The sequence below is a fragment of the Serratia plymuthica NBRC 102599 genome (genome assembly GCF_001590925.1).
Taxonomy (GTDB): domain Bacteria; phylum Pseudomonadota; class Gammaproteobacteria; order Enterobacterales; family Enterobacteriaceae; genus Serratia; species Serratia plymuthica.
The window spans coordinates 115,344-230,686 of record NZ_BCTU01000001.1 but is presented as its reverse complement, the minus strand read 5'-3'; the positions used below and the strand labels follow the sequence as shown (position 1 = coordinate 230,686).

The 115,343-nt window shown below is 54.2% G+C and carries 103 protein-coding genes and 7 pseudogenes (2 of these 110 cut by a window edge); 35 read left to right on the top strand and 75 right to left on the bottom strand.

Translation table 11 applies throughout. The annotated features are described in order from the left end of the window. The 17 genes from SPL01S_RS00985 to SPL01S_RS25080 all read right to left on the bottom strand — a co-directional run. On the bottom strand, positions 1-779 hold the 5' portion of the coding sequence (locus SPL01S_RS00985; protein ID WP_147424910.1) for a contractile injection system tape measure protein. It extends 706 nt beyond the left edge of the window; 779 of the gene's 1,485 nt are visible here — the first part of the coding sequence; the start codon lies at positions 777-779; the stop codon falls past the left edge of the window. A gap of 25 nt (positions 780-804) precedes the next feature. Further along, positions 805-1,848, bottom strand: coding sequence for a phage tail protein (locus tag SPL01S_RS00980; RefSeq protein WP_063197028.1), 1,044 nt, complete (start codon positions 1,846-1,848; stop codon positions 805-807). After that, entirely contained in the window at positions 1,841-4,774 is a 2,934-nt protein-coding gene (locus SPL01S_RS00975; protein WP_063197026.1) for a baseplate wedge protein, read from the bottom strand. The genes SPL01S_RS00980 and SPL01S_RS00975 overlap by 8 nt, the downstream gene beginning before the upstream one ends. Next, on the bottom strand, positions 4,767-6,593 hold the full coding sequence (locus tag SPL01S_RS00970) for a baseplate J/gp47 family protein (protein WP_063197024.1): 1,827 nt from the start codon (positions 6,591-6,593) through the stop codon (positions 4,767-4,769). Before SPL01S_RS00970 ends, SPL01S_RS00975 begins: the two co-directional genes overlap by 8 nt. 75 nt (positions 6,594-6,668) lie before the next feature. Next, the gene (locus SPL01S_RS00965) at positions 6,669-7,091 is read right to left on the bottom strand and encodes a contractile injection system spike tip protein (RefSeq protein WP_063197022.1); all 423 of its coding nucleotides are present in this window, start codon (positions 7,089-7,091) and stop codon (positions 6,669-6,671) included. Further along, entirely contained in the window at positions 7,088-7,408 is a 321-nt protein-coding gene (locus tag SPL01S_RS00960; protein ID WP_162268762.1) for a GPW/gp25 family protein, read from the bottom strand. Before SPL01S_RS00960 ends, SPL01S_RS00965 begins: the two co-directional genes overlap by 4 nt. 122 nt (positions 7,409-7,530) lie before the next feature. Further along, positions 7,531-9,120 carry a phage baseplate assembly protein V gene (locus tag SPL01S_RS00955; protein WP_063197018.1) on the bottom strand — a complete coding sequence of 530 codons (1,590 nt, stop codon included), beginning with the start codon at positions 9,118-9,120 and terminating at the stop codon, positions 7,531-7,533. Further along, positions 9,117-9,806, bottom strand: a complete 690-nt coding sequence (locus SPL01S_RS00950) for a CIS tube protein (RefSeq protein WP_063197016.1) — start codon at positions 9,804-9,806, stop codon at positions 9,117-9,119. Before SPL01S_RS00950 ends, SPL01S_RS00955 begins: the two co-directional genes overlap by 4 nt. After that, entirely contained in the window at positions 9,803-9,970 is a 168-nt protein-coding gene (locus tag SPL01S_RS25085) for a DUF5908 family protein (protein WP_155729001.1), read from the bottom strand. The genes SPL01S_RS00950 and SPL01S_RS25085 overlap by 4 nt, the downstream gene beginning before the upstream one ends. Continuing rightward, complete coding sequence (locus SPL01S_RS00945) at positions 9,967-10,419, bottom strand: phage tail protein (protein ID WP_373282266.1); 453 nt, start codon at positions 10,417-10,419, stop codon at positions 9,967-9,969. The genes SPL01S_RS25085 and SPL01S_RS00945 overlap by 4 nt, the downstream gene beginning before the upstream one ends. After that, a complete protein-coding gene (locus tag SPL01S_RS00940; RefSeq protein WP_063197014.1) occupies positions 10,416-11,663 on the bottom strand; it encodes a phage tail sheath family protein in 1,248 nt (415 codons plus the stop codon). The genes SPL01S_RS00945 and SPL01S_RS00940 overlap by 4 nt, the downstream gene beginning before the upstream one ends. Before the next feature lie 41 nt (positions 11,664-11,704). Next, positions 11,705-13,063, bottom strand: a complete 1,359-nt coding sequence (locus SPL01S_RS00935; protein WP_063197012.1) for a phage tail sheath family protein — start codon at positions 13,061-13,063, stop codon at positions 11,705-11,707. A 19-nt stretch (positions 13,064-13,082) separates the two neighbouring features. Then, entirely contained in the window at positions 13,083-14,147 is a 1,065-nt protein-coding gene (locus SPL01S_RS00930; protein ID WP_063197010.1) for a phage tail sheath family protein, read from the bottom strand. 18 nt (positions 14,148-14,165) lie between these two features. Continuing rightward, positions 14,166-14,615 carry a phage tail protein gene (locus SPL01S_RS00925; RefSeq protein ID WP_063197008.1) on the bottom strand — a complete coding sequence of 150 codons (450 nt, stop codon included), beginning with the start codon at positions 14,613-14,615 and terminating at the stop codon, positions 14,166-14,168. 179 nt (positions 14,616-14,794) lie between these two features. Beyond that, a complete protein-coding gene (locus SPL01S_RS00920) occupies positions 14,795-15,220 on the bottom strand; it encodes a lysozyme (protein ID WP_063197006.1) in 426 nt (141 codons plus the stop codon). A 420-nt stretch (positions 15,221-15,640) separates the two neighbouring features. Beyond that, positions 15,641-15,979 carry a phage holin family protein gene (locus tag SPL01S_RS00915; RefSeq protein WP_063197004.1) on the bottom strand — a complete coding sequence of 113 codons (339 nt, stop codon included), beginning with the start codon at positions 15,977-15,979 and terminating at the stop codon, positions 15,641-15,643. Positions 15,980-16,069: 90 nt separating this feature from the next. After that, positions 16,070-16,312 (bottom strand): Rz1 family lipoprotein, encoded by a 243-nt coding sequence (locus tag SPL01S_RS25080; protein ID WP_111738495.1) that lies wholly within the window; start codon positions 16,310-16,312, stop codon positions 16,070-16,072. Between the two features lie 714 nt (positions 16,313-17,026). Here SPL01S_RS25080 and SPL01S_RS25805 point away from each other — a divergent pair. Then, positions 17,027-17,410 carry a transposase gene (locus SPL01S_RS25805; RefSeq protein WP_073971999.1) on the top strand — a complete coding sequence of 128 codons (384 nt, stop codon included), beginning with the start codon at positions 17,027-17,029 and terminating at the stop codon, positions 17,408-17,410. After that, positions 17,407-17,632 (top strand): annotated as a pseudogene (tnpB, locus tag SPL01S_RS25590) (IS66 family insertion sequence element accessory protein TnpB); the annotation flags it as partial. The gene SPL01S_RS25805 and the pseudogene tnpB, both read left to right, overlap by 4 nt. Before the next feature lie 483 nt (positions 17,633-18,115). On the opposite strand, the gene SPL01S_RS00900 reads toward tnpB, so the two are convergent. Further along, positions 18,116-18,895: an SDR family oxidoreductase gene (locus tag SPL01S_RS00900; protein ID WP_063197000.1), complete on the bottom strand. Its 780-nt coding sequence runs from the start codon at positions 18,893-18,895 to the stop codon at positions 18,116-18,118. Further along, entirely contained in the window at positions 18,895-19,221 is a 327-nt protein-coding gene (locus SPL01S_RS00895; RefSeq protein WP_063196998.1) for a nuclear transport factor 2 family protein, read from the bottom strand. The genes SPL01S_RS00900 and SPL01S_RS00895 overlap by 1 nt, the downstream gene beginning before the upstream one ends. Before the next feature lie 90 nt (positions 19,222-19,311). On the opposite strand from SPL01S_RS00895, the gene SPL01S_RS00890 reads away from it, so the two are divergent. After that, positions 19,312-19,638, top strand: coding sequence for a winged helix-turn-helix transcriptional regulator (locus SPL01S_RS00890; RefSeq protein WP_063196996.1), 327 nt, complete (start codon positions 19,312-19,314; stop codon positions 19,636-19,638). A gap of 258 nt (positions 19,639-19,896) precedes the next feature. Here the strand turns inward: SPL01S_RS00890 and SPL01S_RS00885 are convergent, their stop codons facing one another. After that, positions 19,897-20,367, bottom strand: coding sequence for a DUF1203 domain-containing protein (locus tag SPL01S_RS00885; RefSeq protein WP_063196993.1), 471 nt, complete (start codon positions 20,365-20,367; stop codon positions 19,897-19,899). A 266-nt stretch (positions 20,368-20,633) separates the two neighbouring features. On the opposite strand from SPL01S_RS00885, the pseudogene SPL01S_RS24245 reads away from it, so the two are divergent. Further along, a pseudogene (locus SPL01S_RS24245) lies at positions 20,634-20,821 on the top strand (integrase core domain-containing protein); the annotation flags it as partial. A gap of 11 nt (positions 20,822-20,832) precedes the next feature. Here SPL01S_RS24245 and SPL01S_RS24240 read toward each other — a convergent pair. From SPL01S_RS24240 to SPL01S_RS00875, 3 genes are all read right to left on the bottom strand, one after another. Next, on the bottom strand, positions 20,833-20,970 hold the full coding sequence (locus SPL01S_RS24240) for a GrpB family protein (protein WP_081113129.1): 138 nt from the start codon (positions 20,968-20,970) through the stop codon (positions 20,833-20,835). Positions 20,971-21,286: 316 nt separating this feature from the next. Beyond that, complete coding sequence (locus SPL01S_RS00880) at positions 21,287-22,417, bottom strand: trans-sulfuration enzyme family protein (protein ID WP_063196991.1); 1,131 nt, start codon at positions 22,415-22,417, stop codon at positions 21,287-21,289. Next, positions 22,410-23,630: an ATP-grasp domain-containing protein gene (locus SPL01S_RS00875; protein WP_063196989.1), complete on the bottom strand. Its 1,221-nt coding sequence runs from the start codon at positions 23,628-23,630 to the stop codon at positions 22,410-22,412. The genes SPL01S_RS00880 and SPL01S_RS00875 overlap by 8 nt, the downstream gene beginning before the upstream one ends. Positions 23,631-23,987: 357 nt before the next feature. Between SPL01S_RS00875 and SPL01S_RS00870 the strand changes: the two genes are divergently transcribed. The 3 genes from SPL01S_RS00870 to SPL01S_RS00860 are packed head-to-tail and all read left to right on the top strand — an operon-like array spanning position 23,988 to position 27,326. Continuing rightward, positions 23,988-25,226: a hypothetical protein gene (locus SPL01S_RS00870; protein ID WP_063196987.1), complete on the top strand. Its 1,239-nt coding sequence runs from the start codon at positions 23,988-23,990 to the stop codon at positions 25,224-25,226. A gap of 31 nt (positions 25,227-25,257) precedes the next feature. Beyond that, positions 25,258-26,103 (top strand): sulfurtransferase, encoded by an 846-nt coding sequence (locus tag SPL01S_RS00865; protein ID WP_232245989.1) that lies wholly within the window; start codon positions 25,258-25,260, stop codon positions 26,101-26,103. A gap of 8 nt (positions 26,104-26,111) precedes the next feature. Next, complete coding sequence (locus SPL01S_RS00860) at positions 26,112-27,326, top strand: MFS transporter (RefSeq protein WP_232245988.1); 1,215 nt, start codon at positions 26,112-26,114, stop codon at positions 27,324-27,326. Positions 27,327-27,743: 417 nt separating this feature from the next. On the opposite strand, the gene SPL01S_RS00855 is transcribed toward SPL01S_RS00860, so the two are convergent. Continuing rightward, positions 27,744-28,304, bottom strand: a complete 561-nt coding sequence (locus SPL01S_RS00855) for an RBBP9/YdeN family alpha/beta hydrolase (protein ID WP_063196981.1) — start codon at positions 28,302-28,304, stop codon at positions 27,744-27,746. 124 nt (positions 28,305-28,428) lie between these two features. Here SPL01S_RS00855 and SPL01S_RS00850 point away from each other — a divergent pair, with 124 nt between their 5' ends. The 3 genes from SPL01S_RS00850 (at position 28,429) to SPL01S_RS00840 (ending at position 30,489) form a co-directional block, all read left to right on the top strand. Continuing rightward, entirely contained in the window at positions 28,429-28,872 is a 444-nt protein-coding gene (locus SPL01S_RS00850; RefSeq protein ID WP_013813658.1) for an Lrp/AsnC family transcriptional regulator, read from the top strand. 212 nt (positions 28,873-29,084) lie between these two features. Beyond that, positions 29,085-29,495 (top strand): tautomerase family protein, encoded by a 411-nt coding sequence (locus SPL01S_RS00845; RefSeq protein WP_013813659.1) that lies wholly within the window; start codon positions 29,085-29,087, stop codon positions 29,493-29,495. Positions 29,496-29,856: 361 nt separating this feature from the next. After that, a complete protein-coding gene (locus tag SPL01S_RS00840) occupies positions 29,857-30,489 on the top strand; it encodes a LysE family translocator (RefSeq protein WP_063196979.1) in 633 nt (210 codons plus the stop codon). A 314-nt stretch (positions 30,490-30,803) separates the two neighbouring features. On the opposite strand, the gene SPL01S_RS00835 is transcribed toward SPL01S_RS00840, so the two are convergent. Then, positions 30,804-31,394 (bottom strand): hypothetical protein, encoded by a 591-nt coding sequence (locus SPL01S_RS00835; RefSeq protein WP_063196976.1) that lies wholly within the window; start codon positions 31,392-31,394, stop codon positions 30,804-30,806. A gap of 211 nt (positions 31,395-31,605) precedes the next feature. Beyond that, positions 31,606-32,496, bottom strand: coding sequence for an oxidoreductase (locus SPL01S_RS00830; protein WP_063196974.1), 891 nt, complete (start codon positions 32,494-32,496; stop codon positions 31,606-31,608). Positions 32,497-32,993: 497 nt separating this feature from the next. Here SPL01S_RS00830 and SPL01S_RS00825 point away from each other — a divergent pair, with 497 nt between their 5' ends. The 6 genes and pseudogenes from SPL01S_RS00825 to SPL01S_RS00800 all read left to right on the top strand — a co-directional run bounded on the left by SPL01S_RS00825 (position 32,994) and on the right by SPL01S_RS00800 (position 39,357). Further along, the gene (locus tag SPL01S_RS00825; protein WP_063196972.1) at positions 32,994-33,971 is read left to right on the top strand and encodes a DUF1852 domain-containing protein; all 978 of its coding nucleotides are present in this window, start codon (positions 32,994-32,996) and stop codon (positions 33,969-33,971) included. Between the two features lie 26 nt (positions 33,972-33,997). Then, positions 33,998-35,029 carry a methionine synthase gene (locus SPL01S_RS00820; protein WP_063196970.1) on the top strand — a complete coding sequence of 344 codons (1,032 nt, stop codon included), beginning with the start codon at positions 33,998-34,000 and terminating at the stop codon, positions 35,027-35,029. A 294-nt stretch (positions 35,030-35,323) separates the two neighbouring features. Continuing rightward, positions 35,324-35,956: a YbhB/YbcL family Raf kinase inhibitor-like protein gene (locus SPL01S_RS00815; RefSeq protein ID WP_063196968.1), complete on the top strand. Its 633-nt coding sequence runs from the start codon at positions 35,324-35,326 to the stop codon at positions 35,954-35,956. A gap of 28 nt (positions 35,957-35,984) precedes the next feature. Then, entirely contained in the window at positions 35,985-36,869 is an 885-nt protein-coding gene (locus tag SPL01S_RS00810; RefSeq protein WP_063196965.1) for a helix-turn-helix transcriptional regulator, read from the top strand. A gap of 386 nt (positions 36,870-37,255) precedes the next feature. After that, positions 37,256-38,551: an MFS transporter gene (locus tag SPL01S_RS00805; RefSeq protein ID WP_063197225.1), complete on the top strand. Its 1,296-nt coding sequence runs from the start codon at positions 37,256-37,258 to the stop codon at positions 38,549-38,551. A 15-nt stretch (positions 38,552-38,566) separates the two neighbouring features. Next, a pseudogene (locus tag SPL01S_RS00800) lies at positions 38,567-39,357 on the top strand (substrate-binding domain-containing protein). Here SPL01S_RS00800 and psrA read toward each other — a convergent pair. From psrA to SPL01S_RS00785, 3 genes are all read right to left on the bottom strand, one after another. Then, the gene (psrA, locus tag SPL01S_RS00795; RefSeq protein WP_063196963.1) at positions 39,332-40,231 is read right to left on the bottom strand and encodes an L-proline-binding transcription factor PsrA; all 900 of its coding nucleotides are present in this window, start codon (positions 40,229-40,231) and stop codon (positions 39,332-39,334) included. The pseudogene SPL01S_RS00800 and the gene psrA sit on opposite strands and share 26 nt — an antisense overlap. Positions 40,232-40,465: 234 nt before the next feature. Continuing rightward, entirely contained in the window at positions 40,466-41,572 is a 1,107-nt protein-coding gene (locus tag SPL01S_RS00790; protein ID WP_063196960.1) for an ABC transporter substrate-binding protein, read from the bottom strand. A 339-nt stretch (positions 41,573-41,911) separates the two neighbouring features. Then, positions 41,912-42,298: a nuclear transport factor 2-like protein gene (locus SPL01S_RS00785; protein WP_063196958.1), complete on the bottom strand. Its 387-nt coding sequence runs from the start codon at positions 42,296-42,298 to the stop codon at positions 41,912-41,914. 286 nt (positions 42,299-42,584) lie between these two features. Between SPL01S_RS00785 and SPL01S_RS00780 the strand changes: the two genes are divergently transcribed. Next, complete coding sequence (locus SPL01S_RS00780) at positions 42,585-43,493, top strand: LysR family transcriptional regulator (RefSeq protein WP_063196956.1); 909 nt, start codon at positions 42,585-42,587, stop codon at positions 43,491-43,493. Between the two features lie 240 nt (positions 43,494-43,733). Here SPL01S_RS00780 and tsgA read toward each other — a convergent pair whose 3' ends face one another. The 6 genes from tsgA to SPL01S_RS00755 all read right to left on the bottom strand — a co-directional run bounded on the left by tsgA (position 43,734) and on the right by SPL01S_RS00755 (position 52,524). Then, positions 43,734-44,939: an MFS transporter TsgA gene (gene tsgA, locus SPL01S_RS00775; RefSeq protein WP_063196954.1), complete on the bottom strand. Its 1,206-nt coding sequence runs from the start codon at positions 44,937-44,939 to the stop codon at positions 43,734-43,736. A gap of 108 nt (positions 44,940-45,047) precedes the next feature. Next, positions 45,048-46,607, bottom strand: a complete 1,560-nt coding sequence (locus SPL01S_RS00770; protein ID WP_063196950.1) for a bifunctional metallophosphatase/5'-nucleotidase — start codon at positions 46,605-46,607, stop codon at positions 45,048-45,050. 221 nt (positions 46,608-46,828) lie between these two features. Next, entirely contained in the window at positions 46,829-48,235 is a 1,407-nt protein-coding gene (locus tag SPL01S_RS00765) for a transposase-like zinc-binding domain-containing protein (protein WP_063196948.1), read from the bottom strand. Positions 48,236-49,029: 794 nt separating this feature from the next. Beyond that, the gene (locus SPL01S_RS24230; RefSeq protein ID WP_073971994.1) at positions 49,030-49,341 is read right to left on the bottom strand and encodes a hypothetical protein; all 312 of its coding nucleotides are present in this window, start codon (positions 49,339-49,341) and stop codon (positions 49,030-49,032) included. 190 nt (positions 49,342-49,531) lie between these two features. Further along, on the bottom strand, positions 49,532-51,670 hold the full coding sequence (locus SPL01S_RS00760) for an AAA family ATPase (protein ID WP_063196945.1): 2,139 nt from the start codon (positions 51,668-51,670) through the stop codon (positions 49,532-49,534). Positions 51,671-52,038: 368 nt separating this feature from the next. Then, complete coding sequence (locus tag SPL01S_RS00755) at positions 52,039-52,524, bottom strand: toll/interleukin-1 receptor domain-containing protein (protein ID WP_255212452.1); 486 nt, start codon at positions 52,522-52,524, stop codon at positions 52,039-52,041. Between the two features lie 521 nt (positions 52,525-53,045). Between SPL01S_RS00755 and SPL01S_RS00750 the strand changes: the two are divergent. After that, positions 53,046-53,332, top strand: a pseudogene (locus tag SPL01S_RS00750) (transposase); the annotation flags it as partial. Positions 53,333-53,470: 138 nt separating this feature from the next. Here SPL01S_RS00750 and SPL01S_RS00745 read toward each other — a convergent pair. The 4 genes from SPL01S_RS00745 to SPL01S_RS00730 form a co-directional block, all read right to left on the bottom strand. Further along, complete coding sequence (locus SPL01S_RS00745; RefSeq protein ID WP_063196940.1) at positions 53,471-54,427, bottom strand: hypothetical protein; 957 nt, start codon at positions 54,425-54,427, stop codon at positions 53,471-53,473. Positions 54,428-54,553: 126 nt separating this feature from the next. Beyond that, positions 54,554-54,976 (bottom strand): hypothetical protein, encoded by a 423-nt coding sequence (locus SPL01S_RS00740; protein WP_197913134.1) that lies wholly within the window; start codon positions 54,974-54,976, stop codon positions 54,554-54,556. A 188-nt stretch (positions 54,977-55,164) separates the two neighbouring features. Next, a complete protein-coding gene (locus SPL01S_RS00735) occupies positions 55,165-55,737 on the bottom strand; it encodes a DUF8453 domain-containing protein (RefSeq protein ID WP_174523935.1) in 573 nt (190 codons plus the stop codon). Positions 55,738-56,184: 447 nt separating this feature from the next. Next, entirely contained in the window at positions 56,185-57,072 is an 888-nt protein-coding gene (locus SPL01S_RS00730; protein WP_081113128.1) for a MurR/RpiR family transcriptional regulator, read from the bottom strand. A gap of 408 nt (positions 57,073-57,480) precedes the next feature. Here SPL01S_RS00730 and SPL01S_RS00725 point away from each other — a divergent pair, with 408 nt between their 5' ends. Then, positions 57,481-59,610, top strand: coding sequence for a TonB-dependent siderophore receptor (locus tag SPL01S_RS00725; RefSeq protein WP_063196936.1), 2,130 nt, complete (start codon positions 57,481-57,483; stop codon positions 59,608-59,610). 109 nt (positions 59,611-59,719) lie between these two features. On the opposite strand, the gene SPL01S_RS00720 is transcribed toward SPL01S_RS00725, so the two are convergent. Together SPL01S_RS00720 and SPL01S_RS00715 are read right to left on the bottom strand one after the other, a co-directional pair. Further along, entirely contained in the window at positions 59,720-60,985 is a 1,266-nt protein-coding gene (locus SPL01S_RS00720; RefSeq protein ID WP_004946661.1) for an MFS transporter, read from the bottom strand. 53 nt (positions 60,986-61,038) lie between these two features. Beyond that, positions 61,039-64,158, bottom strand: a complete 3,120-nt coding sequence (locus SPL01S_RS00715; protein WP_063196934.1) for a beta-galactosidase — start codon at positions 64,156-64,158, stop codon at positions 61,039-61,041. Positions 64,159-64,549: 391 nt separating this feature from the next. On the opposite strand from SPL01S_RS00715, the gene SPL01S_RS00710 reads away from it, so the two are divergent. Next, complete coding sequence (locus tag SPL01S_RS00710) at positions 64,550-65,614, top strand: LacI family DNA-binding transcriptional regulator (protein ID WP_006326443.1); 1,065 nt, start codon at positions 64,550-64,552, stop codon at positions 65,612-65,614. A gap of 44 nt (positions 65,615-65,658) precedes the next feature. Here the strand turns inward: SPL01S_RS00710 and SPL01S_RS00705 are convergent, their stop codons facing one another. Together SPL01S_RS00705 and SPL01S_RS00700 are read right to left on the bottom strand one after the other, a co-directional pair. Then, entirely contained in the window at positions 65,659-66,102 is a 444-nt protein-coding gene (locus tag SPL01S_RS00705) for a DMT family transporter (protein WP_063196931.1), read from the bottom strand. A 4-nt stretch (positions 66,103-66,106) separates the two neighbouring features. Continuing rightward, entirely contained in the window at positions 66,107-66,625 is a 519-nt protein-coding gene (locus SPL01S_RS00700; RefSeq protein WP_063196929.1) for a GNAT family N-acetyltransferase, read from the bottom strand. A 39-nt stretch (positions 66,626-66,664) separates the two neighbouring features. Between SPL01S_RS00700 and SPL01S_RS00695 the strand changes: the two genes are divergently transcribed. Next, on the top strand, positions 66,665-67,234 hold the full coding sequence (locus SPL01S_RS00695; protein WP_062867945.1) for a helix-turn-helix domain-containing protein: 570 nt from the start codon (positions 66,665-66,667) through the stop codon (positions 67,232-67,234). 59 nt (positions 67,235-67,293) lie between these two features. On the opposite strand, the gene SPL01S_RS00690 is transcribed toward SPL01S_RS00695, so the two are convergent. Both SPL01S_RS00690 and SPL01S_RS00685 read right to left on the bottom strand, forming a co-directional pair. Then, positions 67,294-67,881, bottom strand: coding sequence for a nitroreductase family protein (locus tag SPL01S_RS00690; protein WP_013813687.1), 588 nt, complete (start codon positions 67,879-67,881; stop codon positions 67,294-67,296). Between the two features lie 86 nt (positions 67,882-67,967). Further along, a complete protein-coding gene (locus SPL01S_RS00685; protein ID WP_062867946.1) occupies positions 67,968-68,849 on the bottom strand; it encodes a LysR substrate-binding domain-containing protein in 882 nt (293 codons plus the stop codon). Positions 68,850-68,970: 121 nt separating this feature from the next. Here SPL01S_RS00685 and SPL01S_RS00680 point away from each other — a divergent pair, with 121 nt between their 5' ends. Beyond that, on the top strand, positions 68,971-69,606 hold the full coding sequence (locus tag SPL01S_RS00680; RefSeq protein WP_063196927.1) for a flavodoxin family protein: 636 nt from the start codon (positions 68,971-68,973) through the stop codon (positions 69,604-69,606). A 144-nt stretch (positions 69,607-69,750) separates the two neighbouring features. Next, on the top strand, positions 69,751-70,857 hold the full coding sequence (locus tag SPL01S_RS00675) for a glycosyltransferase family 9 protein (RefSeq protein WP_062867948.1): 1,107 nt from the start codon (positions 69,751-69,753) through the stop codon (positions 70,855-70,857). Here SPL01S_RS00675 and SPL01S_RS00670 read toward each other — a convergent pair whose 3' ends face one another. The 3 genes from SPL01S_RS00670 to ssuD all read right to left on the bottom strand — a co-directional run bounded on the left by SPL01S_RS00670 (position 70,858) and on the right by ssuD (position 74,383). After that, positions 70,858-72,024 (bottom strand): O-antigen ligase family protein, encoded by a 1,167-nt coding sequence (locus SPL01S_RS00670; RefSeq protein ID WP_063196925.1) that lies wholly within the window; start codon positions 72,022-72,024, stop codon positions 70,858-70,860. Next, positions 72,002-72,910 (bottom strand): WaaZ-like lipopolysaccharide core biosynthesis protein, encoded by a 909-nt coding sequence (locus tag SPL01S_RS00665; RefSeq protein ID WP_063197221.1) that lies wholly within the window; start codon positions 72,908-72,910, stop codon positions 72,002-72,004. The genes SPL01S_RS00670 and SPL01S_RS00665 overlap by 23 nt, the downstream gene beginning before the upstream one ends. A 318-nt stretch (positions 72,911-73,228) precedes the next feature. Continuing rightward, entirely contained in the window at positions 73,229-74,383 is a 1,155-nt protein-coding gene (gene ssuD / locus SPL01S_RS00660) for an FMNH2-dependent alkanesulfonate monooxygenase (protein ID WP_063196923.1), read from the bottom strand. Between the two features lie 283 nt (positions 74,384-74,666). Here ssuD and SPL01S_RS00655 point away from each other — a divergent pair, with 283 nt between their 5' ends. Further along, positions 74,667-76,574, top strand: coding sequence for a sigma-54-dependent Fis family transcriptional regulator (locus SPL01S_RS00655; protein ID WP_063196921.1), 1,908 nt, complete (start codon positions 74,667-74,669; stop codon positions 76,572-76,574). 153 nt (positions 76,575-76,727) lie between these two features. Here SPL01S_RS00655 and SPL01S_RS00650 read toward each other — a convergent pair whose 3' ends face one another. The 6 genes and pseudogenes from SPL01S_RS00650 to SPL01S_RS00625 form a co-directional block, all read right to left on the bottom strand. Beyond that, the gene (locus SPL01S_RS00650; protein WP_063196919.1) at positions 76,728-77,837 is read right to left on the bottom strand and encodes an alkylhydroperoxidase domain protein; all 1,110 of its coding nucleotides are present in this window, start codon (positions 77,835-77,837) and stop codon (positions 76,728-76,730) included. Further along, positions 77,834-78,880, bottom strand: coding sequence for a putative FMN-dependent luciferase-like monooxygenase (locus tag SPL01S_RS00645; protein WP_063196917.1), 1,047 nt, complete (start codon positions 78,878-78,880; stop codon positions 77,834-77,836). The genes SPL01S_RS00650 and SPL01S_RS00645 overlap by 4 nt, the downstream gene beginning before the upstream one ends. Then, positions 78,870-80,545: pseudogene (locus SPL01S_RS00640) on the bottom strand (dipeptide ABC transporter ATP-binding protein). Before SPL01S_RS00640 ends, SPL01S_RS00645 begins: the two are co-directional and overlap by 11 nt. Continuing rightward, positions 80,545-81,435, bottom strand: a complete 891-nt coding sequence (locus tag SPL01S_RS00635; protein ID WP_013813698.1) for an ABC transporter permease — start codon at positions 81,433-81,435, stop codon at positions 80,545-80,547. The pseudogene SPL01S_RS00640 and the gene SPL01S_RS00635 overlap by 1 nt, the downstream one beginning before the upstream one ends. Beyond that, the gene (locus SPL01S_RS00630; RefSeq protein ID WP_063196915.1) at positions 81,432-82,376 is read right to left on the bottom strand and encodes an ABC transporter permease; all 945 of its coding nucleotides are present in this window, start codon (positions 82,374-82,376) and stop codon (positions 81,432-81,434) included. Before SPL01S_RS00630 ends, SPL01S_RS00635 begins: the two co-directional genes overlap by 4 nt. A 10-nt stretch (positions 82,377-82,386) precedes the next feature. Continuing rightward, positions 82,387-84,012, bottom strand: coding sequence for a TIGR04028 family ABC transporter substrate-binding protein (locus tag SPL01S_RS00625; RefSeq protein ID WP_063196912.1), 1,626 nt, complete (start codon positions 84,010-84,012; stop codon positions 82,387-82,389). Between the two features lie 177 nt (positions 84,013-84,189). Here SPL01S_RS00625 and SPL01S_RS00620 point away from each other — a divergent pair, with 177 nt between their 5' ends. Then, on the top strand, positions 84,190-84,438 hold the full coding sequence (locus tag SPL01S_RS00620; RefSeq protein ID WP_062867958.1) for a hypothetical protein: 249 nt from the start codon (positions 84,190-84,192) through the stop codon (positions 84,436-84,438). A gap of 15 nt (positions 84,439-84,453) precedes the next feature. On the opposite strand, the gene SPL01S_RS00615 is transcribed toward SPL01S_RS00620, so the two are convergent. Continuing rightward, on the bottom strand, positions 84,454-85,749 hold the full coding sequence (locus SPL01S_RS00615; RefSeq protein ID WP_063196910.1) for an MFS transporter: 1,296 nt from the start codon (positions 85,747-85,749) through the stop codon (positions 84,454-84,456). 305 nt (positions 85,750-86,054) lie between these two features. Between SPL01S_RS00615 and SPL01S_RS00610 the strand changes: the two genes are divergently transcribed. After that, positions 86,055-86,771: a FadR/GntR family transcriptional regulator gene (locus tag SPL01S_RS00610; protein WP_062867960.1), complete on the top strand. Its 717-nt coding sequence runs from the start codon at positions 86,055-86,057 to the stop codon at positions 86,769-86,771. A 41-nt stretch (positions 86,772-86,812) separates the two neighbouring features. Here the strand turns inward: SPL01S_RS00610 and SPL01S_RS00605 are convergent, their stop codons facing one another. Further along, positions 86,813-88,066, bottom strand: a complete 1,254-nt coding sequence (locus tag SPL01S_RS00605) for an enolase C-terminal domain-like protein (protein WP_004946762.1) — start codon at positions 88,064-88,066, stop codon at positions 86,813-86,815. A 356-nt stretch (positions 88,067-88,422) separates the two neighbouring features. On the opposite strand from SPL01S_RS00605, the gene SPL01S_RS00600 reads away from it, so the two are divergent. The 3 genes from SPL01S_RS00600 (at position 88,423) to idnD (ending at position 91,699) form a co-directional block, all read left to right on the top strand. Beyond that, positions 88,423-89,190, top strand: coding sequence for an SDR family oxidoreductase (locus SPL01S_RS00600; RefSeq protein WP_006326506.1), 768 nt, complete (start codon positions 88,423-88,425; stop codon positions 89,188-89,190). Between the two features lie 98 nt (positions 89,191-89,288). After that, entirely contained in the window at positions 89,289-90,653 is a 1,365-nt protein-coding gene (locus SPL01S_RS00595; protein WP_020439406.1) for an MFS transporter, read from the top strand. Continuing rightward, positions 90,653-91,699 carry an L-idonate 5-dehydrogenase gene (gene idnD, locus SPL01S_RS00590; protein ID WP_062867962.1) on the top strand — a complete coding sequence of 349 codons (1,047 nt, stop codon included), beginning with the start codon at positions 90,653-90,655 and terminating at the stop codon, positions 91,697-91,699. The genes SPL01S_RS00595 and idnD overlap by 1 nt, the downstream gene beginning before the upstream one ends. A 27-nt stretch (positions 91,700-91,726) precedes the next feature. On the opposite strand, the gene SPL01S_RS00585 is transcribed toward idnD, so the two are convergent. After that, a complete protein-coding gene (locus SPL01S_RS00585; protein ID WP_004946774.1) occupies positions 91,727-92,356 on the bottom strand; it encodes an alanyl-tRNA editing protein in 630 nt (209 codons plus the stop codon). A gap of 88 nt (positions 92,357-92,444) precedes the next feature. Here SPL01S_RS00585 and SPL01S_RS00580 point away from each other — a divergent pair, with 88 nt between their 5' ends. Next, positions 92,445-93,380, top strand: a complete 936-nt coding sequence (locus SPL01S_RS00580; RefSeq protein WP_197913131.1) for a LysR family transcriptional regulator — start codon at positions 92,445-92,447, stop codon at positions 93,378-93,380. Here SPL01S_RS00580 and alkB read toward each other — a convergent pair. Next, positions 93,363-94,010 (bottom strand): DNA oxidative demethylase AlkB, encoded by a 648-nt coding sequence (alkB, locus tag SPL01S_RS00575; RefSeq protein WP_004946782.1) that lies wholly within the window; start codon positions 94,008-94,010, stop codon positions 93,363-93,365. The two genes, SPL01S_RS00580 and alkB, sit on opposite strands and share 18 nt — an antisense overlap. Positions 94,011-94,149: 139 nt before the next feature. Between alkB and rarD the strand changes: the two genes are divergently transcribed. Then, positions 94,150-95,034 carry an EamA family transporter RarD gene (gene rarD, locus SPL01S_RS00570; RefSeq protein ID WP_063196905.1) on the top strand — a complete coding sequence of 295 codons (885 nt, stop codon included), beginning with the start codon at positions 94,150-94,152 and terminating at the stop codon, positions 95,032-95,034. A gap of 27 nt (positions 95,035-95,061) precedes the next feature. On the opposite strand, the gene SPL01S_RS00565 is transcribed toward rarD, so the two are convergent. The 10 genes and pseudogenes from SPL01S_RS00565 to SPL01S_RS25580 all read right to left on the bottom strand — a co-directional run. Beyond that, complete coding sequence (locus SPL01S_RS00565) at positions 95,062-95,814, bottom strand: 4'-phosphopantetheinyl transferase family protein (RefSeq protein WP_081113133.1); 753 nt, start codon at positions 95,812-95,814, stop codon at positions 95,062-95,064. 58 nt (positions 95,815-95,872) lie between these two features. After that, positions 95,873-96,163, bottom strand: a complete 291-nt coding sequence (locus SPL01S_RS00560) for a nucleotidyltransferase family protein (RefSeq protein ID WP_062792369.1) — start codon at positions 96,161-96,163, stop codon at positions 95,873-95,875. A gap of 115 nt (positions 96,164-96,278) precedes the next feature. Next, a complete protein-coding gene (gene agp, locus SPL01S_RS00555; protein WP_063196900.1) occupies positions 96,279-97,508 on the bottom strand; it encodes a bifunctional glucose-1-phosphatase/inositol phosphatase in 1,230 nt (409 codons plus the stop codon). A gap of 143 nt (positions 97,509-97,651) precedes the next feature. Next, on the bottom strand, positions 97,652-99,115 hold the full coding sequence (locus SPL01S_RS00550; protein ID WP_062867966.1) for an anion permease: 1,464 nt from the start codon (positions 99,113-99,115) through the stop codon (positions 97,652-97,654). A gap of 29 nt (positions 99,116-99,144) precedes the next feature. Then, entirely contained in the window at positions 99,145-100,026 is an 882-nt protein-coding gene (gene citG, locus SPL01S_RS00545; RefSeq protein ID WP_063197218.1) for a triphosphoribosyl-dephospho-CoA synthase CitG, read from the bottom strand. Next, positions 100,007-100,555 carry a citrate lyase holo-[acyl-carrier protein] synthase gene (citX, locus tag SPL01S_RS00540; protein WP_063196898.1) on the bottom strand — a complete coding sequence of 183 codons (549 nt, stop codon included), beginning with the start codon at positions 100,553-100,555 and terminating at the stop codon, positions 100,007-100,009. The genes citG and citX overlap by 20 nt, the downstream gene beginning before the upstream one ends. Positions 100,556-100,559: 4 nt before the next feature. Beyond that, positions 100,560-102,065 carry a citrate lyase subunit alpha gene (citF, locus tag SPL01S_RS00535; RefSeq protein ID WP_063196895.1) on the bottom strand — a complete coding sequence of 502 codons (1,506 nt, stop codon included), beginning with the start codon at positions 102,063-102,065 and terminating at the stop codon, positions 100,560-100,562. Beyond that, the gene (gene citE, locus SPL01S_RS00530; protein ID WP_063196893.1) at positions 102,065-102,985 is read right to left on the bottom strand and encodes a citrate (pro-3S)-lyase subunit beta; all 921 of its coding nucleotides are present in this window, start codon (positions 102,983-102,985) and stop codon (positions 102,065-102,067) included. The genes citF and citE overlap by 1 nt, the downstream gene beginning before the upstream one ends. Then, positions 102,969-103,277, bottom strand: coding sequence for a citrate lyase acyl carrier protein (gene citD, locus SPL01S_RS00525; RefSeq protein WP_004946813.1), 309 nt, complete (start codon positions 103,275-103,277; stop codon positions 102,969-102,971). Before citD ends, citE begins: the two co-directional genes overlap by 17 nt. Positions 103,278-103,382: 105 nt before the next feature. After that, positions 103,383-103,565 (bottom strand): annotated as a pseudogene (locus SPL01S_RS25580) ([citrate (pro-3S)-lyase] ligase); the annotation flags it as partial. 1 nt (position 103,566) lies between these two features. Here SPL01S_RS25580 and SPL01S_RS00520 point away from each other — a divergent pair. After that, positions 103,567-103,932: pseudogene (locus SPL01S_RS00520) on the top strand (TonB-dependent receptor domain-containing protein); the annotation flags it as partial. Positions 103,933-104,050: 118 nt separating this feature from the next. Here the strand turns inward: SPL01S_RS00520 and SPL01S_RS00515 are convergent. Together SPL01S_RS00515 and SPL01S_RS00510 are read right to left on the bottom strand one after the other, a co-directional pair. Continuing rightward, positions 104,051-104,839: an ABC transporter ATP-binding protein gene (locus SPL01S_RS00515; protein ID WP_063196888.1), complete on the bottom strand. Its 789-nt coding sequence runs from the start codon at positions 104,837-104,839 to the stop codon at positions 104,051-104,053. Further along, positions 104,836-105,918: a FecCD family ABC transporter permease gene (locus SPL01S_RS00510; RefSeq protein ID WP_062868046.1), complete on the bottom strand. Its 1,083-nt coding sequence runs from the start codon at positions 105,916-105,918 to the stop codon at positions 104,836-104,838. The genes SPL01S_RS00515 and SPL01S_RS00510 overlap by 4 nt, the downstream gene beginning before the upstream one ends. A 357-nt stretch (positions 105,919-106,275) precedes the next feature. Between SPL01S_RS00510 and SPL01S_RS00505 the strand changes: the two genes are divergently transcribed. Then, positions 106,276-107,373 (top strand): GGDEF domain-containing protein, encoded by a 1,098-nt coding sequence (locus SPL01S_RS00505; RefSeq protein WP_063196886.1) that lies wholly within the window; start codon positions 106,276-106,278, stop codon positions 107,371-107,373. 91 nt (positions 107,374-107,464) lie between these two features. Here SPL01S_RS00505 and SPL01S_RS00500 read toward each other — a convergent pair whose 3' ends face one another. Then, on the bottom strand, positions 107,465-108,943 hold the full coding sequence (locus SPL01S_RS00500; RefSeq protein WP_013813770.1) for an amino acid permease: 1,479 nt from the start codon (positions 108,941-108,943) through the stop codon (positions 107,465-107,467). Between the two features lie 216 nt (positions 108,944-109,159). After that, complete coding sequence (gene yieE / locus SPL01S_RS00495; RefSeq protein WP_013813771.1) at positions 109,160-110,032, bottom strand: DNA-binding transcriptional regulator YeiE; 873 nt, start codon at positions 110,030-110,032, stop codon at positions 109,160-109,162. A 303-nt stretch (positions 110,033-110,335) separates the two neighbouring features. Here yieE and SPL01S_RS00490 point away from each other — a divergent pair, with 303 nt between their 5' ends. Beyond that, the gene (locus SPL01S_RS00490) at positions 110,336-111,415 is read left to right on the top strand and encodes a YeiH family protein (RefSeq protein ID WP_063196883.1); all 1,080 of its coding nucleotides are present in this window, start codon (positions 110,336-110,338) and stop codon (positions 111,413-111,415) included. A 108-nt stretch (positions 111,416-111,523) separates the two neighbouring features. Next, positions 111,524-112,363, top strand: a complete 840-nt coding sequence (gene nfo / locus SPL01S_RS00485; RefSeq protein WP_004947030.1) for a deoxyribonuclease IV — start codon at positions 111,524-111,526, stop codon at positions 112,361-112,363. A 60-nt stretch (positions 112,364-112,423) separates the two neighbouring features. Here the strand turns inward: nfo and fruA are convergent, their stop codons facing one another. The 3 genes in view from fruA to fruB are tightly spaced (at most 11 nt apart) and all read right to left on the bottom strand, a layout consistent with a single transcriptional unit that may run on beyond the window. Continuing rightward, entirely contained in the window at positions 112,424-114,112 is a 1,689-nt protein-coding gene (gene fruA / locus SPL01S_RS00480) for a PTS fructose transporter subunit IIBC (RefSeq protein WP_063196881.1), read from the bottom strand. Positions 114,113-114,123: 11 nt separating this feature from the next. Next, a complete protein-coding gene (gene fruK / locus SPL01S_RS00475) occupies positions 114,124-115,065 on the bottom strand; it encodes a 1-phosphofructokinase (protein WP_062792154.1) in 942 nt (313 codons plus the stop codon). Next, on the bottom strand, positions 115,062-115,343 hold the final stretch of the coding sequence (gene fruB, locus SPL01S_RS00470) for a fused PTS fructose transporter subunit IIA/HPr protein (RefSeq protein WP_063196879.1). It continues 852 nt past the right edge of the window; only the last 282 of its 1,134 coding nucleotides appear in the window; its start codon lies off the right edge, out of view — the gene reads right to left on this strand; the stop codon is at positions 115,062-115,064. Before fruB ends, fruK begins: the two co-directional genes overlap by 4 nt.

The window sequence follows — 115,343 nt, the reverse complement described above, 5'->3', positions numbered from 1 at the left end:
GGTTGTCGCCATAGTGGCAACAACCAACGCATCACGACTAAGGGGGAATAAGCTCGTTGATCGGGCAATGCGCTATCGGAAGCCCGGTTGCCGGTCAGTAACTGCGCCACCTGTTCAGGGGGGATCTCCCCCCGAGCAATGGCCTTTGCCCAGCCAGTCACCTGGCTGGCTGTGGGGGAGTGCTGATGCATCAGCCAATCATGCCCCCGTTGGCTATTGAGTAAATACAATGCAGCGGCTATCGACAACCGACTGGCCGTCACCCGGCCGTACCAAAATACCGGCAGCACTTTCGGGGACTGCCATCCCCCATCAAGTAACAGCTTCAGCAACTGCTGAAGCTGGTATGCCGGGCTATCCTGTATCAAGGACTTAAGAGTGGCGGGTTGCAAACAGCCCTGGGCCCGTTGAAACAACTCTTTTTCGCCGGGATGACACTCATGAAGCCAGTCCTGAAACGCGGTGATATCAGGAGTTTGGAGATTCATTTCTTGCGGCCCTCCGATGGTCGCATGCTCGCGGGCTAGGCATTGTGCAAATGCCTGTGCCAGCAGCTGATTAAACTGCGTGTCAAATTGTGCTACCGAAATAGCACCGAGATTAAGCTCCAGCGTATTTAAACGGAGTGATATCTTCGCCGTTTTATTACGAAAACCCTGGAGAAGAGCAGATTTCAAATTATCAGAATCTAATAAAGCAGAGTGTAGTAATTTCTCTCCGGATAGTCTCCCACCCATTTTTATTTTACATCTCATCTTATGAATTAAGATTCGATCCATAAATAAATATCAAACCTCACAGAAATCACAACTTAATAATAAATGCCAGCGCATAATAAGGCGGGATGGGATCAATTGAATGTTGATGTGAATTAATATTTAGCGTCGCATCATGTTTATGCCCCATACTTCCACCTGAAGAGGAAGTCGACACGGAACTATTTGAATCAATCATACCTTGTCTTGAATTGCCATAATAATAGCCAAAACTACGATATTCTATCTTATAGTAATTATGTGAATGGCTAGGGATTTGGCTTAAAGTTAGCTTTGTATCTTTAACATTCACACTTCCCGTAACCGTAGTCTGGCTGGTTGACGTTGTACCTTCTCCCTTCCCAGTAAATTTGCTCCCCTTTCCTACAATAAATCGGTCACGTAAATCCGGGCGACCATTCCCCCCATCACATAGATCCCATCCTTTCGGTATTTCAGCCGTGGTGCCGGCAAACATCATCACCATCCCTTTCTGGAACATTTGTTCAGGAACGATTTTCAAACCATTCGTCTCATCGGCACTCAGCCCACTATTAGCGGCCAGCTTGATACTTACACCTTTTGAATCAATTTTAATACCATTCCCCGCATCTACGGACAATCCATTCGAACTTAACGCTAGTCCACCGGCACTCCCAATCGAAGTGAATCCATCCGCCCCTTGCCCTCCTCCTCCGTTATTGTTGGCGCCCTTCGCCAGTTTTACGTTCACGCCACTACTATTCACCGCGACGCCATTCCCCGATTTAACACTTACACCGTCTTTATCAACATTAATCCCTTTAGCCGTGTTGGGCTTTAACTCCAGACGGCCAGTAGAAGAGAGGGTAAGCCCATTTGCCGGGCCGGTTTGACCCTCAGCGCCCCCCACCGCCTGGCGCCCTATATTGGCCAGATCAATCAAGTCCGCAAAATCCGTCTGCAGCGGAATGCTGCCCGCTTTAAAACGCGCTTTCAGCGCATCGGCCTGGGGCAAGGCTCTGCTCTTTGGCTCGCTGTCACCCGTTGTGTCCGTTGTGCCGGCAAAGGTTGCCGGGGTCTCTACCTTGTTCTGCGGGGTTTTATCAGTCATTTTGCTCTCCAGATTCGTCATGATGTTCAAGGGTGGTTGGTACGTCTTTCGGCACGTAGAACAGCTCTTCTCGCAGGATGACATCTTCGTGCCACTGGCTGCCGTCACCGACAACCTCGGTGCGCTGCGCCTCGGTGGCGATGCGCATCAGGCCGATATCCAACTGGGTTACCGGCAGATGGCCTAAGGTCAGCATCTGCATCAGCGCAAAGGCATCATCACCCAGCGGCATGCCGCTGTTTTGCCAGCGCGCATAGGTCGCCCCAAAGTTGTTAAAGGTTGGGTCATCAAGCCAGTGATTAATCAGGGACACGTGGGCCGGGAACTCCGCCATAATGGTTTCCTGTACCCAGGCAACCAGCTGGTCAGGCACAATATTGGGGCTCTCTATCAGACGGCGATTGAGTACGGCGCTGACCACAAATGAGAACCGGTCTGTCGTTGCATAGTTGTTCGCCTGGCTAAACGCCCACTGATAACGATAGCTGGTCTCCGCTGAGGGAAAATCCTCTGTGCTGTCGGCCGCTTTTTCAATAAGTAACGTGCCCGCAATCGGGTCGACTGCTTTCACGGTCGCCGCAAGCTGCCAGTCCGCATCCACAGTGGCAGCGCGGTAGGCCTTCGCCCCTGGCTGGGAAAACTGCAGGCCGGCAGGACGTATGACAATGGCATCACCGACGCTGACCATGGCGGGATACGGGGATTGCGCGTTGCTTGCCAGTAAACGCTGCTGTTGATTGGACGGTTGCCGTTTAGCCTCGGCATAATTCAGCCGGTAATCCATATCCTGCAGCCAGACATTGCTGTTCTGCCAGCGCAGGTTGTGACTCGCCCAGGCTGTCTGAAGCCGTGACAGGGTGTTGTGCAGTTGCTGACTGTTTTCTGTGCTGACGGTAAAACTGTCCCCGTCGGTCGCAATAACCAGCAGCCGGCTTACATTCAGTCGACTGTTCCCTTCAATCGCAATCAGGTCGATGAGCTGCCCCTGGCCCACCTTGCCGGCACTGCCCGCCTGCGTCATGGTAACGTTAGGTTCGTCTATGCTAAACCCCGTTGGGGTCTGTTCACTGTCAAAGGCACTGTCCGGGGTTTGGGGCAGCAGCTGGCGATGCTCAATCAGGTAAAACGGCAATTGACCCAGGTCCGGATTTTCAGCAAAGCAGATGCTGTCAAGGCCGATGCGTGCCGCAATGCGCTTTTGCAGAGCGGATACCTGGTCAATACGGATATTGATGCGGTCATAGCCTAAAGCGGGTTGTTGCGCCAGATACGCCCGCTGCGTCGCCAGAAAATCCGGTAAATCCAGCGTCAGCGGCAGGGCGGCCCGTTGGGTGCCGAAATACCCCAGCAAATACTGAAGAAAATCGAGTTCGCGGGCAAAATTGGCCTCAATAGGCTGCTTATCTAGCGTGAAGATAGCCGCATCCTGCTGCGCACTCTCTTTCAGCGTTGCCGCGTAGGGCTGATGAATGTCCTGTTGCACCATCTCATGGGTATAGGGCCAGCGGGTCCCCCGAATGGCGTTGCCTCTGTCTTTAAATGCCAGCAATATCGGCAGTAGCGCCAGCTCTGCCGTGCCGTCGGCCAGCAGTTGGTCGACTGGCAGCAGAAACTGATGCACCGCACGCGTCTTGTCGTCAATCACGGCATCGGGCTGCTGCAAGGCATAGCATTCAGGCAGGCGCTGCCCGACGGGAATATAGCGCGTCTGATCACGAAAGCGGCCGGCAGGTAACACCGTAGGCGTCGTTATAATCAGGTCTGCCTGTGTCAGGTAGCGCGCCATCACCTCACTGTCCAGCGTGTTGCGAATACCGCCTTTCGACACCAGGGTTAGCGGGCCGCCGGCCATGGCCAGCAGATCCAGCGGCGCCGCCCCCCACAGCAGGGGGTAATAACCGTCAGCCACCTGCCAGCGCCAGTTGTCCCCCGCAACGGCCGTAATGTGGCCATCGCCGGTATCGACCGACAAGGCGCTCAGGCTGGCCACGCCGGGGATAGCCAGCAACAGGTTTACCAGCGGGCCGAGATTGAGGACGTATCCCCCTGAGGTAATCTGCGAGGGCGCCGTTTGCTGCCAGCCGTGTTTCAGCTTCGGCCCCGCAAAAATCGCGTCATCGGCGTCACCGAGCGCACGCCGTTGTTCGGTGGTATAACGGGCGACCGTCGGGCGTAAAAACGCGTCGGTGACCTGATAGATGTGCACCGCCACCTGATTGATGTCGCTGATGTTATCGGCCAGCTCAATCGTCATCTGCGGACTAAAGGTCGCCGGTTGCAGCCAGGTAATGCGCGACACCGCTTCGCCGAGATTACGGTGTGCCGCGAGAAACTCAGCCAGGCGTTGCTCCACCGCCGCCCGGTTGTCAGGCAACAAGGACTGGGTATAGCGGGTGGGGACCACCGATAGCCAGAGGTTCCCCCGCAGAGACAACTTCGTCTTGTCTTCAGGCTGGGTGACCGTCGGCTCCGTGAAGCTGTATTCGCGTTTTTCTGCGTTATACCACCAGTGGAAACTGCTATCCTCAGGCTCTTTAATCAGACTGATATCGCTGAATAAAAAATCCTGCTCATCGGTGTTCAGGGTGTCAATATCGCTGCTGTGCAAGTCCAGTAAGGCCCGGCGGTAATCCTCTGCCGTCACTGTGTTGCAGGTGAGCACCTGTTCAGGACCGAACTCTTCCGGGAACAAGGTGTTCCGGTCTTGATGGGTCAACAGATCGTTCAGCGACAGCGACGCACGGTAACTGAGGTCGGAACAGTTCCAGGTCGCGGACTGTAACAGGGTGACGCCCGGATCGTGATCGCCGGTATCCGTCCAGATCTCGCCACTGAGCGCAGTGACTTTCTCGTGAGCCTGTTGCCACAGCGCATCAAACGCAATCGCGTCTTTCACCGCCGGGAACAGGGCGTTTTCTTTAGACATGAGGCTCTCCTTCCGGGCACAAAATCAGGACTTCGTCATCCCTGGCGGTGACGGTGCTTTGTGTTTCCACAGATTTACGCTTGCCCGTTTCATCAATAACGTCGTGAATAAGGACCAGCGCGTTCACGGACTGCACCAGCGGTGACTGTTGCAGCGTGGCCAGCAGCTGGTAGTAGTCCACCTGATTGCCCGGCGTGACCGCCTGGCGTCGATCGGTCGACCAGGGCATATAGTCGTGTTGTAACTGCGCCGCGAGCTGGCGATAACCATAATCAGGGCGAATACCCGCCACGAACGTCACCCGATAGCGGGCCGTCACATCGCTATATCTCGGGTTCTTGAGCGTCGGCGCCGCCCACAGCGAGGTATACTGCGCCAACCATTGCGCCATCCGGGTCAGCCTTCCGTCACTCAACGCCGGGCGCAGCGCGTCATCGTTATCGCCATAACGACCGTCAGGGATAACCATCAGCGATTGCACCTCAAGCGCCGGCAGGCGACTCAGTTTGTCCACATCGGGAAAACGGACATCAAAAATCTCCGGGTAGTGCTCCATCAGCAGGCTGCGCATATTGTTCCAGGTGATAGCCCGCTGCCGGTGGGCTATCCGGGTCGCGGCGCGCTGCAACATCGCCACCTCTGTTTCCCGTGGCTGCCCGCCGACAGAAGGCAGGGGCTGGCGAACGTCGCTGATGGCAGCAACCGGCGTCACAAGCTGGCTGACTGTGTTGGCCGGCAACGGCTGGGCAAAGTGGCTGTCATCCATCGCCTGCGCCACATTCAGGATCGCGGTCATCGCATTGGCCAGCACGGTCTGCAGTTTCGGCATCGCCTCGGAGGGCGCGTTCTCGTCCTTTTCTGCTTTATTTTCTTTCAGCGTGCCTTTGATCCAGTAATACCCGGCCTCCAGCGGCTCGTCGCCCTCCGGCAGACTGCCCCCCGGCTGACTGTCCGCCGGCAGCCGCGCCCGCCACAGGTTGCTGACGGACAAGCCCGCCGTATTGTCCTGCAGCTCGGCATCCAGCGAGGTCCACTGTTTTTTATCGTTGTAATACCACCAGGTGACATCCAGCGCCGATGAGGCGCGCACAGACCAGTAAACCGACAGGGTGTCCTGCGCAGACGTCCCGCTGAACCCCAGATAAAGCACGGGGGCCTGCTCTTTGGTGTCCGTCCCTTCCCCTGCTTCGGTAAAAAGATGCAGCCCCTCAGGCGGTAGCGTCACGCCCGTTGCGCTGTCGATGGCGGTATACCGTTTCCACGTCTCCCCAACCTGTGCCGTCCAGCACAGCTGTTCCAGTTGCTGGCCGGTGATCAGCAGACTGTCGTCAGTCTGGTAGGTGATGCTATTGCCAGCGCTGTCCTGGCCTCCATCCAACAGGCTGCCGGCGGGTAACGCATACGGGGCCGCATTTTTTTGCAGCGTAAAGCTCACCGCCACGCTGTCCGGCCGTGGGGCGCGGGGGGCAAACCCCAATAAATCACGGTAATAAAGTGAACGGTGCCGCGCTGGCAGCGTGTTCAGCAGGGATCTGGGTGTCTCGAGCAGCTGCAGCAACGCCAGCAGAAACGCCTGCTGCACCGGCAGTTTTTTCTCTGCCAGGCCGGGGTGCTGATAGATGTCACTCAGCCCTTGCGGCGTGCCGCCGGCCATCCAGAAGCGGTTCCAGTCAGCGTCGCCATGGCCGGCAAACGGCATGGCTTCGGTATATTTCGCCACCAGGTTGAGCAGGTCCCTCCCTGTCCGTGGCTCCAGCAGAAAGGTCTGGTCTGTTAATCCGCTGCCCAATCTCTGTTTCAGTTGCTCCAGGTCAGACATGATGTTGTCCATTGGTTATGTGATGATAAATAAGGCACGCAGGGCCCGTTTCCGCCGCATTGGCAGTACAATGACTCACCCGGCCGTGACAAACGACTGGCTGTTGATAAACTCGCCGGTTGCTTGCGTGGGGCCCATATTCGGGTCCGGTTTTCCTTGCGGATCCTGGGCCGGTGTCGTGGGCTGAAATTGCGTCGTAAACTGGCTGCCGACTACAATCATCGGCACCGGCGCCGTCGCAAACTCAGCCCGCTGATCGGACGCCAACTGTTTGATGGTGAGCGTCCCTTTTCCAGGGGTGGCGATAAAGGGAGGCTTGATATAGTCAACGGTAAAGGAGACCTGTTTTTCATCCCCAACAATGCAGATCTTTTTCCCCCCGATGCTGGCCTCACCGCTGCCGCTGATCCGTGGCTGGGGCGGTGGCGTGATCGTAATAGCGCCAAACTGCGGGTTGAATGTCAGCGCATCACCGTCGATGACCACCAGGTTGCTCATAGTAACCTCAGCGTCTGGCCGTCATGGATGTTCAGCGTACCGTCCACCGTCTCGACCAGATCAGTGCCTGACAGATACACGGTGATCTGCACCCGCAGACGGCTCGCTTCCTGTTTGTCCGGCTGGATAATGACGTCCTTGAGCAGCGCCCGGGGCTCATGGCGCAGAATGCTTTCTTCGATGCGGTTGTGGATGTTGGCCAGCAGTTCATCGGTGATATTCTCAAAGATAAAGTCATGCATGCCCCCGCCATAGCCCTCACGCATAATGCGTTCGCCCGGTTCAGTCATAAACAGCACGCGCAGACTCTGCATCACTGCCTCAACGCCCGCTGTCAGGGACACACCCGTGTCGGGGGCAAACCGCGGTGGAAACGCCCAGCATTGTCCCAGGGTCGCTGTCAATATGTCGTTACTCATGGCACCCTCACCCTAATAGGTTATTTTTTCATGTTAATTTTCGCGCTGGTGATCTCCACCTGCTGCTTGCCCGCGATCGACAGATCACTGTCAGCCTGCAGACCCAACGTATCGGCCTGAAGTTGCAGGGCGTTCGGCGTACGCATGGCAATGTCCCCCTCGCCAGTTAAGGTGAGGGTATTGTCCCCCGCCATCAGCTTCAGCGTTTTCTCGTCGGTGTCGATCATCAGGGCCTGTGTCTGCTCGGCTTGACTAACGATCAGCCCCTTACGGTTGTTCTTTTCATCCGGTGGGAACGGCGCGATATTTTTCGGGTTGTGCATCGCACCCAGGATCATCGGGTAACGCGGATCGCTGTCGATAAACCCCACCACCACTTCATCACCGGGTTCCGGGTAAAAACAAAAACCACTCGCGTGACTTGCCCAGGGCTTACTCAGGCGGGCAAAAATCAGCGAGTCGGGCAGATTCAGGGCCGGCAGATGCAGGGCGATCCGATCCAGATGCTGGGGATCGGCGGCAAAATCCGCTACCGTGCCAATATGCAGCGACCGCACCGGTGGCGCGGGCTCCAGCATGGACGCCGGTAGCCCAATCACCAGCTCACTGCGCCAGCCATCTTTGGTATCAAACAGCTGATTGACCCCGCTCAGCATCGCCGTGCCGTCCAGTCCCCCCCCAAACCCGCTCAGGGTGATACTTTCGCCCGCGGCGAAGTCCTGAGTCCCTGCCAGCACAATGTGGCCCTGTACGCCGGTCATTTGTTGGTAGTTCAGCCAAGAGCTCGACAGGGTTTTCAGCGTGGCTTCAGGCAACATGCTGAATGCCAGGGCGTAGTCTTGCGGCCCTGCAGGGGATTGGCCAGCCTGACCCTCAGGCTTCCAGGGACGAAACGCGCCGGCCAGGCTTTTTTGCGCCGGCGTGAGCCGCTGTGCGGCAATATCCCATCCCTGCAGTGACAGGCTGTCCGGCGTAAAGCGGTTATCAAAATTCAAATTGATTTCATACAGCGTATAGTCGCGACTGTCGCGAGTAAGCCGCCGTGAAGCCATTGCCGCGTCGGACAGCGGGCGGATCACCACCGTGTCGCTGGCGGCATCGGGCAGCAGCCAGCAATTGGTGGACAGCAGCCGGCTGCGAATAAACTGCCAGTCGCTGAGACGAAACTGGATCAGTTGATCGTGCTTGCTGCTCAGCTGCGCCGCCGCTTTTTGCGTCAATTTCACCCCCGCAGACTGCAGCAACCCCTTCAGGACAGTGCTGTCATCCTGCTGACGGAATACCCGGCTATGGGGCAAAAACGTCAGTTTTTGCAACGCGTGGCGGGCCTCCAGCCGCACGGACCAGTCTTTCCCCTTCAGTTGCATCTTCTTTTGCACCAGATAACCGTCGAATAGCGGCTTGTTATCCAGGGCAATCACCACGCGGGCGCCCAGGCTAAAACGGCTGACTTCGCGTTGTACCGCGTTATCCGCTGCGCCATGGTTATCCGTGGGAATACGCAGCTCCAGCTGCGCCAGCGGGATCTCATTGATCAGCTGCTGTACCCGCAAACGACGGATCCCCAATGTGCTCGGCTTTCCCGCAATATCCAGGGTGATGTGGCTCATGCCTCCCCCCCTTTCGTCGCCCGCAGCAGGTCTCCGGACTGAAAATTATCCAGATTATCCAAATCGTTATCCCAGGCCAGCGACAAAGGATCGACGCTGCTGGCCAGCGCCCCGCCGGCACTGAGCGCCAGCAGCGGCAACGAGGCCAGATCCGGTACGCTGACCAGTGCACGATCGGGGGCGCTTTGTGCCTTAAGGGATTGCTGAATAACAAAGCTCTCATCCGCCACCAGGCTTAACCGCACGGTGGCCCGTAGCGGTGTGGCGTCACGGTCAAACAGCGTGTAGGTGACCGACAAATCACGGGCGCGGCCGGCAAACCACCCTTTATTCTCCCAGCGCATTTTTCCCCAGGTGATGCGCAAAAAATAAGGCGAACCGGTGGCCGCATCCACGGCGCAGAGGGATTTCAGCATCGCCAGCTGCATCTCTATCGGGGTGGTATTCCCCGGCATCTGGCTGTCGAACAACAAGGTGAGATTGAGGCCGACCGGCTCGGAAATCACATAGCGGTTGCTTTGCGACGCCGTGTTGATGGTGTCCTCTGTGCTAAAACGCGTCTGATAATCCAGCTGAATATTCTCTGGGTTATACATCGCGCTCATGCTGCCCGCGGGAATTTTCCCTTCGCGATCTTTCCAGGCGTTGAGGGTCAGCTTCGACAACCCCCGTTCAAGTAAGCTCACTGACGCCCCCTTTCAAGCAGCTGTTCCAGCACCTCTTGTTTAATCCTCTCCACCCACCGCTGATCGTCCCACTCACGGCGCTGCGCAAACGGTAAGGACGGGGCAGAAGGGGCAGGCTCGGTGACCTCAACCTGTACGATCAACTCACGAATTTCGACGGTCATAGTTTTATCCCCAGCATGCGCATATCCTGATAGCGCAGCTCAAGTGTGTTGATGAGCACCTGGTTGCTGTTCGCATCCAAATCGCCCATCTGCCAGCGCACCGGCAGGGCATGACTCAGCGTCCAGGTGGTCACGGGTAATGAGACTTCATTCAGCAACATGACCACCACATTCGCCCACTGCGTGCTTTCCCGGCGCAAGACGCGGTCAAACTGCAGCGTCAGGGGGGAGGCATTCATCACCCCCCGTTCCAGCACCAGGCTACCGTGATTCACCTGCTCGGCCAGCCAGAGGTTGCGGGCATTTTCGCCCCCTTCCCGGTGCTGGCTCACTTCCAGTGTCCGCGACAGGCCGGAGACGCGCTGGAACGCGATGTCAAACGGATTGGGAATGTTGTTAAATAAAAAATTGACGAGAAAACGATGGGATACCGCGGGTGTACTCATCATGATTGACCTCCGGTTTGCGCGCTGGCCGTGCCGTCACGCAGATCCAGCGTCAGGCTGATATCAATGAATTCCGCCGGGGCCAGCAGCGCCAGACGGACCTGCAGGATCATCTTTCCATGGCGAATATCGTCTTCCGTCATGGTTTCATCCAGCCCGATACTGAGCGAAAAGGCCTCATCCTCAACCGTGCCAAAAAAAGCCCCGGCCAGCCATTGCTGACGCAACCACGTCCAGACCTGGCCCTTTAATTTCATCCAGGTCGAGGCCGTATTCGGCTCAAACAGGTAAGCGCGGGCCAGTTTGCTCAGATAGTGCTCCACGCTGCTGACCAGCAAACGGGTCTGGATATAACGCCAGGCCGTGTTCTCCTCATTGAGCAAGGTCCGGCATCCCCACAGGCGAACGCCTTTTCCGACAAAACTGCGGATCAGGTTGCAGGACACCCCCTGGTTATCCAGTAACGCCTGAGACGTCAGAATGCTTTGGGTGGGTCGGCGGGTTTTGGCCAATGGGATGTTGGCCGGCGCCTTCCAGACCCCGTTATCCTGGGCACTGCGCTGAATGGCCGCCGCGACGGCCGGCAGAGGTGACAACACCACGGGCGCCGACGCCTCATCTTCGTAACTGGTTTCCAGTCGTGGCCACCAGGCCGCCCCGCGCTGGCACAGGTCTGCTGAAAAAGACTGCCCGGTCAGCGTCACGGCGTGCGCCGGGGAGTCCGGTAACTCCAGCAGCGCAAAGCGCTGCGGGGCCTGACGACACAGCGTCAGTAACGCTTGCCACCCCTGATACCACAAGGCATCGACGTCAACCTCAGCCGTATCCGCTCCCTCGAACGTATTAACCTCATTGAGCTCACTCAGCTCCGGTACCAGGACCAGACCGGTCTTGTCATCCGCTAACAGCGTCTCCAGCATCTGCGGCGCCTGTAATGCGGCAATCAAGTCTTGCAGATGCGCGGCCGGTTCTCCCTGCCCTGGCCCGAGGGACAGCACGTAGCACTGCCGCCCGCCGTTTTCAAAGAAGTGGCGCAGGGAGTACGCCAGCGTCCCACGCTGTCCAAAGAGACTGTTCGCCTGTGTCAGTGATCCCACGCTGACGGGCTGCATCGTCGGTATCGTCGTATCAGAAGCCACATCGCGAAGGGTATAACCAATAAACAGGGGCATCGTCACCGGATCGTCATTTGATGCCTGCGTTAACAGTGTTTCATCGTACGAAACCCCAGGAAGAACCATTGCCATCACAGTATCCTTATAAAGAGTCGGAAAAGGGGGTTCCCCCTTTACAGTGACATGTCCTGAGTAAACTGGAGGATGATGAATTCGGCCGGGCGCACGGCGGCCATCCCAACCTGAATGATCATTTTCCCTTGGTTAATCTCGTCTTGTGTCATGGTGATCCCTTTACCGACGCGCACAAAATACGCCTCTTCCGCGTTATTGCCGGCCAGGGCGCCCTGTTGCCACAGGCGGTAAAGATAGTGTTCAATCGCCGCCTGCACCCGTTTCCAGGTCGGCTGACTGTTGGGTTCAAACACCATCGGCTGCAGGGCTTTTTTGATGTCGCGCTCTGCCGCATCGAACAGGCGACGCACTGGGATATACCGCCAGTCATCATCATCTTTCTGTGTGCGGCTGCCCCACACGACCAGTCCGCGATCGCTGAAATGACGAATGACGTTAATGCCTTTTGGATTCAGCTCCGCCTGTTGCTCATTGGTGACCCGAACGCTGACATCACTGACGCCATTGAGCACCACATTCGCCGGCGCTTTCCAGACGCCCCTTTCGCGGTCGGTTTTACAGTAAACACCAGCCATCAATGCTGAAGGCGGCAGCGACAACGGCGCACTCAGGTAACCGGATAGGGATTGTGCAATCTCACCGGCAAAATCGGCGTTAGCGGTACGAAGTCCGGCCAGTGTGGCGATCGTCGTGACAGTCCCGTCGGTGTAGTCGGCGATAGCGACCTGCGCATCATCAATTTTCCGGGTGTACGGCACCTCTACATTCGGGTAATACACCGCCATCTGGGCGGAACCGCTGACCGCGTTGGGCGCGTCGCCATTGACGCTGTCGGCCAGCAGGAAGTACCCTTTGTGCAAGCCCAGTGAGGCAGCAAGAGCGCCATAGACCGCAGTGCGGTAAGCCTCATCGGGATCCGGACAGGCCAGCAGCGTGATCTCCCCCACCTCGTCGATGAGACCCGGCAACGCGGCCAATGGGCCGTTATCGTCTGCTTTTTCCAGCGGATAGAGGTAGCAAGGGCCGCCGCCGTTCTGGAAATAGAGCCGCAGGGCGACGGAGGCTGTAGGGTCCACGACCTTAATCTCATTAATCTGATAGGTGTACTGTTTCGTCGCCTCAGCGGCGCGCGCTGCCGCTTTAGACGACGCCGTTTCCAGCGAGTCGGGTTCAGTAGACGTCACGGTGACAGTTGCGGAAGAAGGCACGTTGCTATCAAACAGGGTGGTATAGTCCAGCCAGCTGCCGATGCGGGTGATCACGCCCGCCAGTTCTGGCTTGAGAGGGGTAAAACGAGCGACAAATAACGGCACGGAGGTCGCTCCCGCGCTCACCGACATCGCCGGCGAGGCATCTTCTTCAATAGTGATACCCGGTACAGTTGTATCTGTAGGCATGTTCTTTTCCTTCAGTGAATTATTGCGCGATATCCTGGCTGAACTGCAGGATGATGAATTCTGCCGGGCGAACCGCGGCCAGGCCGATTTTGATGATCATCTTCCCCTGATTGATCTCTTCCTGGGTCATGGTGAGATCTTTGCCGACCTGAACAAACCAGGCGTCAGCGGGGGTATTGCCGGCCAGCGCGCCCTGCTGCCACAGACCGTGCAGATAACTGTCTACGGCGGCCTTGACGCGCTGCCAGGTCGGCTGGCTGTTGGGTTCAAACACCAGTTTATTCAGGGCTTTTTGGATATCTCGCTCAACCGCGTTGAACAGGCGACGAACCGGGATATAGCGCCAGTTATCACTGTCCTCCAGCGTGCGGGCGCCCCACACCACGGTGCCCTGGCCCGGGAAGGTGCGGATCATGTTCAGCGCCTTGCCCTGGTTATACTTACCCTGGAAATCATCACTGACCGGGAATGCGGGCGTCACCCCATTGACAGCCTGATTGGCCGGCGCTTTCCATACGCCACGCGTACGGTCGGTTTGGGCAATGGAGGCTGCGGCGATGGCGCTCGGCGGCACCGCCTCACCCGAGGCCAGGGTGCACCACGGGTAAAACACCGCGCCAAATGGGGAGGTTGGATACGCTTTCATGACCTCATCCGGCTTCGCCGTGCCAGCAATTTTCGCTTTCGGGCCGTCAAACAGGCCAAAAATACGGTAGCCCTGGCCCACTACCGTGGTGAACGCGGTATAGGTGGCGGTCTCTGTCCCTGCCGCGACAATCAGCGTAATATCATCGTATTGCGCCACTGCGCCGGCGATATTAGCCTCGTTAACCAGATAACATTTACCGCCACCGTGCATAAACCACAGGCTCAGACTGGTATAAAAAGCGTCTTTCAGCGGCGTAGGGTACAAGGAGGTAAATTCCGCCCAGTTGCGGAAAACCTGAATAGCTTCATTCGCTGAGGCGGCACTTTTACTGTCGTACGCAAACAAGGGTACGGCAGTGGCGGCACCGTTGACCGAAAAGCTCGATACGGCATCTTCGCTGAGATAAACGCCGGGGTAAGTGGTTGTCACAGTCATGGCAACATGTCCTCTTGATTAGGCAGTCTGAATGGTCACGCGATCGGCCATGAGCGTAATTTGCTGTACCGCGATTTCGTTACTGGTCGCATCAAATGACGGGGAGGTCAGCGAGGTTGGGAAGGCATTGCTCACATTCCAGCTGACCAGCACTTCTGTACCGGCTTCATTGGTCAGGCTGATCATGATGTCTTTCTTTTCAATCTGATTAAGTTGAATGGAATTAATCCATTCATACATCGCATTTTTACCCGGAAATACCCCTTTACTCAGCGTAATATTAGGGACCTGGCGTTGGCCGGGCATTTTGTACCAATTGCCGGTCCCGTCCCGGTATTCAATGGTGTCAAAATTAATGTCCAGACCGGAGGCGCTGGTAAACGGCACCTGCTCATCGCCCAGGGTCACGATAAAGCGATAGGTAGGAATGGGATATTGCACTGCAATGTCGTCCGCGGTAATAGCCATGATTTAAATCCTTCTGTTTACAATGAATAATGAGCAAAAATAATCTCAGTAGAATTATTTGCATGAAAAAAAATGTAATTAATTCGGTAATTCCCTGTAAAAAAGCACGCTACCGCCCCTGATTTACACCAGTTGTTTTTTCATGCTTATAAAAAAAGAAATGCGTTTAATTGTGCTGCTTATTTCAGAAAGAGTGCTCTTTCGGCCTCTCTTCTGCGTACCAGACCGGGCAGCGCTTTACCGCCGGCATGGATCCAACGCCCAAATTCCTGGGCCGCGCCGTCATCATCACCGGCATTGAGTTTTTTCAGGAGCGTTGAGGTACGGAAATTCCCGACGCCCAGGTTGAAAACAAATGAAACAAGAGCATCAAACTGATTTTGCGTAAGCGGAACATGCACATACTTATTTACCGCCCGTTCACTTTCAGCCACATCCTGACGCAGCAAAAAAATCGCGTCCTCTTCGGTGATGACATCATTAGCGCTGACATCTGCGGTATGACCATATCCAATAGTCCATATATCCGCCGGGCATTTATAGGCCTGGAGCCTTAGCCCCTCAAACTCTTTAATGAGATTAAGACCATTAACATCTATTTTCATTTTAACCTCCGTACCAACAGGCTTATCTGACAGTTTAAGACAGAGATAAAATGGCATCGCTGAAATATCGCCACCGCCCCCTATACTCAACAATCTATGCAGTCAAAAAAGCAATATTAATCAAAATTCCGACTAACTTGACCCTGCACGTTTTTCCCCAACGTGTCATATGAAAGAGTCAAAAGTCATGAATGTGACAACACCACAAAGCCAGCGATAACGACTCTTCAGTCCGGATTTTTCAGCAAGAGAAACTTAATTTAAATAATTTCATCAGATGTTAATGCATTTTATATGAGCAACTCGTTTTAAATATAAAAAGAAAGTCACAAACTTTACTTGTGTCATTTCACATCAAAATATAATGAGTCATATCGACGCTCAGTAAAATAATCAGCGCGAGGCGGCTTGCCACTATAGCTAGTGTTTAAAGTGATTTTCTTTGTCCAAATGATTTGAAAATCTCTTCCATAACAAGTCCAATAAGCGACCACCTAATATCCCTCCCAAACCGGAAAAGACCATGGTCATAAACTCACTGTATCCTTCTTCATAACCATAAACCCCCCCTAAAAAACCCGTAAATCCGGAAATTACGACTTGTTTGAAAACCTCATGCCATGAAAACTCTTTTCCAGAGGCCTTGTTTTCCATTAGGTATCGGACAATACCGCCCCAGGCGGAGAATCCTCCCACAATCAACCACGAGAAAACTCGGCCATTATCAGGAAGCGGTTTGGGTAACGTGAAAATCATCATTAGAACTCCAATTTTTGTTAATGTTATAAATTCGCGTAAGTCGGATTGTAATAATGGGCACGTACCACATAATGAAACAGCTATCTCTTCTTACTCTCGCAGACAGAACTGCCGAATATAACTCTGAAGATACATCAGTTTTTGCTGGTCTCGGGTGATGCCTTCCCAGACGCTGTCCAGTATCTGTAGAGAGTTCGAGGGTACCACCATCGCCCAAGCTGCGGGTTGAGGAGGATGTTTGGTCTGGACAGGCTTTTTGTCCAGAGATGAGCATCCTGCGATGACCACGGTCAAGCTGAGAGCGCAGAGCCGTATTCTCTTGTTCAGCCTCATTCAGCAAGCTTTCGCTGCTGCCGCTGTAGCAAATTGAGATCGATTTCATATTGCCTGACTGACGCACTTGCTTCTTTTGCTTTTCCCTGCCAACTGATGGATTGCTGATAGTAATATCGCGTTGACCACGAAAATCCCACAGCGATAAATAGAATGCATCCCCAAACTGCGCCTCACATTGATACCTTTCATCCTTCTCCCTGTTTAGCCTCTATTAACGTAAGGAAAATAATGACAGCAGAAAGGTTAACCTCACGACATAAACAACCGAACTGAATGCAATCTCATATAAAAGACCTCAGTAATGATAAGCCATATGGCAACCAGCCTAAAAATGGCCCTCTAATCATAAGTATGGTTGACATAATAGGACGTATTAACAATACGCCTGGCGACTATTACTCAGTCTATTATCCTATTTTTCAGGTTCGTTCCGTTGTGTGTCTGAATAGACTATAGAAGCAAAACATAATAAATAATAATCGTTAGTAACGATCGTTACCACTCCAATGAATAGTCAGTAACTATTAAACTAGAAATAATGATCGAAAAAAACTTTCAATAAGATTAATGCGGGTCATTGTTATTAGAATGAAAATATGGCATGGCGCAGTGCGAGTGCGACTATTCGTAAGCGTACAGCCTGAGCCGTCTGTTATTTTTCTGTCGCCTCTGTAGCTTAAGCACCCACTTATTTCATCAAGTGGACACCTCATGACTGCCAGAAAACCCCGCAAACATTATTCCCCTGACTTCAAACTTAAACTCGTTACGCAGGCGCTCGAAGGCAGCGGCAGCATCGCCGAATTGGCGCGGCAACATCACATCAATGATAATCTTCTTTTCAAATGGATACGTCTCTGGCAACACGAGGGGTATGTCTCCCGACCACGTAAAGCGCATCACGGACAACCCCCTCCCGTCCTTCTCCCGGTTCAGATGCTGCCACCGCCTGCACGCTCAACACCTTTGCCGTGCGAACCTGCAAATACCCTTTGCAAGGTGCGACTTCGCCAGGGTGAATTGACCCTCACTCACCCAACGCCCGAACTGCTGTCTCTCCTGCTCCGTGAAATGATGAAGGGGCCTCAGGCATGATGGGATTACCGACCGGCACCAGGATATGGATAGTGGAGGGCATGACCGACATGCGTAATGGCTTCCACGGCCTGGCCGCCAAAGTGCAGACTGCACTAAAAGATGACCCGCTGCGGCCACGTCTTCATCTTCCGTGGCCGCAGCGGAAATCAGCTAAAACTGCTGTGGTCCACCGGTAACGGTCTGTGCCTGCTGACCAAACGCCTGGAGTGCGGCCGCTTCGCCTGCGTGATGGAAACAGAGGCCTGGCTACGCCAGGCCCTTGCCCGTGCTGAAGAACAGCTGGCTCTGCACGAACGTAAAATATCGGTGCTCACTGCCCAGCTCGATAAACTTCGACGCATGAATCTGGCAATGGTTCTAACTCACGTTACGGGTCTAAAAACCTCGGATTACAGCCAGTTATGGTCATTGCTCATATGTTGTGACCTGCGCGGTGTAGTTTGAGGGATCCGCTTAGAAAACGGAAAACATCCCACGCCAAACCTGTTTTTAAGCAGATAGGAGTTGACGGGCAACTTTGAGCGAGGAGCGAACATTGGCGAAGAAGAGAATGGGAGAAGGGTATCACCCAGCAGTATCGTCTAAGACTTCATAGAAAAGCCACTTACGTGGCTTTGAGTTGAGTTCCTGGTTCTGGCTCCTTTATCTTGGAGGGCGCAAGCCTATCATTCGCTACCAGCATGAGCCGATTAAGATACTTGTCTATACAGTCGGGATGGTGCCGCCATCTATCACATATTCAGTGCCGGTGATGGCGGCAGCATAAGATGACGCCAGGAAGGCAATGAGATTAGCCACCTCAATGGGTTTTGAAGGGCGCCCCAGCGGAATACCCCCGAGTGCCTTCATGATGATCTGCTTACCGCCTTCGTAATCCGTTCCAGCCTGCTGCGCCAGTCGTTCCGCCAATGCCACCGAAGCTTCGGTTTCGACCCAGCCGGGCGCGACGCGAATCACCCGAACGCCCTTCGGCGATACTTCTTTCGACAGGCTTTTGCTGTACGCTGAGAGCGCCGCTTTCGCTGCCGCATAGCCGGTGGTTGATTCCGGTAACGGCAGTTCACGCTGGATAGAAGTGACGTGAATGATCACCCCGCCTCCCTGCGCCAGCATCCCTGGCAACAGCGCACGATCCAAGCGTACTGCGGGCAACAGATTAAGATTGAGTTCCTGCTGCCACTCCTCTTCGCCCAACGCCGCAAAGCCACCGCCGGGTGCGGTAGAACCGCCCGCCACATGAACGATGACATCGACCCCTCCCAGGCGCTCCTGAACGGCTTTCGCTACTGAGGTACAGCCTTTGACCGTGGTAAGGTCCGCCGCCACGAAGGCGTCTGCAATACATTCCGTGGGTGCGTGTCGCGCAGTGGTTAACACCCTGGCGCCCTGCCGTTTGAACAGCCCGACGACCGCTTTACCGACGCCTTTGGTGCCCGCAGTAACCAGCACGCGTTTACCCTGGAAATCAAAATCCAATGGCATCAGAGAATCTCCAGGGTGTTGATCTTGTCGCCGACCAGGCCGAAAGCATGCTTAAGCTCTACCGGGCTGCCGGGAAAGTTACCGACGACGTTCGAGGTGACCGTCACCCGCTCGCCTTCGGCAAGAACCTGAATCGGCTCAACGCTGTAGTCAAACGTGGCCTGCGCGGCACGTTGCCATGCTTCGATCGCCGCATGCCCCTGATGGGTTTTACCTTCGTCGATCACGACGGCATTGGCGGTAAAACACTGCTTAACGTTGGCGATATCGGCACCATTGCTGATCGAGAAATAGGTAGAAATAGCGTACGGTAGTGATAATGACATGGTTCTGTACTCCCGTTATTTACAGTATGGATATCTTCAACATAGACTTTGAAATTGACAAGTACGCACGAAAAAGTGAGTTACTGCATTATGAGTAAGTTATATACCCCGGAATCTGCCGCAAGCGGCGTGGAGCAGGTCCTGCAGCTGCTGGAAGGCCGCTGGAAATTAATCATTCTTTTTCATCTTTTCGACGGGAAAGTACAGCGCTATTCCGATTTTGAAAAACTGATCCCCGGCATTTCGCAGAAGATGCTGGCGCAGCAACTGCGACAGCTGGAAGCCGACGGGATCGTGTCGCGGACGGTGTACCCCCAGGTGCCGCCGAAAGTGGAATATCGACTCACTGAATGGGGGCAAACGCTGTGCCCTGCTCTCGATGCAATGCTGAAATGGGCGGAAAAACGCGAGGTTTAACCGGCCCGAAAGCTTAGTCGATTGAGACGTTACCTGATTGCGTTGATTCTCGGGACACAGAAATTGCCGAAATAGCAAGAGTGGCCGGTTCCGGTTTACTGCTGCACCATAAACCTTATCGACGTCCGCTCCTGGCACCAAGCCGTTGGCCGGACCTGTACCGGCCGGCTCTGAGTGAGGAGTCGACTGAGGGGGGCATAGGGTAAATAGCCCAGTGAACAGGCAAAAGGTGGAATAATAAATTTAATGCCAGAGGGTTCACCTAAAACGCTCGGCAAGACAGGCATAGCACCCCTGTTTTGCATTATGTATCTGGATATAACTGATCGCCGGGTCGTTGAAAAAACGGCCTATCAGATTTTCTGCAGACTTTCCTTCACAGAGATCCGCTTGTCTTAGAAAATGGTTTTCGTCGTAAGCCCGCAATGAAAGGATCCGACTTGTCATAACTTCCGGTAACTCATTGATATAGATGCCCTGCTCAGTACATCCCTCCCAGATGTATATTGCATGAGAGCCGAAATAAGGGGTATCAGCCGGTTGGTATATATGGTTAATCAGAAGCGCGTTTTCTCCAGCAGGAATGTCACACAACGAAATTCTGTCAGGGTAGCCAGGATAGCTACCCACTGTATTTCTTACGGCACCCTGTCTTTTTAGATAGGACTCGCTCTGCCCAAAAAGATGGGTAAACTGCCCGGCTTGCAGGCCTGAAATTTTGTATCCCATAACTTTCTCCCGTTGTTGTCATAAATACAGTAGCTTTCATTCTCGGGAGGTGCTCGCTGTTTTAGGACATGTAAACAGGGGTGATACAGCTGTATAAAAGCGGACTCTATACAATTGAAAGTGATGCTTTTAAGAGGCGCCCCACCCTAATGAAAGATACTGTAAGTTGTGCAGGGCGTACGCGAATATAGTGCATGTTCGACTGCCCATTTTGATGAGCCCCAAAGCCAGCTGTTCAAAAAACTGGGTATCGAAGACCAGGTAAAAGAGAGTGCCGGACAGAAATACTGGATTTTTATCTGTTCAGAACACTGAATGAAGCTCGGGAAATCACAGAGCGCTGGCTGGCAGAATATAACAGCGAACGGCCTTATGAATCCCTGAATAACCTGACGCCGGAAAGTACCGACTGATAGCTGAAAGCCCGGAAATCTCAAAAAGTGCATGGAATTAAAGCTGGGATACTTACACAGGCACTGACGTACTGCCAATATGATGAATCTTCCTAACCACGTCACCAAGCAATGCTTGTAGCAGAAAATTTTCAGCGTTAAACATAGCAGGCCATTTTTCATCGTATGGCGCCACAACGATTTCCCGCATGAATGCCCCTTCTTTTCCGTCAAATTATTAGCATAAGAGTAGCTAAAGTACATTGAGGCAACAACGTCCGCTCAGGCACGGAGCGGACGTGTCGTTCAGAAGGTCAGCTGTGAGCGAGAAGCGGAAGTTCGTAATCGCTCTCACCATTAATGGATGCCTCAATAATATTACAGAATGTTAATCACCGGAAAGCGGGTCAGAAAAACGAATTTCTAACGAAAGAGGTTTAATTCTTCTGAAGGACCAGGCTGTTATTATATTTAAGATGGTCGCCAGGACCTGAATGATACAACTGCATGTTTTTATAGAAAATAAATTAAAGTTTAGACAATGCTGATGATAGCTCTGCTGCTAACATGTCTGCGTCTTCAATTCCGACGCTTACCCTTAAAAACAACTGTTCTTCATCCTGTGTCATCCAGTCTGGAGACCTAAATGGAATCATGCAGCTATCGACGCCTCCCCAGCCATACGCTAACTTGAATGTTTTCAATTCTCTTAAAAAATCATCGCGCTTTTGATCTGTAGGCTTTTTAACTGAAAAACTAAAAAGACCATTACTTTGCCGATAATATTTACAAAAAATTTCATGACCAGAATGAGAGGGAAGATCTGGTGAAATCACTGTACTAATTGCAGGATGAGTTAGCAGCATCCTGATCAGTTTTTGAGCAGTGCCCTGTTGTATTTTAAGCCTGACAGCCAATGTTTTAAGTCCTTTATAAAGGCTGAAGGACTCTTCTCCGCCCGCACATACTCCTGATTTAATAAGGTAGCGACGAACCGGTTCATAATACTGCTCTGTAGTAGTTATGATGCCCATTACAGCATCGGAATGACCAGCTAGATATTTTGATGCTGAATGAATAACCACATCAAAACCATGATGAAGCGGATTAAGCAACAGGGGCGTAGACCACGTATTGTCTATGATGGTGGCAATTCCCCTTAGCCTGGCCAGCTTAGCGACAGCATCAATGTCTGTTACTTCAAATATGTTTGATGATGGAGACTCAACATATATCAGCTTTGTTTTATCAGTGACATAGTCCTCTAAGTGGCCGAACTCATCAGCACTCAGGAAGGTAGCGCTTATACCAAGCTCAAACAAATATGTCATGACAAAACATCTGACTGGTTCATAGACTGAACGAGTCATAAGTATATGATCGCCGGGGCGAAGGAAAGACATGAGAACGGAGGTGATCGCAGCAAGACCGGAACATGTGCTGAGCGAACGGTAGCCGCCCTCCAGGCGCGTAATCTCACACTCGACAGTATCCGTCATCGGCGTGCCAAATCGTGAATAACGCGGATACCGACTCTTTAGAGAATCCTGTGATGCATACATCAAAGATTCAAAATCCGGATATATTCCGGAAGTAAATCGATGGATTGGAGGATGGGGGAAATAGCTGTCCTCTTCGCTGTAAACTTTATCAACCATTATTGACCGTTTCCCAGCGTTCAGCATCATGAATTTGTTGGTAGCATGAGCTAAATAGTCTTAACACGGATTTCGGATCGTCTGCTTCTACTACGTGCCCTATAAGATAAAGACCAGATTTTTCTCCACCGTCATAAATTTCATCAACTTTACCTGTTAGATGTGTTTTGCGCACCTCAACTGGAAACTCGGTAGGTAAGGACACAAGTCTCCCGTTTGAAGGGGGGATACAAACGCAGCCAAACCTTAGAAAACGTTCTTGATACTGAGGATAGGACTGTTGATGAATATGACATTCTGCCAATAACCATGCCTTATCGATATTAAACCCCGCCATCTCTTCAATCAGAAAACTTATCATTCCTCCGCCGGTTCTACTCGCTATCTCGCAGAAAATAATATCGCCCTCTCCGGTAACCCACATTTCACAATGAAAAGCAAAATGCGGAGTTTCTGGCATGATATGAAGTATATCCTTAACAGAACTTACCAAACGAGAATACAGTTTATCGTTTCGATCGAGTGGAATGTTACCAATGTATAAGTTATCTCGATAGGAAAGACAGTTATTTACATATCTGAAGGGTTGGATGAATGTAAGTTCACCTTCAACAACTAACCCATCAATGTGAAACATTTCACCGTCAACATAATCCTCTGCTAACATACTAACAATTTGATTGTTATATTTTTGAAGATATGAATGAAGTTCAACCTGTGACTTAATTATTACTACACCAGAAGAACCTGAAGCAAGGCGGGGTTTTATAACAAATGGCATTCCATTATCTGAAGCAAATGCCAAGAGTTCTTCCTGGGAATCTATTCTCCGGTAGTCTGCCATCATTACCTGAGAAAGAGATAATTGCTCTTTCATGAAGAATTTATCTCTATAACATAGAGCACTGGTTACATCTTGCCCAGGGATGCTGTAGCGTTTTCTTATATTAGCAGCACGAAGTATATCTACTTCTGCTCGGCAAAATATATAGTCAAATGGCGTCTTTTGATAAATTGACTCTGTTAAATCATAGAGGGATTCATCATCATGATCATAATTTTCCAAGCAGAAACAGTGTTTAATGTGTCTGGCATAATCTTGGTAAAATTTTGGAGAAGTAATCAAGACAGGTTCGACACCCGAGTCTTTAAGCCATAAGTCATAAGGGGTGCGTGTATATTCCGTTTTTGCCAAGATGAGAACTTTTTTCATTTTCTTATGTTAATCCATGTTTTTTATATGACAATATCAACAGTAAAGAATTAGTAAACAATGAACTGTTGTCTAATTGTTACTTTTTATTTAATTTGTTTTAATTCAATCAGTTACAATTAAAACGTTAAAATCCATAGTCGATAAATTATTTTAAAACTTAACTGTTACCAATGGTTATTATATTTTCACAATCGATAATCAGTTGGTTATGCTGACTTCATTAACTTTAATGGAATAAAAATCTACAAATTAAATTTAAAAAACATTTATATATATTAAGTATTTATCTGGTTGACAAAACTAATTTAATTTACGTAAATCATTTCGCGATAAATATAAAATGAGGCAATGTCGATGCAAGGCAATATGGATATGTCATACGATTATCATGGGGACATTGATTTTCGAGTTCCTTTTACATCAATCAAAAATGAAGACATCCATTTTTATCTGGATGTTGATACATTTGTGGGCAAGGACACATGTGGTCAGAATTGTAATCATTGCTGGTTCGTGAACTATGAAAAGGTATTCTCTAAATCTTTTGGCATTAATGAAGGTCATGAAATTTATCGAAAGTTAACGGATCAGAATTTTAATATTTATCCTCGCTATGTGGATAGCTTTGCTCACAATGGTGAGTTTATGGATATCTATGGCCCGGCCCACAATCGCGAGTTTCGTTCCGGAGAGGACAAAAACGAGACGGACACCATGATAGCGGGTGATGCATGGACAAGTGGTAAGCCATTATTGCAGAAAAACTATAAGGAATTGTTGGATAAAGCAGTGAAAAATGGATACGGCACTATATCCATTACATTTCACGGACTGGTTAACGATGCGGAAGAGTGCTCTTTGCATTCCCATGCAGATTATCCCATTAAAGGGGTGTTTCCTGGAGCGAAATGTATCGACGTGATTTCCAGGATTAAAAGTTATAGCCGGGAAAGTGGCGACAATAACCTCATTCGGGTTAATATTGGTATTACAGTTGGAACGCACAATCATACCAAAAATGATCTTGTGAATTATTGTAAGCTTTTTAACAAACTTGGCGTGCAGACAGTCAGGTTCAATTGCTTTACAGATCATGGTCGCAGACATCCTCACTTGCAGCTTACTCAAGAACAAGTGGCGCAATTTTATCAGGACATAAAGTGGATACATGAAAACATTCCTCTTAATTTCCAACTCGGTGTCAGCGAAGATTTTGGAACGTCAGGCATTGATATTCTAGGATTACCTTCGCATGTTGGATGGTGTCGGGCGGGCCGTCAGTTATTTGCCATCATTCCAGAGGCAGGTGAAAGTCTGGTTATCAACGGGATAGCTCATGAACGTATCGGCCAGATCGTTGGCTGCGTCAACATTTTTGAACCGACATTCGGGTATCTGACGCGCTTTAAACATACCGACAGTGGTGAGACTGATTATCAGATTCATTTTAATGTAGATGCTATTGAAGCATTCACTCAGGACAGACTTTCTGGCGTTTATAAAAATGGCTGTTTTGCAGGAGAGATACTTCAGATGCAAAATTATGACATTCCGCTGGTAAATCAGAATCGTATTGACATTATTGAAGTTTAAAATTTATCTTGGGCTCCTGCAGGAGCCTTCTTTGAAAAGGACAAATATGGAAGCTCTGGTTTCTCCTCACTGGGTTGTAAACAACCCGGACTCAGATAGCATCATCATATTGGATGCTACGCTAAATAAAACAGCGAATAAGACTAGTGAAATTAAGGGATTAGTCATTCAAGGTGCAATATATTTTGACCTTGACAGTACTTTTTCAGAGCCTGAGTCTGATCTGCCCCATACATTCCCTTCTGCATTAAGTATTCCATCCCTGCTTTCCGGAATCGGTATTAGGCCCGACTCAACCGTGGTAGTTTACGATCAGCAGGGTATATATTCGGCACCGAGGGTCTGGTGGATGCTAAAGGCTATGGGTATTGAGAAAACCTACATTCTTGACGGAGGATTACCGGCATGGCTTGACGCAGGACTGGGTATATCCGAAAGCTATGCAAGGCCCAAGGTAAATAGGGTCTGCGATTTTGACATTAAGCCTGAGCAGATTGTTGATAAATCCACTGTCCTTAAAAACATCACTACGCCTCATTTTATGTTAATTGATGCAAGACCCTCAGAGAGATTTTCTGGACGACAAGCTGAACCCAGAGCCGGTTTAAGGTGCGGTCATATACCAGGATCCATAAATATCCCTTTTAGTGAGGTTTTGAACAATGGGCACTACAAATCACCCGAGTCTCTGGCTGAAATTTTTAATCGTAACGGGCTGAATGATAACGATGAGCTTGTATTCAGCTGTGGATCTGGAGTTACAGCTTGTATAGTTCTTCTTGCTGCATATCTGGCCGGTTTTAAAAAACTTCGCATATATGATGGTTCCTGGGCTGAATGGGGAGCTGATGAAAGCTTACCGCTGGATTTAGAATAAGCTGACTTATGACGAACTTAAACCTATCGCTAGCACAACCAAAACAGCTTGCGGTTATACATACTATGCTGGCCGGAACATTTCTGTCTCGGGCAGGATATTTCATGGTATGGCCTTATCTGTCTGTAGAGCTTTATCGTCAGTTTCAATTGAGCGCATTACAGATTGGTGCCATCTTTTTTATGACATTAGCTACTGGAACACTGATTGGCGTTTTCGTTAGTTATTATTCTGACAAGCTAGGGCGTGAACGATCGCTTATAGCGAGTCTATTTCTGAGCATTATCGGTTTTGCATCAATGGCTTATTCTAATTATGCTGCTGAATTTGTTGGCTCCATGTTACTGATTTCAACGGGACGCGCATGTACGGAGTCGTTTAGCAAGGCAATGATTGGTGATTATATTACTGATTTTAGGCAGAGGGAACAGTATCAATATATACGGTATTATGTCGTAAATATTGGCTCTGCTCTTGGGCCGCTTGCAGGGACGTATGCTCTTGCATCACCAGTCATAAATGTTTTTTTTGCTTCCAGTGTTATTTATCTGATCTACGCCTTAGCATTGATTTTTATTTTGAAAGGTTTGCAAAAGAGAGAGGTTAGCCATAAGAAAAAAATTCCAAGTTTTGCCAATTCCGTTTCAAAAATATTCTCGCAGACACAATTTTCAAAGCTAATTATTTGTTACTTTATTGTGATGCTTGTGTATACTTCCTTTGACTCCCCTCTCATTCAACTTCTAACTCGACTAAAATTTCCCGACTTGAATTATGCTATTAGTGTGATATTTTTGGTTAACGCAATAACGGTTATTGTTTTTCAGTATCCAGTTTTGTTCTTGTTAAAGAGATGGAGTATAAAAGGGAAAGTCATTCTGGGGATAACTCTTATCTCTTTATCCCAGTTACTGTTTTTGACAGTATACTCAGGATCTCTTGGATTGCTCGCTTTCTCCGTATTCGTCCTCAGCGTTGGGGAATTGATAACAATGCCAGCTTTCAGCGTCGAGGTAGACAGACTTGCTCCTGCTGAATTAAGGGGGACATCTTTTGGTTTAATTAATCTGACATCACTCGGAACCGCATTGTGTCCGCTTTTCTGTGGATTCTTTATTGATGCCGGGTTAGGTTACTTGATGTTTGCGACACTTTTTATTCTGGGGGTTATTTCAATATCAATATACGCTTCTGTAGGCCAGCGTAAAAACGCCATAAAGTGAGTAATATTTGAGTGCCCTGCTCCCCAATAATTAATGCAGTGCGAATTCAGTAAAATCGGCTTCTGGCACTCTGCAGTCAGAAGTGGGAGATAGGTCTGCTCTGAGCGAGGAGCATAACATTGTCCTTGTTACGCTCCCTGCAGTCATGGACAGTGAGTGAAGATATCATCTAAATATTACAGCACTCATCCTGTCCGTTCTTTTAGTAGATAATGGGCTTAAGGACATGTTTACGTGAAAGAATAAACCTGTTTTGAAATTAATTGTTATCAGTCGGTGAAATGTCGGGTCATTCAAAGTACCGATTAAACCGTTGATAAATATGATAGGCGTGTTGGGTGAATTGTTCATTTAGCTTTCCGTAACAGGTGTGGCATGAATTTTTGGTGTTGGTGTTTAAGGGGCTTCTCAGTGGATTTATTGGTATCCGGAAGCGCTCATGGACATGGCGATAAGCTCTTTTAACCATGCTCGCCCCTGAGGCCAGTCACCGAGTCCGCTGGCTGCGTTGATATGCCCTCGCTCACCGATATTGACCAGACTACTGCCCCAGGCATCGGCACGGCTCTGGCTGTAATGGATGTCGGCATAAGGGTCATTGGAACTGGCAATCATCATGCTCGGAAATGCGAAACGCTTTTCACTCAGGGGAAAACTAAACCCTTTCGCCTCTTCTGGAAACACATCGCATGTGGGATCAGGTGACGCGACCAGCAAAGCGCCTCTCACAACCGTGCGGCTATATTGTGCCCAGTTCACAACCTGCAGGCAGCCAAGGCTATGGGCGACCAAAATGACGTCTGGCCCGGTCTTTCTGACGGCAGTTTCTAAATTTTCGACCCACTCTTCGCAAACCGGGTGATCCCAGTCTTGTCCCGAAATGAAGGTCATTGACGCGTCAGTTTGTGCCCATAGCGTTTGCCAGTGTCCAGAGCCCGAGTTGCCAATTCCCGGAAGAAGCAATATTGAAGATGTCATGTCTTGATTCCCAAATAGGTGTTCACATAATGTAGGCGAATGACACATCGTTCCTGAATGGCAAGTCATCGAAATAGAGCCCGATTAACCGATGATTCATCTACATTTCGAGCAAAGGATCAGCATGGAGCTTGACAGCAAAGATCGGCAAATTTTGGAAGCACTTCAAACGAATGCACGTCAGAGTCTGGCCTCTCTGGGCAAATGCATTGGACTTTCGCAGCCAGCGATGAGCGAACGGGTCAAAAAACTCGAAAGCGCAGGCGTCATTGAAGGATACGGTGCACGCGTCAATTTGCGAGAGATAGGATTGGGATTACAGGCGATCCTGCGAGTACGCACAACCCACCAATACATCAAACAGTATCTGGCGTTATTTACAGATATCCCTGAAGTGATAGAAGCTGACAGGATCACCGGAGAGGACTGCTTCATCGTACGTTGTGTGTTTTCTCAACCGACTGATTTGGAAGCCATCGTCGATGCCCTGGCGGTTCATGGTTCAGTGACCACGTCGTTAGTTCTGTCTAATGCCGTGCGTAAACAGGTGCCTGTGCGTCCGAGGTAACCGGCTCACCTTTGATCGGCATGGCAGGATATTGTGGTGTCCGCCTCGGGCACGAAGCGGCAAAACCGAAGCGCCGTCAGGTCTGCTATGAGCGGAGGCGGGCCTTAACGCATTGTGCTCACGGCCTCGATTATGCCATTTTAAGGGTTTATAAAATAACCGCGGTTCCTGTAATCATTTAGCCGAAATGACAATCTAATTAAGGACATGGTATGCCTGGTATAACCCTGACGCTGTCTGGCTTAAAGAATCAAAAATTAACCCAAAAGTGTGTACTTTTAGCGACTCAAATCACATGCGATGTTTTAAGGAAAAATAGCTTCGAAACTATGGTCATAGTGAGACATGTCGATGATGAAGACTGGTTTATTGATGGCAAAAGCCTGGCCGAATGGGGCAAAAATTCGTTTAGACTCGAAGTGACTATCGTCGATGAAACCTGTAGCAAGGACCAGAAATCGGCATACCAAAAAGCAATTTACAACGCTATGGAACAAGCCATTGGTAACCTGCATCCTCAGTCGAATGTTCATATAATCGACTGTAAAGCTGCTTCATACGGATACACGGGGATCACTCAAGAGTATCGATATCAGCATAAAGACGAGTTTTACAAAGAATAAGTCCATTTATCATACCATCTCGACAGCATATCCTGCCGCAGTCCGCCAAACACGCGGAGTGCGGAGAAATCAAAAGTCTCACTTTACTCCAGAAAAAACGCCCAGAATCAGGCCGATGGCGCCTGCATCAAAGAATAGGCTTGCACTCGAACCTGCTGCAGGGATTTTTTGTACTCAGCAAGAGATGATACCGGCACAGACAATGACTTTTTAAGACACCCCTACGTGCGCTTGTGGCGCTTACCTGACCTTAGCGGGGTTCACTTCGCTTTCGTACCCTAGATACAACACAATTCCCCCTGTGAACACGGCATATTTCCTTTAGAATACCCGTTCAGATTACTACTTACCGAGGTATACGATGCTTATTTCAAGCCTTATGGCTATTGCTGCCGTTCTGATTATGGGTGTTATAAGCCCTGGTCCAAGCTTTATATATGTTGCCAGAAATGCGGTTGTGTACTCTCGTCTTCATGGACTAGTGACAGCCCTGGGTACAGGCGTTGGAGCTGCGATTTTTGCTTTGGTGGCTATGCTTGGGCTACAGAGGCTGCTACTTTTGGTGCCGGAATTATTTGTTGGTTTGAAGGTGGCGGGCGGTATTTACTTGTTATGGCTAGCTTTTAAAATTTTCAAAGGTGCATCTCAGCCTGTAACCTTAGTTTTGAATGGAGAAAAAGGGGGCAGCAAAACTTTGCTGAAGACGTTCAGAGATGGCCTGTTAACACAACTAAGCAATCCAAAAACGGCAATTATCTTTGCATCTATCTTTAGTGCCCTTTTACCAAAAAATATCCCAGTAATATTTTATTTCGCAATCCCTCTAATGAGTTTTTTGATAGATTTTGTCTGGTACTCCATTGTTTCTGTAGCTCTATCTGCAGAAAAACCGCGTCAGATATACTTACGCATAAAATCTTCGGTTGATCGGGTCTCCTCAACGGTCTTGGGCATACTGGGCATCAAACTGATCTACTCTTCGTTCACAAAATAAGAAACATAAATTCTTTACCGTGGGTGCTTTTAAGAGCGCCTTCTTGCTCCTGCAGGCTCTCCAGAAATGAAAATAGCAGGTGATAGCACATTATTGGTTGATTTGAGGTTAACGTCCGCTCCTGGCACTTACCTGCCGTTAGGCAGAGCCCGGTCGGCAATGAGCGAGAAGCGGACGTCATCCTCATAGAGTACTGAACAACTCTTCAAGGGCACCCTCTTTGGGCATTAGTTGAGTCGGCATAATGCCGGCATTTCGCCCCGCTACGGCTGTGCGGCCAACCTCAACTGAGGGGATGATTATCTGCCGTAAGGCTATTGGCCCGCTTTCTCGAGCTCAAGCTTTACTGCCTTCAATGTCCTTTTCCGAATCCAGCCACTTCCCACTCGGATTGCCAGCCAGTATCCGGCCATTTTCAGCTGTGTCGCTCTGTCTGGGCAATGTATGAAGGTTTCTGTACAGAGTGCATATTCGTCGGCGGCGAGTTGTTGTACCTGATATCTCAGCAGCAGCTTTGCGTTGCCTGGCCGCAGCGCGGCGCAATAGGCACTGATATCGGGGACATCCTCAAGGCCAAAATCGGTTCGCCAGAATTGTCCTCTCAAGCCATAGCAAAGTTCGGTTGGCGAGTTTTCCAACACAGTGAAACTCTGTAGCCCAAACTGATCAATGGCACTTTCAGATTGATGGCGTCGTAATTTTTGCGGCAGTTTCCGCACCGCCATTAGCGTTTTAATCACGATATCCTGCTGGATATCATAACCCGCAATGGCCGGTAAGATTTTTTCGGGGTAAGCCGTGGTTATGGTGGTGCTGTGCCGCTCATGGAACTGAAAGTTCGGCAGATAGAGAGGGACATTTTGCCAGTCAGCCAGAGCGTTCTTCGTAACAAATCCGAGTGCCATCCTGTTATTACTCCCTCAAGAACCATGGTCCTGCCGCGATTGTGAAACAAGGGTAAGGTTTTATCAATTTTTGCCTCTGGGCCGCCACCTGTTTTATAAACACTTTTGGCAAAAAATGGCCCATACAGTCAGTGATGAACGAAAAGCAGGCACCCCGCCGCATCTTGCATGCGGACATTATCCAGCCATGTTACTGGGCGGGATATCTCGCTCAACCCGGTCCCTCACTCCCTGCCGCCAGCAGCGGCACCAGCACGTCGCTGATGGGCGTCGCAATACCCTGCAAGTGACCATAACGCTGTACCACGCCGTTGCGAATATCCCACTCCAGTGGGCGGTTGGCCTGGCGGTCGGCGAGAATGGAGGTCCCCAAATCCGCAGGGGCATGATGAAAACCCTCGACGATCTCCTGCGGAACCTTATCGCTCAGTACGGCACCTTGCGCACGCGCCACCGTCAAACACTCGCGCAAATACGCCAGTGCAAGTTCAGTGATATCCCCGCGTGAGAACATCCCGGCACGACGATTGGCGAGAACCATCAGACCCGCGGCCGCATTCTGCAGCAGTTTGCGCCAGGCGATGGAGAGAAAATCGGATGACAACTCAACCGCGCAGCCTGTGCCTTTGAGCACACCGGCGACCCGTTTCGCCTGCGGCACATCCGGCAGCGTAAGGCGCGGTTTGGCACGCAGCCAGACTGAAGCATCCGGCTCGCGTTGGGCCGGGAACCACACGACCGAAGGCAGCACCTTTGCGCCGTTGACGTAAGGTTCCAACTGGGTTTCCTGCTCGACGCCGTTTTGCAGTGCACATACCACAGTGTTTTCATCGCACAACGCGGCCAGCCAGTCGGCGCAGTCAGCGACCTGGGTGGTTTTCACCGCGACAAACACCAGATCCAACGGATGGCTGATAGCCGCCGGATTGATCAATACCGGCCCTGGCACCACAACTTCGCCGCCATCGTGCCGCAGAATTAACTGCGGATGCGCGGTACGCCCGCACAGGACGGGCGTTCGGCCAACCTCATGCAAGACAGCGGCGATGGTGGTACCGATAGCACCCGGACCAATAAGAGCAATTGTGGGATGGTCAGACATCTGGTGTTCTCCTGATTTGGTTAGCCCATCATCAGTGTGCCGGGGCAATCACCGCACACGCCAGCATTTTCTCGGCGTTAACCTTTCGCCGATAAAAAGATAACCCCGTGCTGATGCTAAACAACACATGCCCAGATGGAAAGTGAAGCGTCGTCATCAATGCATGAGCAAATGCTCATACAATGAAAGCGGTCTTCCACCTCTTTTAGCCCTGCCATAAATCTGTTCAGTCAGCCGCTTCTGGCCCCCGGGATCCCCGCTGTAAATCTTGTGTGCCAGGGTTTCAGACGATGCCGGACATGACGGCCCGCCACATCATGAAGATGGTTCATGTTGTAATGAAATTAAGTCGCTTTCACTCATCCCATTGCTCTGGCATAAAAGATGCATTGTTAACTTATTGACAACATGAAGACTGATGAAGAGAAAGTCAGTGATTTCTGGGAAATCAAGAAATAAATTCAGTTTTCATGTCAGAACTCAGGATGCAGAACACGATGAATAAAAATTTTACATTTACGCTTAAGAGCAGTGTTTTCGATGAAAACTATAACCCTTCCGAAAATACGCGTATCACGACTAACTTTGCCAATTTGGCCAGAGGAAAGAACCGCCAGGAGAACCTGCGCAACACGTTAGTGATGATTGACAATCGTTTCAATACGCTGGCGCATTGGGACAACCCCAAAGGCGATCGTTATTCTGTCGAACTTGAAATTATCTCTGTCGAGATGAATATTGAAGACAATGGCAATACCTTTCCGGTGATTGAAATATTAAAAACGAACATTGTTGATAAAAAAACCAATGAACGTATTGACGGCATTGTAGGGAATAATTTTTCTTCTTACGTGCGGGATTATGATTTTAGCGTCTTGCTGTCAGCGCACAATAAGAACCAACCTCAATTCAGCATCCCCGCTAATTTTGGTGATTTACACGGCAACATATTTAAATATTTTATTGATTCAGATGCGTACAACGATAACTTTAATAAAACGCCTGTTATATGCCTGAGCGTTTCAAGTAAAAACACCTATTATCGGACGGGTAATGAGCACCCTGTATTGGGCGTGGAATATCAGCAAGATGAACCTTCATTGACCGATGCCTATTTCAATAAAATGGGGTTACAGGCTCGCTACTTTATGCCTAAACATAGTGTTGCGCCTTTGGCTTTTTATTTTAGTGGCGACTTGCTCAGCGATTACACTGATCTTGAGCTTATTAGCACCATCAGTACGATGGAGACGTTCCAAAAAATTTATCGGCCTGAGATTTACAACGCTAATTCTGCAGCAGGGCAATACTATCAACCAAGCTTGAATCAACAGGATTATTCTTTAACTCGAATTGTTTATGATCGAGAAGAACGTAGCCAGCTGGCGATTGAGCAGGGAAAGTTTACTGAAGAGAATTTTATTAAACCATACCAAACTATTCTTGAACAATGGTCTGCTAACTACGCTGCTTGATTAACCAAAATACAGGGTCATCTATTATGAAAAAGTTATTACCGACTTCAACGGCCGGCAGTTTACCCAAGCCCTCTTGGCTGGCACAACCTGAGACACTTTGGTCACCCTGGAAATTGCAGGACCAGGAATTAATCGACGGCAAACAAGATGCTCTGCGTTTGTGCCTGGAAGATCAACAGCAGGCAGGTATCGATATTGTCAGTGACGGCGAGCAAACGCGCCAACATTTCGTCACTACCTTTATTGAGCACCTCAACGGCGTTGATTTTGAGAAACGTGAGATCGTTAAAATCCGTGATCGCTATGAGGCGAGTGTACCGACAGTCGTGGGCCCGGTGAGTCGCCAAAAATCCGTTTTTGTCGAAGATGCCAAGTTTTTACGCCAGCAAACCGACCAACCCATTAAATGGGCCCTGCCTGGCCCCATGACCATGATAGATACACTGTACGATAACCACTATAAAAGCCGCGAAAAGCTAGCCTGGGAATTCGCTAAAATTCTCAATGAAGAAGCCAAAGAATTAGAAGCTGCCGGTGTCGATATCATCCAATTTGATGAGCCCGCCTTTAATGTCTTCTTTGATGAGGTGAACGATTGGGGAATCGCCACGTTAGAAAGAGCCATTGAAGGGCTTAAATGCGAAACCGCAGTACACATTTGCTACGGTTATGGCATCAAAGCCAATACCGATTGGAAAAAGACGCTGGGAACAGAGTGGCGGCAATATGAAGAGATTTTTCCAAAACTGCAAAAATCCAATATCGATATCATCTCACTGGAATGTCAGAACTCCCATGTTCCCATGGAGCTGATGGAACTCATTCGCGGTAAAAAGGTGATGGTTGGGGCCATTGACGTGGCAAGCAATACCATTGAGACGCCAGAGGAAGTCGCCGCTACGCTTCGAAAAGCGCTTCAGTTTGTAGACGCCGACAAGCTCTATCCTTGCACTAACTGCGGCATGATCCCTTTACCTCGCGGAGTGGCAAGAGGCAAGCTGGATGCGTTAAGTGCAGGCGCAGAAATCGTCCGCAAAGAACTCTTGGCCAAATAACGTCGCCAAATAGTAGATGACTTGAAGGGAGCTCAGTCCGTGTTAGGCGATCTGATCAATCGCCAAATACCCTAAACCACCAACCGGGCTGAGCTGCTCTTCATTGTTTAACACAATACAACCGCGTCTAGGCCAGACTGAAGGGTCGTCAGGTCTGTTATGAGCTGCGAGCTCAACCAACTCAACACATCCAGTCAGAATGACAGCTTAAGGAAGTAATTTGACCGGATGAGTGAATCTCAGGATGTGCAATGGTCGTATAATCGTGTTTTCAGCCATTGATAAGGCAATAACATGAAATTATACAGCCACAGTTTTAAAGACGGTGAGGCCATCCCAGGCAAGAACAGCTTTGCCGTTTATGATCCAGAAAACCGCATTCGTTTATCTGATAACCTCAACCCACACCTTGCCTGGGAAGATGTGCCTGCAGGCACACAGGCGCTGGTGCTTCTTTGCCACGATCCTGATGTTCCAACCAGTGCAGAAGATGTTAATCAACCGGGGAAAACCGTTCCGGCGTCTCTGCCGCGTACAGATTTCTATCACTGGTCGCTGTTGAACATTCCGGCGGATCAAGGCGAAATCATCGAAGGCGCTCAGTCCAGCGGCATTTCTGCCAGAGGTAAACAGGGGCCTTCCGCACCGGGCGGTCTGACTCATGGTATCAATGATTACACCGCGTGGTTTGCAGGCGATGAGTCAATGGCCGGAACATATTATGGCTATGATGGCCCCTGCCCGCCGTGGAATGATGAATTGGTTCATCATTACATATTCACGTTATATGCGATTCCAATGCCGGCATTAAACGTCGAGGGAGAGCTGACTGGCACTAACGTTCGTCGTGCGCTGGAAAACAGCAATGTACTGGCAACGGCCACGCTGACCGGGATCTATACCCTGAATCCGGACGTCAGCGTTTAACTCTCCACGAGCCATCAATAGGTAAATCATGACCAGAGAAAGTCGATTAGTTCTCCCGGATGAACCAGACGCCATGAGCAATGAATCTCTTTCCTGGTCAGATTACTATGGCAGCAGTCTCAGCCGCGATAATCTGATTTCGGTGGCTTATCCGCAGCTCAGGGTGAGACAAAGCACACCCTCATTTTGCTTCTTCGAACCGACGGTGCTAATCGTACTGGCGGGGAGAATTGAATTTCTGACCTCCGGAGAAAGCCATACTTTGGCTGATACTGCCGCCGTGGGGTTTATAGATCAGGGCGTCATTGCTGATTATACCAAGTTTCCTCCGGATAACGGCTCCCCGTTCCGATCGCTGTTTCTGACTTTCAGCGCCGATGTGCTGGAATCTTTTTATCAGTTCTCGCAAAGCCATTTATCTCTCTCAGGTGACAGAAAGAAGCCGAAATTTACCGCGATGGCGCTTAACAGCGCGCTGCAAGAGTCGTTACACACGCTGCTGAAAAGCCTGGCGCAGCCGAATCTCAGTGATGCGAGAATACGTTTGAGGATATTCGACTTGCTGCTGGTACTGGCAGAACAAGACATTCATTTTGCTCTGCCCCGGCGACAGGGCATTTTACCGCGCTTAAGCAATTTGCTGCGTGCTTCACCAGAAACCGACTGGACCGCGCGATCTGCCGGCGAAGCGCTGGCGATGAGTGAATCCACCCTGCGCAGACGCTTACGCGAGGAAGGGGGCAGCTTTGAGAAGCTGCTCGTGGATATACGCATGCACCACGGCCTGATGCTGATACAGACTACCCGCTGGAACATGGCGCAGGTGGCCGATGCCTGCGGCTACAAATCGGTTTCGCGTTTTGCTGAACGATTCACCCAGCGCTTTGGCCTGTCTCCCTCACGGTTGCGCTAGCCTTTTCCTCAGGGCCCGGTTTGTGATCGGCGCAAGTTTTGTTGGGCCGGTTAAGGGTTTGCGGCAGATTCGTTGTGGCTTTCCGGGGGACTCTGCGAAAAACCCAAACGCCCCCTTTTGCCCCCCGCTCAGCATTTTTCTGCCCCTTCGCCTTGTATGAACCCTGTCACAAAACGCGCATGAAGTTTTTAGCCTGTAACGGACCAGGCAACACGGGGCAATCTTGTTAATGGCCCGTTACAGCTTATCGCAGGCAATTGTTAACATTTATTCATGCGCCAAACGCATCAGCGCATGCGTTTATTGCGCTTATTTACTTTATTTTCATGGTCCAGTCTGCAGAAACAGATGCGGTTAAAAGCGTCAATGACAAACTGGAGATAAAGATGCATTCACCTAACGCACCAATGACAACTCGGGCAAGGACCAGCGCGATACTGCGCGTGACCTCTGGCAACTTTCTGGAACAGTTCGATTTTTTCCTGTTCGGGTTTTATGCCACCTACATCGCCCATACCTTTTTCCCGGCCAGCAGTGAATTCGCCTCGCTGATGATGACCTTCGCGGTCTTTGGCGCGGGCTTCCTGATGCGCCCTATCGGCGCAATCGTGCTGGGCGCGTACATCGATAAAGTCGGCAGACGCAAGGGGCTGATCGTTACCCTGTCGATCATGGCCGCAGGGACCTTCCTGATTGTACTCATCCCGTCTTATCAGACGATCGGGCTCTGGGCGCCGTTGCTGGTGCTGGCCGGCCGTTTATTGCAAGGCTTCTCTGCGGGTGCTGAGCTGGGCGGCGTATCGGTTTACCTGGCCGAGATTGCCACGCCAGGCCGTAAAGGCTTTTACACCAGCTGGCAGTCCGGCAGCCAGCAAGTGGCCATTATGGTGGCCGCGGCGATGGGCTTCGCACTGAATGCCTTTATGGAAGAAAGTGCCATTCGCGAGTGGGGCTGGCGTCTGCCGTTCCTGTTCGGCTGCCTGATTGTGCCTTTCATCTTTTTCCTGCGCCGCAAACTGGAAGAGACCCAGGAGTTCGCCGCCCGCCGCAACCACCTGGCGATGCGCGACGTATTTAAAACCCTCCTGGCGAACTGGCAGGTGGTTATCGCCGGCATGCTGATGGTCGCCATGACCACCACCGCGTTTTATCTGATCACCGTCTATGCGCCGACCTTCGGTAAAAAAGTGCTGATGCTCAGCGCCTCCGACAGCCTGCTGGTGACCTTGCTGGTCGCGATCTCCAACTTCCTTTGGCTGCCGGTCGGCGGTGCCCTGTCGGACCGTTTTGGCCGCAAGCCAGTTTTGGTGACCATGGCACTGCTGGCGCTGATCACTGCCTATCCGGCACTTAGCCTGCTTGCCGAAGCCCCCAGCTTTTCGATGATGCTGACGGTCTTGCTGTGGCTGTCCTTCCTCTACGGCCTTTACAACGGCGCCATGATCCCAGCCTTAACCGAGATCATGCCGACGGAAGTCCGGGTTGCCGGTTTCTCGCTGGCCTACAGCCTGGCGACTGCCGTCTTTGGCGGGTTTACGCCGGTTATTTCTACCGCACTGATTGAGTACACCGGCGATAAGGCCTCACCCGGCTACTGGATGAGTTTTGCTGCCGTATGCGCATTACTGGCGACGCTTTATCTGTACCGTCGCAGCGCGTTAACACTCCAAACCGCACGTTAAATCAGGGATTACGTCATGCAAAAAATTTATCGTTCACTGCTCGCCACGCTGGTGCTTTCCTCTGTCAGCACCGGAGTTCTGGCCAAAGACGTGACCGTCATGATCTCCGGCGGGTTTAAAGCCGCACTGGAAAAACTGGCCCCGCAATTTGAAGCCAAGAGCGGCGACCACATCATTTTGGTGTCCGGCCCCTCTATGGGTTCCCCGCGCGCCTGGCTCGCGGAGAAAAGACCGATGTGGTGATCATGGTGGGTGACGCGCTGAAAAATCTGGAAAAGGATAACTGGATCCAGCCGGGTTCGCGTGTGGAGCTGGCCGACTCGCCGATTGGCATAGTGGTCAAACAAGGCGACCCTAAACCCACTATCCAAAAGGATAGCGATCTGCGCAATACCCTGCTGCAGGCCAAATCCATTGCCTATTCGGACAGTGCCAGCGGCCGCTATGTCAGCAGCCAGCTGTTCAAAAAACTGGGGATCGAAGATCAGGTGAAAGAGAAGGCGCACATGATTGAGCGCATTCCGGTGGCATCCGAGGTGGCAAAAGGGAAATATGCGGTAGGTTTCCAGCAGGTGAGTGAACTGCTGCCGGTGCCGGGCGTCACCTTTATCGGCGAACTGCCTGAGGATGTGCAGTACATTACCCGCTTTGCCGGCGCGGTCACCGCCAACGCGGAACACCGCCAGGAAGGCAAAGCGCTACTGGATTTCCTGTCTTCCGCCGAGGCGCAAAACACCATTCGCGCCACCGGGATGAGAACCGTGAAAGCAGAACAGCCGGTTAAACAGCCTGATACTGTTCAGTGATCAACTTTTCCAGCTCGGCGGCAACGTAGGACTGCATGCGCCCGCTACGCCGGATCAGGCCAACCGTGCGCTTCACCACTGGGTCGGTCAGCGGCAGGTGCGTCAGCACCGAATGCTCTGACGCCGGCATCGACATGGCGGGCACGGCGGCAATGCCGACACCCGCTTCAACCATACCCAACATGGTCGTCACATGGCGGGTTTCGCAGATGCTGGGGCGATCAGGAATGATGTGCTCCAGCATCTGATCAAGCAAATTGCGGTTACCGGACGTCTTATCCAGCCCCACATAATCCTGCTGATAAAACTCGCGCCAGGTCAGGCTTTTTTTACTGGCGATGGGATGATCGCGCCTGCAGGCAGCCACGTAGACATCCCCCACCAACGGCAAAAATTCGATATTGGGTTGCAGGCTTGTCGCGAAACAGATGCCGAAATCCGCCTGGCCGCTGGCAACCGCTTCGATGACGTTACCCGCACTGCTATCGATAAGCTTGACGCGTACCCGTGGATAGCGCGCCTGGAAACGGCGGATCACGTCGGGCATGAAGTAATAGGCCGCCGAGGGCACAGTAGCGACGGTGACCAACCCCACGCGATCCTGACTGACCTTATTGATGTCCGCCAACACCAATTCGACATTCGCCAGTAGCAGGTCTGAACGCTCGGCAAAGGTCTGCCCATACAGCGTCAGAGTGACGCGTCGGGTGGTTCTGTCGAACAGCTTGATGCCCAGCGCGGATTCCAGCTTCTCTATCCTGCGGCTCAATGCGGACTGCGAAAGGCAGATGGACTCTGCGGCAAGCCGAAAATTACCGTATTCAACCAGCGCTCGGAAGGCATAAAGATCGTTGAGATCAAAATTCACGGGCATAGCGGCAGACAATCCTTTCAGAGGCGGCAAGGGCGTAAAGGAGAGATGATAGCCGCTTATTGGGCAACGGCAACCTTTTAGAAAGTGCTCGGCGACCTTCTCTTAAGACGCTGACAAATTCCCCATCACATGCCATTCAAACTGCCGTTCGTCGGCAATAAAGCCCCCACCGCTTGAATTGACGCGTTTAACGGGGGCCAATAGTGAAATCCGCTATTTAAAGCGGATTAAAATTCACTTCCATGCAGAAATAGCGAATGTCCCTTCGGGTTTCACCGGCAGGTACTTGGCATAGTAATCCAGATAATTTTTGACTGGATCCACATCTTTAAACTGCTCTGGGTAAAGTGATTTGGCAATGAACTGAATCATGGCGAAATCGGAAAGCGTTCTGGACGCACCTTGGTATACGCCGAAGAGCTGTTTGTTTTTGATCGCCGGCAGCGAGGCCCAGCCATTACGCGCAGAAAAACCGATAAGCTGCTGAGTGGCCATGTTTTTATCAACGCCAACCCCCATGGACAGTGCCGACGAAACCTTGTTATTTTCTCTGCCCGAGATAAAAATCGCATCTGGCATCGCAACCAGAAGCTGCTCTGGATTAATGACTCCCCACCACTCAAAAAGTGATTCAGCTATATTGTTCGCGCCGGCGAGTTTCAGCATCGCGCCCCACATGTTCTCGCCATAGGTAAATGAATATTCGCCAGGTCCCTTATTCCCAAACTCAATATAAACCTTGGGTTTTTTCAGGCCTGAACTATTTACTCTGCGTTGCACATCCGCAATGTTATTGGCGTAAAGGTCCGCGAGTTCCTGGGCCCGTTTTTCTTGCCCTGTCAGTATTCCAAATATTTTGGTAGAGCTGACATGCTTTTCTACCGTTTGAGCATTGTAGTCGATCACAACCACCGGGATTTTTAACGCTTCAAGGCGAGACACTTCATATTTTAAAGCGACATACTGCCACTGCGCCAAAATGACCACGTCAGGTTTTAACGAGATGATATTTTCAAGCGAGATATTATGGAGATCGACCTCACCAATATCGGCGATACGGCCAAGGGACGGCATCTGTTTAACATACATATTCCAATTGGCGGGTACTTTTCCCCGCCATGCTTCACGTGAAATACCTATTACGTGATCGAATGCGGCTTCCCCGCCCACAGCCATGTAATCTTCAAAGTTAAAGCCTAAAATAGCCCGCTTTACAGGCGTATCGACCGTAACCTGTCGCCCCATAACATCGGTGAAGGTCGTGGTGGCTGCATTAGCGATGCCGGACACTGTTAAAAAAACAGTGAACATCATAAAGGTGATTAAATTTCGAACGCCCATAAAATGAAAATCCTCGGGATTTGGGTTCACTCTTAGAATAATTTATTCTATTTTCTTGAAATCAAGATGAAAATGATAATAATTTCTATTAAAATTAACATCAACTGCAATCGTTGCACCCTTTAGATTTTGTGTAAAAAAACCAGCCCTATCATAAAACCCAGCATCAACAACCAACTAAAAAAACAAAACCAGCATAGAAAACCACAACAAAACAAAAACCGAGATACCGATTTAGAATCGGCAATGGACCCGTGTTTGCGCCGTTAAATGGGTTTTAGAGGGCCATGGCGAAAATATCACCATGGCCAGATGCCGGCTCGCCTATCGATGTGGACCTTAGGCCGGCATGGGGTCGATAAACACGTAAAGCTTGGTGATCTTGCCGTCGAGGATCTCGACAACATCAAGCCCGGTTATCGCCGGTGGCCCTTCTTGCGGCCCGAAGTGCCAGCGCAGGCGGCCGATACCGTGGTGCCCGACCGCCGGCCCGAAGGTGCCGAAAACAAAGCCCGCAGGCGCCTGCGATAAAACCTCGTTGACGACCTGTTCGATACCTTCATACCCGCGCGCTTCGACGCCAGGTTCGTAAACCAGGACGTTTTCGGCATAGATCTCTCGGATCGCCGCACGCCGCCTCTGCGTATCTTGCTCGGCGAACACGCGATGGATAGGCGCCTGCATCACGGCGTCGTAATCGATAAAGGTTTCCCTGGATATGCTCATGATTTACCTTTTGGTTAAGTGAGTACTGCGCTTGAAAGTTCAGGGTTGACCACTGATGCCGGCGATATCTTTATAGAGCCCTTCCTGCCCCGATGGGCCGAATGTCATGGTGCCGAGGCAAAGCTCGGGCACGAAAAGCCCGTGTTGCCCAATGGGTTGTAACGCATGGCGACCTCCGAACTCCGTGCGGCCAGCCCTTCTGGCTCCCGGAGAGGTGACTATGCGTCATTCTATTTTTGTCATAAAGTATGCCAATCGAAACCCATAGTTATCACGAAAAGACACAATGCAAGATCTCGAGTCTCTGGCAATTTTTGTACGAATCGCGGAAATGGCGAGCTTCACCCATGCGGCGGAAAGCCTTGGCATTCAAAAAGGCCGGGCGTCGAACGTGGTGCGCCGCATCGAAGCGGCCATGGGCGTGCGGCTGCTGCACCGCTCGACGCGTACCGTGCAGTTGACCGACGATGGGCGCGCTTTTTACAACCGCGCACGCGCATTGCTGGCGGATGCCGAAGAATTAAATGCCATGTTCGCAGGCAGTAAAACGCCACTGCGCGGGCGGCTGCGCATCGATCTACCTACGGAACTGGCGCGTACCCCGATCGTGCCCGCGCTCCCTTCGTTTATGGCCACTTATCCTGAAATTCAGTTAGAGATATCCAGTACCGACCGGCGTGTGGACCTGATTCAGGAAGGCATAGATTGCGCGCTGCGCATCGGAGAGATTGTCGACGAAACGCTGGTCGCGCAGAAGATGGGCGCTTTAAGCATGGTGAACGTGGCAAGCCCCGCCTACCTGAAAAACCACGGCGTGCCCCAGACGCTTGAGGATTTATTGGCGCAGGAACACCGCATGATCCACTACGCGCCAATACTGGGGAGCCGGCCGTTTGGATGGGAATACCCTAAGGGTGGCGGCTACGCTACGCTGATGCTGGCAGGCTCTATCAGCGTCAATAGCGTGCAGACTTACCATGCCGCAGGTCTGGCCGGTTTGGGGTTGATCCAGGCGGGTCGCTCAAGCCTGATCGAATACATTGAGAACGGCGAGCTCATAGAGATTCTGCCGGATTTGCGCCCCGAGCCCTTGACCGTTTCATTCGTCGTCGCACACCGGCAAAACTTATCGCGCCGCGTACGCAGTTTTATGGAGTGGTCGCAGCAGGTATTGGCGCCGTATTTGGATAAGTAGCGGGTCGGGTGTTCAGTAAAAGGTAGGTGCTTTGCAGGGCTTGATAAAAAGTACCTCTCCCATTAGCTGACGAATTTGCCAGTTCCCGGCAAAAGCGATCACGGTCAGAGAGCCATATTTAGAAAAGCCCGCTTAAAAATCAAGCAGGCTTTCTTCATAAGGCCTCTTTGTTAGCCAGAAAATGTTACCCGCTCTGAAAATAATCCCCGAACCGATAACTTTTTCGCTGTCATTGGATCATCAATGGGCTTCTGGATTACTGTAAAGACGATGTTTGGTGAAAAAGCCAAGTATAAAGCACAGCGCAAAAACCGTGAGATACAGACAGTTGGCGGTGACTAGCGCAGCATGCACACCGAAATGCTCTACAACAGGCCCCGTGACAACAAAAGTCAGCATGGTCCCCACTGTCCCACATGTCAGAATAAAATTGACCAGTTTTGGAGAGGAAATTTCTGTCTGCTGTGAACCAAGAGTAATCAACGTGGTATAAATTGCGCTTGAAATAAAACCGAGACCGAAAATGAAATACTTGAGAAGATGACTCTGGTCACTGGTAATGAATATAAACATCCCCGCAGTGGCGAGCCCAGCCAGTACGGTCACTACGCGTTGCAAGTCGAAAAATTTAAGTACGTAACTGAACCCCCACATGCCTAGCATATAGGACGTCCAGAAGCTGCTGACCAGCGCACCGGCCGCGCCAATATCCATTCCCAGAGATTTAGTGGCATACTCAGGCACCCACTGAATGAATGCGAGTTGCCCGAGGATATAACAAAGAGCTGCGATAGATAACAACACTACACTGACTCCCCACTTTTCAGGCGTCTTATCATTAGCTAATACTTCAACTCGGTCATCCTTACTTCTTTTTTTACCGATAATCGGAAAGTCTGACATTAGGGTCAGTATCATAATCCCGACATAAAGCAAAGCAATACAGCCATAGACCCAGTACCACCCCAGATGCCGAGACAAGAGCGCTGCGGCAATAATGGGTAAAATAGTACCTGCCATACTAAAAAAAGAGTCCGTAAAAAGAAGGCGAGCGCCACGCTGGCGTCCCTCATACAACTGAGTAATAAGGAAGGTCCCAATGGACATGGTAATTCCGCTGACGGTTCCCAGAACGAACATGCATGCAGAGAAAACAATCAATGATTTCCCCATAAAAAGACCTGCAACGGCCAGAACAATCAGAAAAAAACCGAAAATAAGTTGTTTCTTAAGAGCAAAAACCTCCATTAACCATACATTCAGGAAAATGGCGATAAGAATACCGGCATTCAGAAATGTAAAGGTGTTGCTCATACTGGTAACCGGAACACCGAAATAATTGGCAATATCGCCCATCACCATTCCAGTAACGATCACCAACCCTCCAGTAAGTGCGTAGGAGAGACAGCTGATAAAAAAGAGTCTTTGAATGTTTACGTTGCTCATACCCTTCCCTCGTGAAAAATTTAAATAAAATCGATTAATTTAAATAATTAAATGGCGGAGCTGTAATTTCCGAAAATAACACCGGGAAACTCCCGGCGTTATAGACCATCAGTTCTTAACAGAAATATCCCGCACGCGGAAATCTTGTTTCGGGTTCTGTTCTGGGTGATGTTTTATAGCGTTGATGACGGCATCGGCAGCGCTGATACCAGGGACGGTTTTCACGTTCCTCCCGTTATTAAAGGCAGAGAATCCATCCCCGCCCGTTGCGAGAAACGAGTTCACTACCACTGGATAATACTCATCATCCTTCACGTTTTTGCCATCGATGGTTAAGGAGATGACGCGCTGACCCGGCGTTTTTTTGCTGTCATACGTCATATTTAACCCGGACGACGCCTGAAGAATACCATTACTCAGGTTGGCCGCATGATCCATCAAAGCGCGTAAATCCTTGCCACTGAGTTCCATATAGGTCAGTTCATCAGGGAAAGGGAACATACTGATGACATCGCCAAGAGTAATGTCGCCTTTCGCAATTTCGCTTCGAATACCACCGCTGTTCACAAAGGCAACTTTAGCGCGCTTATCTGTTTCGAGGAAAGCGTCGGTAATTATATTACCCAGTAAAGAAGATTCACCATATGCTCGCGTCAGTTCTGTATCCGCGCGCCCAATTTTCGCCTGAGTTAACGTATCGAGCTTCTTCGTCCAGATATTGATTTTATCCTGCGTAGCGGGGTCCGGTTTATATTCATCGGCAAAAATATTAATCAGCTTACCCTGATAACCATCAATTTTTTTTGTTTTGTCATTAACATCCAGAACCAGCTTACCAAGATTAATGCCGTAAGAGTCCGTAGATACGATAAGCGTATTATTCACCTTAATAGGTTGAGGTGTGCCTACATGCGCATGGCCAGTAATAAGAACGTCTACGCCATCAACCTGTTTAGCCAAATCAATATCCTTCTGCAACATCCTCGCGACATCATTGGTACCAAAACTGGACTGACGGGCGGGCACACCCTCATGAACCAACAGCACCGTGATATCAACTTTGCTCTTTATTTCTTTAAGATACTTATTCAGGTATTCCACTTCATCCCTGGCTTCGACACCCTGGCGTTTATCTTTATTGACCGTGTCATAAAAAGCAAATTTACCATGCAGCCCGATCACACCTATCTTGATGCCCTCTTTTTCTATGATGGTCCAGGGTTTGTTCCAGACAAGCTTATCCGTGTTCTCATAGAAAACATTACCAAGAAGCACGGGGAATTTAGCTTTATTCAACTGGCTCACCATATTTGGTACGCCATAGTCAAACTCATGATTACCGACAGAAACAGCATCAAATGACATTTCATTCATAATATCAATGATGGCCTCCCCCTTCGTCAGAGTGCTGATATAAGGCCCGGTGAAGTAGTCCCCAGCGTCAAAGAAAAATACGCCATCATCTTTTGCTTTTGCCTCTTTCACGATGCTGGCAATATTGGCGAAACCGCCTACTTGTCGTTCCTTACTGATATAAGGCACAATAAAAGGCAAGACATGCGCGTGCAAATCATTAGTATGATAAAGAGTAATTTCCTTCGCATAAACAGGTGCTCCCCCCAGCAAGGAGCCAATTATAAGAGGTAAAATCAATAGTCTTTTATGCATTGTTAATGATCCAGCTTTAGTATACGTAATTTTTATGCGTGACATTTTCAACTATAAAAACTTATACAGAAATGCGCACGCCCCCTTGGCGCATCCAGTTAATCGCACCAAAAGTTACGCATATGTGAGGGTGATCACATTTAATTGTTGATTCCAGGCTGGGAGCACCGACACTATCATTTTGTGTTGGTGTGGATACGCAAAATAATCGCGTGTGAAATTCAAATATCTCCTTCAATGAAGCCATCTATAAGGGTTTCGATATCATACTTTTTCTTGGCCAATCCAATTTTTTGTGCTGGCGTTATCTCCTCACCTGGCGAGAGGTAACAGTAATTGTAGAATTTAACAAAAATAGACAAAATAGATGCCAATACTTTTGGGGTTAAACTTTCAACCTTCTCTTTAGGGAAAAAATGCTGAAGAGCATCAATAAAAGCCTCAGAATAATTAAGCGATGGGTGAAGCTGAAGGTATTCATCCGGTTTGTCGCTTTTTAAGTTGGTGAGATTACACAAATACTTTAATCCGCCATCCGCTGGGCAAGAATACTCATGCCAAATGTTATTCCACCACCCGATTTTATAGCTCCCTTTATAGATATACTGTTTGTCCGTGATCCTTTCGTCAGAAGCCACATAAAAAACATCGCACTTCCCCTCGCGAATGTCAGCGCCATAGACGGTAATACAAGATCCTCTCACAAACAAATCAAAATAAAGGAAGTGATATCTTATACTCACAGGTGAAATAAATCGCAATTTTGTGAAATGGAAATGGGCCATGACAACAGGCTCTATTACTTTCTTTGAGCAGATTTCGTCTGTATATTTAAAATAGCCAAAACTTTGGCGTTTATTAAAAGATTCATATTTCCTGTATATCCCCTTGAGAATATCATCCCCACCAAGATCTGTCGGCTCAGTTGCTCTGTTTTGGGCGTTATAATGACTCTCGGAACTCAATGGCGCATCAGTCCAGTTCAGACTGGCCAGAAAAACATAGCCTGTTTTGGAGCAGCAACTTATCATGCCCAGCAGTTCATTCTTAAGCCCCGTATTGTTTTCCACTCGACACGTCTGCCTGAAAATATTGGTCTGAACGCTGTGCCCCCAGGTATCAGTTAATTCTTTTTCTCGTGAGCGCAACAACACTTCAAGCGAGGCCTCTGTTTGATGAAGTTTTCTATAGAATGTTGCCGGGGTTATTTTTAACGTCGACAAAATGTCATTGATTTTCTTGCCTTCCCAAAGCAGTTCAATGATTTTATTTTTATGCGTATCATAATCATTCCCCCGATGAGGGGAGTAAACGCACTGACAGGTTTTACATTGATATCTTGATGTGCCCTTCGCTGTAACGCCATAGCGAATAACAATGTCAGAAAAACATTCAGGGCAGCGCCCCTCAACCTTAACACGATAGAGTGAAATATACGGATATATCATTTCCCGTATATCATCATTATTAATTAACACGCTATTACCATCGCAGCGCTGGCAATGAATAGCGCGAAACCCCAACTTAAATGACGGGATGATGTAGTCATCACAGCCTGTTAAAGAAAAATTTTCACAGTATTCTGACTTGCATACGTTTACATCAATTTCTGGAAACTTTTTCATCATTCCCACCACCCCATGTCGACAATCACTCAAAGCTACAATAAAAAATCAATCACATCATCATCTTTACTGATTTCTTTGCATTATGAATCTATGTACGCATGATTTTTAATACTTACATTGGGTCGTTGCCATTTGGCTTTTACTATCTAGGGCCAAAAATGAACGGAAAAACCCGTTTAAAACAAAGAAATCATCAGAAATGAAATCAATAACATTTTTATGATGTGCCGGAATAACCAAGCCCCCATGACCTCCACTCTGGGCAGAGATAGACGGATACCGGCCATCTGATTAGTCATTACTAGTCTTCTACATTAGGTGCCAGCACCAGATGCATTGCTCAATCACTAGGGCCCTTCCAGACAGATACTAACCCTTGATGGAGTGATACAGCGACTTTATGCGATCCAGTTACGAGCGTTTGCTTTTGGCACAGACCAGTCTCCTCACTCATGGGATTTATCGGTTATGGACGAGGAGCGGGCGTTCTGGCTCAACAATGGGCAATGACTATTAGGATATAACAAATACATTACTAACAGTAGTGAGTCTAATCAACGATAAGAATCTCAGAATTTTAACAAATTGCTAATTTCTACGACCAGATTGATCATACTTGCGCTTTGTTTAATGACGTGATTATTAGTATGAGGCATGGGAGCCATCTCAAGTTTTTTATAAGGATTCGATATCCACATAAAAACCGGTAACTCCCAATCTTTCAGGTCAATATGTCAGATCAAGTCTCGACTAATACACTTAGATGTAATAGTTTGAATATATTAGGTTTAAATTCAAACCTCTATATCAATTTGATCAATACATGTTTGCGCTTGACTATGATTTTGCGCTGTATGCCATTCTCCAGAACGTAACTTAATGTCTATCAATCCTTCTATAGGAATACAACGCCAGTTAAAAGGGGAGTCGGGAGTTACGGGACCTTTGCTGCTACTTCCCCCAAATTGATAAAATAACGCTTGATATTTCCCTCTTTTTTTTCCAAGTGCGTGAGGGCACATTTCGCGATAATGTCCTTGGTATGTTGCTGTTATTTGAAGCTTTCCTTTAATTGCTTCAGCGATTAGATCATAGTTACTAGCCATTTTTTACTCTCCTGAGTAAGTTTTATCGATAATAAAGTTACGTGTAGCGACCAACTCAAAAACAGCAACGCAGTTAAGCGCTGCCAAGCCGTAGCATCTTCAAGCAACTACGGGTGATCAGTATCCCATGTACGTATTTTTCGCTGATAAAAATAGACGAGTATCAGGTAAAGCGTGTTGAACGGTTATGTTAAGCAATCTCCCGTCCGACCTCATCATTGGCCACCTGGAGTGGAGTCAGCAGCTTGTCGCACTCAGCAATGACGTATTCCGGGATCAAGTCGAATCGGGCCGGATCGAGCTGGCAGATGAATTCGTTCTCAATATGATAGGTTTCATTCACAAATTTACGGATCACCCGGTTATCAACCTCTGGCCCCAATAGCCTGAATACCTGCAGTTTCTCATAGCCTGTCTGACAGCTATAGTAGAGTGTCCTGATGTGCTCCGGAGTGGACAGAATGCTCAATATGTTTGCGTAATCAAAACCGGGAATACGCTCTGCGATCGTACTGCAGCCGCCCTGCAGCCTAGCCTGAGCCATAGCAGGGTAGCCGATGCCTTCCTCCATCGGCTCGCGTGAGTCAATGGGTACAGCACGGTGGTGAAAAAGATTAGAGAGCACCTGATAAGCGTCGCCGCGATCGTCGAGAATTTCATAATGCCGGCGAAGGTAGATCAGCTTAATCAGGTCGTCACACTCTGATTCTGTCACTGCCTTGCAGATCTGCGCAAACGTCATTATATCGCTCTCGCGGATTGGTAGCTCTGCGATGGTACCCGCACTGTAGCGGAGGTACGATGCCGTGACCTGATTACTGAACATTTGTCTGACTGATTTCAGCGTATCAATGATCGGCTCCACGTCGTGCGTCAGCATCAGCACCGTCAGGTTTTTCAGGCACTCTCCCGTGTCACGACGAAATAGCATTTCGAGAATAGCAAACTTTTTGTTCTTGTCGAACGAGGAGATTGGATCGTCTAGTACTATCAGACCGGGTTTGCGGGCTAGGCATTCATACATGAAGAGGACAATTGCAAAAGCGTTACGTTCGCCATAACTGAGATGCTGGCTTCCGCCGCTGAGATAGTCCTCATAATCCACGTGCTGTAGCTTGAGCCGACACTGTTCGCCATCACCGGAGATATCGACCTGATAGCGGTAGCCTGCGTAAGCAAGAAATGTATTGATATCAGTCTTGTGCTTCTGGATGAGCCGCTGCATACCAGCACGCTGTATATTGATTTGTCCCTGAAGCTGACCGGCCTGGGCCATGAGCACGTCCAGTGAGGCGTTGAGGCGATCGACGATTTGCCGAGTTTTTTCCGACTGCAGATCGGGGAAGAACTGCAGGTCGAGTCTGCAGGCCGTCAGCGACGTCCGGACATTGCCAGCATCGCTGAACGTAAAGCCATTTAAGGTTTTCAGAGTATTCAACAGAACGAGCAGATTGTCAGTCTGCCGCTTGAAAGCGAGGAGATAGTCCTCATGGTGCTGTTCTAGCCCGCCCTGCAGCGTCGTGATCCCCTTCAGTAGCGCCCGCGCGGCGTCGGAAAAGTACTCACCCAGCTTGTCAAGCACGTTGATGATGCCAACGAGGTTTTTGATCACGGCCTTGTCATACTCATTGCCGACTTTGCGGATCTGCTCGGTTTTATCGCGAGAATCACCCGTGCAGAAAGGGCAGCAGCCCTCTGACAGCTCGAAGAAATTCTCATACCCCTTAGTCTGCCATTCGATCCATTCTACGTTGCGCACACTCTGTATAAACGGCTGATAGGGTTCAAGTCCAACAGGAATGTGCTGCAGCTTATTGCCGCCTGATAGCCCCCTCATCCCCGTGGAAGCTCTAGACAACCCCTTGTTAGTGAGCTTAAACGCCCCGCTGAGCTCCTGAAGGTGTGTAATGAAAAGCTCCAGTTCCTCGTTTTCGGTAAACTCCTGCCGGATGGCCATGACCATGGCTTCTATCTCACGCTCGGTTTGGCTGTAAGCTTCCGTTTTGATAAAAATGTCGAAACTGTTGCTGACCAACTCGTCTGGCTGGAAGGTAAACTGCGCGACGTATTTTTCATCAAAGCACATAACATCGCGAATGTTTTCCGTGCCACTCACCCCCGGTTGCAAACCTAAGGGATTAGACGTGCGAAGCTTGAAAGGAAGCAACGCACTGAGGCTTTGTGCATCGCCAGCAACACTGTGCAGTATTGCGCGAGAAATAGTGCTCTTACCAGTGCCGTTTGGAGCAAACTTAATGTTCAGCTTATTTTCTGAAAGAGCGATACGGCCGTGATCAATGTTATTGCAGTAGCTAATTTCAATATCCATCGCAAAATCCTTCTAATGGCTGAATTGATAAAAAACTGCGTATTATTTTCACTAAAAATATTGCTGTGACCTGTCCATCAAAGCACCGTTTCGCTAGAGCGTAAACTGCAAATTAATTAACAAGGAGATGTTAGAAGAAGGAGATAAAAACGCCCCCACGCACCAGTAACCGATTAACCCATAGTGCCTGTAGTGTCCGCTTCTGGTACTGACCGGTGCCGCAGAGTGGGAATCACGTCGGCCATGATCAAGGCGGACATTCATCTTGTAGACAACTGACCTGCCGGAGACAGGCCCAGTTGACCAAGAGTTAGCTCGCATTTTACAATCGCCCACATCTGAGTCGAAAACCTGTATGGGCCACCGAGCTAAAGGGTGACCAGTTCGGCGATTTTCGTCGCTACAACTGTCATTGAATCTTCCCCAGTGTCCAAACCACTTCGTGAAGCAAGTAAGGGACTTACATTACGAAGAGCTTCATACGATGTGTTATGCACGATTGGAACGAGCTGGTTACCTGCCAGGAGTGCAGAAAGCTCTTTGTCAGCAACGCCCTCTTTGGGTAACCGGTTCAGCAGCGCAGGTGTAACTAGCACAAGCCCGATTCGTGAATTTGCCAAGCCCTTATCGATGGCGCGCATCATAGGAACGCCAAGGCCGAGGTCCTTCTCGCTGAACCAGACTTTGACACCAGCCGCCACGAGTAAATCGTGTAGCTCTTTGGCTACCCCCTGCCGATCATCCCATGCGTGACACAGGAAGACGTCACGAAGATCAGGTTGCTCCGCTGCTCGTACCTCAACAGTTTGTCGGATTGGTGTGAGTGACTGCACTTGGGCTAATGTGTATGACACGGACGAACCTACACTCGACCAGCGCGGTTTTGAGCTGCTTCCTGATCCTCCACTACTGCTACGGCTGCCCCCGCCGTTCCCTGGAGATGAGTAGGAAGAGGGTGAATATAAGTTTGAGCGATAGCCGCTATAGCGACTACTACATGCGGGGCAGGCCGCTGCGCCGCTTGCGGTGCGGTGGCCTTGTCTTGGTGCCGTACATCTAGCCATGTCGTAATCCTTCCTTTTGTAATTTTATGTTTCCTGAAATTAACCGCTTTTTAATTGTTTATCAATTAGCCAGCTCAGTTTCTTGAAGTCGCAGAAAATTCACAGCAAGAAAAATCACATCAATTTGAAATTTAACAAAAAAATAAATAATATTATGACTAAAGCAGTCACGTAAAAGTCCACTGCTGGCACAGGGCCGCTAAAGCCCCCCTGACAAGCTCAGAGTTCAATTTGTAAGCATCCCTGCAAAACGAACCATTCACTTTTAGAGATCTTCCGACATACTGATTATGTTCCCTGAGGAGATCGCTATGCGTAAAGCCCGATTTACCGAACACCAGATCATCGCCGTTCTGAAGCCCGTCGAAGCCGGACGCACCGTCAAGGATGTCTGCCGCGAAGCGGGTATTTATGAGGCCTCTTACTACAACTGGAAAGCAAAGTACGGCGGGATGGAAGCCTCTGATATCAAAAAGATGAAAGACCTTGAGGACGAAACCTCCGTCTCAACAAATGTTTGCCGATCTCAGTCTTGAATGCCGGGCACTGAAAGATGTCATCGAAAAAAGCTTTAAAACCAGCGATAAAGCGTGAGCTGGCGGTTGGCCATTAGTCGCTTTATTATCGAGTTCGGTGACCGTCTAAACGATCACCTTTAATAGGCTGCCAGTTACACAGAATTATGGACAGGCTCAGAAACCAGTCCCCATTGACACGTTTGTTATACATTCGCGCTTTAGAGAGTATTATCAAAGGAGTGAAAACATTGCCTCAAGTCCTCCGAGAACACTGCAATGGCTCGCTTCCGCCTTTGGCTAAGCGTAATATTAGGTATATGAGATGTCATCATATTTATTACGTCACCTTTGAACTGTGTATCTGCATCCTTCCAAAGGATTGTCGTCCAATACGTAATTACACTTCCGTGAGAAATTCCTGCATTCTTCAAACTAGTGAGGCGTGATATTTTTTTACCGTTGAAGACCACTGAATGTGAAAGAGAAACATAAATCCCTTCTGTAGAAATTATGGTTGACTCAGGAAGTTTAAAAAACTCTCGAAAAATACCCAGAAGATCCTGACAACTGAAATTGTCCGATACTGGGACACGATAAGCAGTGTCGTGTCTATTCGAATAAAGGAAGACGTCGAATGATGAGTCCTCAATATTCTGTTTCAGTTGTTCAGAATAGTGGTCGAGAAAACGATTATGTATTGCATCAAGAACTCTTGCGCGTGGAACTTCGATCAGTCGTCTAAAGTTACGTTCTACCTCCACTGGATTTTTTTCGCAAAGTCCAACCCAGTGTGAATTTGGAAAAATTTCTATATCAGGTAGCGCTTTCTTTAGCGTAGCTTCGGCAATGCCACTTATAGCCACATTCACACACAAGACGTATCTTTCCCACTTGAGTTCAGCTTGAATGAGTTTAGCTGCTTCTATGGATTTCACTACATGGGTCACATTAAAATCACCTGATTTTCCAGATTCGATGCTTTTACATTGATAGGCAATCTTCTTAGAAGGGTCGTAAATATCTACACCTTGCTCAGGTGGGTTTCTGACATAAATTTCCGTCGTCTTGTTACTCAAGTTCAATAGCTTGCAGCAAAATAGCTCCCATGCCTTAGAGAAGTCCTGCTCTTCCGCTACATATAAGAATGGAGGTATAAGTCGATAGTGTGTGCTCATCTGTAATCCGTTTAATAATTAAATAAAAATCCCAAACACCAGGAATTCGGATATTTTTTATTTCACCTTAACTTTTACGCATGGAATAATAACATCGACATTAGCAAACGAGTAACATCATAAGTGTCATTTTCCTAAAGCTTTACGGCGTGACTTTACCCATGCCGCAAGCTTTTTAATATTTATTCCAAATCCTGCGAAGTTTGGCTCAAGAATTAAAGCATCAACCAATGCCCCATGCTCGGATGCCCTTAGTTCTTTAGTAATGACGAAGTTCTTAATTTCTTTCTTATCACTAATATCAGTAAATATTTTCTCTATTAGGTCTATTACATCTGAAGGCTGCTTGCAAATGTCTCTTATCTTCAGAAAGATAAGAGAGTCAATAATTTCAGACTCTGCCTTGCAATTGTTTGCTTCGATGAAATATTTCGGATGGACCGTCGTTATCATCAATGCAGGTAATATTGTATTTAGCCCTTGTCCATTTATTTTCACCCAGGAAAGCACTTCTGAATAAAAATGACTATCAGGTAGTCCACGTACCATTACAGAATCATTTTTTGCGCAAAATGACTCAATTCTAGGAAGGTTAGCCATTAACGTATTTGATATAGGTTCATCCCAATTGTAATAGTCGAGTATCTAAAGATAGTAATCTCTTTTTTCCGAAAGAGGAAAATCCGATATTGAATTCACATGAAGACCCATATACACCCCTTATATTACCATTTTAATTAATTGGGCCATTTGGAACTACTTACCAATTTCTCCTGCGCTTTTCTTATTTTTTCAAGCTCTTCTACAATGGGGTTTCTCTCACTTTCACTTTGTTCGAAAGGCCTTAGGTCTATATGATTCTTTTCAATAACTTTTTTATCCATATAGCTATAAGTTGCAGTTATTACAAATTGCTGCGGCAATGAATTTTTTGACTCACCAAAAATAAGCCACCCTTGGCCAAGGGCGAAGAGTAAACTTTGGTTAGGAGCGAAGCTATCAAAAGTTGATGTAAACACACTAATATCCTTTAAATTTCTATCTGGTTCGTCAAACTGATGAAAATCCTTATCCAATTCAAACTTGACGTTTAAAGCTGGTATTCTTCCAATGTTATAGATTTTTAAATATAGAAATGAAGTATGAGACCTCACCACTGGTTGAATAACCAAATAAGGACGGGACATCGCTTCCGTTTGTTCTTTCATCATTTGAACTGAACGTTCACTTATATTAGACATTTTGTATGTTAAATATGCATAAATGCCTGTGATTATAACGAGAATTGCAGTAAGAACTTCCATCATCATCTTTTACTCCTACATACAATTTAACTGAACTGTTATACACAAGTATAAATTTTCATGGTTTTTATTCATGTAGCATAAACTAATGCTGATTCATCTCTATTTCAACAAATTGTTTTGTAATTTTTGAACTGGACCTCAACATAGCTTATACAGATAGTACTCGAGTTGCTAAACTTTCTCTCAGTTAACATTTTCATATTACCTATTATTTCAATAAGGTATCTTCCATTGAAATGACTAAATAGCTAAGAGCATTTACTTATAGTAAAGAGCACCTCTGGCACTAACATGACTGTCAGGCCTGATTGGACACAAAAAATCATCAGATTAAGTACAAATCAATTCAGCTACACCTGCCATACCCCCATCACAAGCTACACACCCAAATACCAGACGCTCCTCCCCCTTTACCACTAACTTCAAAGCTTCCCCAACTCACCAAGCCCCCTACTTCCGCCCCGCCCCTTTAAGCCCGCGATTTAAATCCTGAATGCGTTTCATGGTTTTCATCGTGCGTGCCGAAGTGGCCGATGCGACGGAAAGAATCAGCATTTCCAGGCACACCAATACGGTGCCGTGCAGCGGTAAGCGGCCATTCTCGCCGCCGCGGGGAACGTTGATCACGACATGCGCTTCCCCGGCAAAAAATGAGTCGCTGGCGTTGGTCAGCAAAATAATCGGGATGCCGAGGCGCTTCGCTTCGCGAAGGGTTGTCCTCCCTTCCCTGTGCGCCGACTTCTGCGCCATCATGATCAACACGTCGCCGCGCTGGAGGGTGATCAACTGTTCGGCGAGGGCAATACCGGAGCGGTTAAGCGATACCGCAGGAATGCCGATGCGATTAAACAGCCGGGCGCTGTAGTCGGCCAAAATCCCGGAGGCATTAATGCCGAATAGCGCCACCTGGCGTGCCTCTATCAGCAAGCTCACCGCTTGCGAGATGGCCTGGCGGTTGTGCGGTTCAGATAACACGTCGCAGGCGCGCTTATGCCCCCCTAACACGAAATCGATGCCGGAATTGATGTCGCAGGCCAGATCGCTCACGGTCGCGTTCATCTTTTCTTCGGAGTTGACCGCGGTGCCGAACCAGGCTTCCAGCGTGCTTTTCATGTCGCGCAAGCCGGCAAAGCCTAATGCCTGCACCGCCCGCACTACGGTGGCATCCGAGGTGCCTGTCGCTGCGGCAATCTCCATGGCGCTCGCTTCCATTACGGCCTCGCGATGCTCATGGATGTAGCGCACCACCGCCTGTAATCGTGGTGAAAGGGCCGCTGCACGCGCGCGGTAACGTTCGCCAAAAACATCGACACGTTTTTTTATTTCATTTCCCGCCATAATCTTTGCTCAATCCGTTTGTTTTTCATCGGTTTATTGACCGGGGCCATCCTGCAAAGGCCGCCTCGTTCGCGCTAAATGTAGTAGCCGTCAGGCTATGAAAATAGTCCCATCTCGGCCAGTCAACGGAAAGCCGTCGCCAATCCGCAACCAACAATTCAACAAAATTACTTTAAATACATAGCATTATACAAAAACAATCACCCACATAAAACGAGGCATTTTTTCACGCAGCGCTGTAGTGGTGGGTTAAATTTTCATATTTACTACTACATTGCCCTATGATTGAATGATTATCAATTACATTGATATCAAGACTTCCCTTACCCTGGCGGTTTCACTTAAAAACAGCCGGGTTTTTATTGGCAAAAAGAAAATAACAACATCATTAACACCGGGTTTAATTAGATGAATAACAACACATTGTTTTATTTTAAACGCAGCTGCCATCCGGCCATTCTTGCCGCAATCTATGGCGCCGCGTTTTTCACCTCAGGCGCCAGCTATGCGGCATGGAACGACAATACCCTCACCGTTACCGGGCAAGCGGCAGACGAACAGGGTTACAGCGCCAGCACCAGCTCCGTTGCCGGCAAAACGCCAACCTCCAGGCTGAATGAAGCGCAGTCCGTCAGCGTAGTCACCCAACAACAGTTAGAAGATTATCAGGCCGAAAGCCTGGCCGATGCGATGCGTTTTGTCAGCGGTGTCACCGAAGGCAACACGCTGGCAGGCACCGAAGATGGCTTTGTGCGCCGCGGTTTTGGTTCCAACTCGGACGGCTCCATTTACCGCGACGGCGTGCGTAGCAGCCAGGGGCTGAATTTCGATGCCACCACCGAGCGCGTTGAAGTGCTGAAAGGCTCGGCTTCGCTGCTGTACGGCATCCAAAATCCGGGCGGCGTGATCAACGTCGTCAGCAAAAAACCGCAATACGACTGGCACACCCGCGTCAGCGGCCGCTACGCCAGCGAAGGCGGCGGTGCAGGCACGGTAGATGTCACCGGCCCGCTCGGCAACGGTTTTGCCTTCCGGCTGATTGCCGAGAAGCAAAATCAGGATTACTGGCGCAATTTCGGCAGTGACGAACACACGCTGATCGCCCCATCGCTGCAATGGTTCGGCGAAAAAGCCAGCTTCCTGATCAGCTATTCCGAATATCGCTACGACATTCCTTACGATCGCGGCACCGCCTTTATTGACGGCAAACCGGTCGATATCGGCTATAAAAACCGCCTGGACGACAAAGCTAACCATGCCTGGGGCCACAACAAAACGCTGAATGCCCAGTATGGCTGGCAGTTCAACGAAGACTGGAGCACCCGCCTGACGCTGGGCTGGAACCAGCGCCGCTACGACAACAACGAAGTCCGGGTGACCGGCGTCAACACCACCACCGGCGCCGTCACGCGCCGCGCCGATGCCAACCGCGGTTACAACCATAAAACCAAATACGTCTCCTGGGACCTGCTCGGCTCGCAGAACATCTTCGGCATGACGCACGATATCGTTCTGGGTACCGATTATGAGATGAACCAGACCTATCGCGCGCATCAATACCAGGGCAAGGCCAACAACAGCTTTAACCTCAACGATCCGCAATACGACATGCTGTCGCCCGTGACGGACAGCAGCACGGAAAACGTAGCCAACAGCAATAACCTGAACCGCATTCACAGCCGTTCGGTGTACGCCAAAGACAGCATCTCGCTGACGCCGGACTGGATCGCCGTGTTGGGCGGGCGCTATCAGCATTACGAGCAGCGCGCCTCCAAAGGCTTCAATCCGGTGGTGGAAACGCTGGATGACGAAGGCAACAAGTTCCTGCCGCAGGCTGGGCTGATTTATAAACTGACGCCGGATGTCTCGCTTTACGGCAGCGTCAGCAAATCCTTTACGCCGTCCACCAACGTCGACGACGACGGTGACGTCGGCAAGCCGGAACAGGGCACCACCTGGGAGATGGGCAGCAAGTGGCAGGTTTCGCCGCGCCTGTTCGCCAGCGTGGCATTGTTCAATATTGACGAGCGCGACATGTCGCTCAGCATCAACGGCGCAACGCGCGCTATCAATAAAGCGCGTTCTCGCGGTGCGGAATTCGAACTGAATGGCGAGATCTTGCCGGACTGGGAGCTGAGCGCCAATTACAGCTACACCAACGCCAAGATCATTGACGACGGCGTGAACGCCGCGAATAACGGCAACCGTCTGCAGAATGCGCCACGCCATTCAGGCGCGCTCTACCTGAGCCATAATCTGGTGATCAGCGGCATTCCGGGCGACTTCCGCGTCGGTGGTGGCGCACGCTACGTCGGCACGCGGGCGGGCGATCCGGAGAACAGTTTCACCCTGCCGAATTATGTGGTGGCCGACAGTTTCATCGCCTGGAACAACCGCCTGTTTGGCGAGAAAACGCAGTTGAAGCTGAATCTGAACAACCTGTTTAATGAGCACTATTACACCTCCAGCGGCGGCAATCTGCGCGTGCGCGAAGGGGAAACCCGTAATCTGATGGTGCAGGCAAGCGTGGAGTTCTAAGCCGTTCCGCCCCCTTTAGCCAGACCGAAGAAAAAGCCCGCTCGGGGCAAACCTGAGCGGGCTTTTTGTCGGGGTCGTTCCCTGGCTCCCCTATGTTGGCGGCAATGCGTTACGGCGTGGCGGTGTTAGCCTCCGCCGGTGCACGCAGGCCGCGCCCCGTCAGCGTGAAATAGGAAATGACGGTAAAGGTTGTGGTGATCAAACCAAGGATCAGATAGGCCTGATGGAACCCCACCGAGTCATACATTCTTCCCACCCAGGCGGAAAGCACCACGCCCGAAAGCTGTTTGGACAAATTAAAACCGATCAGGAACAAGGTTGCCGACACCCGGGGATCAAACACCGAGGAGATGTATTTAAAGGTGCCCACCAGCAGGAAAGGCAACTCAAACATGTGCAGCGTTTTCAGTAAAATCACTTCAATGCCGCTGCTGGCGAAGGACGAGCCGATAATCCTCACCGACATGATGGCGCCGGCCACCAGCAGCGCGTTTTTGGCACCGATGCGGTTAATGATAAACGGGGCGCAGAACATGATGCAGGCATTCAATAACTCCCCGCCGGTGGTGACGAAACCGAAGATCTCGGTGCCCCTTTGTGGCGATGAAAAGAAGCCTTTGAAAAAGTTGGCGAATTGCTGGTCGAACACGTCGTAAATACTGGCGACGCCAATCACGTATAACAGAAAGGCCCAGAAGCGCGGCATCTTTAACAGTTCCAGCGCCATGGCCAGCGAGAACTCGCGCTGATTCGCCCCCAGCTTGTCCATTACCTGCGCCGTCTGGTTCGGTTGCGGCCGGGATACAATCAACAAGACGGCCAGCACCACCCCGAACCCGGAGGCGATCCAGAAGGTAATGTTAGGGTTAATGCTGAACAGCAGCCCGGTTATCGACGCGCAAATGGCCCAGCCCACGCAGCCGGAAACCCGAACCTTGCCGTATTCAAAACGGTTGGTGCGGCTGACGCGTTCAATATAGGCCTCCACAGCCCCCGCGCCGCCGGAGAACACAAACCCCAGGTAAAGGCCCCCCGCCAGCGCGCCGGCATAAATATTGTATTGCAGCAAAGGCGCAAGCACGTAAATAAAGAACGGCGCGAATAAAATCAAAAGAATGACAATCGCCCAAAGCAGATGTTTGCGCAGGCCCAGCTTGTCGGAAATTAAGCCGAAAGCCACCTGGAAGATAATGGCAAACAAGGCAATAAATGAAAAAACCATCCCGGTTTCAGTTTTGGTGAGGTGATTGACATCCGAAAGCCATATCGGGAAAAAAGGGAAATACGCCGACATGATGAAATAGTAGAAAAAGAAGAAAAGCATAAAATAAATAAAGTTATGCCGTTCCTGCGCCGAGAGCTGAGTCAATTTCATAGTGTCACCTGGATTATTATTTTGTAATGGGGGGAATATTCCCCCCTCCACGCTTACTGATGCTTAATACTGACCTGATAACGCCACTGCGTTTCCTTTAACAACCACTCTTCATGCACGCTCGGCGTCCAGGAGTCATCGCCCCCCACGCCCATGTGCTGCGCATCCAGGGTGATCCAGATACCGGGTTCGGTGCGCAACAGATGCCAATGGTCGACGTCCATCAACTGTTTGCTGCCGTAAGGCATGATGGAGAAATGGAATAATCCGTCGACACGCCAGCCTCCCCAATTGAGCTCCTGGGTGTTGCAACGCAAGCCATTCTCCGTGGGGAAGACGTACGGGGTGACCATCTCGCTCAACGGCAGGCGCCAGCGTGAGAAACAGGCACTTGTTTGGCGGTCTGGGTAGTTCTCATGCGGGCCCAACCCTAACCACTCGACGTCTTCCGCTGCCGGTGTGGCCTGGAAAACCATGCCGATGCGCGCCAGCGGCGGCAAATGACCGGCACGCTCCCCTTCGACGTTGATCTTCAGCGCGCCGTGGCCATCAATCATCATCTGCCAGTGGCTGACGATCAGCACCTCATCGCCATAGCGGTAATGGAGGGTGCTGCGGATCTCCACCCGGTCTTCGTAAGCCACCGCCGTGCACTGGGTGCAGGTTCTCTGCATTGCATAAAGCCCGGCTTTTTTCCAGCGTTCCACCCAGGCGTTAGGGTCGATTCGTTCGACTTCACTGACCCCAATGTCGTTATCCAGCGGTGCACGCACAAACTGGTCGGTGAACGGGCTCATCAGCTTGCCTTCACCCGCCACCGTCCACTGCGTTAACAAACCGCTGTTACGGTCGATAAACCATTGCTGTTCGCCATGCAACACCCGATAACCCTCTTCATGAGTCTGCAGTTCAGGGCGAACGCCGGGTGTTGGCGCATCCGGCAACGCCAGCGCCGTCGGCAAGCGGAATTGTTGCCATGCGACGCGATGCCCGGCCGATGACCAGGCGGTGGCTTCCGGCTGGATAACTTCAAGGATCAGCGTGACATTGCGGGCATTGGCCGGCAAATCGATACGTTCCGCCAGGGTGACGACGGCATTGCCCTGTGGCGGGATGTCCAACGCCACCTCGCCCGACCGCCATTCGCGCCCATCCTGTTCAATGCGCCAGTGCAACCTTTCATTGTCGGTACGGCGGAACAGGTATTCACTGCCGACAGCCACCTCGAGCGGCGCATGGCCCACCAACGAAAACTGGAAGAACTGCTGCGCATGTTTGGCTTCATGGAGCGAAGGGTGTGGCGTACGGTCGGCAAACACCAGGCCGTTCAGGCAGAACTGCCGGTCATTGGGCGTGTCGTTGAAGTCGCCGCCATAGGCCGATGCCATCGAGCCATTCCCATCGTCTTTAAGCAGCGATTGATCGGCCCAGTCCCAGACGAACCCGCCCTGCAGCCGCGGATACTGACGAAACGCCCGCCAGTACTTATCAAAATCCCCCAGGCTGTTGCCCATCGCGTGGGCGTATTCGCACAGTATCAGGGGGCGGTTTTCGCCCGGCATCCCGACCCATTTTTTTATCGACCATTTTGGCACCCCAGGGATAAGTTGATCTTCATCCACCCGGGCATACATCGGGCAAAGGATATCCGTTGCCGCACTGTTGGCTCCGCCGCCTTCGTACTGGACCGGCCGAGTGGGATCGCTGCTTTTAATCCAGCGATAAAGCGCATCATGCAAACTGCCGTGCCCGGACTCATTACCCAACGACCAGATGATGATGGAGGGGTGATTGCGGTTACACTGCACCATGCGGGTCACGCGGGCGCTGTAAGCCGGGAACCAGCTCGGATCGTCACTCAGCCGCGCCATCGGCACCATGCCGTGCGTTTCGATATTGGCCTCATCCACCACGTAAAGGCCGTAGCGGTCACAGAGCTCGTACCAGCGCGGATTATTGGGGTAATGCGAACAGCGCACGGCATTAAAGTTGTTCTGCTTCATCAGCAGAATATCCTGAAGCATGTCCTCTTCGTTGATCGCCTGGCCGCGTTCCGGGTGGTGCTCATGCCGGTTGACGCCACGGATCAGCAGCGGCTTGCCGTTCACTTTCAGCAACCCGTCCGTTATCTCTACGCGGCGGAAACCGGTGTCCGCCGCCTCGGCCTCAATCAGCTCCCCATCGGCGCCATAAAGCGCAATGACGGCACGATAACAATGGGGTAACTCGGCACTCCATAAATCCGGCGCCTGCACCGGTAATGCAAAGGTCACGCGATCGGCATAAGCCCCCCGCTCGTCAATCGCCTCGGTGCCCAGCGGCTTGCGTTGGCCGGCGATTTTTTCGTCGCCTCGCCACAGGGATAACTCCACCTGCAGCCCCGCTTGCTGGGCTTTCCCCGCCGCGACCTGCACCGAGGCCTGCAAGGTGCCGTGCCGATACTCCGTATCCAGCCCGGCGGTCAGTTGAAAATCGGTAAGCTGGGTGTCCGGCTTGTGCAGCAGTGACACCGAGCGGTAAATGCCGCTCATGCGCCACATGTCCTGATCCTCAAGCCAGGTGCCCGAGCTCCAGCGCATCACCATCGCGCAGATACGGTTGCCGCCGGCATGCAGCGAGTCGGTTAAATCGAACTCGGCCGGTAAACGGCTGTCCTGCGAATAGCCAATCCACACCCCATTGCAAAAAAGATGGAACGCCGAGTTCACCCCGTTGAAGATGATTCGGGTTTTGCCTGCCTTCAGCCAGGCTTCAGGGATGTCAATTTCGCGCGAATAGCACCCCGTCGGGTTCTCCTGCGGCACAAAAGGCGGCTCGGTCGAGATCGGGTAACGGACGTTGGTGTAGATCGGCGCATCATAGCCGTCCATCTGCCAGTTAGAAGGCACGGTGACGGCCCGGCTGTCCGGGCCATCCGCCACCAACCAGCGCGGATCTACCGCTTCGGGCTGCGCCAGATAAACAAACTGCCATTCGCCATCCAGCGAAACGCGCTGGTCGGAGCGCCGGTTGTCCCTGGCCTCTTCAAGCGCGCGCCAACTGCGAAATTGCGGGTGGGCGGGCAATCTGTTGAGGTGGGTGACGGCCGGGTTCTGCCAGTCCTGCCGGGCCAAAACCTGACGGAGAACGCTGTCCGGCGAGTTATCCTTTACCGAATAAAGAGGCTGCTTCATAACAATCCTTACCTGCTGTCAAAGGGATGTATAGCGCTATACATTTTTAAACGAGTAAATACGATATCCGGCCTGACGGGCAATAAATTTGGTGGGTATATTTGAGCTCAATCACGCTATTTGTTGATTGTTTCCTATAATGTATTACGCATGACATTAAATGTTTTTTTAATACATTTTCAGACAGAAGGGCACATTGCGGGCTAAATAACTGCGTTTAATACCGCGACACCCAAACTTGAGACGGGTGGGAGCATGCAGGTTAGCCGATCGCCAAGCACATGGACGCGCGATACGAGCCTCCATGGACGGATTCACGGCGTGTCGGCGCTCTTCATGTTCCTCACCGGTAGCACTATTTAACGCCGCGCGTTATTGCGAGATTGAATTGATGAATAAACGGCAGGCAACGTTGGAAGACGTGGCAAAAGAGGCGGGAGTTTCCCAGCAAACCGTGTCGCGGGTGTTGAACAACCCGGATATCGTCTCCGAGCGCACGCGCAATAAGGTGCTGGGCGCGATGAATACGCTCAATTATGTGCCTAACCGCTCCGCACAGATCCTGGCCGGCAAAACCTTGCCGACGTTTGGCTTGATCACCACCTCCCTTGCGCTGCACGCCCCTTCGCAAATCGCTTCATCGTTCAAGCACCATGCGGAATTGGTGGGGTATCAGGTGGCGATATCGATGTTGAAAACCGGGCAGCTGAACGTCCTGCAATCGGCGCTGAATGAATTTCGGGCGCAGAAGATCAACAGCGTGGTCATGAGCCTGCCGCTGGAAAAAGCGGATGCGGAAACCCTGGCGCGGGATAACCCGGACATACAGCAACTGTTTCTGGACGTGCCGCCCGCCGCAGAGGTCTGCCACCTTGGCTTTCTTCACAGCGACGGCACCGCCAGCAGCGTCGACCTGCTTCTGGAACTGGGGCACCGGAAATTCGGTTTGCTGGCCGGGCCGGAAAGCTCCATTTCGGCACGGCTGCGCCTGGCCTGTTGGCGCGACACCCTGTATCAGGCGGGCATTGCGGAGACGGATACCGAGTACGGCGACTGGAGCGCCAACAGCGGCTGGGTAAAAACCATGGAATTATTCGGCAGGCACCCGGATATCACGGCAATGCTGGTCGCCAGCGACCAGATGGCGCTTGGGGTCATCAGCGCGTTGCGGCAACTCAACAAGCGCATACCGCAGGACGTGTCCGTGATTGGCTATGACGATACCCCCGACAGCCAGTATTTCCACCCCGCCCTGACCACGGTAAGGCAGGATTTTGATCTGATAGGAAAACGCGCAGTCACCCATTTGTTGAGTATGGCGAATCAGCCGCAAGAGGCGTTTAACGATCTGTTGCCAACCACCCTGGTTATCCGGCAGTCCACCGGCAAACCTGAGGCTGCGGGTTCGGAAAACGCGCTTATCAGGCAACTGAAAGCGCTGGTGCAACAGTTGTAATAGGCAGCCTGCCAGAGGGAAATCTGAGCAGGCTTTTCTCAGTTTCAAAAACTTCTTCTGGCCACCAAAAAAGCGCCCACCACCAACAAAACGGCGCCGAGTAGCGCAGGCAGGTTGTCGCGCAGCGCAGCAGGCCCGGCCTTGTAAATATCCACCCCCAACCCCGCTACCAGTTGGCTGGCGACCAGCACCGAAATGGTGGTCGCAGCCCCCAGCTTTTGGTAACCCAAAATGCCGGAAAAGACAAAGAACGAGCCCAGCAAGCCGGGCAACAGCATCCAGCCCCTGAAATTGCCGGTCACCTCAGCCAGGGCGCTGGCGCCGTTTTTGGCGAACAGCAGCGCCATCAACAGCAGCAGGCCGACGCTGGAGTTGATCACCAGAGCGATCAGGATCGTCGATGCGCTTTCGCTGATGCGCACCATCAGCAGGTTCTGGACGACCAGGCTGACACCTGCCGCCACCAGCAGCAATAACATGATATTCATAGAATTAGCGGACCGGCGGCGATTTTTCGTGATCAAGCTGCAACTGCAAAAAGGTCAAATCCAGCCATTGGCCGAATTTGGCGCCCACTTCGCTCATCCGCCCCACGTTCTGGAACCCCAGATTAAAGTGCAGCTGTATCGACGCGGTATTGCCGGATTCGATGCCCGCCACCATCACATGTTTACCTATCGCTCTCGCCTGTTCAATCAGGGCTGTCAGCAGGGTTTTCCCCACCCCGCCGCCGCGGCTGTCGCGCCGCACATACACCGAGTGCTCCACGGTGTGACGATAGCCGTCCCACGCCCGCCAGTCGCCGAACGAGGCATAGCCAATCACCTCACCCGCCTCATTGTTGGCCACCAGCACCGGGTACCCCGCCGCCTGGCGTTCCGCCATCCATGCCGCACGGTTTGCCGCATCGACGGTGAGTTCATTCCAGATCGCCGTGGTGTTAAGCACGGCGTCGTTATAGATAGCGGCAATGCCTTCGCTATCGGTTATAGTCGCATTACGGATAAGCATGTTGACCCCCTGGTTGACTGTCCACTATCATACTACGATATGAATAATAAATTAGACAACCTAAATCAGCGCATCGGCGCACGCATCCGCATCGAACGCGAAGCCCGCCATTGGTCCTTGTCCGATCTGGCCGAACGGGCCGGCGTTTCGCGGGCCATGGTGCATAAAATTGAACGCGGCGACAGCAGCCCCACCGCCATGCTGCTGGCCAGGCTCTCCGGCGCCTTCGGCCTGAGCATGTCCAAACTGATTGCGCGTGCGGAAACGCAGGAAGGCCGGCTGCTGCGCCGGGAGGATCAACCGGTCTGGGTCGATCCCGAGAGCGGTTACGTTCGCCGTCATGTGTCCCCGCGCTCAGACATTCCGCTCGATCTGGTGCGCGTTGAACTGCCCGCCGGGGCGGAGATCCCGATGCCGGCCTCCGTCTACGCGTTCAAACGCCAATTAATCTGGCTGCTGTCCGGCGAGCTGGTATTCCTGGAAGGGGAAAATCGCCATGAAATGGCCGCAGGGGATTGCCTTGAACTTGGCCCACCGGCGGACTGCGTGTTCAAAAACGAAAGCGGCGAACCCTGCATTTATCTGGTTGTGGTGATGAGCAAGGCCTGAAGAAAGCAAAAAGCCCGCAAAGTTATCCTCTGCGGGCTTTTTCACGTCAGGCGAAACGATTACAGGGTGAAGTTCAGCCCTTCGACCACCGTCTGCTCCAGCGGCAACCGCCCTGAAGGGATCTCCTTTTGCTGCAGGAACTCCGGCAACTGGGATTTATCGCCCGCTTTGCCGATCGCCACCATGCCGTGCACCACATAGTTATCCGGCAGGTTCAGCGCCGCCTTGATTTTGTCGTGGTGGACGCCGCCCATGCAGTGGGTCAGCCAGCCTTTCAAGTGCGCCTGCAACGCCAGGTTCGCCCAGGCGGCGCCGGCATCAAACGCATGGCTTGGGTTAGCGACTTCCTTATCGCCATTCAGGCTGGTGGTTTTGGAGATGACCACCACCAGCGCCGAGGCGTGTTGCGCCCAACCGCGGTTGAACTCAATCAGGAAATCCAGGTAACTGTCCCAACTGGCCGAGCCGTGCTTGCTGTAAGCAAAACGCCAGGGCTGAATGTTATACGCCGAAGGTGACCAGCGCGCCGCTTCAAAGAAGCTCAGCAGGGTTTCGTCGTCGATAGGATCATTGGCCAGCGCACGCGGCGACCAGCGTTCAATAAACTGCGCGTCAATCGGGTAATCAGAAGTTCTTGGCTGGCTCATGGACATCTCTCTCATGGGAATGGAATACCGAATTTACCCAATATTCCCACGCCCCACATCAGAAAAGTTTTTATTTTGTGCTGTATTCAATACCGCAATTCCTGCTGCAACCAGCCCAGAAACGCCCGCACCGGCGGGTGTCGTTCGCGCCCCGGCACACACAGCGCAGTATAAGCGGCGCCCGGCACGCCAATTTCCGGTCGATAAGCCACCAGCAGGCCGTTACGCACCAGATCGGACACCATCACCGAACTGGCCAGCACCAGCCCCTGCCCGGCCACCGCCGCCTGCAAGGCATAATGCTCCTCATCGTAGGCCCGCAGCGACGTGTGCCGCTGCCACCAATCGACCCCGGCAGCCAGGCACCAGTCGCGCCAGCCGTTTTCATACAGCGTTGAATCGCGCCAGCGAACGGTGATCAGCGCAGGGGTTTGCAACTGTGTGGCAGACAGCCCCGGCGCGCCGTAAACGCCAAAACGTTCTTCCAACCGTGCGGCCTGATGCAACCGAGGATAATTGGCGCTGCTGTAGCGTATGGCAATGTCCACGCTGGCGTCCTGCTGCAGGTCAATCACCTCAGCGCAAGCCTCCAGGCGAACCAGATAATGGGGATAAGCCTGATAAAAACGCCCCAGGCGCGGCACCAGCCACAGGGCGGCGAAAGAATGGGTCACGGAGACGCACAGCGCGCCGGCGCTGGGCACCGGCCGCAGCGCATCCAGCGTATTTGCCACATCGAGCAGCGCGGTATGTACCCCAGCGAACAAACGCTCCCCTTTCTCCGTCAGCCGCACGCCGCGCGGCACCCTGTCGAACAGGGCAAAACCCAGTTGCCGCTCCAGCGCCTTGATCTGGTGCGAAACTGCGGTCGGGGTGACCGCCAGCTCCAGCGCAGCCTGTTTAAAACTGCGCAGGCGGGCGGCGGATTCAAAGGTGCGCAGTGCGGTGACCGGAAGCGTGGCGAACATAGTGGACAATCCATAGGGATGAATTGAATTCATCCTGGCAGAGAAAGCGTCATTTGTCGCCTATTCCCTGCTTCCCATAGAGTGGCGATGACAATTTCACGCTCGGCAAACGGAGAATCACATGAATTCAACTCATCAACCCAAACGCCTTATCGTGCTGGTCGGCAGCCCGCGCCGTGACGGCAACAGCGCCGCTTTGGCGCAAGCCGTCATGGCGGGCGCCGCCGAGGCGGGGACCGGGGCCAGCCTGCATTTTCTGGATGACTATATCAGCGGATTTCTGACGGACGAGCGCCACAGCCCGCCGCCGGCCGATCGCTATGGCGAACTGTTCCTGGAGCATTTTCTGCCGGCCGATGCGGCGGTGTTTTGCACCCCCATTTACTGGTACGGCATGTCGGCACAGACCAAAGCCTTTTTCGACCGCGCTTTCAGCTATTACGCCGACGCCTATCCGGATGCGAAGCAGGTGCATCAGCGCATGAGCGGCAAACGCATCGGGCTGGCGGTCGCCTCGGAAGAAACCTACCCCGGCGCGGCAATGGGTATCGCGCATCAGATCCAGGAGTTCAGCCGCTACTCGCACTCCGAGTTTGTCGGAGTGGTGCACGGCGCGGGCAACAGCCGGGGCGAAATCGACCGCGATCCGCGTAACCCGCTGTTGGCCGCCCGCGATCTGGGGCGCGAGATCTTCACGCGGCCCTATTCGGATTACCGGATGGATACGCCACGCAGTTCGCAGGTTTGGCCAAATTGATGCAACACAGGGGCAGCCCGCTGCCCTTTATTAAGGTTACGCAAACATATGTAGCAATATATTGCCGCCCATTGGCCCGTTGAGGTAAACATCATATGATGCACCTGGCCGACCGGCGCGCCCATCAACTCAAAGTGAATCAAGATGTCGAAACAGTGGAAAATAACGGCGGCCAACGCTGGCCTACAGCTTTACACCCGGCTGGGAGGGCATTTCAAAGACAAGGCCACGTTTAAGCCGGACCTGGTTTTCGACAGTATCGTTATTTTTTCCACCACCGCTCTTGGCGATCTGATGTTCAATACGCCGGCCATTCGCGCGCTGCGCGAACGTTATCCGGCGGCCGGCATCACTCTCGTTTCCAGCCACAAAAACAAGCAACTGGTCGCGACCAGCCGTTACTTTGACCATGTCATCTATTGGGATCATAAAGCGAAAGACATGCTTGGCGTGATTTGCCAACTGCGAAAACGCCGGCCCCAGTTGGCCATCATCCTGCACTCAAAATCCCCTTATGACGTGATCACCGCGATTACCGCCGGCTGCCATTATGTGTTCAAAGACGCCTACGGCAATAAAGCCACCGGCATGGAACGCTGGCTGAGTGGCGTAAGCCGCAGCACCGGCGGGCATTTAATTCAGCGCAAGCTGGATCTGGTGGCCCAATTGGGTTGCGAGACTCAAAATACCGAGATGTTTATTCCCATCGCCTTCCCGCCCAGAGACAAGGCCGTGGGGAAAACCGTTATCGGCTTCCAGATGGGCGCGTCTGAACCGCTGCGCTGCTGGCCCGTCGGCCAGTTTATCCGTCTGGCAAAGCTCTTGCTGGCGCAGTCGGCGCATAACCAAATTGAATTAATCGGCGCCCCTAAAGAGCGGGATATCGAGCAGGCGTTTATGGCGGGATTGACGGCAGCCGAACGGCAACGGGTGGTCAGCCATATCGGCAAAACCACGCTGCCGCAGCTGCTGGCGGTCATGGAGAACATGCAGGTTCTGGTGACCGGCGACACCGGCCCGTTGCACCTGGCCATCGCCCTGAAAACGCCGACCGTCAGCCTGTTTGTCACGGCAAATCCGCAACACACCGGCCCCTATCAAAATAGCGAACTGCATCAGGTGATGTACGTGCCGGTCGATGCCGAAAAACTTAGCGTAGCGCAACGCCGTCAACCGCTCAGCATCATCACCGAGAACCAGGTGTTTGAAAAAGTGGCGAATGCCTTGGCACTCGCCCCTCTTCACGGCTGATCAATTTTCGGCAGGCGGTGGCGACGTCAATACCATCGCCACCGGGAACCAGAACAGATACCAAAATTCGGCCGGGTTGGCGATGACAAACATGCCCTGCGAGCAATAGAAGATCAGCATAAACAGGTATAAGGCGGCCTCCAGGCGGCGGCCGGCCCTGATATGGCTCAGCGCAAGCCGTGCGCCAAACGCCAGCAACGCGGCGAATAAACAGAACCCGACCAATCCTCCCTTGAGCAACGCGCCCAGATACAGGCTGTGGGTCGTATGAATAAACTCACCGGTATAGTTGGTAAAGGCCAGTTCTTTATCAAAGCCATAGCCAAAAAACGGCGCCTGACCTATCAGCGACAGGCTGTGTCGCCAAATGCTCATGCGCACAAAACTCTGTTGGTACAGCTCTTCAAAGCGCGTAATCAGCATCTCGCCAATGTCAGAAAACAAAACGACGACGACGGCAAGTATCATCGTGGTCGCAATGCCCATAGCCGTTTTTTTATTGAGCGTAACGAATGAGGTCGTCAACGCCAGCGCTGCCAATAACGCAATCAACGGGCCACGGCTTTGCGTCAGCACCATAAAGGCAAACAGCGGCGGGATCGCCAGCAGCACTTTCTTTTGCCGGGTATCGCGCACTACCATCAGGCTTAAAATAATGCCCACGGCGGCATAGCCGGCGAGATCGATCACATTACGCGGGCCCGGATTGAGGGCCGAGGTCTCCCTGAGGGTATAAATAGCGTGATAATCGCTTATAGCCAGATATGCGCACAGCAGCACAATGCCGGCAATCACCGCGCAGAGTAAGAAATTACGCCTGGGCCCAGCCAGCAAGGTGACAAGCAGGGCAAGGTAGATCAGAATATAAGCGCTGTGGGTAAAGGCTGACCCCGTATCGTCCGGCGTTCCCCCCCAAAGATTGCTGGCGGAGTAATAGGCCAAAAAACACGCCGCCAACACCAGCCCCTGTACCGCCTTGCGCTGCTTTAGCCATGCCGAACGGAGCTCCGGGCGGGTGACCAACGCGATAAGGTAAAAAAAAGCGGCAATATGGAATAAATTATTGACCCGGGTATACCCGCAAAACACGGCGCTGAAAAATGAAAAGGCCAGGAATGGGTATACATAGAAAGCCGTAGTGACATCAGCCTTTTTTGAAAAAATCATTATAATCAACCTTTTCAAAAACATTACTGTCAATGGCGCTGCTCAACGAAAAATTCTTGATGGCGATACTGTTGTTTTTCATTCTTTCACTGGCGTGGCTAAAAGCAGGCATGATGATATCGTCAATTTTTTCAGGTAAAAAAGTGGGCAGTTTATTTTCCTTCGTTTCATAAAAGCGCGGCAAATGGAAATTATTCATATCCAATCCGGCAATAAACAGCTGTTTGAACCCCAGAAATGAAATGATCTGGAAAGCCCAATAAACCACCGTACCGGCATCGAAAATGCCGCGCCGGATATCGTGAGTGAAGGCGATGGTTTTATTGGCCGATGAAAAAGAGACGCTGCGGTCGTTTCGGTAATGCTCCCACAGCTCTGAGGGGGTTATTTTGGGGCTGTAGATTTTAAAGGCCGCGTCTTCTACCACGGCAAACCGGCACTTCACGCCCGCCAGCGTAAACCGGTCGATTATTTTGGCAATGCCGTGCACCGTGGTAAAAAGAATTAAATCCGGCTTCAGGATAATGTTTTCTATAATATCCGGCCGTTGATCAATAAACCCCATATCGACAATAACGTAAAAGTGAAAATCGACCCGCGGGTGCAACGAATAAGCGCCATTAACCCCCATTGTCGGCATGGCGGGAATATGGTTAAAACACATATCCTTGACCGAAGGCCCGGTTGCGGTAAGCAGCAGCGGCCCCTGGCAACTGTCTTTCAACGCGGACAGCGCTACCAGTGGAACCGGCTTTTTTTTATAATGCAATACGGCAATTTCGCCGCTTTGGGCCCGCTCAATCCTCACATAGGGCCAGAGATTTTCATTGTGCCGATAAGGGCGAGAATGAGAATACCGATATACCTGCTTAAAAAAACTGCCCATCTGGCCCATTTCCCCTGGTCAATGCATTGGCATCTGAGCTGATTGCTCTTATTTTAATTACGCCAACTCAAAACCCGAGTATCTGAGCATTTATTACAGTGGGCAATTTTATCAATTTGAATTATTCGTCACGATAGAGATAAGAGATGTGTGCATTTGTAACCCAGGTTAAAAAAATGCAGGGAAACGTAATTATTCTCTTTTTGAAAGATAAAACTGCGGCAGAAAGCGCTGCCGCAGAATGAGATTGGGGGCTTAACCCTGAGGGAATTGGGGTATTGGGGTATTGCGCACGCGGCCATCACGCCGCCTTGATCATCAGGCTGGCCGTTTGTCGCCGCCGATGGTTTCCCCGAACGGGCCGGTATTCACCGTACGCGCCGTCGGGTTCAACGGCTGCGCCAGCGGCAGCAGCGGCATCACCAGTTCGGCGAAGCGATGGGCCTCTTCAAGGTGCGGGTAGCCGGAAAGGATAAAGTTGTCGATACCAAGCTGCCGATACTCGAGAATGCGCTCCGCCACCTGCTGCGGATTACCCACCAGCGCGGTGCCGGCACCGCCGCGCACCAGGCCGACGCCGGCCCACAGGTTAGGGCCGATGCGCAGATCGTCCCGCGAGCCGCCGTGCAATGCGCTCATGCGTTTTTGCCCGGTGGAATCCATGCGCGCAAAAATTTTCTGCGCGGCGGCAATGGTGCCTTCGTCCAGATGGCTTATCAACCGATCGGCGGCGGCCCAGGCCTCCTCTTCCGTCTCGCGCACGATGACGTGCAGGCGAATGCCGTAGTTGAGCTTGCGCCCCTGTTGTTCGGCGCGTTGGCGTACCACCGCCAGTTTCTCCGCCACCTGCTCCAGCGGCTCGCCCCAGGTGAGATAGGTGTCTATCTGGTTGGCGGCGATACCGATAGCCTCTTCGGAGGAACCGCCGAAATAGAGCGGCGGGCCGTTTTCCTGCACCGGCGGGAACAGCAGTTCCGCGCCTTCGACACGAATGTGCTTGCCTGCAAAATCAACCTTTTCGCCCTTCATTAAGCGCTGGTAGACCTCGAGAAACTCCTGCGTCACCTCATAGCGCTCTGCGTGGCTAAGAAAAATGCCGTCGCCCTTGTTCTCCACCGGATCGCCGCCGGTGACCACGTTGATCAACAGCCGCCCCTCGGACAGCCGGTCCAGTGTCGCCGCCATGCGCGCAGCCAGGCTCGGCGGCTGCAAACCTGGCCTTACCGCCACCAGATAGCGCAAACGGCGGGTGATCGGCGCCAATGCCGCCGCCACCAACCAGGAATCTTCGCAGCTCTTGCCGGTGGGGATCAGCACGCCGTAATACCCCAGATTGTCGGCGGCCAGCGCCACTTGTTGCAGGTAGGGTAAATCCACCGGCCGCCCTCCTTGGGCGGTGCCGAGGTAACGGCCGTCGCCGTGGGTCGGCAGGAACCAGAAAACGTTAATATTCTCTTTCACGGACTCAGTCATTATGCCTTTCCCATATAACCATTCCTGGTTTTTATCGATAGAAAATTACCCTTTGGTTATAAATCTGTTAGCAGGATGCATGCCAGCGTCGTGGGATTTTTTAGTTGTTTAAAATCATCCGGTTGTAGATTTACAGCGCGAGTAAAACTGCTGCATTGGCAACAACCGTTGCTGATGAACTGCTGCTTTTGCAGCACCCCGCGCTTTGGCTCCCCTCGCCGTTGGCGCCCTGCTGGGATAAGATTTTTTCTCCGTTAGCCTCGGCCAAGCCTGGAGCCGCCCAATGCATAACCCGCAACCCTATGCGCCAGACAAACCGGTGCTGATCGACCCGGCGTCGATCGCCTTTCAAAGCGTGCTGGACCGGCTGGCGCCGACCGAAGCCACAGTGCTGATCGTCGGTGAAACCGGCACCGGCAAGGAGGTGGTGGCGCGCTATCTGCACCACAACAGCCTGCGCCGTCATCAGCCGTTTTTGGCGGTGAACTGCGGCGCGCTGACCGAAAGCCTCGCCGAGGCCGAGCTGTTCGGCCATGAGAAAGGCGCCTTTACCGGCGCCACCAGCACCCATCAGGGGTGGTTCGAGGCGGCGGAAGGCGGCACCCTGCTGCTGGATGAAATAGGCGAGTTGAGCCTGCCATTACAGGTAAAACTGTTGCGGGTATTGCAGGAACGGGAGATCACCCGCGTCGGTTCGCGCAAGGCGCTGAAGGTAAATGTGCGGGTGATTGCCGCCACCCATGTGGATTTGGCCAACGCGATCCGCGAGCGCTTGTTTCGCGAAGACCTCTATTATCGGCTCAACGTAGCCGCAGTTACGCTGCCGCCGCTGCGCCAACGGCCGGACGATATTCCGGTGCTGGCCCAGCATTTTCTTACTCTGTACGGCCAGCGGTTGGGGCGGCCACGGCTGCGGCTGGCACCAGAAACCCTGCAGGCGCTGCTGGATTACCACTGGCCGGGCAACGTGCGTGAACTGGAAAATACCCTGCACAACGCCGTGCTGCTGAGCAAAGATGCGCTGATCGCCCCCCACCAGCTGCGGCTAAATCAAAACCTGCAAGATGCCGGCATCGCCGGTGATGACGCAATCGGGCACTTTATGCGCCGCCAGTTGCAAGGGGACACCACGCAGCTCTATCAGCGGGTACTGAACTCGCTGGTGCGCAGCGCCTTCGAGGCCAGCGACGGCAACCAGTTGCAAACCGCCATGCTGCTTGGCATCAGCCGCAACACGCTGCGCACCCACCTGGCGCATCTCGGGTTGATCAAGCCGCGCCGCCGCGCCGCCTCTACCGCCGTTTCGCCTCCCGCCGCCTGGCCGCAGCAGGAACAACAGTTGCGTATCGGCTATCAGAAATTCGGCAATCTCGGGGTGCTCAAAGCGCGGCAAAGCCTGGAGCAGCGTTTCGCCGACCGGCACATTAGCATCCTGTGGAGCGAGTTCCCCGCCGGGCCACAGCTGTTGCATGCACTGAACAACGACGAGATCGATTTCGGCACCACCGGCGAGGTACCGCCGATTTTCGCCCAGGCTCAAGGGCATGGCATGGTCTATGTGGCCTATGAACCGCCGGCGCCGCAAAGCGTGGCGATGGTAGTCCCGAACGACAGCCCGATCCGCAGCGCCGCCGATCTGCGCGGCAAGCGCATCGCGGTCAACAAAGGCTCCAACGTCCACTATTTACTGGTGCAGATGCTCGACGAGCAAGGGCTGGCGCTAAGCGACGTACGCATAGTCTACGCGCCGCCGAAGTATCCGCTGTCGGCGACCGACTATCAGGCGGTAGACGCCTGGATGATGTGGGATCCGTTGCTCAGCGACGCGCAGCGTTCGGGGGAATTGCGGGTGATCGCCGACGGCACGCAGCGGGTGCTGAATCAGCAGTTCTATCTGGCGAGACGTCGCTTTGCCGAGCAGTCGAGCGATCTGCTCCAGCAGGTGATGCTGGCGCTGCAAAATACCGGCCGCTACATTGCCGAGCATCCGGTTGAAGCGGCGCGTTATCTCTCCAGCGAACTGGGGTTGCCACCGGCCTCGCTTGAGCTGGCGTTGTCGCGCCGCAGCCATGAAACCCGCGCCATGAATGTCCAGGTGATCCGCGAACAACAAAGCATTGCCGACCGGTTTTACGCCCTGGGCCTGCTGCCCAGAGCGATCACCGTGCGCGATGCGGTGTGGCCGATGTAAACCACTATTGCTGAAGAACTCGGCGCTATATACCCGATAGATCTCGAGTTGCAGCTAGGCGGCAAGTACGTGGGTTCCCAGGAGCTTACTCAAGTAAGTGACTGGGGCGCGCGTACGCAGCCAACAACGCTGCAGCTTGAAAGATAAAGGGTATCAGACATAGGGTTCGCCAAGGGTCAGCATCAGCCGGTTAGCCCAGGCAAAGAACGCCGTTGATTGCACCAGATCCAACAGCGCCAGTTCGTCCAGCCCCTGCTCGCGCAGCGCTGCCAGATGCCGGGCTTCAGCCTGCGGCGGCGTGGCGGACAGCGCGGCGGCAAAATCAATCTGCGCCCGCCAGCGATCCCCTTGCCCCTCACTCAGTACGCCGCCCGGCGCTACGTCCAGCAGACGCTGCACCTCTTCCGTTTGTTTCGACAGTTGCGCTGCCTTGCGCGCATGTACCGAAGCGCAATAGATGCAACCGTTGACCTTGCTGGCCACCGTCGCCGCCAGTTCGCGATCTTTACGCTCCAGCCCGCCGGGGGTATAGAAAATCGCCCTGTCCGCCAGCGTGCGCTGTTCCAGCACCGGATGATTGCGCGCCAGCAGGCGGAAATAATCCGAATCGCTATGGCCGAAACGCGTCAACAACGCCTGGCCCGGCTCATCAAACTCCGCCAGCGGCTTGGCGGCGATCCAGGGTTCCCACCCCAGTTCCTGGCGGGTAAACACCGGCGGCGCATGGCGGCCGCTCAAGGTAACGGGGTCGGTACGCCAAGCGCCGGCCCTGACCGGGGTGCCGGTCACCTCAACAGGTTTGTCGCCCAGCAGCCGGTAACCGGTCAGCAGGCGGCTTTGGAAGCTGACAAACGCGATCAGTTGCGACAGCGTGACGATATCGTCCAGCGACCAACCGGCCTGTTGCAACCCCTGCAAATGCTGAGCGTCGGCGCTGGCGGGCTTGAACGCCAGCCGTTCGGCATGAGCCAGCGCCGCCTGCCAACGCGGGCCGGCCGGTGCACCGCCCTGCTGTTCCAGCAACGCCGCGTAGTGTGCGGCCAATGGCTGGTCGGCCTGCCATTCGCTGATGCACTGGGCGATCAGCAGCCGCTGCGCCGGCGGAAAATCCCCGGCGTCGGCGGGAGCAAACAGCGCCTGATAGCTGGCCTGAATGGCGCCTGTCGCCGCCTGCCGCGTCGCTCTGGCCTGCGCCAATGCCGAACCGGGCACGATCTCCGCCAGCGTCGCCAGCAGATCTTCAGTGTTCAATGCGGTTGTCATACCTTTTCCTCAGCGTGATGTTCGTGGGAGATGGAAGCGGGATTGCGGCGTTGCCAGCCCAGTTCCGGAGCAACATGGCGGGCGATCAGCTCGATCGAACGCAGCACATGGGCGTGCGGCGGGTCGATCGAATGCACCTGAAACGCCAGATCGGTCACCCGTGCCAGCGCGCTGTCTTGTTGCAGCGAGGCAATAACCTGATCCGTCGTGCCCAGGTGCACGTCAAAGGCGCGAATCAATCCGTCGAGTGATTCATCGGACGGCCGGTGGCCGCTGGCGCGCAGGCGTTCCAGCCCCCGCCCAAGCCCCTGTGCGGCGAAGTCACGCGCCTGCTGGCTGTGGTCGGTGACAAACGCCGTGCGCGAGCCCATGATGCGCGGCGCTATGCCGGGCGGCAGCGCCGCCAGATAGGCGTCGATAATCGGGTTTTGCAACGCGTCCAGCGGCAAATCCGGCGTATCCGCCGGGCGGGGTTGAGTGCGCGACAGCATCAGGCCATCACCGGCCCGCCCTGCGCGCTCGCCGCCTTCCACCGAGAAAGTGGCTTGCCAGACGCGCCGCGCCAACTGCGGCGCTGCCGGATACAAGCGGTTATCCTCGCCGCCCAACGCCTCGCCGCGCCAGGCCCGCAGCAGGGTATCGAGGTTATCGGCAAACACCGCGTTGCGCTGTTGGGCATCGAACCCGAAGGCGCTGAACGAGGACGGGGTGCCGCCGGCGGCAATGCCAACCTCCAGCCGGCCGTCGGACAACAGATCCAGCACCGCGGTGTCTTCCGCCACGCGAATTGCCGATTCCATCGGCAGCGTGATAACCCCGGTGCCCAACCGAATATGGCGGGTACGCGCCGCCACCTGCGCCAAAAACACCAGCGGTGAAGGCAGGCCGCCCTCATCCTCATGGAAGTGGTGTTGCGCCACCCAGGCGGTATCAAACCCGGCCCGTTCGGCATGCACAATCTGTTCGGTCGCCAGCCGGTAACGCTGTTGCGCGCTGCCCTGATCCAACAACCGGGTGAAAAAACCAAGTCTCTTACTGCTCATGGAACGCGTCCTCATTCTTTGGCTGTGCGGCATACCCTTGGCGGCCGGGAATGGCCTCAATCAGCTGGCGGGTGTAATCGCTGCCCGGCATGGCGAACAGGTCGCGGGTCGCGCCACCGTCCACCTGCTGCCCACGGTGCAACACCGATACGCTGTGCGAAATCTGCCGCACCGTCGCCAGGTCATGCGAGATAAACAAATAGGTCAGCCCCAACGCTTGCTGCAAATCCTGAAGCAAGCGCAGGATCTGCGCCTGCACCGTCACGTCCAGCGCCGAAGTGGCTTCGTCCAGCACCAGGACCCTTGGCTGCAACACCAGTGCGCGGGCGATAGCCACCCGCTGGCGTTGGCCGCCGGACAGCTCGCGCGGCTTGCGGCCAAGCAGATCGTCCGGCAGCGCCACCCGTTCAAACAGCTCACGCACCCGACGATAGCGCTCGGCTTTGCCCAAGGGTTCGAAGTTCAGCAGCGGCTCTTCAATGACCTGATACAGCGTCTGCGAAGGATCGAGCGAACCGAAGGGGTTCTGATACACCAGTTGGATGCGGCGGCGGAACTGGCGCAGCGCTTCCCCCTTCAGCCGGGTGAAATCGGTGCCGTCGATAATGATTTGCCCGGCGTCCGGCCGCTGAAAACCGAGCAGGCAGCGTGCCAGCGTGGTCTTGCCGGAGCCGGATTCCCCCACCAGCGCATGAGTAGTGCCGCTCTGCACACTGAAAGAAACCTGATCCAGCGCGCGGTAGCTTTTGCCGCCGGAGCCGGCCAGACGAAAATCTTTCACCAACCCGTTAACCTGGATCGCCGGCGCTTGCGTGCCAAGGTTTAGCTGCGGCGCGGCGCCGCCGGCCAACGAAGGCACATCGGCAAACAGCCGGCGGGTATAGTCGCTGGCGGGGGCACGCAGCACCTCGGCGGTCACGCCCTGTTCCTGCACCCGGCCGTGGCGAAACACCAGCAGCCGATCGGCGCGCTCCGCCGCCACCGCCAGATCGTGGGTCACCAGTAATACCGCGGTGCCGAATTCCTGCCGCAGCTCGTCGATCAGATCAAGAATGCGTTTCTGCACCGTGACGTCCAGCGCGCTGGTGGGCTCATCGGCGATGATCAGCGCCGGCTGCAACGCAATGGCGATAGCGATCAGCACCCGCTGTTTCATGCCGCCGGAAAGCTCGTGCGGATACTGCCGCACCCGCAGCTCCGGGTGCGTCAGGCCAACCCGGGTCAACAGTTCCACCACCCCCGCTGCTGCACCTGCTTGCGCGGCAAGCGGCGGTGAATATTGACGATCTCCGCCACCTGCTCGCCGATGGTTTTTACCGGGTTAAGCGAGCTGGAAGGGTCTTGCGGGATCAGGCTGATTTGCGCACCGCGCACCGCATCCAGTCGGCGTGACGACCAGTGGGTAATGTCGGTGCCGTTGAGGCGGATTGCCCCCTGCTCCAGACGGCCGTTTTCCGTCAGCAAGCCAATGATCGCCTGCGCGGTGGTGGTCTTGCCCGAGCCGGACTCACCGACCAGCGCCACCACCTCACCCGGTTGGATCGAGAACGAAACGTCGTGTACCACCCGGCGGCTGCCGGCCGCCTCCTGATAGGCGATGGACACCTTGTCCAGCTCCAGCACCGGCGTGGCGGCGGCCCGTTGCAATGCGGTTTGAATGCTCATCAGTGCGTCCTCGCCAGCGCGCGGCTGATGCGGTTAGCCGCCAGCACCACCGCCACCACCGCCAAACCGGGGAAAGTGGTCAGCCACCAAGCGGTGGAAATGTAGTTGCGCCCTTCGGCGATCAACAGCCCCCACTCCGGCGTTGGCGGCGGCGTGCCGTAGCCGAGGAAGCTCAGGGTGGCGATCGCCAGAATGGCGCTGCCGAATTGCAGCGCCGAGAAGGCAATCACCGAGGTCAGCGAGTTCGGCAGAATGTGCCGCCACAGCACCGCCCAAAAGGTGCCGCCACTGCCATAGGCCGCCTCGACGTAATCGCTGTGCCGCACCCGCACCACTTCCGCGCGCGCCAGGCGGGCGAAATTGGCGACCGAGGTGATCCCGACGGCGATGGCGGCGTTCACCGTGCCAAACCCCAGCAGGATAATGATGCTTAGCGACAACAGCAGGCCGGGAATCGACAGCAGCACATCGACCAGGCGCATGACCGCATCGTCCGCCACGCCGCCCACCGCACCGGCAATCAGCCCGAGCGCGGTACCCAGCAACAAGCCCAGCGCCACCGCCACCAGCGCGGCGGACAGCGTTTGCGAAGCGCCATAAACAATGCGTGCGTAAAGATCGCGCCCCAATTGATCGGTGCCCAGCCAGTGTGTCCCGCCCGGCGCCAGCCGCTGCGCGCCGGCAATGCCCTCGGTGCCGCTGTAGGCAGTAAATAGCTGCGGCGCCAGCGCCCACAGCACCGCGATGGCGATCACCGCCCAGGCCAGCAACAGCGTCACCGGTACGCGCCTGCGGCGGCGCGGGCGGCTGGCCGGTAAAGTGCCTTCGCTTTCCAGCCCGGCCAGATCGCGTTCCGGCACGGTCGCTTTTTCAAAGGAGATACTGCTCATACGGCGGCTCCTGTTTGCGTTTTCAATCGGGGATCCAGCAGCGGGAACAGCAGATCCACCAGCAGGTTGATGGTGACGAAGGCGGCGGCGGAAATCACCACAATCGCCTGCAACACCGCCACGTCTTGATTAAGCACCGCCTGAAGTGTCAGTTGCCCCAGCCCGCTGCGGCCAAACACGGTTTCGGTGATCAGCGCCCCGGCGATCAGCTCGCCGAACAAAATGCCGGCGATGGTCAGCGCGGGCAGCATGGCGTTGCGCGCCACATGCCGCCACAACACCCCGCTGCGGCTGGCGCCTTTGGCGCGCGCCACGGCGACAAACGGCTGGGTCTGGACCTGATCGATACTGCGGATCAGGATCTGCGCCAGCGGGGCGGAGATGGGTACCGCCAGCGTCACGATCGGCAGAATCAACCCTTCCCACTCGCCCGGGTTGATCACCGGGATCAACTTGAGCTGGAATGAAAAGACCTGGATCAACACGATGCCCAACCAGAAGGTGGGCACCGAGACAAACAACGAGGGCAGCGATTGCAACGCCGATCTCAACCCGCCGAAACCGCTCAAATTGGAGAGAAAGGCAATCGCCAGCGCCAGGAGCAGCGCCAGCGAGAAGCCCAGCACCGCCAGTTGCAGCGTGGCGGGCAGGTTGGTGGCCAGCAGATCGGTGACCGGCACGCCTGCCTGAATCGAGTAACCCAGATCGCCACGCAGCACGTTGCCCAGCGCGTGCAAATACTGCTGCCACAGCGAGACGTTGGCCCCATAAGCGGCGCGCATATCGGCGATTTGCGCCGGGCTTAACCCCATGTCCGGGTTCTGGAACTTAATCAGAATCGCATCGCCGGGCAGCACCTGCAGCAGGATAAACGACAGGGTGAAGGTCGCCCACAGCACCAGCGCCGCCTGCCCAATGCGCCTCGCCAGATATCGGGTCATCGTGGCCTCCTTAATGTTTCTCTAACCAGGCGCCATAGAAACTCGGGCGGCCGACCGCTTCAAAACTGACGCCCTTCAGATAAGGCGCGCCGGCAAACACCTGCGGCTCCTCAAAGAACGGGATCACATAGGCCTGATCGAGCAGGTAGTTTTGCGCCTCGCCGGCGATTTGCAGGCGTTTTTGCGCATCGACTTCGGAAGCGATGCCCAGCAGCAGCGCGTTCAGCTTGTCATCGCTGAATTGGCTGTTCTTGCCGCTGCCGCCTTTTTGCAGCAGCGCATCGCGGTTAGTCGGGTAGAACTGGCTTTTAATCACGTCGGGATCGGCGCGGCCCACTTCCACCACCGTCGCCGGGGTTTTCTGCGGATCGAGGTTATCCGCTACCCGGCTGCCGGCGTCGCCGGCCAGGATGTTCAGCCGCGCCCCCACCTTGCCCCACTGCTGCGAAACCAGCTGCAACACCGCCTTGTTCTGTGGCTGCGGCAGGGATTCATACACATTCAGCAGCAGTTTTTTGCCCTCTTTCTCGCGCAGGCCGTCGCTGCCCTTTTTCCAGCCGGCTTCATCCAGCAGACGGTTGGCTAACTGCGGATCGAACTTCAGCTTGTCGGACAGATCGACAAAACCGGCGGCGGACGAGGCGATGACCGATTTGGCCTGCGGGTAATTGGCGGAGAACAGCGTCTCGACGATTTGCTTGCTGTCGGTGGCATGCAGCAGCGCCTGGCGCACCCGCAGGTCGCTCACCAGCGGGTTGTCCGGCCGGAAGGCGACGCTGTCGTTAACGCCACGCGTCGGGGCGGCGTAAATCGTGAACCCCTGATCCTGCGTCTGCTTCTCGTCATAAGCCTGAATTTGGCGAATAAAGTCCGCCTGACCGGCCTGCAACGCGCCAATGCGCACGCTGTCTTCACCGGTGACGATCACCTTGATGCCGTCGAGATTGGCGCGCCCCTGCTGCGCCAGTTTGGCCGGCCCCCAGGTGTAGTCCTTGCGTACGCTGAGATCCACTTCGCGCCCCAGCGTTTCGCCGCTGACCACGAACGGGCCGGAGCCGATGATATGGCGCGCGTCGCCGAGTTCGTCGTAACTGCGGTTCAGGGTGCCGAGGGACACCAGCCCCGAGCCGATGGTGGCGGTGCCCTGCAGGAAGCCCGGCGATGAACGTTTGAAGTAAAATTTGACGGTCAGCGGGTCGATCACTTCGCTGCGGTCATAGTTGTTGATCACCTCCGACACCGGCAGGCGTTTGTCTTTATTGCCCAGACCGTAGGTATCAAAATTCTTCGCCGCCGCGTTGGCGTCCAGCGGCGTGCCATCGGAGAAGGTGACGCCCGGACGCAGCTTGAAGGTGTATTCGGTTTTATCGGCGTTGCTGCTCCAGGATTCGGCGATCCACGGCTCAATCTCCAGCGTTTTCGGGTTCTGATAGGTCAGTTTGTCGGTGATCTGGTTGAGGATACCGCCGTTGGGGTAGAAACCGCCGGAGGGCGGGTAAAGGTTGGTGTGCGCCTGCTGTTCCAGGTAGACCAGCGTGCCGCCCTGCACCGCCGCCAGCGCCGGATGAACGCTCGCCGCCAGGCCCAATGCCACTGTTATCCCGCCGGTTAATGTGTTGAAAGAGAACTTAAACATAGATTTGCCACGCCTTCTTTATTTCGGAACGTTATGGGTGAGATAACAAACCAAATCGGCGGGGAGTTGAACGAACTAATTTCGCTAACCAAGGGTGGAAAACGCACAAGGCGCTCTGGCTTGGCAGAATAGAGGTAATGTTATAGTGTATCAAAAACTAAAATCAGGAGAGCCAGGATGAAAATTCAACTCTCGCTGCTGTTCCTTGGCCTGCTGGCCGGGCGGGCGGCCGCGTTTCAGTCGAAGGTGCCGGAACCGCAGCCAGAACAGGCGCGTGCGGCGGAAAGTAACCTCGAGACCATGTTCTATGGTTTTCACGCGATGGATGCGCAGGCGATCAACATCGGCACCTGCGCAGCATTGCCGCAGGCCGGATGCCAATGCGCTTTCTGCACCCAGCTGCGACAGGCCGGGCTGGCGAAATGACCACCCGGCCTGACCTTATCGGCAGGCCGCGGCGTCAGGCGCGCCAATCCGCGGCGCCGGGTTGGAGAAACGGGTCAGCGCCGTCAGCGCCACCGCGATAATCAGCGACGTGCCCATAAAGACGTAAGACGCCTGCGGCCCCTGCGTAACGCCATTGAGATAGCCGACAATCCAGGCGCCAACAAATGACCCCAATGCGCCGAAACTCACGATGAATGCCATTGCCCCCGCCATCACGTTCCGCGGCAGCAACTCCGGGATCGCCGCAAAGAACGGGCCGTACGGCGTATACATCGCCCCGCCGGCTATTACCAGCAGCACATAAGACAGCCAGAAATGATGGGCTCCGAGCGTGAAGGACGCGCAAAAACATACCGCGCCCAATCCCAGGAACAGCAGCACTACCGGTTTGCGTTGCTGATATTTATCAGAGAAGTAGGATGCACTGAGCATGAGCGGCACCGCCAGCAGATAGGGCGCGGCGGATAACCAGCCGGTAGCGACGATGCCCATGCCGGAGGCCGTTTTCAAAATCGACGGCAGCCACATGATGAAACCGTACATGCCGATATTCCAGAAGAAATGAATAAACGACAGCGCCAAAACCTTGCGGGAACGGAATGCCTCACCGTAATTTTTAATCGGTTGCATGCCAGTCTGTTCAGCGGCCAGCGCAGCCTCGAGATCGGCTTTTTCCTGCTCGCTGAGCCAAGCGGCATCTTTTGGCCGATCGACAAATATTACCCACCAGATTGCCGCCCAGATAATCGCCGGCACCCCTTCAATGATGAACATGCCGCGCCAGCCGAAGGCATCGACCAAATAACCGGACAGGATCGACATCCACAGCACGGTGATGGGGTTACCCAGGAACAGGAAGGTATTGGCTTTCGACCTCTCCTGCTTGGTAAACCAATGGCTGAGGAATACCAACATCGCCGGCATCACGACACTCTCCGCCACCCCGAGCAGGAAGCGGATAACGGCCAAGGTCGCCACATTGCTGACCAAGCCGGTGGCCGTGGCCAAAATCCCCCACAGCACCAGACTCCCAAAAATCAGCGCCTTCGCGCTGCGTTTCTCGGCGTAAATGCCGCCAGGCACCTGGAAAAAGAAATAACCGAGGAAGAACAAGGCTCCCAGCAGTGACGACATGCCGGGCGTAATATTGAGATCCTGTGCCAGCCCTGCCGCTGCGCCAAAACCGTAGTTGGCGCGATCAAGGTAGGCCAGGCTATAGGTGATAAAAGCCAGTGGGATAAGCTTTCGCCAGCGGATTGGCGCCAGTTTGACGGGTAAATTGATGTTCATGTGAGTTTTCCCAAGGGAGGTTTAATGAATACCGGTCCATACGGGCAGACAGGGCTTTTCTGTTTATCATTTTAAAAAACCACATGTCATACCATTACTTGTATGACATCCTTCAAGATCAAAAATGAATCACTATTGCACCGCAATCAATCGCCAGTACCGTAAATTGAAATGGCGATCACAAAATAAATTTATGACGCCTTGGCTGGGTCCAGCCACGCAAAAATGCGGTGAAAAACTTCACACCTGTAGCGCGGCGTGCTATACCACAGGCATGTTGTAGGACAACTTATGCGACGGATATCATGAGTCTTCAATCAATCCAAAAACACAACGTGGTCAACGCGGTTTACGAACAAATCAAAGAAAAACTGTTGGACGGCAGTTGGCCGCCGGGGAGCAAACTGCCTTCAGAAGCCGAACTGACCGCCTCTTTCAACGTCAGCCGGGTCAGCATTCGCAGCGCGGTGCAGCGGCTGCGCGATTTGGGCATTGTGGTGACCCATCAGGGCAAAGGCAGCTTCGTCGCCAAACACCTCAATCCGCAAAACCTGTTCAACGAACAGCAACCCATCATGCACCTCAGCCGTGAAGAGTTTCACGACATGATGGTGTTCCGCCAAACGGTAGAGTTCAAATGCATGGAGCTGGCGGTATTAAACGCCACACCGGAAGACATCACCGCGCTGGAACAGGCGCTGAACCGCATGCTGGTCAACAAAGACGATTACAAGAAGTATTCCCAGGCCGATTTCGAGTTTCATCTCGCGATCGCCAAAGCGTCGCAGAACAAAGTGTTCTACAACGTGATGCACTCGATCAAAGACACCTATTACTACTATCTGGAAGAACTGAACCGGGCACTGGGCATCTCGCTGGAAAGCGTCGAGGCGCACATCAAGGTGTTTATGGCGATTAAGAACCGCGACTCTTCTACCGCCGTTGCGGTGCTCAATGAGGCGATGGCGGAGAACGTCATCGCCATCGAAAAACTCAAGAAGACGGCATCGGGCAGCGAGTAGCTCGCTTGCAAAGGGCGCAATAAATGCGCCCTCAAGCGAGGTTAAGGCCGGGATGCCGTGCCGTCCGGCGTGCGCGCCAGCGTCCAGGACGGGATCCCGCCGATGCACGGGTACTGCGCCGCTTTTTTCTCATCGATATCTATGCCCAACCCTGGGCGATCGCTCAGGTAGGCATAACCCCGCTCAATGTCCGGGCAACCGGTGAACACCTCGCGCAGCGCGTCATTCATTGGCGTGTACTCTTGAATACCGAAATTGGTGAGGCTCATGTCCAGGTGCAGGTTAGCCGCTACGCCAACCGGAGAAATATCCCCCGGCCCATGCCATGCGGTGCGTACCCCGTGGATTTCACTCAGCGTCGCCAGTTTTTTCGCCGGGGTTATGCCGCCGATGGTGCTGACGTGACAGCGGATGTAATCGATCAGATTGTGGGTAATCAGCGTTCTCCAGTCATTGACGTTGGTAAACAACTCCCCCATTGAGATCGGCGTAGAGGACTGTTGGCGCAACATTTTCAACCAATCGATATTTTCCGGCGCCACCGGATCTTCCAGATAAAACAGTTGGTACTGTTCCAGCGTTTTAGCCAGTTGAATGGCCGCGATCGGCGTCACCCGCTCATGCACATCATGGATAAACTCGATGCCGAACCCCAGCTTGTCGCGCAAATGTTCAAACAGACGCGGCACGCTTCTCACGTAGGCATCCGGATCAAAATAAATGCCCGGCGTGCTGCTGCGCGGCGAACGTTTGGGTTGAATGTTTTTTGCCCGCGCCAACTGAGTGGCGATCAGCTTCAGGTCATCCGTCCCCGCCCCGCCGTACATCCCCATTTGGCAACGCACGTATTGGTAACCCTCTTCCATACGCGCACGAATGTTGTCTTCCACCTCGAACTCATCGCTGCCATCGGTGTGGCAATACAGCGGTATACCATCGCGACACTGGCCCCCCAGCAGTTCATACACCGGTAAACCGGCGACCTTGCCTTTGATATCCCACAGCGCCATGTCGACGCCGGACAGCGCATTATTCATGATCGGCCCGCTGCGCCAGTAACCGCTTACGCAGGCGGATTGCCAGATATCTTCGATCCGCGCCGGATCCTTACCGATTAAAAACGGCGCCATGTAGTCGTCAATTGCCGTTTTCACCGCATGTATGCGTTGGGTGAAGGTCGCGCACCCCAGCCCATACAGCCCCGGTTGGTTGGTCTCTACCTTCACTACCGCCAGATCGATGCCGCCTGGGGCGGTGAGAATGGTTTTCACGCCGGTGATTTTTAGATTGCCCACTGGAAACTCCTTTGATCGTAAAACTTATAAGTTGTCCTACAAGATGGAGAAACTTATATCACCGATGACGCAAGCCCTAAAGCGCCAATTAAAAATTATGTGCGCTGCGTCATACTGTAAAACACAGACAAAATAACTAATTGTTTTATATGCAATTTAAAATAAACCCTTCCCACAATGAAATTTTCTTTTGTGATCGAAGTTTCAAAAACCGTTTAACCGCATTGATTTCCATCAAGGCTTACCGCAATTTTAATATGAATGATGTCATACAAGCTGTTGGTGCAACATTTCGTATAATGCCCCTAACGGCCCGGCAGGCATCAGGATCATTTAACCAACCATAAGGGGTTGATATGTCTGCTCTGTTTGATTTAACGGGGAAAACGGCGCTGGTGACCGGTTCCACCCGCGGATTAGGTTTTTCCTACGCTGAGGGGCTGGCGGCGGCCGGTGCCGCCGTTATCCTTAACGGCACCCAACCCGCGACGGTACAGGCAGCGGTCGAACGCTTGCAATCGCAAGGCCACCGGGCACGCGGTTTTGCTTTTGACGTGACCGATGAACAAGCCATTGAAGCGGTATTCAGCCAGCTCGATCGGGAGCACGTCGAAGTCGACATCGTGATCAACAACGCCGGCATTCAATATCGCAAACCGCTGGTCGATCTGGAATTGGCGCAGTGGCAACGCGTGCTCGATACCAACCTGACCAGCGCCTTTATCGTTGCCCGTGCCGCCGCAAAGCGGATGATCGCCCGCGGCAAGGGCGGAAAAATCATCAATATCGGCTCGCTGACCAGCCAGGCGGCCCGTGCGACGGTAGCGCCTTATACCGCCGCCAAGGGCGGCATCAAGATGCTGACCTGCTCAATGGCGGCCGAATGGGCCGAATTTAACATTCAGTCCAATGCCATTGGCCCAGGTTATATTCTGACCGATATGAATGCCGCGCTGGTTGACAACCCAGCCTTCGACAGCTGGGTGAAAGCCAGCAATCCCTCAAAGCGCTGGGGCAAACCGGAGGAGTTGATCGGCACCGCCGTCTATCTGGCTTCCGACGCGTCGAATTACGTTAACGGGCAAATCATTTACGTCGATGGCGGTTGGCTTGCCGTGTTGTAATTTTCCCACAGCCTCCGAATGCGTATTTGCCCACGGCGGGCATACCGCCTCTGTACCCAAAAAACCTATAAAAACAAGTCACTCACCAGGACAAAAAAATGAAAGCAACAAAGTCGCGATTCTTTATTCTGTCGCTGTTGTTTATCGTCACGGCAATAAATTATATGGACCGGGCCAACCTGTCCGTCGCCGGCAGCAAGATTCAGTCCGAATTCGATCTCAGCGCCACCCAGTTGGGATTGCTGTTTTCCATGTTTACCTGGTTTTACGCCGCCAGCCAGATCCCGGTCGGTTACGTGCTGGATCGCATCGGCTCGCGCATTCTGTACGGCAGCGCCATTATTTTATGGAGCCTGTTTACCTTTATGATGGGGTTTGCCTCGCACCATTTATTCGCCACCGCGACCGCGTCATTCCTGATGCTGCTGGCCTGCCGGGCGCTGATTGGCGTTGCCGAAGCCCCTTCCTTCCCGTCCAACACCAAGATCATCGCCAGTTGGTTTCCCGACCATGAGCGTGCGCGCGCCACGGCCATTTACTCCAGTGCGCAGTATATCGGTCTGGCGCTGTTAACCCCGGCGCTCTCCTACATAGTGGCGGAATACGGTTGGGAGATGTCGTTCTATCTGTCTGGCGGCGTCGGCATTTTGTTCGGCATCTATTGGTTGATCGCCTACCGCGATCCGCAGCACAGCCGCAAAACCAATCAGCGGGAGCTGGATTACATTCGTGAAGGTGGCGGTTACGGCTCCAAAAACCAGGCTAACGTCAGCGAAAAAGTGCGCTGGAGCGATATCGCCTTTTTCCTCAGGCAGCGCACCGTTTGGGGATTGTTCATCGCCCAGTTCGCCTGTTCCTCCACGCTCTATTTCTTCCTGACCTGGTTTATCGTTTACCTGGAAAAAGGGCTGCACCTGCCGATAGCCAAAGCCGGGTTGGGCGCGTCCTTCCCCTACCTGATGGCGATGGCCGGCGTGCTGTGCGGCGGCACGCTGAGCGATATGCTGCTGAAAAAGGGCAAGTCCCGCACCTTTGCCCGTAAACTGCCGGTCATGTCGGGCCTGTTCCTGACCATGATTATCTGCCTGGTCAACTTTTTCGAAGACCAACCGGTGATCGCCATCGCCATTTTGTCCATCGCCTTCTTCGCCAACGCCTTCTCCAATTTGGGCTGGGTGGTCTGGAGCGATGTGATCCCGCGCAATTTCATCGGCACCATGGGCGGCTGCCTGAACATCTGCGGCAACCTTTCCGGCATCGTCAGCCCGATCGTCATTGGCGTCATTTTGCAACGCACCAATAACTTCCACTATGCGATGTGGTATATCGCCGCCGTCGCGCTAATGGGCCTGCTGGCGTATACCTTCCTGGTCGGCAAGATTGAGGTGCTCGTTCCCCCGAAACCGGAAAAACCTTTACCGCCGCACGCCAACGCGGACCTCCACAACATTGAGGCAAAATAATGAGCAAAAAGACCCTAAGCTGCAAAGCCTGCTTCGCCTACGGTGAAAAAGACGTGCGCGTTGAGCTGCGCGAGCTGGAATACGATGAGAATGACGTGTTGGTGAAAGTGGAACGCGGCGGCATCTGCGGCTCCGATATTCATTATTACCAGCACGGCCGCGCCGGCATGTCGGTCCTCAAGCACCCGATGGTGGTCGGGCATGAATTCGTCGGCACCGTCAGCCAGGCCCCCGCCGGATCGGCACTGCGGGTGGGGCAGCGGGTGGCGGTCAACCCATCGCAACCCTGCAATCATTGCCAATACTGTCTGGCGGGCAAACAAAATCTGTGCGCCACCATGCGCTTTATGGGCAGTGCGCAGTTTAATCCGCACGTTAACGGCGGTTTTTCCGAATACGTGGTGGCAACGGAGCAACAATGCATTCCTTACCGCGATAACGTCGCGCCACAGGTGATGGCCTTTGCCGAACCGCTGGCGGTTGCCATTCATGCAGTCAATGTTGCCGGTACGCTGGTGGGGAAACGTGTGCTGGTGATAGGTGCAGGCCCCATCGGCTGCCTGATCCTGGCCGCTGCACGCAGCGCCGGCGCGTCCGAACTGGTCGCCTCCGATGTCAGTGACCGTTGCCTGACGCTGGCCCGGCAAATGGGCGCCACCGCCACCTTCAATCCGCTGAATGAGGGCAGTGCTGCGCCTTATCAGGAAAATAAAGGCTATTTCGACGTGGTGTTTGAAGCCTCCGGCAGCCCGGCGGCCATAGCCTCAACCGTGGCCCTGGCCCGCCCCGCCGGCACCGTGGTGCAAGTGGGCATGGGCGCCAACAGCGTCGATTATCCGGTCATGCCCATGCTGGTGAAGGAAATCCGTTGGGTCGGTTCGTTCCGCTTTGTCGACGAGTTTACTACCGCCGTTAAATGGTTGCAGGACGGCCGCATCGACCCGCTGCCCCTGCTCAGCGGCGAATACCCGCCGGAAGCGATTGAAAATGCGCTGATCGCCGCCGCCGACAAAAACCTGTCTTCCAAGGTGCAAATTCGATTCTGACCGATTTATCGCCGGGGCTGAGCCTGCTCAGCCCATTTCATACTGCACAATCAACTGCCCTTTTTTCATCTTCACCGCCGTGATGGTCACCGCGCCCAATTCGCTCAGCGAGGCCACGTGGGTGCCGCCGCAGCCGTAAACGGGCAGATCGCCGAACCCCACCTGACGCACGCCATCGACGTCCAACTGCCTGCGCGGCAAATTGGCCGCGATCAGCCGTTGCAGTTCCGCCTGCAGGGCACCTTGCTCCAGCGTTTGCGGGTCTGCGCCCGGCGCAAAAGTGATGCGCCCTTCTCCTGGCCAATGATGCGCCTTCACCGGTTGCCAGCCGTGGTTTTCCCCCACCCAGCCAATCAGGTGGCCGGCGGAATGCCAACGGGCGTGCAACCGGCGCCGCTCGCCATCTACCTGTTGGTTCACCGGCCCGGCGCTCACGGGTTCGGCGGTGAAATGCAGCACCTTATCGCCCTGCTGCGCCACGCGCAGTACCGGGATGGCGCCGAGAGCGCCGGTATCGGCCTGTTGCCCGCCGCCCTGCGGATGGAACAGCGTCGCGCTCAGTTCCACGGCATAGCCGCCGTCTTCGACCGGGGTGCAGGCCAACACCTGCGCTTCGCCCTGTAGCTCGTCGCTGTAATAATAAAGTCGTTCGGTCATGGCTTTCTCCTGGTTACGGAACGCTGCCTAGTATATTCATGCCATAATCAAAGGATAATCCGTCTTCTTTACAATGGACCTTTGCGCTGTGAGCACAAATCTATCCCATTCTCTGCTGGCCGAAATGGCCGTTTTCGTTCAGGTGGTGGAAAGCGGCAGCTTCTCCGCCGCCGCCCGCCTGCTGGGCACCTCGCCCTCGGCCACCAGCCGCAGCGTGGCGAAACTCGAACAGGCACTGGCGCTGCAACTGCTACATCGCACTACCCGCAAGCTGCGCCTGAGCGAACAGGGCGAAGAAGCCTTCCTGCGCTGCCGCAACATGCTGGAGGCCGCGCATTCGGTGATGGAAATCAGCGGCCAGGGCGCCGTAGAACCGGAAGGCTTGATCAGCGTCAGCGTCCCCAAAGCGGTAGGCCGCTTCGTGCTGCACCCGCATATCCCGGCATTTTTGCGCCGCTACCCCAAGGTGGACGTGCGTCTGCGGCTGGAAGACCGCTATATGGACCTGATTGACGATCGGGTCGATCTGGCGTTACGCATTACCGATCGCCCGTCACCCGGGCTGATCGGCCGCCAGTTGATGACGATAGAACATCTGTTGTGCGCCACGCCGGAGTATCTGGCGCAGCACGGCACGCCACAGCAGCCGCAGGATTTGGCACAGCACAGCTGCATTTATCTGGGGGAAACGCCCAACGACGCCCGCTGGAAATTCCGTCGCGCCGGTAAAACGATCACGGTGAACGTGCGCGGCCGCTATGCCGCCAACCATACCGGCGTGCGGCTGGATGCGGTGAAACAGCACCTCGGTATCGGCAGCCTGCCCTACTTTACCGCCCGACAGGCGCTGGACAGCGGTGAGGTGGTGCAGGTGCTGCCGGCGTGGGATTTCCTCAGCAGCTACCACGGCGGCCTGTGGCTGCTGTATGCACCCAACCAGCATCTGCCGCCCAAACTGCGGGTGTTTATCGATTATCTGGTCGCCTGCCTGGCCAAAGAGCCGCAGCTAAAGCGCCTTGCGTAAGGTGATGTTGATCCTGTGCGGCCCCACCAGCGAATGGTAGCCCTCTTTGATCGGCATAATGCCGTGAAAGCACAGCCGCGACGGGCCGCCCCACACCACGACGTCGCCGTGCGCCAGGGGAATGCGCTGGGCCCGGTCACTGCGCTGCATGCCGCCGAACTGGAACACCGCCGGTAATCCCAGGGAGACCGAGACGATCGGTGAGCCAAAATCGTGTTCGTCTTTATCCTGATGCAGCGACAGCTTGCTGCCGGGATCGTAGCGGTTAATCAGGCATGAATCCGGCACGAACGGCGCAAAGCCCGCCTGCTGCGCCGCTTCGTCCGCCAGCGCCATAAAAATAGCCGGGATGGGCGGCCAACGTTTGCCGCTGCGCGAATCGCGCTCGGAGTAACGGTAGCCGCGGCTGTCGCTGCTCCAGCCGTTGCCGCACCAGCTCATCGCCACCGACATCACATGGCCGCCCGGCGTAGTCATGTGCCGCCACGGCACCTGCGCGATCACCCCCTTCACCGCCGCCAGCAGTTCCGGCCCGTGGTCGCGCACAAAACCGTGCATCACCACCGCGCCCGGAGCGATCTGCTCGCGCCACGGCGGTGGCACGGCGTCTTCGAAAAGATCGAGAGTCATTGCTTAATACCTGTATGAATACCCAGTATTTATTTTAACTCGCCACCGAGGATTGTCCAGTGTGATGCGCGCCATTGTTGTCCGCGCCAAACTTCTCTAGAGTACCTGCAATAAAATCAATAACCTTTCGGGATCGCACGTGATTAAAGGGATCGTTCTTTCGGTTGTCGCCTCGGTATTGTTCGCCGTGATGTATTACTACACCTCCACGCTGGCCCCGCTCGACGGCGAACAGGTCTTCGGCTGGCGCACCCTGCTGACGGTGCCGTTCCTGACGCTGTTTATGATTTTTTCCGCCGACTGGCGCCGGGTCAGCGAGACGCTGCGCTGGATCAAACAGCGGCCGCGCCGCCTGCTGTTTCTGCCGCTGAGTGCCGCGCTGCTGGGGGTTCAGCTGTGGCTGTTCCTGTGGGCGCCGCTGCATGGCAAGGCGCTGGAGGTGTCGCTCGGTTATTTCCTGTTGCCGCTGACCATGGTGCTGGCAGGGCGAGTGATTTTCCGCGATCGCCTGTCGCTGCTGCAAAAGCTGGCGGTGTGTTGCGCCATTATCGGCGTCGGCAACGAGCTGTATCAGGTCGGCGGCGTCTCCTGGGCGACGCTGGTGGTGGCGCTGGGTTATCCGGTTTACTTTATTCTGCGTCGGCATTTCGGCACCGATAACCTTGGCGGGCTGTGGTGCGAACTGGCGCTGATGCTGCCGGTCGCCGGCTGGTTCGCCTTTGGCGGAAACGGGCCGCAGGCCGCATTGGCCACTCATCCGCTGCTGTATGTGCAGATCCCGCTGTTGGGTATTCTCAGTGCCTCCGCGCTGGTGTGTTATATCCTGGCCAGCCGCCTGCTGCCGTTCAGCCTGTTTGGCCTGCTGAGCTACGTGGAGCCGGTGCTGTTGGTGGTGGTGGCGCTGTTGTTGGGCGAGAGTATCGGCCGCGACGAATGGCTGACCTATATTCCGATCTGGCTGGCGGTGCTGTTGTTGGTGGCGGAAGGTACGCGTCACTTGTTGCGCCGCCGGCAGATAAAGTGACGGCGTCACGTGAATTATTTAATTGATTTATAAATAGATAAACGTAGTTACATCGTCACTTTCATGCCAGTAACACCCGCTAAAACGGCGGCCGGCGTGGCAATGCGCCGTGAGTGGCTTAAGCAGTTCCAGTTCAAAGGTCCGCTGTCGCGTATCTATCGCCACCATACGCGCATCGAGAAAATCAAAGTAGCAACCCACCTGCGGGTAAAGGGTTTTGAACAGGCTCTCTTTGGCGGAGAACGCTATCGTCAGCAGTTGGTTAAACGCCTGCGGGTGCTGGCGCAGCGTTGCGCACTCTTCTTCGCCGACGATGGCGGTCCACAGTTCTTCGGCTCGTTCAGCCGGGATCAGCGTTTCAACGTCCAGCCCCACGCCACCCAGCCCGCTCTCCCGATGCACCGCGCACAGCGCAGTATCCGCATTATGGCTGAGCGCACCGGCAATTCCCTGCGGCCACTGCGGCGCGCGGTCTTCTCCCCGCGGCAGGGTAAAATCGGCAAACCCCAACGGCGCCAGCAATGCCCGCGCCAGATAACGCCCGGCCAGATACTCCGCCCGCCGCTTCGGCACAGCACGCGCCAGATGATCGGGGATCGCCATACCGGCGTCGCCGAAACAGCGGTCCTGATAGTCCGCCAGGGAAAAGCGGCAACGGGCGACCTGCCCCGGATAACCGTCCAGGTTCAGCCATTCTATGGTGGGGATAAAAGAAGAGAACACTTGTCGTCCAGGGTGAGTGTGCAGCGATGAAAATTCAGGCACTTCAGGTGTTGTCATCGGTGTCATAACGCAAAGCATGCAACTGGGATAATAATTCCGCCAAGCCGGTTCTCGCTCATACCGGTTGCGCCTCGGCCAGAACCTTGGCTCGGAATTTGGCCGGCAAATCGGTTGGCGTCAATAAATCGACCTGAATACCCAGCAAAGCCTCAAGTTCAGCCTGCAAGCCACCTAAATCAAATAGCGTTGCGCCGGGTAATGCATCAACCAACAGATCAAGATCGCTGCCGTCTCTGTCGGTTCCATGAAGTACAGAACCAAAGATACGTGGATTTTCAGTATGAAACAGCCCCACCACCTCACGAACGGCGTGACGTTTTTCAGCAAGTACAATTGATGGCCGCATCGATTAATCCTCTCAGCAAAACTTATTGAAATGCTAGGTGATTGGCTGGGGTGTTTCAAGCGTAATCGCTCGTGCGGTTACCTCTCCCCACAGCCGAGGGAGAGGTTCGATGAGATTACAGAATATCTTTCATGGTTTTTTCGAAATCGCTCCAGGCACAGAAACCCTGTTTATCCACCGGGCAACCTTCCAGCGCCAGCGTCACGCGCTGCGGCGGCGTTTTCAGCGTCAGCGGATTGGCATTGCGCAGTTGGTCCGCAGACTGGTAGACGTACTCAATCTTCAGCAGGTCGCGATCGTTTTTCTTATCGTGCCAGCGCTGGAACACCAGTTTGCCGCCAATCGGCGTTTTCTCATACTGGTGCGGCAGCTGATAAGGCTTGAAGCGCATCGCCGACAGCAGCGAAGCGATGTTGGAGTCATGGCCCACCAGCACCGTCACCTTCGGCGCGTCCGGTTTGCGTTCGCCAATCAAGGCGCCGTTGATGTAGGTCAGCAGCGGTTTGGCGACGTTCTGCGCCACCACCGGCGAGGTGAACAGCGAATCCTGGTAACCGTCTTTCAACTGTGCCAGCTGTTTCCACTGCTGCGGCGTGGTGATTTTGCCCCAGGCCACGTCCTTCATCGGGAAGCCTTCGTAATATTGCAGCATGAAGGCGTCCACCAGCGAGTTGCCCACCCGCAGCGGGCCGGCGACGCCCGGCTCTTTACCCGGCACCGCGCTCATCTTGCTGGCTTCTTTGGTCAGATCGCAGTGCTTGTCGGTTTTACAGGCGCTGGACGCTTGGTAATCGATGATTTTCGCCAGTTGTTTGTAGGCAGCATCCAGCTTCAGCGAGGCCAGTTCGGTATTCATCGCCCCCAGCGCCTGTTGATTGAAGGCTTCGCTGTTGTCGGTGATGATCGGGTTGAAGGTGGGATCCATCTCCCCCATTTTTTCCTGGTGGTGCACGCTGATGTCGCAGCCGGGGAACGCGCCGTTGGTAAAGAACTGCGCAGTCGCGACCGTGCGTTGCAGGCTGTTGGCGTAAACGTAAACGCTGCCGGCGGCCGGGCAGCCTTCCTGCGGCAATACGCCGGTCTGCTTGAGCCACTCGTTGAAATAGTGGCCCATATACACTTCCAGCACCCCGCCCTTGGTGGTCAACAGGCCACCCGGCGTATCCCAGGCCGGCCAGGCTTTGGGGGTAGATTGCGCCAGCACGCTGCCGTTATTGGCCAGCGGCGCACGCAGGTTGTGGCGGCTCATCAGCAGCACCTGTTCCAGCTGATAGTCGTTGGTGTCCGCCAGGGCATTCCCGGTCAACAATAAGGGCAAGCACAGCAATAACGTTTTTCTTCTCATCCGCAGAGGCTCCAGGAAAGTGATTATTTTGAATATGTTAGCTTTCGCCTCGCTATGATGGAGAGGTTATCCGGTGAAGTGTGTGACGAGTATCACGGGGAGAGGATCCGACAAGCGGCCATCGAGAGATGGCCGCAGGCAACTTAATACCACAAACGCAGGATAGGCCAGCCGATCAACAGCAGCGCGGCGATATACACCACGCCGAGAATGCCGCCCATCCGCCAGTAATCTTTCGATTTCACGTAGCCGCAGCCGTAGATAATCACCCCCGGCCCGGTGGCGTACGGCGTCAGTACGCCCATGATGCCGATCGACAACACCAGCAGCATCGAAAGTTGCTCTAACGGCACGCCAGGCAGCCCTTTGCCGACCGCCAGGATCACCGGCAACAGGGTGGCGGTATGCGCCGACAGGCTGGCGAACAGGTAGTGGGCGAAGTAGAACACCAGCACCAGCGCCACCACCGTCATGTTCGGCGAGAAGCCGTCCAGGTGGGTGCTCATGGTCTGGGCGAACCAGTCGATAAAGCCGGAGCGCGTCAGGCCGTTGGCCATCACCACCAACGTCGCCAGGTTAACCAGCGTGTTCCAGGCGCTGGAGTATTTGGTGATGTCCTTCCACGACACCACGTGCAGCGCCAGCATCAGCGAGACCGCCAGCAGGCAGACCGTGGTGGCGTCCAACAACTTGCCGCCGAACACCCACAGGCTCAGGCTGAACAGCACCAGGCCAATCAAGGTCCACTCCTTGCGCGTCAGCTTGCCCATTTCACCCAGCGCGGTATTGGCCCAGGCAGCCACTTCGCTGCTGTGGGTCACGCCCGGTTTGTACAGGTAATAGGAAATCAACGGCGCGACAATCAGCAGCAACAGCCCGACCGGCAGGAAGGCCAGGAACCACTGCATCCAGCTGATGTGCACCCCGGCGATTTTGCCGACAAACTCAATCCCCAACACGTTGGGTGCCGCGCCGGTGACGAACATCGACGAGCTGATGCTGGTGCCGACCACCATCATCCACATCAGGTAGCCGCCAATACGCCGCGACGAAGGGTCGTTGGGGAAGGAGTCAAACAGCGGCGGCAGGTTTTTCACCACCGGGAACACCGTGCCGCCGGTGCGTGCGGTGTTGGACGGGGTAAACGGCGCCAGCAGGATATCGATGATCACCACCGCGTAGCCGAGCGTCAGGGTACGCTTGCCCATAAACTTCACCAGGAACAACGCGATACGCCGCCCAAGCCCGGTGGCCTCGTAGCCCAGCGCAAAGATGAACGCGCCGAATACCAGCCAGACGGTGGTGCTGGAGAAGCCCGCCAGCCCCCACTTCAACGCCTCTTTACCGGCCTTGAAACCCGGTTCCGCCAGTTCCTGCGCGCCAAACAGCACCCAGTTGGCGCTGAGCACGCTGAGAGTCACGGCGATAAAGCTGATGGCGGTAGCCGGGATCGGCTCCAGGATCATGCCGACAATCATCGCCACAAAGATGGCGAAATAGCGCCAGGCCTGCGGCGGCATGCCGTCGGGCGTGGGTATCAACAGCAGGATCGCGAGCACCAGCAGCGGCACTATCGCTTTCCAGATTTTTTCCTGGGTTTGAGACATAAAACTCTCCTGAAGAAGGGTTATTGTTTTTAGTTCGGTAATTGCGCCAGCAGCCAGGTGACGATCAACAGATCGGCGCTGCCGCCAGGGCTGAGGTGGCGAAGGATGCAGTCGGCGTCGAACTGCCGCAGGCGTTGCCTGCCCCGTGCGCCCTGCGCCCCGCCCTGCGCCAACAGCCCGTCGGCACGCCGTTGCAACCAGCACAGCCCGGCCAGGCCGCCGCGCGAAGCGACGTTGGTGTCCTGGTTGTGGGCCATCAGCCACAGCAGGCTGTCCATCAGCGCCGTCTGCTCATCGCAGCCCGCCTTCAGCCGTTGTCGGTAGAACGGCAGCGCGCCGTTGATCACCCGCTCAAAGCCGGACTCCGCCTCGCCGCGTGCGCCGCTCAGACCATGTTCAGCAAACAAGCGCTGGCCGGCGGTCTGCAATGCGTTGCGGGTTTGCAGCTCGCGCGCCACCAACCCACGACACATGGCCGCCACCTCGGCGCACAGCGTTGCGGCATCGATCTTCTTTTGCTGCTGATAACGGCGGCCAAAAGCGGCGCACAGCAGGCCGAGGGAAAACACGCTGCCTTTATGGGTGTTGACGCCGCCGGTGGCCCGAAACATATGGTTTTCGCAGGCCAGGCCCAGCGGGCGCAGCCGCAACAGCTGTTCGTCGGCCGGGCGTGCCGCATCGTCGCAACCCTGTTGGATAAAACGCGGCAGCCAGATGCCGATGGCGCGGGCACTGCGATAAAAGTGGCCGAGGTTCATATCCCGGTGAGCGCCGTTGTTATGGCGATCCACCAGCCCCGGTTTGGGCGTGAGGTTCACTTCCACCAGCAGTGCGCGGTAGGCGGTACGGGCGAAATCCTGTGCCGCCGTTTGCGGCGCACGCCTGGCAGGCTTAACGGGCTGAGAGCGCATCATTGAGCATCCTTTCCATTTGCTGCAGCAGCTGTTCGCTGTCGTGCCGCCGTTGGCGGGCGCACAGTTTGGCCGGCTGGCCGCACAACAGGCAGCGACGTTCCGCCAGCCCCAGATCGCGCCGCGACAAAATACGCCCCTGGGTATCCAGCACGTCGATATCCCACAGCCGGCCAATCGGCTGTTGCACCTCTAACTGCAAGGCGCAGTCCTTCACCCGCTGGGCATCGGCCTGCAATGCCAGAAAACCTTCGCAGCCGGTGGCGAGCGCCAGCGTTTCGGCCTGCAGACAGCGCCAACCTTGCTCGCGCCATAGCTGTTGCAGCGCCTGCCAGCCGAGGTTGAAGATGTTGCGCGTCAACGCGCTGTCTTTTCGCGCACCGGGCACCACCAGCGTCAGTACCAGCAGCGTGGATTGATGGCGCGCCAGCCATGCCTGTTGGCGCGCCTGGCGGCAATCGCGACTGGTGAGCAGCTCCGGCAGGCTTACGGCGCGGTTGGCGGCCAGTTCGGGGGCAACGTAAGCCATAGAGTTACTCCGCCACCTGATGCACCACGTCGATCACCGAACCGTCGCGGTAACGCACCACCGCCACCACCTTATCGGTAAAGGCGATCGGCTCAGGCTCGCCGGTCAGCAGCAACGCGCGGCGGCGCAGCCAGTCGATATCGACCACCGGCAAACCGGCCTCCTGCAACCGCTGCGCCAGCTCCGGGCGTGTCGGGTTGACGGCAATACCGTGATCGGTAACCAAAATGTCGATGCTGAAACCCGGGGTCACGCAGGTGGTCACCTGCTCCACCAGCGTCGGAATGCGCCCGCGCACCAGCGGCGCCACGATGATCGCCAGCCGCGCCGCCGCCGCGGTGTCGCAGTGGCCGCCGGAAGCGCCGCGCAGCACGCCATCGGAGCCGGTCAGTACGTTGACGTTAAAATCGGTGTCGATCTCCAGCGCGCTCAGCACCACCACGTCGAGCCTGTCGACCGTGGCCCCCTTCGAGCTGAAGTTGGCGTATTGGTTGGCACTGATCTCAATGTGGTTGGGATTACGCGCCAAAGACATCGCCGCCACGCGGTCAAAGCTCTGCACGTCCATCAGCCGGCCGATCAGCCCTTTTTCATGCAGATCCACCATGGTCGAGGTGATGCCGCCAAGGGCGAAACCGGCGCGAATGCCGCGTGCACGCATTTTGTCTTCCAGAAAACGCGTCACCGCCAACGAAGCGCCGCCGGTGCCGGTTTGCAGCGAGAAACCTTCGGTAAAGTAGCCGGACCCGGCAATCACCTCGGCGGCGCGGCGAGCAATCAGCAGCTCACGCGGGTTGGAGGTCATGCGCGTGGCGTCGGCACCAATCTTGTCGGAGTCCCCCACCCGCGGCAGTTGTACGATCAGATCCACCCGATCCTGCGCCAGGCTGGCCGGATGGTGCGGATAAGGCACTATCGATTCGGTTAACAACACCACGGTGCCCGCCGCGTCGGCATCCACTTTGGCATAGCCGAGCGAGCCGCAGCAGGCTTCGCCGCTGTAACCGTTGGCATTGCCGAAATCATCGCAGGCCGGTACACCGAGGAAGGCAACGTCAATCTTCAACTCGCCGGACTCGATCAGGTTGACCCGGCCACCGTGGGAATGGATTTGTACCGGTTCGGCCAGCAGGCCGCGCGAGATCGCTTCCGCCAACGGACCGCGCAGGCCCGACGTATAGAGGCGGCTCACAACCCCGTGACGAATGTGGTCGACCAGCGGCGCGTGGCATTCGCTTAGCGAGCTTGAGGCCAGCGTCAGGTTGCGGAACCCCATCGCCGCCAGCGTCTCCATCACCTGATTCAGCGCCAGATCACCGCCGCGAAACGCATGGTGGAAGGAGATGGTCATGCCGTCCTGTAACCCACTGCGTTGCACCGCCTGTTCCAGCGAGTCACAGCGTTTAGCATCACGCGGTTTGCGGGCCTGTTGATTGGCCTTGGAGGCATCCTGATAGCAACGCAGGTCCGCCAGGATATTCAAGGGCATCAGTCGTTGTTGACGTTTCATTATGCTTCTTCTCCCTGCTGAACCGGCTCTTCGCGGATGCCGGAAAGCGCTGCGCGTTGCAAGACCAGCCGGGCGCGTTCAATCACCGGGCTGTCGACCATTTTGCCGTTGAGCGACACCACCCCGCGCCCTTCCTGCTCTGCCGCTGCGGCGGCGTCCACCACGCGCTGGGCATGGGCCACCTCTTTGGCGGTCGGCGCATACAGGTTGTGCAGCAGTTCGATCTGCCGGGGATTGATCAGGGATTTGCCGTCGAAACCGAGCTGTTTGATCAGCGTCGCTTCCTGGAGGAATCCGGCTTCGTTGTTGGCGTCGGAATACACGGTATCGAACGCCTGAATGCCGGCGGCCCGCGCCGCCTGCAACAGCGAGCAGCGTGCAAACAGCAGTTCGATGCCCTCTGGCGAACGCTCGGTGCGCAGGTTGCGCACGTAGTCTTCCGCGCCCAGAGCAATGCCGATCAGGCGCGGCGAGGCATGGGCAATCGCCACCGCGTGGGTGATGCCCGCCGCCGATTCAATCGCCGCCAGCAGGCCGGTGCTGCCGACCGGGCGGCCGCAGTCGGCTTCGATGGCGGCTATCTCGCGTTCCATCTCCACCACGTCCTGCGCGCTGTCGGTTTTCGGCAGGCGCACGATATCCGCCCCGCCGCGCACCACCGCCTGGAGATCCGCCAGCCCGTAGGCGGAATCCAGCGCGTTGACCCGCACTATGGTTTCCACTTCCCGGTACAAAGGATGTTGCAGCGCGTGGTACACCAACCGCCGCGCCGCGTCTTTTTCACGCAGGATCACCGAGTCTTCCAGATCGAACATCAGTGCATCGGCCTGATAGATAAAGGCGTTGCTCACCATGGCCGCATTGGCACCGGGAACGAACAGCATGCTGCGGCGCACGCGGTGTTTATTCAGCGTTTTCATCGCAGGCCCCCCACGGCAGTTGGCCATTGTCGCTGGCGCGCATCAGTGCGGTTTCCAGCCGGGCGCGCAGCACGCAGTCGAGCGCGCCTTTGTCGTCCACCATCACCTGCACCGGCTCCACCTGATAACGCTGCAGCACCTCGAGCAACGTGTGGCGGATGGCTTGGCCGAACTGTTTTTCCACGCTGCTGGCGATCAGCAGATCGTGCTCCGGCCCCTCGGCGGGTGCGATGCGCACCATGACATCGCTGGATTCCAGCGTGCCGGCCATTGCTTCTCGGATAATTTTCATCGTTCACCTGATTGTGCGGATACAAAGGGTTTAATCACAAAATGGTCTTCACGCCCGAGATACCCGGGCCTAGCGCACCGAGGGGCGCTCCGACGGCCAAAGCCGTTACGACCCCTTCGGCACGCTCTCCCTAATAACGGGCTTGGGCAGTAAACCAAAGGGTTTGGCCGCCGGTTTGACCCGGCGCTGCGTTTGCAAATCTTGCAGGTAATAAAGGGTGTCTGGCGGTACCAACGGCGCGGCAGCGTGGAAATCACCCGCCGCCAGCAGCTTGCGCACCCAGGAGGCGTGGAACACCAACTACACCTTCACCTCGTCAGAGCAAAAAAGCGGCGAGTTCCAGGGCAAGGCGCTGAACCAGATGCCGAAGCACATGGTCAATACCGTACTGGACTGGCAGGCTACCCATGACGTCAGCCTGTGGTCACGCGTCAACTTCCGCAGCAAGACATCGGAATACCTGAGCCGTACCTCAATGGCCAAGAGCACGCCTTCGTATACCTTTGTTGACGCCGGCCTCAGCTACCAGGCGAATAAAGACCTGACGATCACCGGCGGGGTTTACAACATTCTCGACAAAACCGTCGATTACGATAACTACAACACCACGCTGGACGGCCGCCGCTACACCGTCGGCATGACGTACAACTTCTGATGCCAATAGGGGCGCGCACGTTGCGCGCTCAAAACGCTAAAACAGAAAGGCCCGGTATCTGTACGACACCGGGCCTTTTGGTTGTCAAAATAGCTGGCTTTCAAAACGCAGTAATCTTTCAGATCACCGGCTGGTTAACCAAACCGTCGATCAGCACCTGCGGCGTCCCGTGCGAACAACGCTCGATGCGCCCGCGCACGCCGTAGACTCTCGCCAGGCTTTGCGGCGTGATCACCTCTTCCGGCGTACCGTCGGCAATCAACTCGCCATCCTGCAGCATCAACACGTGGTCGCCATGCCGCAGAGCGATATTGATGTCATGCACCACCACCACCGTGATGATATTGCGTTTACGCGTCTCTTTACGCACCAAATCCATCACGTGGAATTGGTAGTTGAGATCAAGTGCGCTCAGCGGTTCGTCCAGCAGCAACAGCGAAGGCTGGCGGATCAGCGATTGCGCCAATCCCACCAACTGTTTCTGGCCGCCGGAAAGCTGATCGAGATAGCTCAGCGCCAAATGGTCGATACCGAGCTGCGCCAGCAGGGCCATGACCTCCGCCTCACTGCCGGCGTTGCTGCGGCCACCCGAAGCGCGTTGCGCTACGATGATCGACTCCAGCACGTGCAAATGCACCCCCGCAGGTAGCGACTGTGGCAGATACACCACTTTTTCCGCGCGACGGGCAAAGGGCAGTTGCATCAAATCGATGTCATCCAGCCACAGCTGCCCCTGCGCCGGGTTCAGCCCGGCCAGAGAACGCAGCAGCGTCGATTTGCCGCTGCCATTCGGCCCCAGCAACACGGTGATTTGCCCGCGCGGCAACATCGGCACGGCAAGATCGCGAATAACCTGGCGCTTTGGATAACCGGTGGAAAAATGCTCAATACGCAATCCCTGACTCATACATTCCCCCGATGACGCAGAATAATGCTCAGGAAGAACGGCACGCCCACCAGTGACGTCACTATGCCGACCGGAATGATAATGCCCGGGATCAGGTTTTTCGAGGCGACTGAAGCCATCGACAACACCAGCGCGCCAATCAGGGCGCTGGCCGGCAGATAGAAACGGTGATCCTCACCGAAAATCATGCGGGCGATGTGCGGTGCCACCAGGCCGATAAAACCGATAGGGCCGACAAAGGCCACCGCCAGCGCGGAAAGAATACTGATGCGCAACAGGGTCGTGAGGCGCAGGCGACGCACGTCGATACCGAAGCTCACCGCCCGATCCTCGCCCAACCGCAGCGCGGTCAGCTTCCAGGAGCTCATCATCGACAATGGCAACAGCACGGCGAACACGCCCAGCAGGATGCCCAACTTGTCCCATGAAGCGCGCGCCAGGCTGCCCATGGTCCAGAACACCAGCCCCTGCAGCGTGTCTTCGCTGGCGATAAACTGCATCATTGAAACCAGTGCGTTAAAGGTGAACACCAGCGCAATACCGAACAGCACGACGCCGGAGGTGGCAACCCGTGTCCAGCGCGTGATGCCGTCGAGCATCAGTGCGGCAAACAGGGCAAAAACAAACGCGTTGGCGGAAATAAACCACTGGTCCGGAATGCCCGGCACGCCAATACCCAGCACGATAGCCAACGCCGCCCCGAAAGCCGCAGCGGAAGAAACGCCGAGAGTGAACGGGCTGGCAAGCGGGTTGTTCAGGATGGTCTGCATTTCCGCGCCGGCCAAACCCAGCGCAAACCCCACCACCACCGCCATCAGCGCGTAAGGCAGGCGGATATCCCACACGATCACTCGCGTTCCGGCATCTGCCGCCGCAGGGTCAATCAGCGTTTGCCACAGGGAGGACAGTGAGAGCCCGGATGGCCCCATGGTAAAATCCAGCAGCAGCGAACCAACAATCGCCAGTGCCAACACCCCCATCATCAATAAACGGTGGCGAAGAATATGTTGATAACGCCCCATGACGTTGACGCCGGGTTGCCCCTTGTCGTCAGACATAGGTTCGGTGGATACGCTCATTATTTCGGATACCTGTTACGACAATGACCATAGCGGCATGCAAACGGCCGCTTTACCCTGACAAGCAGCCGCTAACAATAAAGCAAACGATAATACTTATCAATCATATCAATAGCTATTACCTGCCATGTTGAGATGTAAAACATTATTTTTAAAGGGTATTCACCAAGCAGCAGCAACAACCTCATTCTGCTGAGCAGGGTTAATAATTCCGAAAGTTTCATCGCCCCACGCAGCGCTGTGACAAATTGCGACAAAACCACCTAGAATCCAAATCCTGACCGGTCAACGGCGCGTCAACCACGCCTGGCCGGATATTTAGGACCTACTGCTTAGGCCCTTATTGAAGAGGCAGCCATGAGAAGTCGACCATCCACGTTAACGCCTAAAAGACCCGCCCTGCTGCACTGGCTGGTACAAGGTCCACAACAGGCTGATGACGCCCAGTTCCAACACCAACTACGGCTTACGCTTGTCCCTTCTCCCCGAACCCCTTGGCTGAACGCCGCCGGTGTAGTCGTGCTGCTGTTGGCCTACGCCTGGCTGAGCAATATGGCGATCGGCGCCGCGCTGCTGGTGCTGCTGCTTGGGTTGACCGGCATACGCTGGTGGCTGGCTCGCGTCACGCCGCCCGTCTGGCCGAATGCCATGCTGGTGACGGTGCTGCTGTGGTCGGCGCTAGTCGGCGCCATTGCGCTGCTGGCCATGCTTTCCGGCCGCATGGTGCTAGTCCTGTTCGCCGGCCTGTTGATTACCGCGCTGGCCTTCTGGCTGATGCAGCGCCATGCCGCAGCGCCCCGCTTTGCCCTGCTGGAGGTCATGCTGCTGACGCTGCCTTACCTGCTGGCCGCACCGCTGTCACGCATGCAGAACCTGTTTTTGCTGGCGAATATCATCCCGCTGTGGCTACTGCTGGCTCATGGGGTGATCGCGCTCTACCATCGCCAGTTGGTGCAGTACGTCACGCTGACAGGCGAAAAACGAAAAGCGGCTCATCGCGATCATCTGACCGGTTTTCTCAACCGCGCGGGGGGTGAAGCCGTGATGCAAGAGATTTGCCGGCCATCGGCAACGGCACACCCGCTTTCGCACCTCTTTATTATTGAATTCACTCCGCTGGCGGCGCTGTATCAAAGCCACGGCGTGCTGATCGGCGATGACGTGCTGCGCACTATCGGCGAGCGCCTGAAAATGCTGATTCGTCCAAGCGATTTTGTCAGCCGTTATACCGGCGGCCAGTTTCTGATCCTGGTGCACGATTTGCCTTACGGCTCCGAAGGGGAGTTTCTGGCGCGCATCATGCCGCCGCTGGAAGCGCCGTATGTCTTTGGTGTTTTCGGTGAGGTGACGTTGCAGTTGAACGCCGGGGCGTTGGCGTTAACTCAGGATTATCAAACGGTGGACAACCTGATGGCGGCGGCGCAGCAAGCGCTGGCGATAAATACGAAGGAATAACGCGGCGAGAGACACCGCGTTTCATACTCGTTGTCTGCCCGGTTGCAGCACTGTTGGCTGCAACCGGGCATTCACAAGGTGCAGACTGGCGTTATTTCACGTCCATTTTCGGGAATTCCATCTCGCTGTACTTCACCACGCGGGTGCCGCGCGTCAGCTTGTAGCCGAACCAGATCACCAGGAACAGCGGCAGGCCGATATAAGTCGCGGTCACGCCGTACCAGTCGATCCGGTCTTGCAGGAACGCCTGGTAGTTCTGTCCCAGCGTAATGATCAGGCACAGGACAAAGGCAAAGATCGGGCCCAGCGGGAAGAAGCCGGAACGGTACGGCAGATCGTTCAGGTCACGCCCCTGAATCATATAGCCGCGGCGGAACCGGTAGTGGCTGATGGCTATCCCCAACCACGCGATAAAGCCGGTCATGCCCGAGGTGTTCAGCAGCCACAGATAAACCGACTGGTTACCGAACATCGAGCTCAGAAAACACAGGCCCGCCACCACGGTGGTCGCGTACAGCGCATTGCGCGGCACCCCACCCTTCGACAGTTTGGCGAAAATGCGCGGCGCTTTGCCTTCCGATGCCAAGGTAAACAGCATGCGGGTAGAAGCGTACATGCCAGAGTTACCGGCGGACAACACCGCCGTCAGGATCACCGCGTTCATTACCGCCGCCGCCGACAACAGGCCGGCATGCTGGAATACCAGCGTGAACGGGCTGACGCTGATGTCTTTTACGTCGTTACGCAGCAGGCTTGGATCGGTATAAGGAATGATCAGGCTGATAATCAGGATTGCAAAGATATAGAACAGCAGGATACGCCAGAACACCTGGCGCACCGCGCGCGGGATGTTTTTGCCCGGGTTTTCCGATTCGCCGGCCGCGATACCGATAAGCTCGGTCCCCTGGAACGAGAAGCCGACGATCATCGCCACGCCTATCATCGCCGAGAAACCACCGGCAAAGGGCGCATCGCCGATAGTCCAGTTCTGCCAGCCGGCGTGCTCGCCGCCCTTCAGAATGCCGAAGATCATCAGCACGCCAATGCCGATAAAGATAATGACGGTGGTGACTTTGATCAGCGAGAACCAGTATTCCGCTTCACCGAAGCCTTTGACCGAAATGTAGTTCAACAGGAACATCAGGCCGAGGAACAGCGCGCTCCAGATCCAGCCCGGCGCATCCGGGAACCAGTAGGTCATCACCAACTGCGAAGCCACCAGGTCAACGGCGATGGTCACCGCCCAGTTGTACCAGTAGTTCCAGCCCAGCGCGAAACCAAAACCTTCTTCTACGTATTTGGCGCCGTAGGTGGAGAACGAACCGGACACCGGCATAAAGGCCGCCAGTTCGCCCAGGCTGGTCATCAGGAAGTAGACCATCAGACCGATCAACGCATAAGACAGCAGAGCCCCGCCTGGACCAGCCTGAGAGACAGTGGCGCCGGAGGCGACGAACAGGCCGGTGCCGATTGAGCCACCAATAGCGATCATGGTTAAGTGCCGCGCTTTCAGCTCGCGGCGCAATCCGGGTGCTTGCTGCCCCGATGTTTTTATATCCTGCTGAGCCATTCTTACCCTATCTGCTCGTCAAAAAATGAGGGCGGATTGTAACAAATACCCACCGGCGAACTAGTAACATTGCGCTGATATAAGATAGCTTCATAACTCAGCGCTAATTATTAGCGGCAGCCCATTTTTCCTTACTTACTGTCATTAATGTGACAGGGTGCAGGTTTTTATGCTTCATTTCCCCACATGGGGGCGTTATTGGCGCAGTTCACCGCCTCAGGCCGGCAACGTGCAGTAACTGAGGAAGCGCTGCAGGGCGTTGGAGATGTGTTTTTGCCGATGGTGGATCAGATACAGGGTGCGCATCAACGGCGGTAGCGGGATTTTCAGCTCCACCAGCACGCCGCTCGCCAGCTGTTCTTCAATCACCCGCCGCGACAGGCAACTGATGCCGATGCCATGGCGCACCGCGTGTTTGATCGCCTCCGAGTTGCCCAACTCCATCACCAGTTGGAAGTGCGGCAGATGCGCCAGCAACAGGTGATCCAGCACCTCTCGCGTGCCCGACCCGCGCTCACGCAGGATCCAGGGGGCATTGGCCAGCAGCTCCAGCGTCAGAGGCTGCCGGGCCAGCGGGCTTTCCGGCGCGGCAAACACCACCAGTTCATCCTCCAGCCACGGCTGAGTCACCAGCTCGGGCATATGGCAAGGCCCCTCGATCAACCCCAAATCGACGCGAAAATCCGCTACCGCCCCGATCACGTCCTGGCTGTTGCCGACGTTCAGCTCCAGCGGCGTAGCCGGGAAATCGTGGCGGTAACGGGCGATCATTTCCGGCAGCATATAGTTGCCGATGGTGCTGCTGGCGGCGATACGCAAAGCGCCACCGTCATGGCGGAACAGCTGTTCAATCTCCCCCGCCTGCTCCAGCAGCGCCAGCGCCTTCGGGTACAGCAACCTGCCATGCTCATTGATAACCAGACGCTTGCCGACGCGATCGAACAGTTGCACGCTCAACTGCCCTTCCAGGTCAGCCAGCGCGGCACTGACCGCCGATTGTGATAACGCCAGGACTACCGAGGCCTGCGTGGTCGAACCGCTTTTCAGCACTTCGGTAAAGACTTCCAGTTGACGTAAGGTGATATGCATAACCATCTCGGTATTGAAAAGTGGCCTGATCGTAAAACCACTGAAATTAATGCTAAATCTGCGCCGCTGTCCGGCAACGACGCACAGGGTATCTATTCATTAAGATTACCACGTTTGCAGAAATCGGTATGACGACCGCACCTCACCCACGATTTTCTCTCCTCAATAACGTTCAGGTTGCAGTCTGAAAGAGGAAGAGAATTACCACTTATTCAGATAGGTTATAAATATATAATCAATTTCTCTTTTATGCCGCCAAAACGTAGTCTTGTGTTCAAGGAATTCGATTAAAAGGGCTGACTCATGGCGACCGATACCACACCTGCTTTTCCATCACGACACTTTCCCCTGCTCGGTTTACCTCGGCTGGCGCCGGGGTTATTGCTGGCCGGCGCGCTCACCGCACTGGCCATCTGGGCAGGCGATATCCCGTGGGTTGCCGGTCTGGGGCTGGGTGCGCTGACGCTGGCGATCCTGTTCGGCATTCTGGTGGGCAATACGCTGTATCCCTGGCTGCAACCGAGTTGCCACAGCGGCGTTCAACTCGCCAAACAGCGTCTGTTGCGGTTGGGCATCATTCTTTACGGCTTCCGCCTGACGTTTCAGCAAATTGCCGACGTCGGCGCTACCGGCATCATCATCGATGCGCTGACGCTGAGCACCACCTTCCTGCTGGCCTGCTGGCTGGGTAAAAAAGTGTTCGGCATCGACAGCCAGACGGCGATGTTGATCGGCGCCGGCAGCAGCATCTGCGGCGCAGCGGCGGTGATGGCGACCGAACCGGTGCTGAAGGCCGATTCCAGCAAGGTGGCGGTCGCGGTGAGCACCGTGGTGGTGTTCGGTACGCTGGCAATCTTCGCCTACCCGTGGCTGTTCCAGTTGAATGAGCATTATCAGTGGCTGCCGCTGAGCCAGGAAACCTTTGGCATCTATGCCGGTTCAACCATCCACGAAGTGGCGCAGGTTGTCGCCGCCGGTCATGCCGTCGGGCCGGATGCCGAAAACGCCGCAGTGATCGCCAAAATGATCCGCGTGATGATGCTGGCACCGTTCTTGTTGCTGCTTTCCGGTTATATCAGCCGCAGCCGCGATGCCGGGAGCAAGGCGGACAAATCCGCCATCACCATTCCGTGGTTCGCGGTGCTGTTTATCGCCGTCGCCGGGCTGAATTCGTTCAACCTGATCCCGGCTACCTGGGTGAAACACCTGATTACCGCCGACACCTGGATGCTGGCGATGGCGATGGCGGCGCTGGGGTTGACCACCCACATCAGCGCGGTGCGTGAGGCAGGCGTCAAACCCATTCTGCTGGCCACCCTGCTGTTTATCTGGCTGATTGTCGGCGGCGGCGCGATGAACTTGCTGGTGCAACATTTCTTCTGATGAGCCTTGAGCTTTCTCTGGCCCGCGATTTATCGCGGGCTTTTTTGTCGCCATTCAATCCTGCCGTTATCAATGCCATAATGACGCCGATTACACAGGAGAATGAAAATGAAGTTTGTCGGTGCACATGTCAGCGCGTCAGGCGGCGTGGATCAGGCGGTTATCCGCGCGCACGAATTAGAGGCGACCGCGTTCGCCCTGTTCACCAAAAATCAGCGTCAATGGAAGGCCGCACCACTGCCGGCAGAGGTGATTGATAAATTCAAAAGCGCCTGCGCACAGTACGGTTACGGTCCAGGGCAAATCCTGCCGCACGACAGCTATCTGATTAATCTCGGCCACCCGGTGACCGAAGCGTTGGAAAAATCTCGCGAGGCGTTTCTGGATGAAATGCAGCGCTGCGAACAACTCGGGCTGACGCTGTTGAACTTCCACCCCGGCAGCCACCTGATGCAGATTGATGAAGACAAATGCCTGGCGCGCATTGCTGAATCCATCAACATCGTGCTGGATAAAACCGTCGGCGTGACGGCAGTGATTGAAAACACCGCCGGCCAGGGCAGCAATCTGGGCTTCAGGTTCGAACACCTGGCGGCGATCATTGACGGCGTGGAAGACAAAAGCCGCGTCGGCGTGTGTATCGATACCTGCCATGCCTTTGCCGCCGGTTACGATCTGCGTACCGAAGAAACCTGCGAGCAGACCTTTAAAGCGCTGGGTGACGTGGTGGGCTTCAATTACCTGCGCGGCATGCATCTGAACGACGCCAAGAGCGAGTTCGGCAGCCGCGTCGATCGCCATCACAGCCTGGGTGAAGGCAATATCGGCAAAACGGTATTCAGTTACATCATGAGCGACTCGCGTTTCGACAATATCCCCCTGATTCTCGAAACCGTGAACCCGGATATCTGGGCGGAAGAAATCGCCTGGCTGAAAGCGCAACAATAAGCCCCAAAAACGCAAAAACCGGAGCCTGATGCTCCGGTTTTTTTATTGACTGCGATAACGTTAAGCAGCGGTAGCCGCAGGGACGTCAGCGCGTTTCAGCAACGCATAAGACACGCCCGCCAACAGCGTACCGGCGATAATCGCCACCAGATACAGCAACACCGGCGTGATAGCACCTGGGATCAGCAGCACGAACAGACCACCGTGCGGAGCCATCAACTTGGCGCCGAAGGCCATCGACAGCGCACCGGTCAGCGCGCCGCCGGCGATGCAGCATGGCAACACACGCATCGGGTCACGGGCAGCGAACGGGATCGCGCCTTCAGAGATAAAGCACAGGCCCAATACCAACGCCGCTTTACCGCCTTCCTGCTCGGATTTCTCGAACTTACGACGCGCCAGCAGCGTCGCCAATCCCATCGCCAACGGTGGCACCATACCGGCAGCCATAATGGCAGCCATTGGGGCGTATACCGAAGAACTCAGCAGCGCCACGCCGAAGGCGTAAGCCGCTTTGTTAACCGGGCCACCCATATCGGTACACATCATGGCACCGAGGATCGCACCCAGCAGCACCGCGTTGGCGGTACCCAGCGATTGCAGCCAGTGAGTCAGACCTTCCATGATTTTCGCCACCGGCGTACCGACGATGTAAATCATGATCAGACCGACGACCAGGCTGGCGACCAGCGGAATGATCAAAATCGGCTTCAGCGCTTCCATACTCTGCGGCAAACGCAGCTTGGTGCTGATAAATTTGGCAACGTAACCCGCCAGGAAACCGGCAATGATACCGCCGAGGAAACCGGCACCGGTGCTCACCGCCAGCATGCCGCCGATCAGACCCGGCGTCAGGCCCGGACGGTCAGCGATGGAGAAAGCGATAAAACCGGCCAACACCGGCACCATCAGCGCGAAGGCTGAACCGCCGCCAATCTGCATCAGTGCCGCGGCTAACGTGCCTTTGACTTCAAACGCCTTGATACCGAACACGAACGACAGCGCGATACACAAACCGCCCGCCACCACCATCGGCAGCATATACGACACGCCGGTCAACAGGTGACGATACGGCCCTGCGCTCTCTTTTTTCTTGCCGGCTGTGGCCGAGCCGCCGCTTTTATGCGGTTGGAAAATCTCGGCTTCGGCCTGCGCCTTGTCCAGTTCCTGCGCGGTTTTCTTCAGCGCCAGACCGGTAGAGGTGCGGTACATCGGCTTGCCGGCGAACTTGTCCAGATCCACTTCAATGTCAGCTGCCACGATCACCAGATCCGCCGCCGCCACTTCTTCAGGCGTAATGGCATTACCGGCGCCCACGGAGCCGCGGGTTTCCACTTTCACCCACCAGCCGCGTTTTTTAGCTTCGCTTTCAATGGCTTCGGCTGCCATAAAGGTATGCGCCACGCCAGTTGGGCAAGCGGTGATCGCCACAATGCGTTTTTGACCCGCCGCTTTTGCCGGCACGGCAACCGCAGCCGGCGCCTGCCAGGCTTTCGCCTCGGCTTTGGCCAGTGCGAGGAAGGCTTCCGGTTCGCGTACCGCCAACTCCACATCGCCCACATAAACCCGTTTACCGTTCAGAGCAGCGTCAGCAGGCACTGTCTGCCCCGCCACTACCACCAGTTCGGCCTCGGCAGGCGACTCAACCAGCGTCAGGCCGGTTTTCGCCGCAGCAGCGCCGAGCATGCGTTTCGCCAGGTGGCCACGGGCCTGCCCCAACGAATTGTCTATCATCAGCAGCGTTTTCATTACGCCTCCTGCTATTGGTTAAAAGGTTTCAGATCGACGCGCGCCATCATCGCGGCCAACTGTGGACGATCGGTCACGCCAACGTTGCTCTGGCTTACCGCCAGCGCAGCCACGGCGGTGGCCAAACGCAGAGTGTGTTCACTGGATTCGCGCATCAGCAGGCCATAAATCAGGCCGCCAACCATCGAATCGCCGGCGCCCACGGTGCTGACGACTTCGCAGGCCGGCGGCTTGGCAATCCAGGCGCCGGAAGCGTTAACCCACAGCGCACCTTCGGCGCCGAGAGAAATCACTACGTGGGCAATGCCCTGATCGCGCAGCGCATGCGCGGCTTCAACCACGTCCTCCAACTGCGGCAACGGACGACCGGCCCAGATTTCCAGCTCGCGGCGGTTCGGTTTCACCAGCCATGGCGCCGCTTTCAATCCGGCGACCAGCGCTTCGCGGCTGCTGTCGAAAATGATGCACGGGCATTGTGCACGCAGGCGGACCATCCAGTCGGTAAAGGCATCGGGATCAACGCCGGCCGGCAGGCTGCCGCTCACCGCAACCATGTCGAACTGGCCCAGCCAGCTCAGAGAATCGGTCACGAAACGATCCCAATCCTGCGATGTCACCTCAAAACCGGAGAAGTTGAAATCCGTCACTTCACCGTCTTTTTCCGTCAACTTGACGTTGATGCGGGTACGGCCCGGTACCACCTGGAAGCGGTTGGCGATGCCCAGATCGCTGAACAGCAACTGGAAGCCATCCTGATTGTCTTTCCCCAGGAAACCGCCCACAGTGACATCAATGCCCAGATCTTTCAGAACCTTGGCAACGTTAATGCCTTTGCCGGCGGCATGCAGGCCAGCGGTTTTCACCAGGTTCACTTCCCCGCGCTCGATCTCCGGGCAAAAGCCCACCAAATCGTAAGCCGGATTCAGGGTTATGGTGGCTACTCTTCTGGTCATGCTGCGCCCTCGCCCAGTCCTTCGTTAATGGCTTCACCGATCGCTTTCAGCGCCGCTTCAGCATCTTCACCCTTGGCGGTAAAGCGCAGGTGATGTCCTTTTTTAACGCCCAACGCCACGACCTTCATCAGGCTGCGTCCGTTGGCCGGTTTGCCACTGCCATCCAGGTTAGTGACGGTAATTTCACTGTTGAACTGCTTGATCACGTTAACCAGCGCGGTGCCGGGACGGGCATGCAGGCCGTGTTCGTTGCGGATCACATACTCAGCGCTCAGCAT

Excerpts from the sequence above, each read along its gene's own strand:
- SPL01S_RS00980 (WP_063197028.1), bottom strand. The coding sequence starts at position 1,848 with ATGACTGATAAAACCCCGCAGAACAAGGTAGAGACCCCGGCAACCTTT.
- SPL01S_RS00975 (WP_063197026.1), bottom strand. The coding sequence starts at position 4,774 with ATGTCTAAAGAAAACGCCCTGTTCCCGGCGGTGAAAGACGCGATTGCG.
- SPL01S_RS00970 (WP_063197024.1), bottom strand. The coding sequence starts at position 6,593 with ATGTCTGACCTGGAGCAACTGAAACAGAGATTGGGCAGCGGATTAACA.
- SPL01S_RS00965 (WP_063197022.1), bottom strand. The coding sequence starts at position 7,091 with ATGAGCAACCTGGTGGTCATCGACGGTGATGCGCTGACATTCAACCCG.
- SPL01S_RS00955 (WP_063197018.1), bottom strand. The coding sequence starts at position 9,120 with ATGAGCCACATCACCCTGGATATTGCGGGAAAGCCGAGCACATTGGGG.
- SPL01S_RS25085 (WP_155729001.1), bottom strand. The coding sequence starts at position 9,970 with ATGACCGTCGAAATTCGTGAGTTGATCGTACAGGTTGAGGTCACCGAG.
- SPL01S_RS00945 (WP_373282266.1), bottom strand. The coding sequence starts at position 10,419 with ATGATGAGTACACCCGCGGTATCCCATCGTTTTCTCGTCAATTTTTTA.
- SPL01S_RS00940 (WP_063197014.1), bottom strand. The coding sequence starts at position 11,663 with ATGGCAATGGTTCTTCCTGGGGTTTCGTACGATGAAACACTGTTAACG.
- SPL01S_RS00935 (WP_063197012.1), bottom strand. The coding sequence starts at position 13,063 with ATGCCTACAGATACAACTGTACCGGGTATCACTATTGAAGAAGATGCC.
- SPL01S_RS00930 (WP_063197010.1), bottom strand. The coding sequence starts at position 14,147 with ATGACTGTGACAACCACTTACCCCGGCGTTTATCTCAGCGAAGATGCC.
- SPL01S_RS00925 (WP_063197008.1), bottom strand. The coding sequence starts at position 14,615 with ATGGCTATTACCGCGGACGACATTGCAGTGCAATATCCCATTCCTACC.
- SPL01S_RS00920 (WP_063197006.1), bottom strand. The coding sequence starts at position 15,220 with ATGAAAATAGATGTTAATGGTCTTAATCTCATTAAAGAGTTTGAGGGG.
- SPL01S_RS00915 (WP_063197004.1), bottom strand. The coding sequence starts at position 15,979 with ATGATGATTTTCACGTTACCCAAACCGCTTCCTGATAATGGCCGAGTT.
- SPL01S_RS25080 (WP_111738495.1), bottom strand. The coding sequence starts at position 16,312 with ATGAGGCTGAACAAGAGAATACGGCTCTGCGCTCTCAGCTTGACCGTG.
- SPL01S_RS25805 (WP_073971999.1), top strand. The coding sequence starts at position 17,027 with ATGACTGCCAGAAAACCCCGCAAACATTATTCCCCTGACTTCAAACTT.
- SPL01S_RS00900 (WP_063197000.1), bottom strand. The coding sequence starts at position 18,895 with ATGCCATTGGATTTTGATTTCCAGGGTAAACGCGTGCTGGTTACTGCG.
- SPL01S_RS00895 (WP_063196998.1), bottom strand. The coding sequence starts at position 19,221 with ATGTCATTATCACTACCGTACGCTATTTCTACCTATTTCTCGATCAGC.
- SPL01S_RS00890 (WP_063196996.1), top strand. The coding sequence starts at position 19,312 with ATGAGTAAGTTATATACCCCGGAATCTGCCGCAAGCGGCGTGGAGCAG.
- SPL01S_RS00885 (WP_063196993.1), bottom strand. The coding sequence starts at position 20,367 with ATGGGATACAAAATTTCAGGCCTGCAAGCCGGGCAGTTTACCCATCTT.
- SPL01S_RS24240 (WP_081113129.1), bottom strand. The coding sequence starts at position 20,970 with ATGCGGGAAATCGTTGTGGCGCCATACGATGAAAAATGGCCTGCTATG.
- SPL01S_RS00880 (WP_063196991.1), bottom strand. The coding sequence starts at position 22,417 with ATGGTTGATAAAGTTTACAGCGAAGAGGACAGCTATTTCCCCCATCCT.
- SPL01S_RS00875 (WP_063196989.1), bottom strand. The coding sequence starts at position 23,630 with ATGAAAAAAGTTCTCATCTTGGCAAAAACGGAATATACACGCACCCCT.
- SPL01S_RS00870 (WP_063196987.1), top strand. The coding sequence starts at position 23,988 with ATGCAAGGCAATATGGATATGTCATACGATTATCATGGGGACATTGAT.
- SPL01S_RS00860 (WP_232245988.1), top strand. The coding sequence starts at position 26,112 with ATGACGAACTTAAACCTATCGCTAGCACAACCAAAACAGCTTGCGGTT.
- SPL01S_RS00855 (WP_063196981.1), bottom strand. The coding sequence starts at position 28,304 with ATGACATCTTCAATATTGCTTCTTCCGGGAATTGGCAACTCGGGCTCT.
- SPL01S_RS00850 (WP_013813658.1), top strand. The coding sequence starts at position 28,429 with ATGGAGCTTGACAGCAAAGATCGGCAAATTTTGGAAGCACTTCAAACG.
- SPL01S_RS00845 (WP_013813659.1), top strand. The coding sequence starts at position 29,085 with ATGCCTGGTATAACCCTGACGCTGTCTGGCTTAAAGAATCAAAAATTA.
- SPL01S_RS00840 (WP_063196979.1), top strand. The coding sequence starts at position 29,857 with ATGCTTATTTCAAGCCTTATGGCTATTGCTGCCGTTCTGATTATGGGT.
- SPL01S_RS00835 (WP_063196976.1), bottom strand. The coding sequence starts at position 31,394 with ATGGCACTCGGATTTGTTACGAAGAACGCTCTGGCTGACTGGCAAAAT.
- SPL01S_RS00830 (WP_063196974.1), bottom strand. The coding sequence starts at position 32,496 with ATGTCTGACCATCCCACAATTGCTCTTATTGGTCCGGGTGCTATCGGT.
- SPL01S_RS00825 (WP_063196972.1), top strand. The coding sequence starts at position 32,994 with ATGAATAAAAATTTTACATTTACGCTTAAGAGCAGTGTTTTCGATGAA.
- SPL01S_RS00820 (WP_063196970.1), top strand. The coding sequence starts at position 33,998 with ATGAAAAAGTTATTACCGACTTCAACGGCCGGCAGTTTACCCAAGCCC.
- SPL01S_RS00815 (WP_063196968.1), top strand. The coding sequence starts at position 35,324 with ATGAAATTATACAGCCACAGTTTTAAAGACGGTGAGGCCATCCCAGGC.
- SPL01S_RS00810 (WP_063196965.1), top strand. The coding sequence starts at position 35,985 with ATGACCAGAGAAAGTCGATTAGTTCTCCCGGATGAACCAGACGCCATG.
- SPL01S_RS00805 (WP_063197225.1), top strand. The coding sequence starts at position 37,256 with ATGCATTCACCTAACGCACCAATGACAACTCGGGCAAGGACCAGCGCG.
- psrA (WP_063196963.1), bottom strand. The coding sequence starts at position 40,231 with ATGCCCGTGAATTTTGATCTCAACGATCTTTATGCCTTCCGAGCGCTG.
- SPL01S_RS00790 (WP_063196960.1), bottom strand. The coding sequence starts at position 41,572 with ATGGGCGTTCGAAATTTAATCACCTTTATGATGTTCACTGTTTTTTTA.
- SPL01S_RS00785 (WP_063196958.1), bottom strand. The coding sequence starts at position 42,298 with ATGAGCATATCCAGGGAAACCTTTATCGATTACGACGCCGTGATGCAG.
- SPL01S_RS00780 (WP_063196956.1), top strand. The coding sequence starts at position 42,585 with ATGCAAGATCTCGAGTCTCTGGCAATTTTTGTACGAATCGCGGAAATG.
- tsgA (WP_063196954.1), bottom strand. The coding sequence starts at position 44,939 with ATGAGCAACGTAAACATTCAAAGACTCTTTTTTATCAGCTGTCTCTCC.
- SPL01S_RS00770 (WP_063196950.1), bottom strand. The coding sequence starts at position 46,607 with ATGCATAAAAGACTATTGATTTTACCTCTTATAATTGGCTCCTTGCTG.
- SPL01S_RS00765 (WP_063196948.1), bottom strand. The coding sequence starts at position 48,235 with ATGATGAAAAAGTTTCCAGAAATTGATGTAAACGTATGCAAGTCAGAA.
- SPL01S_RS24230 (WP_073971994.1), bottom strand. The coding sequence starts at position 49,341 with ATGGCTAGTAACTATGATCTAATCGCTGAAGCAATTAAAGGAAAGCTT.
- SPL01S_RS00760 (WP_063196945.1), bottom strand. The coding sequence starts at position 51,670 with ATGGATATTGAAATTAGCTACTGCAATAACATTGATCACGGCCGTATC.
- SPL01S_RS00745 (WP_063196940.1), bottom strand. The coding sequence starts at position 54,427 with ATGAGCACACACTATCGACTTATACCTCCATTCTTATATGTAGCGGAA.
- SPL01S_RS00740 (WP_197913134.1), bottom strand. The coding sequence starts at position 54,976 with ATGGTACGTGGACTACCTGATAGTCATTTTTATTCAGAAGTGCTTTCC.
- SPL01S_RS00735 (WP_174523935.1), bottom strand. The coding sequence starts at position 55,737 with ATGATGATGGAAGTTCTTACTGCAATTCTCGTTATAATCACAGGCATT.
- SPL01S_RS00730 (WP_081113128.1), bottom strand. The coding sequence starts at position 57,072 with ATGGCGGGAAATGAAATAAAAAAACGTGTCGATGTTTTTGGCGAACGT.
- SPL01S_RS00725 (WP_063196936.1), top strand. The coding sequence starts at position 57,481 with ATGAATAACAACACATTGTTTTATTTTAAACGCAGCTGCCATCCGGCC.
- SPL01S_RS00720 (WP_004946661.1), bottom strand. The coding sequence starts at position 60,985 with ATGAAATTGACTCAGCTCTCGGCGCAGGAACGGCATAACTTTATTTAT.
- SPL01S_RS00715 (WP_063196934.1), bottom strand. The coding sequence starts at position 64,158 with ATGAAGCAGCCTCTTTATTCGGTAAAGGATAACTCGCCGGACAGCGTT.
- SPL01S_RS00710 (WP_006326443.1), top strand. The coding sequence starts at position 64,550 with ATGAATAAACGGCAGGCAACGTTGGAAGACGTGGCAAAAGAGGCGGGA.
- SPL01S_RS00705 (WP_063196931.1), bottom strand. The coding sequence starts at position 66,102 with ATGAATATCATGTTATTGCTGCTGGTGGCGGCAGGTGTCAGCCTGGTC.
- SPL01S_RS00700 (WP_063196929.1), bottom strand. The coding sequence starts at position 66,625 with ATGCTTATCCGTAATGCGACTATAACCGATAGCGAAGGCATTGCCGCT.
- SPL01S_RS00695 (WP_062867945.1), top strand. The coding sequence starts at position 66,665 with ATGAATAATAAATTAGACAACCTAAATCAGCGCATCGGCGCACGCATC.
- SPL01S_RS00690 (WP_013813687.1), bottom strand. The coding sequence starts at position 67,881 with ATGAGCCAGCCAAGAACTTCTGATTACCCGATTGACGCGCAGTTTATT.
- SPL01S_RS00685 (WP_062867946.1), bottom strand. The coding sequence starts at position 68,849 with ATGTTCGCCACGCTTCCGGTCACCGCACTGCGCACCTTTGAATCCGCC.
- SPL01S_RS00680 (WP_063196927.1), top strand. The coding sequence starts at position 68,971 with ATGAATTCAACTCATCAACCCAAACGCCTTATCGTGCTGGTCGGCAGC.
- SPL01S_RS00675 (WP_062867948.1), top strand. The coding sequence starts at position 69,751 with ATGTCGAAACAGTGGAAAATAACGGCGGCCAACGCTGGCCTACAGCTT.
- SPL01S_RS00670 (WP_063196925.1), bottom strand. The coding sequence starts at position 72,024 with ATGATTTTTTCAAAAAAGGCTGATGTCACTACGGCTTTCTATGTATAC.
- SPL01S_RS00665 (WP_063197221.1), bottom strand. The coding sequence starts at position 72,910 with ATGGGCAGTTTTTTTAAGCAGGTATATCGGTATTCTCATTCTCGCCCT.
- ssuD (WP_063196923.1), bottom strand. The coding sequence starts at position 74,383 with ATGACTGAGTCCGTGAAAGAGAATATTAACGTTTTCTGGTTCCTGCCG.
- SPL01S_RS00655 (WP_063196921.1), top strand. The coding sequence starts at position 74,667 with ATGCATAACCCGCAACCCTATGCGCCAGACAAACCGGTGCTGATCGAC.
- SPL01S_RS00650 (WP_063196919.1), bottom strand. The coding sequence starts at position 77,837 with ATGACAACCGCATTGAACACTGAAGATCTGCTGGCGACGCTGGCGGAG.
- SPL01S_RS00645 (WP_063196917.1), bottom strand. The coding sequence starts at position 78,880 with ATGAGCAGTAAGAGACTTGGTTTTTTCACCCGGTTGTTGGATCAGGGC.
- SPL01S_RS00635 (WP_013813698.1), bottom strand. The coding sequence starts at position 81,435 with ATGAGCAGTATCTCCTTTGAAAAAGCGACCGTGCCGGAACGCGATCTG.
- SPL01S_RS00630 (WP_063196915.1), bottom strand. The coding sequence starts at position 82,376 with ATGACCCGATATCTGGCGAGGCGCATTGGGCAGGCGGCGCTGGTGCTG.
- SPL01S_RS00625 (WP_063196912.1), bottom strand. The coding sequence starts at position 84,012 with ATGTTTAAGTTCTCTTTCAACACATTAACCGGCGGGATAACAGTGGCA.
- SPL01S_RS00620 (WP_062867958.1), top strand. The coding sequence starts at position 84,190 with ATGAAAATTCAACTCTCGCTGCTGTTCCTTGGCCTGCTGGCCGGGCGG.
- SPL01S_RS00615 (WP_063196910.1), bottom strand. The coding sequence starts at position 85,749 with ATGAACATCAATTTACCCGTCAAACTGGCGCCAATCCGCTGGCGAAAG.
- SPL01S_RS00610 (WP_062867960.1), top strand. The coding sequence starts at position 86,055 with ATGAGTCTTCAATCAATCCAAAAACACAACGTGGTCAACGCGGTTTAC.
- SPL01S_RS00600 (WP_006326506.1), top strand. The coding sequence starts at position 88,423 with ATGTCTGCTCTGTTTGATTTAACGGGGAAAACGGCGCTGGTGACCGGT.
- SPL01S_RS00595 (WP_020439406.1), top strand. The coding sequence starts at position 89,289 with ATGAAAGCAACAAAGTCGCGATTCTTTATTCTGTCGCTGTTGTTTATC.
- idnD (WP_062867962.1), top strand. The coding sequence starts at position 90,653 with ATGAGCAAAAAGACCCTAAGCTGCAAAGCCTGCTTCGCCTACGGTGAA.
- SPL01S_RS00585 (WP_004946774.1), bottom strand. The coding sequence starts at position 92,356 with ATGACCGAACGACTTTATTATTACAGCGACGAGCTACAGGGCGAAGCG.
- alkB (WP_004946782.1), bottom strand. The coding sequence starts at position 94,010 with ATGACTCTCGATCTTTTCGAAGACGCCGTGCCACCGCCGTGGCGCGAG.
- SPL01S_RS00565 (WP_081113133.1), bottom strand. The coding sequence starts at position 95,814 with ATGACAACACCTGAAGTGCCTGAATTTTCATCGCTGCACACTCACCCT.
- SPL01S_RS00560 (WP_062792369.1), bottom strand. The coding sequence starts at position 96,163 with ATGCGGCCATCAATTGTACTTGCTGAAAAACGTCACGCCGTTCGTGAG.
- agp (WP_063196900.1), bottom strand. The coding sequence starts at position 97,508 with ATGAGAAGAAAAACGTTATTGCTGTGCTTGCCCTTATTGTTGACCGGG.
- SPL01S_RS00550 (WP_062867966.1), bottom strand. The coding sequence starts at position 99,115 with ATGTCTCAAACCCAGGAAAAAATCTGGAAAGCGATAGTGCCGCTGCTG.
- citG (WP_063197218.1), bottom strand. The coding sequence starts at position 100,026 with ATGCGCTCTCAGCCCGTTAAGCCTGCCAGGCGTGCGCCGCAAACGGCG.
- citX (WP_063196898.1), bottom strand. The coding sequence starts at position 100,555 with ATGGCTTACGTTGCCCCCGAACTGGCCGCCAACCGCGCCGTAAGCCTG.
- citF (WP_063196895.1), bottom strand. The coding sequence starts at position 102,065 with ATGAAACGTCAACAACGACTGATGCCCTTGAATATCCTGGCGGACCTG.
- citE (WP_063196893.1), bottom strand. The coding sequence starts at position 102,985 with ATGAAAACGCTGAATAAACACCGCGTGCGCCGCAGCATGCTGTTCGTT.
- citD (WP_004946813.1), bottom strand. The coding sequence starts at position 103,277 with ATGAAAATTATCCGAGAAGCAATGGCCGGCACGCTGGAATCCAGCGAT.
- SPL01S_RS00515 (WP_063196888.1), bottom strand. The coding sequence starts at position 104,839 with ATGAGTCAGGGATTGCGTATTGAGCATTTTTCCACCGGTTATCCAAAG.
- SPL01S_RS00510 (WP_062868046.1), bottom strand. The coding sequence starts at position 105,918 with ATGAGCGTATCCACCGAACCTATGTCTGACGACAAGGGGCAACCCGGC.
- SPL01S_RS00505 (WP_063196886.1), top strand. The coding sequence starts at position 106,276 with ATGAGAAGTCGACCATCCACGTTAACGCCTAAAAGACCCGCCCTGCTG.
- SPL01S_RS00500 (WP_013813770.1), bottom strand. The coding sequence starts at position 108,943 with ATGGCTCAGCAGGATATAAAAACATCGGGGCAGCAAGCACCCGGATTG.
- yieE (WP_013813771.1), bottom strand. The coding sequence starts at position 110,032 with ATGCATATCACCTTACGTCAACTGGAAGTCTTTACCGAAGTGCTGAAA.
- SPL01S_RS00490 (WP_063196883.1), top strand. The coding sequence starts at position 110,336 with ATGGCGACCGATACCACACCTGCTTTTCCATCACGACACTTTCCCCTG.
- nfo (WP_004947030.1), top strand. The coding sequence starts at position 111,524 with ATGAAGTTTGTCGGTGCACATGTCAGCGCGTCAGGCGGCGTGGATCAG.
- fruA (WP_063196881.1), bottom strand. The coding sequence starts at position 114,112 with ATGAAAACGCTGCTGATGATAGACAATTCGTTGGGGCAGGCCCGTGGC.
- fruK (WP_062792154.1), bottom strand. The coding sequence starts at position 115,065 with ATGACCAGAAGAGTAGCCACCATAACCCTGAATCCGGCTTACGATTTG.